Annotated in this window: 114 protein-coding genes (1 of these 114 running past the window's edge); 65 read left to right on the top strand and 49 right to left on the bottom strand. The window is 71.6% G+C overall.

The window, feature by feature from the left end; translation table 11 throughout:
* Both FJQ56_RS17030 and kstD read right to left on the bottom strand, forming a co-directional pair.
* Nucleotides 1–618, bottom strand: the 5' portion of a protein-coding gene (locus tag FJQ56_RS17030) for a MaoC/PaaZ C-terminal domain-containing protein (RefSeq protein WP_140010793.1). It extends 273 nt beyond the left edge of the window; the window shows 618 of its 891 coding nt (coding positions 1–618); the start codon lies at nt 616–618; its stop codon lies beyond the left edge, outside the window.
* Nucleotides 618–2366, bottom strand: coding sequence for a 3-oxosteroid 1-dehydrogenase (gene kstD / locus FJQ56_RS17025; RefSeq protein ID WP_140010792.1), 1749 nt, complete (start codon nt 2364–2366; stop codon nt 618–620). Before kstD ends, FJQ56_RS17030 begins: the two co-directional genes overlap by 1 nt.
* A 34-nt stretch (nt 2367–2400) precedes the next feature.
* Between kstD and FJQ56_RS17020 the strand changes: the two genes are divergently transcribed.
* Genes FJQ56_RS17020 through dmpG form a run of 3 tightly spaced genes read left to right on the top strand, consistent with a single transcriptional unit; the run spans nt 2401 to nt 5325 of the window.
* On the top strand, nt 2401–3216 hold the full coding sequence (locus tag FJQ56_RS17020; RefSeq protein WP_140010791.1) for a 2-keto-4-pentenoate hydratase: 816 nt from the start codon (nt 2401–2403) through the stop codon (nt 3214–3216).
* 3 nt (nt 3217–3219) lie between these two features.
* Nucleotides 3220–4164 (top strand): acetaldehyde dehydrogenase (acetylating), encoded by a 945-nt coding sequence (locus FJQ56_RS17015; protein ID WP_246084217.1) that lies wholly within the window; start codon nt 3220–3222, stop codon nt 4162–4164.
* Between the two features lie 54 nt (nt 4165–4218).
* The gene (gene dmpG, locus FJQ56_RS17010) at nt 4219–5325 is read left to right on the top strand and encodes a 4-hydroxy-2-oxovalerate aldolase (protein ID WP_140010790.1); all 1107 of its coding nucleotides are present in this window, start codon (nt 4219–4221) and stop codon (nt 5323–5325) included.
* A gap of 9 nt (nt 5326–5334) precedes the next feature.
* Here dmpG and FJQ56_RS17005 read toward each other — a convergent pair whose 3' ends face one another.
* On the bottom strand, nt 5335–6207 hold the full coding sequence (locus FJQ56_RS17005; protein ID WP_170215444.1) for an alpha/beta fold hydrolase: 873 nt from the start codon (nt 6205–6207) through the stop codon (nt 5335–5337).
* A 120-nt stretch (nt 6208–6327) separates the two neighbouring features.
* On the opposite strand from FJQ56_RS17005, the gene hsaA reads away from it, so the two are divergent.
* The 7 genes from hsaA (at nt 6328) to FJQ56_RS16970 (ending at nt 11607) form a co-directional block, all read left to right on the top strand.
* Nucleotides 6328–7494, top strand: a complete 1167-nt coding sequence (hsaA, locus tag FJQ56_RS17000) for a 3-hydroxy-9,10-secoandrosta-1,3,5(10)-triene-9,17-dione monooxygenase oxygenase subunit (RefSeq protein WP_140010788.1) — start codon at nt 6328–6330, stop codon at nt 7492–7494.
* 3 nt (nt 7495–7497) lie between these two features.
* On the top strand, nt 7498–8433 hold the full coding sequence (gene hsaD / locus FJQ56_RS16995; protein ID WP_140010787.1) for a 4,5:9,10-diseco-3-hydroxy-5,9,17-trioxoandrosta-1(10),2-diene-4-oate hydrolase: 936 nt from the start codon (nt 7498–7500) through the stop codon (nt 8431–8433).
* A 4-nt stretch (nt 8434–8437) separates the two neighbouring features.
* A complete protein-coding gene (gene hsaC, locus FJQ56_RS16990; protein ID WP_140010786.1) occupies nt 8438–9337 on the top strand; it encodes an iron-dependent extradiol dioxygenase HsaC in 900 nt (299 codons plus the stop codon).
* Nucleotides 9338–9356: 19 nt separating this feature from the next.
* The gene (locus FJQ56_RS16985) at nt 9357–10010 is read left to right on the top strand and encodes a flavin reductase family protein (RefSeq protein ID WP_246084216.1); all 654 of its coding nucleotides are present in this window, start codon (nt 9357–9359) and stop codon (nt 10008–10010) included.
* Nucleotides 10011–10026: 16 nt separating this feature from the next.
* Complete coding sequence (locus tag FJQ56_RS16980; protein WP_140010785.1) at nt 10027–10515, top strand: SRPBCC family protein; 489 nt, start codon at nt 10027–10029, stop codon at nt 10513–10515.
* Entirely contained in the window at nt 10512–11129 is a 618-nt protein-coding gene (locus tag FJQ56_RS16975; RefSeq protein ID WP_140010784.1) for a GrpB family protein, read from the top strand. Before FJQ56_RS16980 ends, FJQ56_RS16975 begins: the two co-directional genes overlap by 4 nt.
* A 220-nt stretch (nt 11130–11349) precedes the next feature.
* Nucleotides 11350–11607 (top strand): hypothetical protein, encoded by a 258-nt coding sequence (locus FJQ56_RS16970; protein ID WP_140010783.1) that lies wholly within the window; start codon nt 11350–11352, stop codon nt 11605–11607.
* Here FJQ56_RS16970 and FJQ56_RS16965 read toward each other — a convergent pair.
* Genes FJQ56_RS16965 through FJQ56_RS16950 form a run of 4 tightly spaced genes read right to left on the bottom strand, consistent with a single transcriptional unit; the run spans nt 11604 to nt 16178 of the window.
* Nucleotides 11604–12605 (bottom strand): acyl-CoA dehydrogenase family protein, encoded by a 1002-nt coding sequence (locus FJQ56_RS16965; RefSeq protein WP_140010782.1) that lies wholly within the window; start codon nt 12603–12605, stop codon nt 11604–11606. The two genes, FJQ56_RS16970 and FJQ56_RS16965, sit on opposite strands and share 4 nt — an antisense overlap.
* A complete protein-coding gene (locus FJQ56_RS16960; protein WP_140010781.1) occupies nt 12605–13495 on the bottom strand; it encodes an acyl-CoA dehydrogenase family protein in 891 nt (296 codons plus the stop codon). Before FJQ56_RS16960 ends, FJQ56_RS16965 begins: the two co-directional genes overlap by 1 nt.
* Entirely contained in the window at nt 13492–14661 is a 1170-nt protein-coding gene (locus FJQ56_RS16955) for an acyl-CoA dehydrogenase family protein (protein ID WP_140010780.1), read from the bottom strand. Before FJQ56_RS16955 ends, FJQ56_RS16960 begins: the two co-directional genes overlap by 4 nt.
* Nucleotides 14661–16178 carry a FadD3 family acyl-CoA ligase gene (locus tag FJQ56_RS16950; protein ID WP_170215443.1) on the bottom strand — a complete coding sequence of 506 codons (1518 nt, stop codon included), beginning with the start codon at nt 16176–16178 and terminating at the stop codon, nt 14661–14663. The genes FJQ56_RS16955 and FJQ56_RS16950 overlap by 1 nt, the downstream gene beginning before the upstream one ends.
* A gap of 21 nt (nt 16179–16199) precedes the next feature.
* Here FJQ56_RS16950 and FJQ56_RS16945 point away from each other — a divergent pair, with 21 nt between their 5' ends.
* Genes FJQ56_RS16945 through FJQ56_RS16930 form a run of 4 tightly spaced genes read left to right on the top strand, consistent with a single transcriptional unit; the run spans nt 16200 to nt 20097 of the window.
* On the top strand, nt 16200–17468 hold the full coding sequence (locus FJQ56_RS16945; RefSeq protein WP_140010779.1) for an acyl-CoA dehydrogenase family protein: 1269 nt from the start codon (nt 16200–16202) through the stop codon (nt 17466–17468).
* Nucleotides 17468–18271, top strand: a complete 804-nt coding sequence (locus tag FJQ56_RS16940; RefSeq protein ID WP_140010778.1) for an SDR family oxidoreductase — start codon at nt 17468–17470, stop codon at nt 18269–18271. The genes FJQ56_RS16945 and FJQ56_RS16940 overlap by 1 nt, the downstream gene beginning before the upstream one ends.
* Nucleotide 18272: 1 nt before the next feature.
* A complete protein-coding gene (locus tag FJQ56_RS16935; RefSeq protein WP_140010777.1) occupies nt 18273–18932 on the top strand; it encodes a TetR/AcrR family transcriptional regulator in 660 nt (219 codons plus the stop codon).
* A gap of 1 nt (nt 18933) precedes the next feature.
* Nucleotides 18934–20097, top strand: coding sequence for an acetyl-CoA C-acetyltransferase (locus tag FJQ56_RS16930; protein ID WP_140010776.1), 1164 nt, complete (start codon nt 18934–18936; stop codon nt 20095–20097).
* A gap of 22 nt (nt 20098–20119) precedes the next feature.
* Here FJQ56_RS16930 and FJQ56_RS16925 read toward each other — a convergent pair whose 3' ends face one another.
* Complete coding sequence (locus tag FJQ56_RS16925) at nt 20120–21442, bottom strand: HNH endonuclease (protein ID WP_140010775.1); 1323 nt, start codon at nt 21440–21442, stop codon at nt 20120–20122.
* 155 nt (nt 21443–21597) lie between these two features.
* Entirely contained in the window at nt 21598–21948 is a 351-nt protein-coding gene (locus tag FJQ56_RS16920) for a hypothetical protein (RefSeq protein ID WP_140010774.1), read from the bottom strand.
* Between the two features lie 64 nt (nt 21949–22012).
* Here FJQ56_RS16920 and FJQ56_RS16915 point away from each other — a divergent pair, with 64 nt between their 5' ends.
* Complete coding sequence (locus tag FJQ56_RS16915; RefSeq protein ID WP_140010773.1) at nt 22013–22999, top strand: GNAT family N-acetyltransferase; 987 nt, start codon at nt 22013–22015, stop codon at nt 22997–22999.
* A gap of 44 nt (nt 23000–23043) precedes the next feature.
* On the opposite strand, the gene FJQ56_RS16910 is transcribed toward FJQ56_RS16915, so the two are convergent.
* Genes FJQ56_RS16910 through FJQ56_RS16890 form a run of 5 tightly spaced genes read right to left on the bottom strand, consistent with a single transcriptional unit; the run spans nt 23044 to nt 27391 of the window.
* A complete protein-coding gene (locus FJQ56_RS16910; RefSeq protein ID WP_246084215.1) occupies nt 23044–23898 on the bottom strand; it encodes a phosphotransferase family protein in 855 nt (284 codons plus the stop codon).
* A 10-nt stretch (nt 23899–23908) separates the two neighbouring features.
* A complete protein-coding gene (locus FJQ56_RS16905) occupies nt 23909–24976 on the bottom strand; it encodes an NAD(P)H-dependent flavin oxidoreductase (RefSeq protein WP_140010772.1) in 1068 nt (355 codons plus the stop codon).
* Nucleotides 24973–25749 carry a CoA-transferase subunit beta gene (locus tag FJQ56_RS16900; protein WP_140010771.1) on the bottom strand — a complete coding sequence of 259 codons (777 nt, stop codon included), beginning with the start codon at nt 25747–25749 and terminating at the stop codon, nt 24973–24975. The genes FJQ56_RS16905 and FJQ56_RS16900 overlap by 4 nt, the downstream gene beginning before the upstream one ends.
* On the bottom strand, nt 25746–26639 hold the full coding sequence (locus FJQ56_RS16895) for a CoA transferase subunit A (protein WP_246084214.1): 894 nt from the start codon (nt 26637–26639) through the stop codon (nt 25746–25748). Before FJQ56_RS16895 ends, FJQ56_RS16900 begins: the two co-directional genes overlap by 4 nt.
* Nucleotides 26636–27391 (bottom strand): enoyl-CoA hydratase family protein, encoded by a 756-nt coding sequence (locus FJQ56_RS16890; protein ID WP_140010770.1) that lies wholly within the window; start codon nt 27389–27391, stop codon nt 26636–26638. The genes FJQ56_RS16895 and FJQ56_RS16890 overlap by 4 nt, the downstream gene beginning before the upstream one ends.
* A gap of 65 nt (nt 27392–27456) precedes the next feature.
* Between FJQ56_RS16890 and FJQ56_RS16885 the strand changes: the two genes are divergently transcribed.
* On the top strand, nt 27457–28206 hold the full coding sequence (locus tag FJQ56_RS16885) for an SDR family oxidoreductase (RefSeq protein ID WP_140010769.1): 750 nt from the start codon (nt 27457–27459) through the stop codon (nt 28204–28206).
* A gap of 20 nt (nt 28207–28226) precedes the next feature.
* Complete coding sequence (locus tag FJQ56_RS16880) at nt 28227–29120, top strand: SDR family oxidoreductase (RefSeq protein WP_140010768.1); 894 nt, start codon at nt 28227–28229, stop codon at nt 29118–29120.
* Between the two features lie 31 nt (nt 29121–29151).
* On the opposite strand, the gene FJQ56_RS16875 is transcribed toward FJQ56_RS16880, so the two are convergent.
* The gene (locus FJQ56_RS16875) at nt 29152–30315 is read right to left on the bottom strand and encodes a steroid 3-ketoacyl-CoA thiolase (protein WP_140010767.1); all 1164 of its coding nucleotides are present in this window, start codon (nt 30313–30315) and stop codon (nt 29152–29154) included.
* A 157-nt stretch (nt 30316–30472) separates the two neighbouring features.
* Between FJQ56_RS16875 and FJQ56_RS16870 the strand changes: the two genes are divergently transcribed.
* The gene (locus tag FJQ56_RS16870; protein WP_170215466.1) at nt 30473–31708 is read left to right on the top strand and encodes a cytochrome P450; all 1236 of its coding nucleotides are present in this window, start codon (nt 30473–30475) and stop codon (nt 31706–31708) included.
* 24 nt (nt 31709–31732) lie between these two features.
* On the opposite strand, the gene map is transcribed toward FJQ56_RS16870, so the two are convergent.
* The gene (map, locus tag FJQ56_RS16865; protein ID WP_140010765.1) at nt 31733–32500 is read right to left on the bottom strand and encodes a type I methionyl aminopeptidase; all 768 of its coding nucleotides are present in this window, start codon (nt 32498–32500) and stop codon (nt 31733–31735) included.
* A 98-nt stretch (nt 32501–32598) separates the two neighbouring features.
* On the opposite strand from map, the gene FJQ56_RS16860 reads away from it, so the two are divergent.
* The 4 genes from FJQ56_RS16860 to FJQ56_RS16845 are packed head-to-tail and all read left to right on the top strand — an operon-like array spanning nt 32599 to nt 34998.
* Entirely contained in the window at nt 32599–33195 is a 597-nt protein-coding gene (locus FJQ56_RS16860) for a ClpP family protease (RefSeq protein ID WP_140010764.1), read from the top strand.
* On the top strand, nt 33192–33797 hold the full coding sequence (locus FJQ56_RS16855; RefSeq protein WP_140010763.1) for a ClpP family protease: 606 nt from the start codon (nt 33192–33194) through the stop codon (nt 33795–33797). Before FJQ56_RS16860 ends, FJQ56_RS16855 begins: the two co-directional genes overlap by 4 nt.
* Nucleotides 33798–33817: 20 nt before the next feature.
* Nucleotides 33818–34606 carry a maleylpyruvate isomerase family mycothiol-dependent enzyme gene (locus FJQ56_RS16850; protein WP_140010762.1) on the top strand — a complete coding sequence of 263 codons (789 nt, stop codon included), beginning with the start codon at nt 33818–33820 and terminating at the stop codon, nt 34604–34606.
* Nucleotides 34606–34998, top strand: coding sequence for a VOC family protein (locus FJQ56_RS16845; protein ID WP_140010761.1), 393 nt, complete (start codon nt 34606–34608; stop codon nt 34996–34998). The genes FJQ56_RS16850 and FJQ56_RS16845 overlap by 1 nt, the downstream gene beginning before the upstream one ends.
* Here FJQ56_RS16845 and FJQ56_RS16840 read toward each other — a convergent pair.
* Nucleotides 34995–35336 carry a helix-turn-helix domain-containing protein gene (locus FJQ56_RS16840; protein ID WP_140010760.1) on the bottom strand — a complete coding sequence of 114 codons (342 nt, stop codon included), beginning with the start codon at nt 35334–35336 and terminating at the stop codon, nt 34995–34997. The genes FJQ56_RS16845 and FJQ56_RS16840 overlap by 4 nt on opposite strands.
* Before the next feature lie 72 nt (nt 35337–35408).
* Here FJQ56_RS16840 and FJQ56_RS16835 point away from each other — a divergent pair, with 72 nt between their 5' ends.
* Nucleotides 35409–35801 carry a VOC family protein gene (locus FJQ56_RS16835; RefSeq protein WP_140010759.1) on the top strand — a complete coding sequence of 131 codons (393 nt, stop codon included), beginning with the start codon at nt 35409–35411 and terminating at the stop codon, nt 35799–35801.
* Nucleotides 35802–35809: 8 nt separating this feature from the next.
* On the opposite strand, the gene FJQ56_RS16830 is transcribed toward FJQ56_RS16835, so the two are convergent.
* The gene (locus FJQ56_RS16830) at nt 35810–36715 is read right to left on the bottom strand and encodes an SDR family oxidoreductase (protein WP_140010758.1); all 906 of its coding nucleotides are present in this window, start codon (nt 36713–36715) and stop codon (nt 35810–35812) included.
* 109 nt (nt 36716–36824) lie between these two features.
* Here FJQ56_RS16830 and FJQ56_RS16825 point away from each other — a divergent pair, with 109 nt between their 5' ends.
* Nucleotides 36825–37718: a LysR family transcriptional regulator gene (locus FJQ56_RS16825; RefSeq protein ID WP_211351136.1), complete on the top strand. Its 894-nt coding sequence runs from the start codon at nt 36825–36827 to the stop codon at nt 37716–37718.
* A 4-nt stretch (nt 37719–37722) separates the two neighbouring features.
* Here the strand turns inward: FJQ56_RS16825 and FJQ56_RS16820 are convergent, their stop codons facing one another.
* The 3 genes from FJQ56_RS16820 to FJQ56_RS16810 are packed head-to-tail and all read right to left on the bottom strand — an operon-like array spanning nt 37723 to nt 40945.
* Nucleotides 37723–38886 carry a thiolase domain-containing protein gene (locus tag FJQ56_RS16820; protein WP_140010756.1) on the bottom strand — a complete coding sequence of 388 codons (1164 nt, stop codon included), beginning with the start codon at nt 38884–38886 and terminating at the stop codon, nt 37723–37725.
* Nucleotides 38886–39959: a thiolase domain-containing protein gene (locus FJQ56_RS16815; protein ID WP_140010755.1), complete on the bottom strand. Its 1074-nt coding sequence runs from the start codon at nt 39957–39959 to the stop codon at nt 38886–38888. Before FJQ56_RS16815 ends, FJQ56_RS16820 begins: the two co-directional genes overlap by 1 nt.
* Nucleotides 39956–40945, bottom strand: coding sequence for a Zn-ribbon domain-containing OB-fold protein (locus tag FJQ56_RS16810; protein WP_140010754.1), 990 nt, complete (start codon nt 40943–40945; stop codon nt 39956–39958). Before FJQ56_RS16810 ends, FJQ56_RS16815 begins: the two co-directional genes overlap by 4 nt.
* 68 nt (nt 40946–41013) lie before the next feature.
* Here FJQ56_RS16810 and FJQ56_RS16805 point away from each other — a divergent pair, with 68 nt between their 5' ends.
* Together FJQ56_RS16805 and FJQ56_RS16800 are read left to right on the top strand one after the other, a co-directional pair.
* A complete protein-coding gene (locus tag FJQ56_RS16805; RefSeq protein WP_140010753.1) occupies nt 41014–42057 on the top strand; it encodes an LLM class F420-dependent oxidoreductase in 1044 nt (347 codons plus the stop codon).
* A gap of 318 nt (nt 42058–42375) precedes the next feature.
* Nucleotides 42376–43260, top strand: coding sequence for a response regulator (locus tag FJQ56_RS16800; RefSeq protein WP_170215442.1), 885 nt, complete (start codon nt 42376–42378; stop codon nt 43258–43260).
* Between the two features lie 31 nt (nt 43261–43291).
* Here the strand turns inward: FJQ56_RS16800 and budC are convergent, their stop codons facing one another.
* Nucleotides 43292–44062 (bottom strand): meso-2,3-butanediol dehydrogenase, encoded by a 771-nt coding sequence (budC, locus tag FJQ56_RS16795; RefSeq protein ID WP_140010751.1) that lies wholly within the window; start codon nt 44060–44062, stop codon nt 43292–43294.
* 112 nt (nt 44063–44174) lie between these two features.
* On the opposite strand from budC, the gene FJQ56_RS16790 reads away from it, so the two are divergent.
* Nucleotides 44175–44531, top strand: a complete 357-nt coding sequence (locus tag FJQ56_RS16790) for a YciI family protein (RefSeq protein WP_140010750.1) — start codon at nt 44175–44177, stop codon at nt 44529–44531.
* Nucleotides 44532–44536: 5 nt separating this feature from the next.
* Here the strand turns inward: FJQ56_RS16790 and FJQ56_RS16785 are convergent, their stop codons facing one another.
* Nucleotides 44537–45271, bottom strand: a complete 735-nt coding sequence (locus FJQ56_RS16785; protein ID WP_140010749.1) for an SDR family oxidoreductase — start codon at nt 45269–45271, stop codon at nt 44537–44539.
* Nucleotides 45272–45354: 83 nt separating this feature from the next.
* On the opposite strand from FJQ56_RS16785, the gene FJQ56_RS16780 reads away from it, so the two are divergent.
* Entirely contained in the window at nt 45355–45891 is a 537-nt protein-coding gene (locus tag FJQ56_RS16780) for a TetR/AcrR family transcriptional regulator (RefSeq protein WP_140010748.1), read from the top strand.
* 7 nt (nt 45892–45898) lie between these two features.
* Here FJQ56_RS16780 and yidC read toward each other — a convergent pair whose 3' ends face one another.
* Entirely contained in the window at nt 45899–46750 is an 852-nt protein-coding gene (gene yidC / locus FJQ56_RS16775; RefSeq protein ID WP_140010747.1) for a membrane protein insertase YidC, read from the bottom strand.
* 63 nt (nt 46751–46813) lie between these two features.
* On the bottom strand, nt 46814–47116 hold the full coding sequence (locus tag FJQ56_RS16770; protein WP_140010746.1) for a hypothetical protein: 303 nt from the start codon (nt 47114–47116) through the stop codon (nt 46814–46816).
* Nucleotides 47117–47191: 75 nt separating this feature from the next.
* On the opposite strand from FJQ56_RS16770, the gene fadD8 reads away from it, so the two are divergent.
* Nucleotides 47192–48796 carry a fatty-acid--CoA ligase FadD8 gene (fadD8, locus tag FJQ56_RS16765; protein WP_140010745.1) on the top strand — a complete coding sequence of 535 codons (1605 nt, stop codon included), beginning with the start codon at nt 47192–47194 and terminating at the stop codon, nt 48794–48796.
* 3 nt (nt 48797–48799) lie between these two features.
* Here fadD8 and FJQ56_RS16760 read toward each other — a convergent pair whose 3' ends face one another.
* The 5 genes from FJQ56_RS16760 to FJQ56_RS16740 form a co-directional block, all read right to left on the bottom strand.
* On the bottom strand, nt 48800–50128 hold the full coding sequence (locus FJQ56_RS16760) for an HNH endonuclease (protein ID WP_140010744.1): 1329 nt from the start codon (nt 50126–50128) through the stop codon (nt 48800–48802).
* Nucleotides 50129–50347: 219 nt separating this feature from the next.
* Nucleotides 50348–50986, bottom strand: coding sequence for an FMN-binding negative transcriptional regulator (locus tag FJQ56_RS16755; RefSeq protein ID WP_140010743.1), 639 nt, complete (start codon nt 50984–50986; stop codon nt 50348–50350).
* A gap of 10 nt (nt 50987–50996) precedes the next feature.
* A complete protein-coding gene (locus tag FJQ56_RS16750) occupies nt 50997–51695 on the bottom strand; it encodes a hypothetical protein (RefSeq protein WP_140010742.1) in 699 nt (232 codons plus the stop codon).
* On the bottom strand, nt 51695–52297 hold the full coding sequence (locus FJQ56_RS16745; RefSeq protein ID WP_140010741.1) for a hypothetical protein: 603 nt from the start codon (nt 52295–52297) through the stop codon (nt 51695–51697). Before FJQ56_RS16745 ends, FJQ56_RS16750 begins: the two co-directional genes overlap by 1 nt.
* Nucleotides 52298–52335: 38 nt before the next feature.
* Nucleotides 52336–53157, bottom strand: a complete 822-nt coding sequence (locus FJQ56_RS16740) for a crotonase/enoyl-CoA hydratase family protein (RefSeq protein WP_140010740.1) — start codon at nt 53155–53157, stop codon at nt 52336–52338.
* 47 nt (nt 53158–53204) lie between these two features.
* On the opposite strand from FJQ56_RS16740, the gene FJQ56_RS16735 reads away from it, so the two are divergent.
* A complete protein-coding gene (locus FJQ56_RS16735; protein ID WP_140010739.1) occupies nt 53205–54908 on the top strand; it encodes an acyl-CoA synthetase in 1704 nt (567 codons plus the stop codon).
* On the top strand, nt 54908–56011 hold the full coding sequence (locus tag FJQ56_RS16730) for an NAD(P)H-dependent flavin oxidoreductase (RefSeq protein WP_140010738.1): 1104 nt from the start codon (nt 54908–54910) through the stop codon (nt 56009–56011). The genes FJQ56_RS16735 and FJQ56_RS16730 overlap by 1 nt, the downstream gene beginning before the upstream one ends.
* 47 nt (nt 56012–56058) lie before the next feature.
* Here FJQ56_RS16730 and FJQ56_RS16725 read toward each other — a convergent pair whose 3' ends face one another.
* The 4 genes from FJQ56_RS16725 to FJQ56_RS16710 form a co-directional block, all read right to left on the bottom strand.
* Entirely contained in the window at nt 56059–56868 is an 810-nt protein-coding gene (locus FJQ56_RS16725; protein WP_140010737.1) for an alpha/beta fold hydrolase, read from the bottom strand.
* Entirely contained in the window at nt 56865–57611 is a 747-nt protein-coding gene (locus tag FJQ56_RS16720) for a DUF4184 family protein (protein ID WP_140010736.1), read from the bottom strand. Before FJQ56_RS16720 ends, FJQ56_RS16725 begins: the two co-directional genes overlap by 4 nt.
* A 352-nt stretch (nt 57612–57963) precedes the next feature.
* Complete coding sequence (locus tag FJQ56_RS16715; RefSeq protein ID WP_140010735.1) at nt 57964–59037, bottom strand: acyl-CoA dehydrogenase family protein; 1074 nt, start codon at nt 59035–59037, stop codon at nt 57964–57966.
* A 34-nt stretch (nt 59038–59071) separates the two neighbouring features.
* Complete coding sequence (locus FJQ56_RS16710; protein WP_140010734.1) at nt 59072–60274, bottom strand: acyl-CoA dehydrogenase family protein; 1203 nt, start codon at nt 60272–60274, stop codon at nt 59072–59074.
* Between the two features lie 47 nt (nt 60275–60321).
* Between FJQ56_RS16710 and FJQ56_RS16705 the strand changes: the two genes are divergently transcribed.
* The 4 genes from FJQ56_RS16705 (at nt 60322) to FJQ56_RS16690 (ending at nt 63797) form a co-directional block, all read left to right on the top strand.
* Nucleotides 60322–61518 carry a 3-ketosteroid-9-alpha-monooxygenase, oxygenase component gene (locus FJQ56_RS16705; RefSeq protein WP_140010733.1) on the top strand — a complete coding sequence of 399 codons (1197 nt, stop codon included), beginning with the start codon at nt 60322–60324 and terminating at the stop codon, nt 61516–61518.
* Between the two features lie 5 nt (nt 61519–61523).
* Complete coding sequence (locus FJQ56_RS16700; RefSeq protein ID WP_140010732.1) at nt 61524–61823, top strand: hypothetical protein; 300 nt, start codon at nt 61524–61526, stop codon at nt 61821–61823.
* A gap of 41 nt (nt 61824–61864) precedes the next feature.
* The gene (locus FJQ56_RS16695; RefSeq protein ID WP_140010731.1) at nt 61865–62953 is read left to right on the top strand and encodes a ferredoxin--NADP reductase; all 1089 of its coding nucleotides are present in this window, start codon (nt 61865–61867) and stop codon (nt 62951–62953) included.
* 256 nt (nt 62954–63209) lie between these two features.
* Nucleotides 63210–63797: a hypothetical protein gene (locus tag FJQ56_RS16690; protein WP_140010730.1), complete on the top strand. Its 588-nt coding sequence runs from the start codon at nt 63210–63212 to the stop codon at nt 63795–63797.
* 40 nt (nt 63798–63837) lie between these two features.
* On the opposite strand, the gene FJQ56_RS16685 is transcribed toward FJQ56_RS16690, so the two are convergent.
* Together FJQ56_RS16685 and FJQ56_RS16680 are read right to left on the bottom strand one after the other, a co-directional pair.
* Nucleotides 63838–64560, bottom strand: a complete 723-nt coding sequence (locus tag FJQ56_RS16685) for an MBL fold metallo-hydrolase (RefSeq protein WP_140010729.1) — start codon at nt 64558–64560, stop codon at nt 63838–63840.
* A complete protein-coding gene (locus tag FJQ56_RS16680) occupies nt 64554–65294 on the bottom strand; it encodes a maleylpyruvate isomerase family mycothiol-dependent enzyme (RefSeq protein ID WP_170215441.1) in 741 nt (246 codons plus the stop codon). Before FJQ56_RS16680 ends, FJQ56_RS16685 begins: the two co-directional genes overlap by 7 nt.
* Before the next feature lie 163 nt (nt 65295–65457).
* On the opposite strand from FJQ56_RS16680, the gene uvrA reads away from it, so the two are divergent.
* The 3 genes from uvrA (at nt 65458) to FJQ56_RS16665 (ending at nt 69587) form a co-directional block, all read left to right on the top strand.
* The gene (gene uvrA / locus FJQ56_RS16675) at nt 65458–68496 is read left to right on the top strand and encodes an excinuclease ABC subunit UvrA (RefSeq protein ID WP_140010727.1); all 3039 of its coding nucleotides are present in this window, start codon (nt 65458–65460) and stop codon (nt 68494–68496) included.
* A 120-nt stretch (nt 68497–68616) separates the two neighbouring features.
* On the top strand, nt 68617–69117 hold the full coding sequence (locus tag FJQ56_RS16670) for a Rieske (2Fe-2S) protein (protein WP_140010726.1): 501 nt from the start codon (nt 68617–68619) through the stop codon (nt 69115–69117).
* A complete protein-coding gene (locus FJQ56_RS16665) occupies nt 69114–69587 on the top strand; it encodes a Rieske (2Fe-2S) protein (RefSeq protein WP_211351134.1) in 474 nt (157 codons plus the stop codon). The genes FJQ56_RS16670 and FJQ56_RS16665 overlap by 4 nt, the downstream gene beginning before the upstream one ends.
* A 25-nt stretch (nt 69588–69612) precedes the next feature.
* Here FJQ56_RS16665 and FJQ56_RS16660 read toward each other — a convergent pair whose 3' ends face one another.
* Nucleotides 69613–70908, bottom strand: coding sequence for a tetratricopeptide repeat protein (locus FJQ56_RS16660; protein ID WP_140010725.1), 1296 nt, complete (start codon nt 70906–70908; stop codon nt 69613–69615).
* 96 nt (nt 70909–71004) lie between these two features.
* On the opposite strand from FJQ56_RS16660, the gene uvrC reads away from it, so the two are divergent.
* The 9 genes from uvrC (at nt 71005) to FJQ56_RS16615 (ending at nt 79945) form a co-directional block, all read left to right on the top strand.
* Nucleotides 71005–72996, top strand: coding sequence for an excinuclease ABC subunit UvrC (uvrC, locus tag FJQ56_RS16655; protein WP_140010724.1), 1992 nt, complete (start codon nt 71005–71007; stop codon nt 72994–72996).
* A 5-nt stretch (nt 72997–73001) separates the two neighbouring features.
* A complete protein-coding gene (rapZ, locus tag FJQ56_RS16650) occupies nt 73002–73919 on the top strand; it encodes an RNase adapter RapZ (RefSeq protein WP_140010723.1) in 918 nt (305 codons plus the stop codon).
* Nucleotides 73916–74893 (top strand): gluconeogenesis factor YvcK family protein, encoded by a 978-nt coding sequence (locus tag FJQ56_RS16645; RefSeq protein ID WP_140010722.1) that lies wholly within the window; start codon nt 73916–73918, stop codon nt 74891–74893. Before rapZ ends, FJQ56_RS16645 begins: the two co-directional genes overlap by 4 nt.
* Nucleotides 74894–74983: 90 nt before the next feature.
* Entirely contained in the window at nt 74984–75970 is a 987-nt protein-coding gene (gene whiA / locus FJQ56_RS16640) for a DNA-binding protein WhiA (RefSeq protein WP_140010721.1), read from the top strand.
* 251 nt (nt 75971–76221) lie between these two features.
* Nucleotides 76222–77217: a type I glyceraldehyde-3-phosphate dehydrogenase gene (gap, locus tag FJQ56_RS16635; RefSeq protein WP_140010720.1), complete on the top strand. Its 996-nt coding sequence runs from the start codon at nt 76222–76224 to the stop codon at nt 77215–77217.
* Between the two features lie 2 nt (nt 77218–77219).
* A complete protein-coding gene (locus FJQ56_RS16630; RefSeq protein ID WP_140010719.1) occupies nt 77220–78428 on the top strand; it encodes a phosphoglycerate kinase in 1209 nt (402 codons plus the stop codon).
* An 8-nt stretch (nt 78429–78436) separates the two neighbouring features.
* Nucleotides 78437–79234: a triose-phosphate isomerase gene (gene tpiA, locus FJQ56_RS16625; protein WP_140010718.1), complete on the top strand. Its 798-nt coding sequence runs from the start codon at nt 78437–78439 to the stop codon at nt 79232–79234.
* Nucleotides 79235–79286: 52 nt separating this feature from the next.
* A complete protein-coding gene (gene secG / locus FJQ56_RS16620) occupies nt 79287–79523 on the top strand; it encodes a preprotein translocase subunit SecG (protein ID WP_281284692.1) in 237 nt (78 codons plus the stop codon).
* A 62-nt stretch (nt 79524–79585) separates the two neighbouring features.
* The gene (locus FJQ56_RS16615) at nt 79586–79945 is read left to right on the top strand and encodes an RNA polymerase-binding protein RbpA (protein WP_140010717.1); all 360 of its coding nucleotides are present in this window, start codon (nt 79586–79588) and stop codon (nt 79943–79945) included.
* A gap of 156 nt (nt 79946–80101) precedes the next feature.
* Here the strand turns inward: FJQ56_RS16615 and pgl are convergent, their stop codons facing one another.
* The 6 genes from pgl to tkt all read right to left on the bottom strand — a co-directional run bounded on the left by pgl (nt 80102) and on the right by tkt (nt 88237).
* Complete coding sequence (pgl, locus tag FJQ56_RS16610) at nt 80102–80821, bottom strand: 6-phosphogluconolactonase (protein ID WP_140010716.1); 720 nt, start codon at nt 80819–80821, stop codon at nt 80102–80104.
* Nucleotides 80818–81729: a glucose-6-phosphate dehydrogenase assembly protein OpcA gene (locus FJQ56_RS16605; protein WP_140010715.1), complete on the bottom strand. Its 912-nt coding sequence runs from the start codon at nt 81727–81729 to the stop codon at nt 80818–80820. Before FJQ56_RS16605 ends, pgl begins: the two co-directional genes overlap by 4 nt.
* Before the next feature lies 1 nt (nt 81730).
* Nucleotides 81731–83272 (bottom strand): glucose-6-phosphate dehydrogenase, encoded by a 1542-nt coding sequence (zwf, locus tag FJQ56_RS16600; protein WP_140010714.1) that lies wholly within the window; start codon nt 83270–83272, stop codon nt 81731–81733.
* Nucleotides 83269–84939 (bottom strand): glucose-6-phosphate isomerase, encoded by a 1671-nt coding sequence (gene pgi, locus FJQ56_RS16595; protein ID WP_140010713.1) that lies wholly within the window; start codon nt 84937–84939, stop codon nt 83269–83271. Before pgi ends, zwf begins: the two co-directional genes overlap by 4 nt.
* The gene (gene tal, locus FJQ56_RS16590; RefSeq protein WP_140010712.1) at nt 84936–86051 is read right to left on the bottom strand and encodes a transaldolase; all 1116 of its coding nucleotides are present in this window, start codon (nt 86049–86051) and stop codon (nt 84936–84938) included. The genes pgi and tal overlap by 4 nt, the downstream gene beginning before the upstream one ends.
* Before the next feature lie 65 nt (nt 86052–86116).
* Nucleotides 86117–88237 (bottom strand): transketolase, encoded by a 2121-nt coding sequence (gene tkt, locus FJQ56_RS16585; protein WP_140010711.1) that lies wholly within the window; start codon nt 88235–88237, stop codon nt 86117–86119.
* 163 nt (nt 88238–88400) lie between these two features.
* Here tkt and FJQ56_RS16580 point away from each other — a divergent pair, with 163 nt between their 5' ends.
* Nucleotides 88401–89348, top strand: coding sequence for a heme o synthase (locus FJQ56_RS16580; protein WP_140010710.1), 948 nt, complete (start codon nt 88401–88403; stop codon nt 89346–89348).
* 16 nt (nt 89349–89364) lie between these two features.
* Here FJQ56_RS16580 and FJQ56_RS16575 read toward each other — a convergent pair whose 3' ends face one another.
* The 3 genes from FJQ56_RS16575 to FJQ56_RS16565 are packed head-to-tail and all read right to left on the bottom strand — an operon-like array spanning nt 89365 to nt 91960.
* Nucleotides 89365–90264, bottom strand: a complete 900-nt coding sequence (locus FJQ56_RS16575) for a COX15/CtaA family protein (protein WP_140010709.1) — start codon at nt 90262–90264, stop codon at nt 89365–89367.
* Nucleotides 90255–91007 carry an ABC transporter permease gene (locus FJQ56_RS16570; protein ID WP_211351132.1) on the bottom strand — a complete coding sequence of 251 codons (753 nt, stop codon included), beginning with the start codon at nt 91005–91007 and terminating at the stop codon, nt 90255–90257. Before FJQ56_RS16570 ends, FJQ56_RS16575 begins: the two co-directional genes overlap by 10 nt.
* Nucleotides 91004–91960 carry an ABC transporter ATP-binding protein gene (locus tag FJQ56_RS16565; protein WP_140010708.1) on the bottom strand — a complete coding sequence of 319 codons (957 nt, stop codon included), beginning with the start codon at nt 91958–91960 and terminating at the stop codon, nt 91004–91006. Before FJQ56_RS16565 ends, FJQ56_RS16570 begins: the two co-directional genes overlap by 4 nt.
* Before the next feature lie 86 nt (nt 91961–92046).
* On the opposite strand from FJQ56_RS16565, the gene FJQ56_RS16560 reads away from it, so the two are divergent.
* The 14 genes from FJQ56_RS16560 to FJQ56_RS16495 all read left to right on the top strand — a co-directional run bounded on the left by FJQ56_RS16560 (nt 92047) and on the right by FJQ56_RS16495 (nt 102549).
* Nucleotides 92047–92910: a M23 family metallopeptidase gene (locus FJQ56_RS16560; RefSeq protein WP_140010707.1), complete on the top strand. Its 864-nt coding sequence runs from the start codon at nt 92047–92049 to the stop codon at nt 92908–92910.
* An 18-nt stretch (nt 92911–92928) separates the two neighbouring features.
* Nucleotides 92929–93291, top strand: a complete 363-nt coding sequence (locus FJQ56_RS16555; RefSeq protein ID WP_140010706.1) for a hypothetical protein — start codon at nt 92929–92931, stop codon at nt 93289–93291.
* Nucleotides 93288–93692, top strand: coding sequence for a hypothetical protein (locus FJQ56_RS16550; protein WP_211351125.1), 405 nt, complete (start codon nt 93288–93290; stop codon nt 93690–93692). The genes FJQ56_RS16555 and FJQ56_RS16550 overlap by 4 nt, the downstream gene beginning before the upstream one ends.
* 48 nt (nt 93693–93740) lie before the next feature.
* Nucleotides 93741–94442, top strand: coding sequence for a helix-turn-helix transcriptional regulator (locus tag FJQ56_RS16545; protein WP_140010704.1), 702 nt, complete (start codon nt 93741–93743; stop codon nt 94440–94442).
* The gene (sufB, locus tag FJQ56_RS16540; RefSeq protein WP_140010703.1) at nt 94439–95857 is read left to right on the top strand and encodes a Fe-S cluster assembly protein SufB; all 1419 of its coding nucleotides are present in this window, start codon (nt 94439–94441) and stop codon (nt 95855–95857) included. The genes FJQ56_RS16545 and sufB overlap by 4 nt, the downstream gene beginning before the upstream one ends.
* Nucleotides 95858–95933: 76 nt before the next feature.
* Nucleotides 95934–97118 (top strand): Fe-S cluster assembly protein SufD, encoded by a 1185-nt coding sequence (gene sufD, locus FJQ56_RS16535; RefSeq protein WP_342776473.1) that lies wholly within the window; start codon nt 95934–95936, stop codon nt 97116–97118.
* Nucleotides 97118–97453, top strand: a complete 336-nt coding sequence (locus FJQ56_RS16530; protein WP_140010701.1) for a non-heme iron oxygenase ferredoxin subunit — start codon at nt 97118–97120, stop codon at nt 97451–97453. Before sufD ends, FJQ56_RS16530 begins: the two co-directional genes overlap by 1 nt.
* Nucleotides 97450–98217 carry a Fe-S cluster assembly ATPase SufC gene (gene sufC, locus FJQ56_RS16525; protein WP_140010700.1) on the top strand — a complete coding sequence of 256 codons (768 nt, stop codon included), beginning with the start codon at nt 97450–97452 and terminating at the stop codon, nt 98215–98217. The genes FJQ56_RS16530 and sufC overlap by 4 nt, the downstream gene beginning before the upstream one ends.
* A gap of 1 nt (nt 98218) precedes the next feature.
* Nucleotides 98219–99514 (top strand): cysteine desulfurase, encoded by a 1296-nt coding sequence (locus FJQ56_RS16520; protein ID WP_140010699.1) that lies wholly within the window; start codon nt 98219–98221, stop codon nt 99512–99514.
* Nucleotides 99515–99517: 3 nt separating this feature from the next.
* Nucleotides 99518–99964: a Fe-S cluster assembly sulfur transfer protein SufU gene (gene sufU, locus FJQ56_RS16515; protein ID WP_140010698.1), complete on the top strand. Its 447-nt coding sequence runs from the start codon at nt 99518–99520 to the stop codon at nt 99962–99964.
* Nucleotides 99961–100359 (top strand): metal-sulfur cluster assembly factor, encoded by a 399-nt coding sequence (locus FJQ56_RS16510; protein WP_140010697.1) that lies wholly within the window; start codon nt 99961–99963, stop codon nt 100357–100359. The genes sufU and FJQ56_RS16510 overlap by 4 nt, the downstream gene beginning before the upstream one ends.
* 156 nt (nt 100360–100515) lie before the next feature.
* Nucleotides 100516–101124, top strand: a complete 609-nt coding sequence (locus FJQ56_RS16505; protein ID WP_140010696.1) for an acVLRF1 family peptidyl-tRNA hydrolase — start codon at nt 100516–100518, stop codon at nt 101122–101124.
* Entirely contained in the window at nt 101121–101630 is a 510-nt protein-coding gene (locus FJQ56_RS16500; RefSeq protein ID WP_140010695.1) for a metallophosphoesterase family protein, read from the top strand. Before FJQ56_RS16505 ends, FJQ56_RS16500 begins: the two co-directional genes overlap by 4 nt.
* A gap of 10 nt (nt 101631–101640) precedes the next feature.
* Nucleotides 101641–102549: a phosphotransferase gene (locus FJQ56_RS16495; protein ID WP_140010694.1), complete on the top strand. Its 909-nt coding sequence runs from the start codon at nt 101641–101643 to the stop codon at nt 102547–102549.
* A 49-nt stretch (nt 102550–102598) separates the two neighbouring features.
* Here FJQ56_RS16495 and ypfJ read toward each other — a convergent pair whose 3' ends face one another.
* A complete protein-coding gene (ypfJ, locus tag FJQ56_RS16490; protein WP_140010693.1) occupies nt 102599–103510 on the bottom strand; it encodes a KPN_02809 family neutral zinc metallopeptidase in 912 nt (303 codons plus the stop codon).
* Between the two features lie 95 nt (nt 103511–103605).
* Here ypfJ and FJQ56_RS16485 point away from each other — a divergent pair, with 95 nt between their 5' ends.
* On the top strand, nt 103606–105204 hold the full coding sequence (locus FJQ56_RS16485; RefSeq protein ID WP_140010692.1) for an ABC-F family ATP-binding cassette domain-containing protein: 1599 nt from the start codon (nt 103606–103608) through the stop codon (nt 105202–105204).
* A gap of 119 nt (nt 105205–105323) precedes the next feature.
* Here the strand turns inward: FJQ56_RS16485 and FJQ56_RS16480 are convergent, their stop codons facing one another.
* The gene (locus FJQ56_RS16480; RefSeq protein WP_140010691.1) at nt 105324–106376 is read right to left on the bottom strand and encodes an S-adenosylmethionine:tRNA ribosyltransferase-isomerase; all 1053 of its coding nucleotides are present in this window, start codon (nt 106374–106376) and stop codon (nt 105324–105326) included.
* On the bottom strand, nt 106373–107074 hold the full coding sequence (locus tag FJQ56_RS16475) for an SDR family NAD(P)-dependent oxidoreductase (protein ID WP_140010690.1): 702 nt from the start codon (nt 107072–107074) through the stop codon (nt 106373–106375). Before FJQ56_RS16475 ends, FJQ56_RS16480 begins: the two co-directional genes overlap by 4 nt.
* A 106-nt stretch (nt 107075–107180) precedes the next feature.
* On the opposite strand from FJQ56_RS16475, the gene FJQ56_RS16470 reads away from it, so the two are divergent.
* Together FJQ56_RS16470 and FJQ56_RS16465 are read left to right on the top strand one after the other, a co-directional pair.
* Entirely contained in the window at nt 107181–107981 is an 801-nt protein-coding gene (locus FJQ56_RS16470; protein ID WP_140010689.1) for an enoyl-CoA hydratase/isomerase family protein, read from the top strand.
* A 53-nt stretch (nt 107982–108034) separates the two neighbouring features.
* The gene (locus FJQ56_RS16465; RefSeq protein ID WP_140010688.1) at nt 108035–109918 is read left to right on the top strand and encodes an ABC transporter ATP-binding protein; all 1884 of its coding nucleotides are present in this window, start codon (nt 108035–108037) and stop codon (nt 109916–109918) included.
* Nucleotides 109919–110006 lie beyond the last annotated feature (88 nt).

The raw sequence follows: 110006 nt of genomic DNA, 5'->3' as shown, positions 1-110006 counted from the left end.
GTCGGGGTCGGCGTGCAGCGGGTTGCGGTCGCCGCACAGGCGGTAGAGCAGCGCCTGCTGCGGGGTGACGGCGTACGACGTGTCGGCGTCGGGGGTGCGGTCGGGCAACTCGACCGGGGTCGAGGAGCCGCGGTCGCCGCCCCAGCCGCCCTCGCCCCTGACGAAGATCGAGGACCGGGTCGTCCAGAGCTCCTCGCCCGGCCCGTCGTCGGACACCGAGCGGGCGACGCCCTCCTGCCAGATGACCGCGGCCCTGCCCTTGTCCCAGATGTCGGTGAGCGTGGTCGAGACCGTCGCCGTGCCCGACGTCGGCAGCGGCCCGTGCACGGTTACCGACTGCGAGCCGTGCACGACCTGGGCGAGGTCGATGTCGCAGCCCGGGAGGTCGAGCGGCGGCGGATCGGTCTCGTGGAACGTCGGTACGACGACCCCGAACGACGGCAGCACCTGCAGCCCGGGCCCGTCCAGGGTGTAGGCCAGCGCCGCCGCCGAGAGGCTGTCTCCCTCGCGCCAGCCGGCGCCGATGCCGAGGTGGTAGAGCAGGACGTCGCTGGCCGACCACGAGAAGGTGCGCTCGCCCAGGTCGGCGCCGATCGCGACGCTCGGGTCGATCGGCATCAGGCGGTCTCCCTCTCGACGATGGTCGAGGAAGGCGCGCTGGTGCCTGTCTCGAGACCACCGCGTGCGATGTCCTCGGCCGCCAGGTAGCCGAAGACGATCGCGGGTCCGATCGTCGCGCCCGGCCCGGCGTAGGTGTGTCCCATCACGGCCGACGACACGTTGCCGGCGGCGTACAGGCCCTCGATGACCGAGCCGTCGGCCCGCAGCACGCGGGCCCGCTCGTCGGTGACCAGGCCGCCCTTGGTGCCGAGGTCGCCGGGCACGATCTTGACGGCGTAGAACGGCGCCTGGTCGATGACGTGCAGCGAGGGGTTCGGCTTGACCGAGGGGTCGGAGTAGTACTTGTCGTAGCCGGAGACGCCGCGCTGGAAGTCGACGTCGTCGCCGGTCCTGGCGAAGCCGTTGAACCGATCGAGCGTCTCCCTCAGGGCGTCGGGCGGCACCTCGATCTCGGCGGCCAGCTCCTCGATGGTCGCGGCCTTCTTGACGGTGCCGTGCTTGTACCAGCGGCCGGGGAAGGGCTGGCGCGGCATCAGCCCGGCGAACAGGTAGCGGTTGCGGTAGCGCTGGTCGATGACCATCCACGACGGCACGTGGCCGACGCCGGTTGCCTCACCGTCGTACATCGCGTGCACGGCCTCGACGTAGGGGAGCGCCTCGTTCATGTAGCGCCGACCGGCCTGGTTGACGATGATCGAGCCCGGCAGGTTGCGCTCGGCCAGGCAGAACCACGGCCCTCCGGGCAGGGGGATCGTCGGGCCCCACCACGCGTCGTCGAGCAGGCCCGTGTCGGCGCCGGCCGCGATGCCGGCCAGGATGCCGCCGCCGGTGTTGAACTCCGAGCCCGTCGTCCAGTCGACCGAGGTCGGCTGCGGCTGGTACTTCTCGCGCATCTCGAGGTTGCGCTCGAACCCGCCGCTGCCCAGGATGACGCCCCGCCGGGCACGGACGACGTGCTCGACCCCGTCGCGCGTGACCTTCACGCCCGCGACCCGACCGTCCTCGATGAGCAGCCCGCTGAGCTCGGTCTCGTAGTGCACCGGGACGTCGGCGTCGACCAGGCCCTGGCGCAGGCCGATGGCGATGGCGTTGCCCATGGCGTACATGCGGCGGCGCAACGCGAGGCTGACGATCCGCTTGACCAGCACCTTGGCCATCGTGACCGGGCCGCGGACGGTGCGGATACCGAGGTTGATCTTCCGGAAGTCGGCCTGGGTGACGATCATGTTGGCCGGTGCCTTGGCGTACTGCGGGTGGAGCCGGTCGAGCTCGGCGCCCAGGAACCGGGCGTCCATGGGGATCGGCTCGCAGCTGCGGCCCTTGAGCCGGCCGCCGGGTGCCTCGGGGTGGTAGTCGGCGTAGTCCTTGACCCACTCGAAGCGCAGCGGCGTGTGGGCGCGCACGAAGTCCATCACCTCGGCGCCGCGGTCGACGTAGGTGTCGCGGCGGACCTTGGGCACCTCGTCGCCGACGATGGAGTCGAGGTAGCGCTTGGACTCCTCGAGGCTGTCGGCCTGACCGGCCGCCACGAGCGCGTAGTTGCCGGGGATCCAGACGCCGCCGCCGCTGCGGGCGGTCGATCCACCGAAGTACGCCGACTTCTCCAGCACCACGGTCTCGAGGCCCCGCTTGCCGGCCGCGAGGGCGGCGGACATGCCGGCGCCACCGGCTCCGACCACGACGACGTCGACCTCCTGGGGGAGGCCGTCAGCACCGTCGGTGGTCGAGCTCGTCGAGACCCTCATGGCGCGAAACTGTAACAGGTTCTAGTATTCCGACGTGACCTCCCAGACCACCCCAGCGGCATCTGTCTCGGCCGCGGTGGACCGGTTGGCGACGGCGTCGGAGACCCGCGTGCCGTGCCCGGCGGTGCGTGACCTGATCGGCACTGACGACCTGCCCGCGGCGTACGCCGTCCAGCAGGGTCTCGTACGGCGCCGCCTGGCCGGGGGAGCGACGGTGGTCGGGCGCAAGATCGGAGCGACGTCGAAAGCGGTGCAGGACCAGCTCGGCGTCGACCAGCCCGACTTCGGCTACCTGCTCAGCGACATGGACGTCAGTGCCGACGACCCGATCTCGATGCGGACGCTCCTCCAGCCCCGCGTCGAGGCCGAGGTGGCGTTCGTCCTCGCCGCCGACATCGCGCCGGAGCACGAGGACGAGATCACCCTCGACCTGGTCCGCACCGCGGTCGGGCTCGCCCTGCCGGCCCTCGAGATCGTCGACTCGCGCATCGCGGGCTGGGACATCACCTTCACCGACACCGTGGCAGACAACGCCTCCAGCGGCCTCTACGTCGTCGGCCCGCGGTCGGACGGCCTGCCGCTGAGCGACATCGAGCCCCGCGACGTCGACATGTCGCTGACCATCAACGGCGACGAGCGCTCCTCCGGCAACGGCGCGGCGTGTCTCGGCGACCCGCTCGAGGCGTTGCGCTGGCTGGCCGTCCAGGCCCACCGCTTCGGCGATCCGCTGCGCGCCGGCCACCTGATCCTGTCCGGGGCCCTGGGTCCGTTCGTGCCGTTCGCCCCGGGGGACCGGGTCACGGCGTCCATCAGCGGCTTCGCCCCGCTGACCGTCAGCTTCGAGGAGTAGAACGTGACCAGGAAGCCCCCGTCCCGCAAGCTGAGTGCCGCGATCGTGGGTCCCGGCAACATCGGGACCGACCTTCTCTACAAGCTGCTGCGCAGCGCCGCCGACGGGGGGAGTATCGAGCCGCGCTGGATGATCGGCGTCGACCCGGCCTCCGAGGGCCTCAGGCTCGCCGCCGACCAGGGCCTCGAGGCCAGTCACGAGGGCGTCGACTGGCTGCTGAAGCAGGAGGAGCTGCCCGACCTGATCTTCGAGGCCACCTCGGCCTACGTGCACCGCGAGTACGCACCGCGCTACGAGGAGGCGGGCATCGTCGCGGTCGACCTCACGCCCGCCGCCGTCGGGCCCGCCGTCATCCCGCCGGTCAACGGCCAGGAGCACCTCGCCGCGGCCAACGTCAACATGATCACCTGCGGCGGCCAGGCGACCATCCCCATGGTCGCCGCCGTCTCCCGCGCGGCCGAGCCGTCCGGGGGAGTGTCGTACGCCGAGATCGTCGCCTCGGTCTCGTCGAGGTCCGCCGGCCCCGGCACCCGCGCCAACATCGACGAGTTCACCCGCACCACCGCCGCGGGCGTCGAGACCATCGGCGGGGCCCAGCGGGGCAAGGCGATCATCATCCTCAACCCGGCCGACCCGCCGATGATCATGCGCGACACGATCTTCTGCGCCGTCTCGCCCGACGCCGATCGCGACGCGATCATCGCCTCGGTCCTCGCCATGGAGAAGGCCGTGCAGGAGTACGTCCCCGGCTACCGCCTGCTGCAGGAGCCCCAGCTCGACGAGCCGTCGGACGCGACCCGGGGCCAGCTCAAGGTGTCGGTCTTCGTCGAGGTCGAGGGCGCCGGCGACTACCTGCCGCCGTACGCCGGCAACCTCGACATCATGACCGCGGCCGCCACCCAGGTCGGCCAGCACATCGCCCGCCACAAGCTCGCCCACGGTGGTTGAGGTGCGAGGAGCGCTAGCGACGAGCCTCGAAACCACCACACCGGAAGGCCTGAGATGACCACCACCCCTGTCGACCGCGACACCCTGACCCGCACGTGGAGCCAGACCGACGCTGACAGCGGCCTCGACCTGCGCCTGACCGACACCTGCCTGCGCGACGGCTCCCACCACAAGCGCCACCAGTTCACCGCGCAGGAGGTGCACGACATCGTCGAGGCCCTCGACGACTCCGGTGTCCCCGTCATCGAGGTCACCCACGGCGACGGGCTGGGCGGCTCGTCGTTCAACTACGGCTTCTCGCGCACCCCCGAGCAGGAGCTCATCACGATCGCGGCCGAGACGGCCAAGCGCGCCAAGATCGCCTTCCTCATGCTTCCCGGCGTCGGCACCAAGGACGACATCCGCGCCGCGCAGGACAACGGCGGCCAGATCTGCCGGATCGCCACCCACTGCACCGAGGCCGACACCTCGCGCCAGCACTTCGGGCTGGCCCGCGAGCTCGGCCTCGAGACCGTCGGCTTCCTGATGATGAGCCACACCCAGCCGCCCGAGGTGCTCGCCCAGCAGGCCCGGATCATGGTCGAGGCCGGCAACCAGTGCGTCTACGTCGTCGACTCCGCCGGCGCGCTCGTCATGGAGCAGACCGCCGACCGCGTCGCCGCCGTCGTCGCCGAGATCGGCCACGAGGCCACGGTCGGCTTCCACGGCCACGAGAACCTCGGCCTCGGCGTGGCCAACACCGTGATCGCCGCCCGCGCCGGCGCGACCCAGATCGACGGGTCCGTACGCCGCTTCGGCGCCGGCGCGGGCAACACGCCCCTCGAGGCGTTCGTCGGGGTCTGCGACAAGCTCGGCTGGAAGACCGGCATCGACTTCCTCACGATCGTCGATGCCTCCGAGGACGTCATCAAGCCGGCGATGCCCGAGGAGTGCCAGCTCGACCGGATGACGCTGATGATGGGCTACGCGGGGGTCTACTCCTCCTTCCTCAAGCACGCCGGCAACGCCGCCGAGCGCTACGGCGTCTCCGGCGCCAAGATCCTGCTCGAGGCCGGACGCCGCAAGCTGATCGGCGGCCAGGAGGACCAGCTCATCGACATCGCGCTGATGCTGCAGAAACTCGATCAGACCGAGCAGGACAAGCTCGCCGCCAACAGCTGAGCCGACCGGTCAGCCGTGCGCCAGCCACCTCATCGTGGCCGCGATCTCGGCCTCGGTGTCGACGCCACCGTCGTACGACGTCTCCGCACCTCGCAGCCGGGCGGCGAGCCACCGGGTGTGCGTCACGGGCGCTGCGTCGGCCGGGTGGTGGGTCAGCAGCACCGGCGCGGCGACCGCGGTCAGCGGGAAGCCCCAGGGTCGGGCGAGCGCGAGGGTGTCGTCGACGGCACCGGCGACGCCCTGCAGGCCCTGCTCGCGCACGATGAGCCGGAGCCGCTCGGCCACCTCGGGCCGGCGCAGGAAGTCGCGGTCCTCGTCGGTGACGGTCTCGCCCCGCACGCGCTCGGGGTCGGCGGTGAGCGCGGCCGAGGTGAGCTCCTGCTGCTGCTGGAGCTCGCGGACCACGCGCACCTCGCCCTCGGCCACCCAGCGCAGCTCGGCGTCGCCGCCGGGCCGGCCGGCGGCCCAGTCGCGGCGCTGCATGCCGCCGGTGCCCACAGGCGCCGGGCTGGAGCGGCACGCGACACGGGTGACCCGGTCCGACAGCAGGGCCGCGCAGGCCAGGGCGTGCGGGCCACCTGCCCCCTCGCCCACGATCGCGAACGACTCGAGCCCGAGGTGGTCGGCGACCGCGAGGACGCTCAGGGCCTCGGTGGCCACCGAGCGGCCCCGGCGCCGCGTCGACCAGCCGTAGCCGGCGCGGTCGAGGGTGACGTAGCGGACCCCGGCCGCGGCATAGACGGCGTCGTCGGGCCAGCGCGAGTAGCGGCAGCCGGGGGTGCCGTGCAGGCCGAGGACCGGTACGCCGTCGGGGTCGCCGCCGTCGAGGTAGGCCACCTGGTGGTCGGGGTCGAGCGGGGCGAGCGTGGCGTCCGGCGGCATGGGGCCGACGCTACTGACGCCCCGCTCCGGCCCGACCGGCTGCACCACCCCTTTGCGCTGGACCATTACTAGAACGTGTTCTAGTCTGGTCGCAGTCTTTACCGCACAGGAGGCACCACCATGTCCCAGGCCGTTCTCGATGGCGTTCGTGACCTGCTCCCCGGTCTGCGCGAGCGCGCTGACGAGGCCGAGCGGCTGCGCGTCGTGCCCGAGGCCTCCATCAAGGAGCTCGAGGAGACCGGGTTCTTCAAGCTGCTCCAGCCCAAGCGGTTCGACGGCTTCGAGTCCGACCCGATCGACTTCTACACCGCGGTGCGCGACATCGCCGGGGCCTGTGGCTCCACCGGCTGGGTCTCCAGCGTGGTCGGCGTGCACCCCTGGCAGGTGGCGCTGTTCTCCGACGAGGCGCAGCAGGCCGTGTGGGGCGAGGACACCAACACCCGGCTGAGCTCGTCGTACGCCCCGACCGGCAAGGCGACGGTCGCCGAGGGCGGCTACCAGCTCTCGGGCAAGTGGAGCTTCTCCTCCGGGTGCGACCACTGCTCGTGGGTGCTGCTCGGCGGCCTGGTGTTCAACGCCGACGGTCAGGTCGTCGACTTCAAGACGTTCATGGTGCCGCGCGACAACTACACGATCGTCGATGTCTGGCACATGGTCGGGCTGGCCGGCACCGGCTCCAACGACATCATCGTCGACGACGTGTTCATCCCCGAGGCGTTCACGCTGAGCATGGGCGAGACCGGCCAGTGCCGCGGCCCGGGGCAGGAGCAGAACCCCTCCGATCTCTACAAGCTGCCGTTCCACTCGATCTTCACCGGCACCATCACCACGCCGATCATCGGCCTGGCCATGGGCGCGTACGCCGAGCACGTCGAGATGCAGAAGGCTCGCTCCCGGGCCGCCTACCTGGGCGAGAAGGCCTCGCTCGACCCGTTCGCCGCCGTACGCATCGCGCGGGCGTCCTCCGAGATCGACGCCGCCTGGGCGCTGCTGGTCAACAACATCCGCGAGGAGCAGCACTACGTCAGCCGGGGCGAGAAGATCCCGCTGCGCACCCGCCTGAAGGTCCGTCGCGACCAGGTCCTCGGCAGCCAGCGCGCCATCGACGCCATCGACGGGCTCTTCGAGGCCTCCGGCGGGCGCGCCCTGGCGACCGGCACCTACCTGCAGCGCGCGTGGCGCGACGCCCACGCCGGTCGGGTGCACGCCGCCAACGACCCCGAGCGGGCCCTGCAGATGTTCGGCGCCCACGAGTTCGGCCACAAGGTCGACCCCGGGATGTACTGAGCCGTGCCCGACCTCTTCCCCCTCAGCAAGGAAGCCACCCGCCGCTCGGCCAAGGCGGGTGACCTCACCCTCAACTTCCACGAGGCGGGTGTCTCGACAAGCTCGACAACCGGTGGACCGGGAGTCGGGGGAGGCCTGCCGCTGGTGATGCTGCACGGCGGCGGACCCGGCGCGAGCGCGTGGTCCAACTTCGGTCCGGCCCTGCCGCACTTCGCGGCGTCGTTCCGCACGCTGCTGGTCGACCAGCCCGGCTTCGGCGGCTCCGACAAGCCGCCCGTCGTCGGCAACTTCTACCGCCACAGCGCCGACCACGTCGTCCGGCTGCTCGACGAGCTCGGCATCGACCGGGTGCACCTGCTCGGCAACAGCCTCGGCGGCGGTACGGCGATGCGCCTCGCGCTCACCTATCCCGACCGCGTCGGCCGGCTCGTGCTGATGGGCCCGGGCGGGCTGAGCCTCAACCTCTTCCACGCCGACCCGACCGAGGGCGTGCAGCGGTTGATGGACTTCGGGGCCGACCCGACCCGCGACAAGCTGCGCGCGTTCATCTCCTCCATGGTCGTCAACCAGGCCCTGGTCACCGACGAGCTGGTCGAGGAGCGGTTCGCCGACGCGACCGCGCCCGGCGCCCAGGAGGCGATGCGCTCCATGGGGATGAGCTTCTGGAACCCCGAGACCGCCGAGGACGGCATGCTGTGGCGCGAGGCCCACCGGCTGCGCAAGCACACGCTGCTCACCTGGGGCCGCGAGGACCGGGTCAACCCGCTCGACGGGGCGATGGTGGCCCTCAAGCTGATCCCCAAGGCGTCGCTGCACGTCTTCCCGAACTGCGGGCACTGGGCGCAGATCGAGGCGGCGACCGAGTTCGCCGAGGTCACCACCGCCTACCTCGCCCGCCACGTCGAGCGTCTCGACAAGCTCGACGACCGGAAGATCTAGTGCGATGACGATCGACATCAAGTCCATGGGCTACATCCGGGTGGCCTCCACCGACCTCGACGCCTGGGCGAGGTTCGCCGGCAAGGTGCTCGGTCTCGGCGCCGGTCGCGGACCCCACCCCGACCACCAGTACTGGCGCATCGACCAGGTCTCGGCCCGGCTCGTGGTGTTCCCCTCCGACGTCGACCAGCTCGACTGTGTCGGCTGGGAGCTCGCCGACCCGCGGGCCCTGCAGGAGGCCCGCGAGCACCTGCAGAAGGCCGGGGTGGAGTTCGAGGAGGGCACCCGCGAGGAGCTCGACGAGCGCCGGGTCCAGGAGCTCGTCCGCTTCCGCGACCCGTGGGACAACGTCTTCGAGCTGTTCCACGGCATCACCTACGAGTCGCACCCGCTCGTCACGCCGTACGCCGCCACCTTCGTCACCGGCGACCAGGGCATGGGCCACGTCGTGCTGCCGGTGCTCGACGACGTCGAGGCCCTGCACTTCTACTCCGACGTGCTCGGCTTCCGGCTGCGCGACTCGATGAGCATGCCCGGCGAGTTCGTCGGCAAGGAGCCCGGCTCGAAGGTGTGGCTGCGGTTCCTGGGCGTCAACCCGCGCCACCACTCGCTGGCCTTCCTGCCGATGCCCAATGCGAGCAAGTGCGTCCACGTCATGCTCGAGGTCGACCGGCTCGACGACGTCGGCCGTGCCCTGCAACGCGTCACGAAGCACAAGGCCCCGCTCTCGGCCACCCTCGGGCGCCACATGAACGACGAGATGGTGTCCTTCTACGTCAGGTCGCCCGGCGGCTTCGACGTCGAGTTCGGCACCGAGGGCCTCACCGTCGACGATGCTCGCTGGGTCGCGCGCGAGTCGACCGCGGTGTCCTACTGGGGCCACGACTTCGGTGGCGGGAACTGACTCCCTTACCGTGAGCGCCATGTCCGAGACGTCCGGCAGGTCCGAGGTCCCCGAGATCCCCGAGGGGATCAGCGCCGACGCGCGCGAGACGTGGCCGAGCCCCCACCTGATCACCTCGTGGCTCGGCGACCTCGACCACGACGTCGAGTGGCGTCCGGGCGAGACGACGACGATCGCGACCGACGACCCCACGGCGGTGGCCGCCGCCCGCCGGTTCCGCGACGTGCTCGGCCGCTTCGCCTCCGGCGTCACCGTCGTCACCTCGGTCAGCGGGGGCGAGCCCGTCGGCATGACCTGCCAGTCCTTCTCCAGCGTCTCCCTCGACCCGCCGCTGGTGCTGTTCGTCCCGGCCAAGACGTCGCGGGCCTGGCCGCTGATCCACCGTGCGGGCCGGTTCTGCGTCACCTTCCTCGCCGACGGCCAGTCCGACCTGAGCAACACCATGGCCAGCCGGGGCACCGACAAGTTCGCCGACGTCGAGTGGACCCCGTCCGCGGTCACCGGGTCGCCGACGTTCGACGGCGCCCTGGGCCACGTCGACTGCACCATCCACGCCGTGCACGAGGCCGGCGACCACTACGTCGTCATCGGCAAGGTCGTCGACCTGGTCGCCACCGATGCCGAGGGTCCGCTGCTGTTCTTCCAGGGCGCGTACCGCACCACCACGAGCTGACCGGCAGGATGGGCGGATGCCCCAGGTCAGTGCCGACATCTGGGTGGCCGTGTCGCCGGCCACCGCCTTCGCCGTCTCCCAGACGACGGGCGAGGCCCGGCTGCGCTGGGACCCGTTCATCAGGACCCAACGGCTGATCGGGGCCGACCGGCCGGCGACGGGCGTGCAGACCTTCACCCGCGCCCGGCTCGGGCCGTCGATGGTCAGTCGCTACGTGTCCTACCGTCCGCCGACCTCGGTCGGGATGACGATGGAGCGCGGCCCGTGGTTCTTCGAGCGCTTCGGCGGCGGGTGGCGCTTCACGCCGCAGGAGCGTGACGGGGTGGCCGGGACCCACGCGGTCTGGAAGTACACCTGGACGACCCGGCCGGCCTGGCTCTCGCCGGTGGCCGACCGGATCGGTCACTGGTTGCTGGGGCGCGAGATCCGGGCGCGGATCGCGGCATGGGCCGCGGCCTGCTCCGACCCGGTCGTCCTGGCGGCGTGCGCGCCCGAGGTGCCATGACGACGCATCCGCTGTGGCGCCCCTTCGAGACGGTGTCCGCCGAGGACATCGCGGCCGCCCGGGTCACCGGGGCCGTGCCCGCCCCGGTCGAGGTCGTGCCGCCCGACCCGACGTGGCCGGATCTCTTCGCCGACGTACGACGGCGCCTCGAGGTCGCGCTCGGCGACCGGGCGCTGCGGGTCGAGCACGTGGGGTCGACCTCGGTGCCCGGTCTGTGGGCCAAGCCGGTCATCGACGTCGACCTCACCGTCGCCGACTCGGGCGACGAGGCGGCCTGGCTGCCCGACCTGGAGGCGGCCGGCTTCGAGCTGAGGGTCCGTGAGCCGGAGTGGGAGGAGCACCGCTGCCTGAAGGGTCACCGGCCCGAGGCCAACGTGCACGTCTTCTCACCCGGGGCGCGGGAGCCGCAGCGGCACCGGATGTTCCGGGACTGGCTGCGCACCCACGACGCCGACCGGGCGGCGTACGGCGAGGTGAAGCGGGAGGTCGCGTCGCGCGGCTTCAGTGACGCGATGCTCTACAACAACGAGAAGGCCTGGGTCGTCTACGACCTCTACGAGAAGGTCTTCGCGGCCGACGAGAGCCATCGGCACGACCCGCAGCCGCGGGCCTGAGGAAGGGCCCGAGCGGTCAGAGCTGGGTGCGGGTGGGGCTGGCGAGCATCCCGGTCGGGTAGTCGTCGACCTCGGTGGTCTCGATCTGCACGGCGTCGGTGGGGTCCTGGGCGTTGGTCATGACTCCACCCTAGAAAGCGCTCGTGTCCGTCCTCGACTCGCGACGGCAACAACAGGTCAACAGTGCTCGACGTGTTGGACACAGGGTTAACGTGGGCTGATGATCCGGACGCGGCTGGGACCCGAGCCCCACGTCGATCCGACGCTGGCCATGTTCGCGAGCCGCTCGGTCGGGGTGCACGTGGCGCGTGGCGTGCTGGGACTCGTCGTGCTGGTCGCCGGCATCGCGCTGGCGTCGCTGTCGGGCTGGTGGCTCCTGCTGCTGCCGCTGACGGTGGTGCTGTGGCGTGGCTGTCCGACCTGCTGGCTGATGGGACTCGTCGCGACCCGGGGACGCGCGTCGACCTGCAAGGTCTAGAGGTCGAGCAGCGCCCGGTGCTCGTGGGGCTGCCCGAACAGCTGGCCCAGGGCGTGCGCACGCTTGAAGACCAGATGGGCGTCGTGCTCCCACGTGATGGCGATGCCGCCGTGCAGCTGGATGGTCTCGCCGGCGACGTGGGCCACGGCCTCGGCGCAGTAGGACTTGGCGACGTGGGCCAGTGCGGCTGCGTCGTCGTGGCGTGAGGAGACGGCGTACGACGCCGCCCACGACGCCGACCGGCTCATCTCGACCAGCACCAGCAGGTCGGCCATCCGGTGCTTGAGGGCCTGGAAGGAGCCGATCGGGCGACCGAACTGCACCCGGTCCTTGCTGTAGCCCACGGTCATCTCGAGGGCGCGAGCGGCGAGGCCGGTGGCGAGCGCGGCGGTGCCGACGGCACCGACCAGGGCCGCGCGCTCGCCGGCCGCCGACGCGGCGACGGAGTCGCCGATCGGCGTGGTGGCGGCGCCGCCGAGGTCGACGTGCGCGAGCCGGATCGTCTGGTCGACGGAGCCGACGTGCTCGCGACGTGCGGTCGCCGGGTCGACCTCGACGAGGCCGCCATCGGTCATCGCGACCAGGACCGTGGCGATGTCGCCGTCGAGGACCGCACGGCCCGATCCGTCGACGAACGCGGCGACCTCACCGGCCGCGATCCGGGGGAGCAGCCGGGCCTTCGCCTCCTCCTCGGCCCCGGCGAGCAGTGCCTCGGAGGTGACCAGGCTGGAGAGCAGCGGCGACGGAGCGAGCGAGCGGCCCACCTCCTCGAGCACGAGGAGCGACTCGAAGAGCGAGAACCCGGCGCCGTCGTACGCCTCGGGGATGCCGAGCGCGGCCGCGCCGATCTGCTCGACGAGCGTGTGCCACAGCGCCTCGTCGTAGCCGTGCGGCGTGGCGATGGCGGCCCGTACGGCGCGGGAGTCGGCGCGCTTGGTCAGCAGGCCGCGCACGGTGGAGACGAGCTCCTCCTGCTCCTCGCTGAGCCCGAACTCCATCAGCGGTCCGTCCCGTCGCGGGAGTCGACGAGGCTGCCCAGGAGCAGGGCCCGGTGGTGGGCCGGGGTGCCCCAGGCGCTGACGAGCGCGCGGATCTTGGTGATCCAGACGCTGAGGTCGAACTCCGCGGTGTAGCCGATCGCGCCGTGGACCTGCAGGCCCGTGCGCGAGGCGAGGTAGGCCGCGTCGGCGGCTGCGACCTTGGCCGCGCTCGCCGGGACCTCGCCGAGGGCGGCGCCGACGACCAGCGGACGCGCGAAGTCGAGGGCGATGCGGACGTCGGCCAGGCAGTGCTTGATCGCCTGGTAGCTGCCGATCTGGCGCCCGAACTGCTTGCGTTGCTTGACGTAGGCGACGCTGTCGGCGAGCACCCGCTCACCGGCGCCGAGGAGCTGCGCCGAGGTCGCGAGCACCGCCAGGTCGAGCGCCTCGGGATGCGTCTCGGCGGTGCCGGTCACCTCGAACAGCCGCCGGGCGCGGTCGACCGAGGGGTGCTGGGCGCCGACCTGGTCGGTCGGGGTGGCGCCGACGTACACCTGGTCGGCGACGTCGGCGTCGAGCGCGAACGGCACCAGCGGCGGCAGGGCGAGGGTCGCGACGCCCTCGACCTCGTGGCCGAGCGCGATCGGGAGGTAGGCCGCCGACTCGACCCAGGGGCCGGGGACGGCGTGGCGGCCGAGCGCCTCGAAGGCGATGGCGACCTCGACCGGCGATGCCTCGGTGGCGAGCATGGTGACGCCGAGGTCGGCCAGTCGCCTCCACAGCGCGAGGCCGGCTGCGGTGTCGCCGTCGGCCCAGGCGCGGGCGACGGCGACGGTGTCGGACGCCGAGAGCAGGCCCTCGAGGGCGCCGGCCAGGTCGCGCTGGTCGTCGGTGGGCTCGAACCTCACGTCGGTGCTCCTCGGCTCGGCCTGGGCTCGCGGGGCAGGCCGAGGATGCGCTCGGCGACGATGTTGCGCTGCACCTCGTTGGTGCCGGCGTAGATGGGCCCGGACAGCGAGAACGTGTAGCCGTCGAGCCACGTCGACCCGACCTCGGCGGCCGGGCCGCGCAGGCCCAGCGCCGTCTCGTGCAGGGCGATGTCGAGCTCGGACCAGAAGACCTTGTTGACCGACCCGGCGGCGCCCATGTCGCCACCGCCGGCGAGGCGGGTGACGGTGCCCCAGGTGTAGAGGCGGTAGGCCTGCGCGCCGAGCCAGGCGTCGACGACGCCCTGGGCCGCGGCGTCGCGGTCGGGGCCGTCGGGGGTCTCGCGGTAGAGGTCGACGAGCCGGTCGGCCGCCGCGCAGAAGCGACCGGGGGAGCGCAGGGACAGGCCGCGCTCGTTGCCAGCGGTGCTCATGGCGACGTCCCACCCGGCACCGACCCCACCGAGCACGTCGGCGTCGGGCACGAAGACGTCCTCGAAGAAGACCTCCGCGAAGCCGGCCTCACCGTCGAGCTGCGCGATCGGCCGGACGGTGACGCCGTCGGCGTCGAGCGGGAAGAGGAAGTAGGTGAGCCCGGCGTGCCGCTGCGCCTGCGGGTCGGAGCGGAACAAGCCGAAGCCCCAGTGCGCGTACGACGCCCGCGACGACCACGTCTTCTGCCCGTTGAGCAGCCAGCCGCCGCGCTCGTCGTCGCGGCGGGCCGTCGAGCGCAGCGACGCGAGGTCGGAGCCGGCCTCGGGCTCGGACCAGCACTGCGCCCAGATCCGCTCGCCGGTCGCCATGGTCGGCAGGAACCGGTCCTGCTGGTCGGGGGTGCCGTGGTCGAACAGGATCGGCGCGAGCAGGAAGATGCCGTTCTGGCCGACGCGACCGGGTGCCCCGGCGCGGTAGTACTCCTCCTCGAAGATCACCCACTCGACCAGGCTGGCGTCGCGGCCGTGGTAGCGCTCGGGCCACGACACGACCGACCAGCGGGCGTCGCTGAGCTGCCTCTCCCAGGCCTGGTGCTGCGCCCACCCCTCGGCGGTGTCCATCGACGCCAACGGCTCGGCGGGCACGTGGGCGGCGAGCCACGCGCGCGTCTCGGCCTGGAAGGCCAGCTCGGACTCGGACAGGGTGAGGTCCACTAGCTGCTCCTGAGCTGGGTCTTGAGCACCTTGCCCGACAGGTTGCGGGGCAGGGCGTCGACGTGGGTCACGTGCCGCGGCACCTTGAAGTTGGCCAGCCGCTGCCGCGCGAACGCGACGACGTCCTGCGCGGTGGCCGAGCCGACGACGTACGCCGTGCCGACCTCGCCTAGCCGCTCGTCCGGGGATCCGACGACCGCGACGTCGTCGACCCCGTCGAGGCGCAGCAGGACCTGCTCGACCTCGGCCGGGTAGACGTTGAACCCGCCCGAGATGTACATGTCCTTGAGCCGGTCGGTGATGCGCAGGTTGCCGGCCTCGTCGAGGGTGCCGACGTCGCCGGTGTGCAGCCAGCCGTCGGCGTCGATCGCCGCGGCCGTGGCCTCGGGGTCGTCGAGGTAGCCGAGCATCACGTGCTCGCCGCGCACCAGCAGCTCGCCCTCGTCGGTCGGCGATGCAGCGCCGTCGATGCGGATCTCCATGCCGGGGATGGCCCGACCGTTGGTGGTCGCGACCGTCTCGGCGGAGTCGCCCTCGCGGCACATGGTGACCACCACCGCCTCGGTCATCCCGAAGGCGGTGACGACCTGGTCGATGCCGAGCCCGTCCGGCGATGCAGCGCGCATCCGCTCGATCAGGACGACGGGGACGACCGCGGCACCGGTGACCGCCAGGCGCAGCGAGGACAGGTCGACGTCGGACCTGCTCGGTGCGGCCAGCAGGGACTGGTAGATCGTCGGTGCGCCGGGCAGCAGGGTGATCCGCTGGTCCTGGATGGTCCGCATCGTCTGGTCGACGTCGAAGGTCGCGACGGGGAACAGGGTCGCGCCGGTGAGCAGCCCGACCACGATCCCGATCTTGTAACCGAAGGAGTGGAAGAACGGGTTGACCACGAGGTAGCGGTCCTCGGCCCGGACGCCGCCCAGCTCGGCCCACGCCTGCGCGACGCCGATCGTCTGGCGGTGCGCGCTCATCGCGCCCTTGGAGCGCCCGGTGGTCCCGGAGGTGAACAGCACGTCGGCGACGTCGTCGGGGGTGGCCGCGTCGGCCCGTTGCCGGGCCTCGGCCAGGTGGTCGGGGGTGGTCCCGTCGTCGGCGAGGTCGGCGAGGTCGACGAGCTGCGTCGTCGTGCCGAGGCCGGCCAGGTCGGCGATCTGGGTGCGGCCGAGGAAGCCGTCGGCGACCACGGCGATGGCGGCGTCGGTGCGCGTCAGCACGTCGGCCACCTCGTGGGCGGTGTAGCGGCTGTTGAGCGGCACCAGCACCCCACCGGCGTAGGTCACCGCCAGCGCGGCGACCGCCCACTCCGTGCTGTTGGGCGCCCAGACGGCGACCGCACGGCCGGGCTCGAGGCCGCGGGCGACGTACGCCGCGGCGGCGGTCTCGACGCGGACCAGGAGCTCGGCGTAGGAGGTGACCGTCGCCCCGTCGACGTACGCCGGGTGCTCGCCGAAACGCTCCGCGGCATCGCGGAGGAGGGCGGGCAGCGTGGTGGGTCTCGACGGCAAACCAAGCATTTGCTTGGTAGGGTAGCACTCGTGGACCTCGCCTACTCCGACGCAGACGACGCGTTCCGCGCCGAAGTCCGCACCTGGCTCGAGGACCACCTCGCCTCGGCCGACTGGTCCGGGCTCCGAGGCCTCGGCGGGCCGGGGCGCGACCACGAGGCGATCGAGGAGCGGCTCGCCTGGAACCGCCACCTCGCCGCCCACGGCTGGACCTGCGTCGGATGGCCGACCGAGCACGGTGGCCGCGGGCTGAGCCTGTGGCAGCAGGTGATCTTCCACGAGGAGTACGCCCGGTCCCACGCGCCGCACGGGGTCAACCACCTCGGTGAGCAGCTGCTCGGCCCGACGCTGATGGCCTTCGGGACGCCCGAGCAGCGGGCGCGGTTCCTGCCGCCGATCCTGGCGGTGGAGGAGCTCTGGGCGCAGGGCTACTCCGAGCCCGGAGCCGGCTCCGACCTGGCCAACGTGCAGACCAAGGCCCGCCTGGAGGTCGGGTCCGGCGGGTCCGGTGGGTCCGGCGGCCCCGGTGAGTGGGTGATCGACGGGCAGAAGGTGTGGACCTCCAACGCCCACTTCTCCCAGTGGGTGTTCGTGATCGCCCGCACCGAGCCGGGGTCGGTGCGCCACGCCGGCCTGTCGTTCCTGCTCGTCCCGCTCGACCAGGACGGCGTGGAGGTCCGCCCGATCGAGCAGCTGACCGGCGGCTCGGAGTTCAACGAGGTCTTCTTCACCGGCGCCCGCACCCCCGCCGACCTGGTCGTGGGCGGGCCCGGCCGCGGCTGGGGCGTGGCGATGGGCCTGCTCGGCTTCGAGCGCGGCGTCTCGACCCTCGCGCAGACCGTCGACTACGCCCGTGAGCTCGCCTCGGTCGTCGACCGCGCCAAGGCCAACGGCTCGATCGACGATGCCGTGGTGCGCGACCGCCTCGCCTCGCTCAAGGTCGAGCTGTCGGTGATCCGCTCCCAGGGACTGCGCGGCCTCTCGCAGGTCGCCGGCGGTGACGACTCCTCCGCCGGCGGGGGTGCCGGCTCGATCTTCAAGCTCGTCTGGGCAGGCTGGCACCGACGCCTCGGCGAGGCGGCGATGCAGGTCGCCGGCTTCGACGGGCTGCTGACCCGTTCCGGCGATGCGTCGAGCCGCGACCCCGGCGATCGCCCGGCGTACGACCTCGACGAGCATCAACGACTCTTCCTCTTCTCGCGCGCCGACACCATCTACGGCGGCAGCGACGAGGTGCAGCGCAACATCCTGGCCGAGCGCGTGCTGGGTCTTCCCCGTGAACCGAAGGGCACCACCTGATGACGACCACGCGAGCCGAGCAGCCGGCCCCCGACTACGTGCCCGGGCACGACCTGCTCGTCGGGAAGGTCGTCGTGGTGACCGCCGCCGCCGGTGCCGGGATCGGGGCGGCCGTCGTACGTCGGGCCCTCGAGGAGGGCGCCAAGGCCGTGGTGTTCTCCGACACCCACGCGCGACGCCTCGCCGAGGCCGAGGAGGCCCTGGCGGCCGAGTTCGGTGCCGAGCGGGTGCGCCAGCTGGTCTGCGACGTCACCGACGAGGCCCAGGTCGCGGCGCTGCTTGACGTGGCCGACGAGCTCGGCGGCGTCGACGTGATGATCAACAACGCCGGCCTGGGTGGCACCGCGTCGGTGCTGGAGATGACCGACGAGCAGTGGCTCAAGGTCCTCGACATCACCCTGACCGGCACCTTCCGCTGCGTGCGGGCGGCCGGGCAGCGCCTGGTGGCCGCCGGCAAGAAGGGCGTCATCGTCAACAACGCCTCGGTGATCGGCTGGCGCGCGCAGGAGGGCCAGGCCCACTACGCCGCCGCGAAGGCCGGCGTGATGGCGCTGACCCGTTGCTCGGCGATCGACCTGGCGCCGTACGGCATCCGCGTCAACGCGGTGAGCCCCAGCCTGGCGATGCACCCGTTCCTGGCCAAGGTCACCAGCGACGACCTGCTCGCCGAGCTGAAGCAACGCGAGGCGTTCGGCCGGGCCGCTGAGCCCTGGGAGGTCGCCAACGTGATGATCATGCTCGCCAGCGACTACGCGTCGTACATGACCGGCGAGGTCGTCGCCGTGAGCAGTCAGCAGGCCTGAGGTGGCTGCCGCATCGTCGCCCGCCTCCTCCGAGCCCGCCGCGTCGCGCAGGACCGAGCTGCTCGCCATCGCCGCGGGGCTGTTCGCTGAGAAGGGGTTCCGCAACACCACGGTGCGCGACATCGCCGAGGCGGCCGGCATCCTCTCCGGGAGCCTCTACCACCACTTCGACTCCAAGGAGTCGATGGTGGACGAGATCCTGCGGACCTTCCAGGACGAGCTGTTCGGGCAGTACGACGCCATCCTGCTCGGCGATGCAGACCCGCGGGCCAAGCTCGAGCAGGCGGTGGTGGTGTCGTTCGCGGCCATCGACCAGCACCCGCACGAGGTGGCGATCTTCCAGAACGAGTCGGCCTACCTCGGCGGGTTCGAGCGGTTCGCCTATCTTGCCGAGCGCAACGCCCAGTCGAGAGCGGTCTGGATCACCCTGCTCGACGACGGGGTGCGCGCTGGGGCGTGGCGCACCGACCTCGACGTCGAGCTCACCTATCGCTTCATCCGCGACACGGTGTGGGTCGCCGTCGGTTGGTACCGCCCCGGCGGCAAGCTCACCCACGACGTGATCGCGAGGCAGTACCTCACGATCCTGCTCGACGGCATCGCCTCGCCGACCGGCCCGCCCGCCACGACCCGTCCCACCCGCACGAAGAAGGAACGCTGACATGGCCGAGGCCTACATCGTCGACGCCGTACGCACCCCCGTCGGCAAGCGCGGAGGGGCGCTCGCCACCGTGCACTCCGCCGACCTCGCCGCCCACAGCATCGCCGCGCTGGTCCGGCGTACCGGTGTCGACCCGGGGGCCGTCGACGACGTGATCCTCGGCTGCTGCGACACGATCGGCTCCCAGGCCGGCGACGTCGCCCGCACCGCCTGGCTCGTCGCCGGTCTGCCCGACCACGTGCCGGGCGTGACGATCGATCGGCAGTGCGGGTCCTCGCAGCAGGCGGTGCACTTCGCGGCGCAGGGCGTGCTCTCGGGCACCCAGGACCTCGTCGTGGCCGGCGGGGTGCAGAACATGAGCGCCATCCCGATCTCCGCGGCGATGCTCGTCGGGCAGCAGTACGGCTTCTCGACGCCGTTCGCCGAGTCGCCCGGATGGGTCGAGCGGTTCGGCGATGTGGAGGTCTCGCAGTTCAACAGCGCCGAGATGATCGCCGAGAGATGGGCGATCTCGCGCCAGGACATGGAGGCCTTCGCACTCGCCTCGCATGACCGTGCCCGCGCGGCCATCGCCGAGGGACGCTTCACGAACGAGATCGAGCCGGTGACGCTGGCCGACGGCACCGTGGTCGACACCGACCAATGTCCGCGGGAGACCTCCCTGGAGAAGATGGCCGGTCTGCAGCCGCTTGTGCCAGGCGGGCGGATCACCGCTGCCGTCGCCTCCCAGATCTGCGACGCATCGAGCGCGATGCTCATCGCCTCGGAGCGAGGCATCGCCGAGCACGCCCTGAACCCGCGCGCCCGGATCCACCATCTCTCGGTCCGTGGCGACGACCCGGTCTGGATGCTCACCGGTCCGATCCGCGCCACCCGGCACGCGCTGGAGAAGACCGGGCTGAGCATCGACGACATCGACCTGTTCGAGTGCAACGAGGCGTTCGCCTCGGTGGTGCTGGCCTGGGAGGAGGAGCTCGGGGTGCCGCACGACAAGGTCAACGTCAACGGCGGCGGGATCGCGCTCGGCCACCCGATCGGTGCCACCGGCACCCGGCTGATGACCACCCTGCTCAACGAGCTCGAGCGCACCGGCGGGCGCTACGGCCTGCAGACGATGTGCGAGGGCGGCGGACAGGCCAACGTGACGATCATCGAGCGGCTCTGAGGATCGCCCGGCGTCGCGGGCCTCAGGTGACCTCGTCGCCGGGGTCGCTGACGCCGCCTGGGTCGGCGATGCGCTCAGGAGCACCGGGCAACGGTGGCGCCCAGGACACGTAGACGTGACCTGTGGGTGTGGTGATCTCGGTGGAGTGCCACGGGCCGGGGCGTGGCCTCGAGGACCACCCGAGGGCCTCCTTGGCGTAGTTGCAGGCCTCGCAGAGCCCCTGCAGGTCGTCGGCGGCGGTGCGACCGGTGTCGCGGTGCGGCTGCACGTGGTCGATATGGCGGACCGGGGCGCCGCACCACGGCGTACGGCACAGCTGGTCCCGGTCGCCGATGAACGCGGCCAGTCCCTTCGGCGCCTTGCGACGCCGGGAGTCGGCGGCCATCAGCTGGCGGCTCGAGGGGGCGGTGTAGAGGCGGGTGATCCACACGCTGGCGCGACCGAGCGCGCGCTTGACCAGGTCGCGTGCCCACTCGGCCGGCACGATTCCGTAGCCGGGCAGCAGGGCCGGCTCGTCGTCACCTGCGAGCAGGGCCCTGTCGGTCATCACCAGGCGCAGGTCGACCGAGGGTGGCGCCTCGGCCCGGCGTCCGGTGACGAGCTCGGCGAGGGTGTCGGCCATGACCTGGCCACGTCCGCGTGGGTCGTCGGGGTCCTGCTTGGCCCGGTCGGCCTCCTTGCTCAGCGCGGCGTACATCGCGACGCCCTGTGCGACCGGCACGAGGGCGGTGAGGTAAGTCATCGTGTCGGGCGCCGGGCGCAACGTGACCCGACGGTCCTTGGCGGCCAGCGCCTGCCTCTGGGCGACGCCGGCGGCGTCGAGGCGGGCGGCGAGACGGCGGGTCTCGGCCACGAGCTGGTTGCGGCTCAGGCGGTCGACCAGGTCGGACCCGGCGATCTTCTCGTCGATCGTGGCGCGGTGCCCGACGTCGAGGCAGGCGGTCTCGCGGGCCAGCAGTGTGGCGGAGTACTCGGCCAGGCGGCCCTCACCCAGGGCGCGCGCGGTGTGGGGCATCTCGGTGGCGAGGATCCGGTTGAGCCCGAGGAAGGTGGTGGCGACCCCGGGGCTGACCCGTCGCGCGAGCGCCACGCTCTGGGCGATGCCCTCACCGATGCGTGTCGCCGGTCGTCCGGCAGCTCGCTGCGCTACGCGCTGCGACTCCTCGTAGGCGTGCCCCAGACGCCCCTGCGCGCCGGCCAGGGCGTTCTTGAGCTGCTCGATCACGGTGATCTGGTCGATGCGCTCCGCATCGGTCATGGCGGACTCGCCGGGGCCGACGGGCAGGCCGATGTCCTGTATGGCCTCGAGCCATCCAGCGAGATCGGTCAAGGTCGGTGCGGACACGGGCGGGACGCTAGGTCACCGCGTGGACGGCCGACCGACGCCAAGCTCGAGTCTGTGGACGAGCGGAGGGTACGGCGCACCTGTGGAGGACTGCTGGTCGGTTCCACAGGGTCAGACGGGGCACACCGCAGACCGCCAGCGGTGACGGATCGTCCTCAGCCCAGGACGAGGATCAGCCCGACCACGGTGGGCACCAGGCCCACCAGCAGCCACGGGCTGACGACCGCGCGACGGTGGATCGCGAACGCGGCCGCCATCGCCACGACGCCGAAGGCGCCGCCGAGCACGCACAGTCCAACCTGGGCCACGCGCTCCGAGTCGTCGATGACGACCGCAGCAATGACCAGCCCGACCGACAGGTGGAAGATCGTCGTACCGACCAGGACCGACATCACGGTCCGCTGCACCCGCTCGAGCCGGGCGATGTCTGCCGCGCTCGCCTGCTTGCGAGGCACCGAGGGATCGATCAGGTGCTTGGCGCGCCGCGGCGTCGGCTCCTGGGTCATGGCTCCACCCTAGGCCCGGATAACCGTTGGCCCGACGCCGCGGGATGCGTGATGCTCGTCGCTCGTGGACATCCGACGCTTCACCCCCGACGACCGCACCGACCTGCTCGGGTTCGTGGACGTGCGCAACGAGTCCGAGTCGCACGACTCCTCCTGGTTCCACCCCACCACGCCCGGGCTCACCGCGGGCTGGTTGCGGCACGGGTGGGACGGCGAGCAACCCACGCCGTACGTCGGCGTCTTGGGCGACGAGGTCGTCGCCGCCGGCGTGATCTCGTCCAGCGAGCGCGACAACCTGCACGTCGGGTGGATCTCCATCGACGTGCGTCCGGCGCATCGCCGACGCGGCCTCGGTACGGCCATCCTGGTGCACCTCGAGGACGAGCTGCGTGCGATGGGCCGCACCTCCGTCGGCACCTCCTGCTGGGACGTCGGCGGGCTCGACGCCTTCCCCCGCGCGCACGGCTACGAGCACAAGGCGAGCGGGATCAACCGTCGTCAGTACCTCGCCGACGTCGACCCCGCCGTCGTCGACCGGCTCCACGCGGAGGCGGCCGCCGCCGCGCCCGACTACGAGCTCGTACGACGCCGCGACCGCACCACCGAGGACGAGCTCGAGGCGGTGGCCGCGATGGCGTCGGCCATCAACGACGCACCCAAGGAGGGCCTCGAGATCGAGGACGAGGTGGTCGACGCCGCCCGCATCCGTGCGTACGACGACGCCCAGGTCTCGCGCGGGTTCGCCCTCTACCGGCTGATGGCGCGCCATCGCCGGACCGGCGAGCTCGCCGGGCAGACGGTCGTCGCCGTCGACCCGGACCGACCCGGGCTGGCCGAGCAGCACGACACCTCGGTCGTCGCCTCGCACCGCGGACACCGGCTCGGTGCCCTGCTGAAGACCGGGATGCTGCAGTGGCTGCGCGAGGAGCGACCCGACGTCACGGAGATCGACACCTGGAACGCCGAGTCCAACGGCTTCATGATCGGTGTCAACGAGGCCCTGGGCTACCGCGTCATGGGCCGCGGTCTCGACTTCCAGAAGCCGCTCTAGCCAACCCGAGCCGGCCCGAGTCGGCCCCGGCCGGCCCCGACGACTCAGTCGTCGGCGGCTCCGAGCACCCGGGCGATCATCGCGTGGCCCTCGGCCTCGAACGGCTCGTCGCCGACGGCGTAGGCCCAGACCGCGGTGTTGACGGCCTCGCGCACGCGCTCGCGCCACCAGGCCTCGGGCTCGCGCGGGTCGCCGCCGTACCCCTCGACGAAGGCCCGCTCGCGAGCCGGGTCCCAGCGGAAGTCGCGCGAGGCGAGGCGCAGCCAGTCGGTCATCGCCGGGCGCAGAGCCGCGCGCCCCAGGTCGATCGCGGCGACGCGACCCTCGTGCACGAGCCAGTTGCGCGGCTGCCAGTCGCCGTGGGTCGGCACCACGGCGACGGGGCCGGTCGGCCAGGCGGAGATCGTCGCTTCCAGGCGGGCGTGCATCGCCGCGTCGATGCGGTGGGGCTTGGTGAGGTTGCGCAGGACCTTGGCGTCCTCGACGGCCTCGTAGGTCGCATCGACGTGGCCGGGTTGGGCGTGGAGCAGCGCCAGGAGGCGGCCGGCCTGACGGAAGGTGCCGGGATCGTCCTGGGCGGGGGAGCCGAGCACGAGCTCGCCCTCCAGGTAGGCGGTGACCAGGATCTTCGCCTCGGCGTCCCCGGCCACCAGGCGTGGCGCACGGCCCTCCGCGACCCAGGGACCGAGCCACCTCGCGTGGGCGACGAGCTCGCGCGGGACGTGGTTGTTGGCATCGCCGTCGGCCTTGACGACGTAGCGGTCGCCGCCCGCCTCGACCTCGAGCACGCTGCTGTCGACCAGGCCCCAGCCGAGGTCGCGGACGACCCGCAGCCCGGGGAGCCAGGCGGTCAGCAGGTCGCGCTGGACCTCGCTGAGCACGGCCAGGGGGTCACTCACGCACGCATCGTCACACGACGTACGACGAACCGCGCCTCAGCTCCTCGGCGGCGCGTACGACGATCCGGTCGATCAGCTCCTCGCACGTCGGCAGGTCGTCGATGACGCCCACGACCTGACCCGAGGCGAGCACGCCTGCACCGGTGTCGCCGTCGACGAGGCCGGCCTTGAGCATGACCGGCGTGTTGGCGGCCAGCGCCATCTGCCCCAGCGTGCGTCCTTGTGTCTTGCGCATCGCGCGGCCGTCCTTGGCCAGCTGCGCCCAGCTCATGCCGCTGTCGCGCTTGAACTCCAGGGTGCGACGCATCGTCGGACCGAACCGCTTCGCGGCACTGGTGCCCTCGAGCGACTCGACGAGGTCGGTCCGCAGCATCCGGTGCGGCATGCCGTCGACCTTGGCGGTCACGACGGTCCCGGTCAGGTCGTGGGAGAGGTAGAGGTCCTTGACGGCCCGGGGCACCGCGGAGTCCTGGGTGAGCAGGAAGCGGGTGCCCATGCCGACCCCGGCGGCGCCGTACGAGAGCGCGGCCGCGAGACCGCGGCCGTCGAAGAACCCGCCCGCCGCGATCACCGGGATGTCGACCGCGTCCAGGACGGTCGGGAGCAGCAGCGTGGTGGGTACGGCGCCGGTGTGGCCACCGCCCTCGCCGCCCTGCACCATCACCGCGTCGGCGCCCCACGAGGCGACCTTGACCGCGTGCTTGGCCGCGCCGATCGACGGCATCACGACGATGCCGTGGTCCTTGAGCTTGGCGATCAGCTCCTTCTTGGGAGCCAGCGCGAACGAGGCGACCTTGACGCCGTGCTCGATGAGCAGGTCGCAGCGGTCGCCCGCGTCGCCGGCGTCGGCACGCAGGTTGACACCGAACGGGTTGGCGGTGCGGGCCTTGGTCTCGACGATCGCGCGCTCGAGCTCGTCGTAGGTCATCGTCGCCGACGCGAGGATGCCGAGACCGCCGGCGTTGGCGGTGCCGGAGACCAGGCGCGGCCCGGAGACCCACCCCATGCCGGTCTGCACGACGGGGTGTCGTACGCCGACGAGGTCGGTGAACGGGGTCCGGATCAGCTGCTCGATCATGGTGCCTCCCGGGGGACTTCCTTGAAGCGGTAGCCCTTCGGATCGAGGACCTCCGCGATGAGGACCAGCTCCTCGGCGGTCGGCCGGCGCGTCTGTGGCGCCGAGGCCACATCGCCGAGATCGAAGCCGGTGGCCGCCTGGACGTCGGCGCCGGTGACGCCCGGGTGGACCGACACGACCCGCACCGTGCGGTCGGGGCCGCCGACGTCGAGGACGGCCAGGTTGGTCACGATGCGGTGGATGTCGTTGAACCGCGCGGCGGCCGGGCCGGCCTCGGCAGCACGCTTGGGCCCGACGCCGGAGACGATGTCGACGGCCTCGACGAAGACCCGGGGCGAGTGCCGGGGCACCCAGTAGGAGGTGCGGTTGTTGACCGTGTTGCCGGGCGCGCCGCGGGAGCCGAGCAGCTGGCGCGTGGGCTGGGCGAAGGGTCCGATCGCCGAGATGTTCTGGTTGCCGTCGCGGTCGACCTGGGTCGCACCCATCATCACGTGGCGCTTGCCGTGGGCGACGACGTCGAAGACCTTGCGGAACGGGATCCACCCCTCGACCACGTCGGCCGTGGCGAAGATGGGGGGAGTGCCGCCGAGGAACAGCGACTCGCCGTCGCTGATCACCAGGTCGGGGTTGGAGGTCAGCTTGGCCAGGCGCACGCCGAGCATCGGCATCGTCCCCATCGGGCTGGCGAAGATCTCGCCGTCGTCCTTGAACGCGTCGGCGACCGCCGCCGCGCACACGTCGGCCCGGGTCGTCGGAGTGTCGTCGTCGCTCATGCCTGCTCCTCGGTGAACGTCCGGACCGCGGCCTGGTACGCCGCCTCGTCACCGGACAGGAACCGCGACTCGAACGCCGCCCAGTCCTCGTCGCTTCCGCCGGCCGCCGCAGCGTAGGCGCGCTGGAAGCGCTCGTCGCGCGGGTAGTCGGGGCGGCAGTCGGTGAAGTGCGCGCCGTTCGGCGTCTCGACCACGCCGGTGACGAGCATCCGGCTCAGCAGCAGCCGTTGGACCGGGGTGTCGGTGGTCAGGCCGGCGGTGTCGACGACCCGCTCGACCGAGAGGTAGGTGCGATCGGCGGCCATCGCGAACAGGTCGTCGAAGTAGGGGTCGGGACCCAGGTAGGTCGCGTTGCCGTGCTGGTCGGCGCGGTTGAGGTGGACCAGTGCGACGTCCAGCCTCAGCGCCGGCACGGCCACGAAGGTCTCGACCGTGCCGTCGGGCTCGGCGTACGGCGACGCGACGGTCTTGATCCACGGGTTGTTGACCAGGACGTCGGAGCCGAGCCCGGCCCGCATCGGCAGGAACGGCAGGCGCTCGGACGCGGCCTTGAGGCCGGTCTGGAACATGCCCTCGTCGAGCTCGACGACCTCGGGGATCGTGCCGTACTGGCGCGCACGCTGGAAGTGGGGCTCCAGCGGCACGGTGTCGAGCGAGACGAACGCGTAGACCAGCCGACGGATCTTGCCGGCGCGCGCGAGCAGCCCGACGTCGGCACCGCCCCACGACACGATCGTCAGGTCGGTGAGGTCCGAGCGGAGGATCGCGCGGACCAGCGCCATCGGCTTGCGCCGCGGGCCCCAGCCGCCGATGCCGATGGTCATGCCGTCCTCGAGGGACGCAACGACCTCGTCGATGCTCATCCGCTTGTCGCGGGGTGTCCTGCTCACTGGTGGGCCTTGTCCGTTCCCGCGAACCCGTCGCGTAGCTCGTCGCTGACGCCCATGAGGTTGAGCTCCATCGTGAAGCCCTGCTCGAAGCGGTAGCTCTTGTTGACGTCGATCGGGTCGATGCCGTTGAGACACTCCTTGGCGGCCCGGACGACGCGGGTGTCCTGCGCGGCGATGTCGGTCGCGACGCGCATCGCCGCGTCGTCGAGCTCGGCGCGCGGCACCACCTCGAGGACCGAGCCGAACTGCACGAGGTCGGCGGCCCTGATGGTGCGCGAGGTGAAGTAGAGGGTGCGCATCATGTGCTGCGGCACGAGCCGAGCCAGGTGGGTCGCCGCGCCGAGGGCGCCCTGCTTGACCTCGGGCACGCCGAAGTAGGCGTCGTCGCTGGCCACGATGCAGTCGGCGTTGCCGACCAGGCCGACCCCGCCGCCGAGGCAGAAGCCGTTGACCGCGGCGATCACCGGCACCGCGCACTCGTAGACGGCCTTGAAGGCGGCGAAGCAGCCCTTGTTGGCGCCGAGGAGGGCGTCGAACCCGGCGGTGCTCTGCATCTCCTTGATGTCGACACCGGCGTTGAAGCCGCGCCCCTCGGCCCGCAGGACCACGACCCTGGTGTCGAGGTCGGTCGCCGCCTCGTCCATCGCGGCGGCGACGTCGTACCAGCCCTGGACCGGGAGGGCGTTGACCGGTGGGTGCTCCATGGTGACGACACGGATGCCGTCGGGACGGAGCTGGGAGGTGATCGGCATGGGCGCCTTCCGGGTGTCGAGCCTGTCGAGACACAACCAAGCGTTTGCTTGGTAGGGTACCAGTCATGGCCCTCGTCCTCGACCTGTCCGGACGCGTGGTCCTGGTGACCGGTGGCGCCAGGGGCATCGGGCGCGGCATCACCGAGGCGTTCCTCGCCGCCGGCGCGACCGTCGTGACCTGCGCGAGGTCGGCGTCCCCGACGGTCCCCGGGGCCGACCACCGCACCTGCGACGTGCGCGACCCCGAGGCCGTCGACGCCCTGGTGGCCGCGATCGTCGCGACCCACGGCCGGCTCGACGTGCTCGTCAACAACGCCGGCGGCGCCCCGGCGACCGACGCCGCCACCGCATCGCCGAGGTTCCACGACAAGATCGTCGGCCTCAACCTGCTCAGCCCGCTCGCCGTCTCCCAGGCTGCCCACCGCGTCATGCAGCAGCAGGAGGGCGGCGGCAGCATCGTCAACATCTCCTCCATCTCGGCGCACCGCCCGGCGCCCACCATCGCGGCGTACGCCGCCGCCAAGGCCGGCCTCGACTCGCTGACCACCTCGCTGGCCATGGAGTGGGGGCCCGCCGTGCGGGTCAATGCGATCGACGTCGGGCTGTGCCGCACCGAGCAGACCGACGACCACTACGGCGGCGACGAGCGCGTCGCCGCGATCGAGCGCACCATCCCGCTGGGCCGGATGGCCACCCCGCTCGAGGTCGGCCACGTCGCGGTCTTTCTGGCCAGCGACCTGGCGTCGTACGTCTCGGGGGCACGCGTCTCCTGCGACGGCGGCGGCGAGCCGCCCGTCTTCCTGCACATCACCTAGGCACTCCCGGAGGAGCCCCCGTGTCAGATCTGTTGAAGGGTCGCGTCGCGATCGTCACCGGCGCCGGCCGCGGCATCGGCCGGGCCCACGCGCTCGAGCTCGCCGCCCACGGGGCCCGGGTCGTGGTCAACGACTACGGCGTCTCGCTGTCCGGCGAGCTCTCCGGCGAGCGGGGTGCCGGGTCGCCGGCCGACGAGGTCGTCGCGCTGATCCGCGAGGCCGGGGGGGAGGCCGTCGCCAACGGCGCCGACGTGGCCGACTTCAACCAGGCCGAGGCCATGGTGCGCCAGGCGATCGACACCTTCGGCGGGCTCGACGTGCTGGTCAACAACGCCGGCTTCGTGCGCGACCGGATGCTCGTCACCACGTCCGAGGAGGAGTGGGACGCCGTCATCCGCGTCCACCTCAAGGGCCACTTCGCGCCCCTGCGGCACGCCGGTGCCTACTGGCGCGCCGAGGCCAAGGCGGGCCGCCCGCGCGCGGCTCGGGTCGTCAACACCTCCTCGGGCGCCGGGCTGCAGGGCTCGGTCGGGCAGGCGACGTACTCCGCGGCCAAGGCCGGCATCGCCGGACTGACCCTGGTCGCCGCGCAGGAGCTGGGCCGCTACGGCGTCACCGTCAACGCCATCGCCCCGGTCGCCCGCACCCGGATGACCGAGGGCGCCTTCGACACCTCGGCGATGGCGCTGCCCGAGGACAACTCCCCGATCGTCGCCTGGCTCGCCAGCGTCGAGGCCGGCGACGTCACGGGTCGGGTCATCGAGATCGACGGCAGCACCATCACCGTCGAGAACGCCTGGTCCCACGGGCCTGCCTGCGACAACGGCTCCCGCTGGGACGCCGCCGACGTCGGCCCCGCCCTGCGCGAGTTGCTCGCCGAGGCGCCGGCCCCGGAGCCGGTCTACGGCGCCTGAGGCGCCGTACGCCGGACCCGGCCGCGGGCTGTCAGATCCGCTCGATCACCGTCCCGGTCGCCATCGCCCCACCGGCGCACATCGTGATGAGAGCGGTGCTCTCGTCCCGCCGCTCGAGCTCGTGCAGCGCGGTGGCGATCAGGCGTACGCCGGTCGCGCCGACCGGGTGGCCCAGGGCGATCGCGCCGCCGTTGACGTTGACCTTGTCCAGGTCGACGGCGTGCTGGCCGGCCCACGAGAGCACCACGCTGGCGAAGGCCTCGTTGACCTCGAACAGGTCGAAGTCGGAGATCGACATGCCGGTGCGGTCCAGGATCCGCTGGGTCGCCTGGATCGGGCCGTCGAGGTGGAAGTAGGGGTCCGAGCCGACGAGGCACTGGCTCACGATGCGGGCGCGCGGGGTCAGGCCGAGCGCGCGTGCCCGGCCCTCGTCCATGATCAGGACGGCGGCGGCGCCGTCGGAGATCTGCGACGACGTGCCGGCGGTGTGCAGGCCGTCGGGCAGGACCGAGCGCAGCTGGGCGAGGCCCTCGCGGGTCGTGTCACGCAGACCCTGGTCGGTGTCGACCACACGGCTCTCGCCGGTGGGGTTGCCCTCGGCGTCGCGCACGGGTGCGGTGACGCCGAAGATCTCCCGCTTGAAGCGGCCCTCGTCGACGGCGACGCGTGCCTTGTGCTGCGAGGCGAGCCCGAAGGCCTCGAGGTCGGCGCGGGTCAGGCCGCGGTGGCGGGCGATCCGGTCGGCGGCCTCGAACTGGTTGGGCATGTCGATCGACCAGTCGTCGGGTCGCGGATCACCCAGGCCGGGCGGCACGTTGGCACCCAGCGGGATGCGCGACATCGACTCGACCCCGCAGGCGACCCCGACGTCGATGGTGCCCGCGGCGACCATGTCGTGGACCAGGTGGGCCGACTGCTGACCCGACCCGCACTGGGCGTCGACGACGGTACCGCCGGTGTGCTGGGGGAGCCCGGCGTGCAGCCAGGCGCGCCGCACCATGCCGTTGGACTGCTCACCGGCCTGGGTCACCACCCCGCCGACGACCTGCTCCACCAGCTCGGGGTCGAGCCCCGCCCGGGTCAGGACCTCGCGCTGCGCCTGCCCGAGCAGCGAGGCCGGGTGGAGACCGGCGAGCCAACCGTTGCGCTTGCCGAGGGGGGTCCGGACGGCGTCGACGATCACAGGGGTGCCCATGACCAAAGTAGAACGTGTTCTCGTTCTGCGCGCAAGATCGGCTGGACCACGCGACGTCCGGACTCGACATACGAAAGCCTTTCGTCCTATGTCGAGAGTATGTAGTCTCCGACTAGAACAGGTTCCAGTCCGTGCGCGAGGGAGATCCACCGTGACCATGACCGACGTGTTGCCCGACGGCTTCGACTTCACCGATCCCGACCTCAACGAGGTGGCGATCCCGCACGAGCAGTTCCGCCTCCTGCGTGCCTCGGCGCCGATCACCTGGGTCGAGCAGGCGCCCGGCACCTACGACGGCATGGCCGAGGAGTCCGGGACCGGCTACTGGGCGGTGACCAGCCACGCCGACGTCGTCGCCATCTCCAAGGACAGCAAGAACTGGTCGACGGAGGAGAACGGCGCGATCATCCGCTTCTCCGAGGGCATGACCCGCGAGCAGGTCGAGCTGCAGCGCGCCATCCTGATCAACCAGGACCCTCCGCACCACACGGCCCACCGGGCGATCATCAGCCGCGGCTTCACCCCCCGCTCGATCAACGCCCTCGAGGAGGTGATGACCCTGCGCGCCGACCAGATCGTGCGGGCCGCCATCGCCAAGGGCTCCGGCGACTTCGTCGAGGACGTCGCCGCCGAGCTGCCGCTCCAGGCGATCGCCGAGCTGATCGGCATCCCTCAGGAGGACCGCTCCAAGATCTTCGACTGGTCCAACCAGATGCTCGCCAGCGACGACCCCGACATCGTGGGCGAGCCCGACGTGGCCGCCGCCGAGATCCTGGGCTACGCGATGACGATGGCCGCCGACCGCAAGGCCACCCCGCGCGACGACATCCTCACCAAGCTCATCCACGCCGACAAGAACGGCCGCGGCCTGACCGACGACGAGTTCGGCTTCTTCGTGATCCTCCTGGCCGTGGCCGGCAACGAGACCACCCGCAACGCCATCACCCACGGCATGAACGCGTTCTTCGACAACCCCGACCAGTGGGACCTCTGGGTGCGTGAGCGGCCGGCCGAGATGGTCGACGAGGTCGTGCGCTTCGCCACCCCCGTCACCGTGTTCCAGCGCACCGCCCTCCACGACGTCGAGATCGGCGGGGTGACGGTCACCCAGGGGCAGCGGGTCGCGCTCTTCTACGCCTCGGCCAACCACGACGACGCCGTGTTCACCGACCCGTTCCGCTTCGACATCACCCGCTCGCCCAACCCGCAGGTCGGCTTCGGCGGCAACGGCGCCCACTTCTGCGTCGGCGCCAACCTGGCCCGCCAGGAGATCCGGTTGATCTTCAACGCCCTCGCCGACCTGTGTCCCGACATCACCAAGCTGGCCGAGCCGCGCCGGCTGCGGCACGCGTGGATCAATGGGCTCAAGGAGCTCCAGGTGCGCTACGTCTGATCGCGTCGTACGCCGGACCGATCCTCAGTCGCGCGCGGTCAGCACGATCGGTAGGTCGTCGGTGATCGCGATGGTGTGCTCCATGTGGGCGCCGCGCGAGCCGTCGCGGCTGCGCAGCGTCCAGCCGTCGGCGTCGGTGTAGATCTCGGCGGTGGTGTGCATGAACCACGGCTCGATGGCGATGACCAACCCGGCCTTGAGCTTGAAGCCCCGACCGGGGCGGCCGTCGTTGGCGACGTGGGGGTCGCCGTGCATGGTGCGGCCCACCCCGTGGCCCCCGAACTGCAGGTTGACCTGGAGCCCGGCCGAGCGGGCCACCTCGCCGATGGCGAACGAGACATCGCCCATCCGGGCGCCCGCGCGGGCCGCCTGGATCGCCGCGTCGAGGGCGCGTCCGGTGACCTCGATCAGCCGGAGGTCCTCCTCGCGCGGGGTGCCGACGACGACCGAGAGGGCCGAGTCGGCGACCCAGCCGTCGACCGAGGCGGCGAAGTCGACCGACAGCAGGTCGCCGTCGCGGAGCCGGTAGTCGTGGGGAAGCCCGTGCAGGACGGCGTCGTTGACCGAGGTGCAGAGCACCTTGCCGAACTTCGAGCCTCCGAAGGACGGGTGGTAGTCGATGTAGCACGACTCCGCCCCGCGCTCGCGGATCATGTCGTGGGCCAGCGCGTCGAGCTCGAGCAGGTTGACCCCGACGTCGGCGGCGGCCTGCAGGGCCGTGAGGACGGAGGCGACGAAGGCGCCGGCCGGTCGCATCTCCTCGATCTGGGCGGGGGTCCGAAGCTCGATCACGAGAGCCACGGTAGTCGTCGCCCCGAGGTCTGCTGCCAGCAGATCCGCCGGCGGCGGAAACCCTGGAGCACGACGGGAGCCGGACGCACGCTGGGGCCATGACCACGACCGGAAACCTCAGCGCGGCCGACCGGCTGCTGCACCAGCGCATCATCGTCCTGGGCCAGCAGGTCGACGACGACATTGCCAACAGGATCTGCGCCGAGCTGCTGCTGCTCTCGGCCGAGGACCCGCACCGCGACATCAGCCTCTACATCAACAGCCCGGGCGGCTCGGTCTCGGCCGGGTTGGCGATCTACGACACGATGCGGCTGATCCCCAACCACGTCGCCACGCTGGCCATGGGGCTGGCGGCGAGCATGGGCCAGTTCCTGCTGACCGCGGGGGAGCCGGGCAAGCGGTTCGCCCTGCCCAACAGCCGGATCCTGCTCCACCAGGGCTCGGCGGGGATCGGCGGCACGGCCGTCGACATCGAGATCCAGGCCGAGAACCTCGAGCACATGAAGAACGTGATGATGCAGATCACCGCCGAGCACACGGGCCAGCCGGTCGAGAAGGTCGAGCGCGACGCCCTGCGCGACCGGTGGTTCACCGCCGAGGAGGCGCGCGACTACGGGTTCGTCGACCACGTGCTCACCGAGGTCGCCTCGGTCGTGCCGTCCCGCCAGGGCATCGCGTTCGGACTGCCGGCATGAGCAGCTACACGATCCCCAGCGTCATCGAGAGGACCGCGCGCGGCGAGCGGGCGGTCGACATCTACAGCCGCCTGCTCACCGATCGCATCGTCTACGTCGGCACCGAGATCGACGACGGGGTCGCCAACGTCGTGATCGCCCAGCTGCTGCACCTGGAGTCCGACGCTCCGGAGCGTCCGATCAGCCTCTACCTCAACTCGCCGGGCGGCAGCGTCACCTCCGTGCTCGCGATCTACGACACCCTGCAGTTCATCCGCTGCCCGGTCGGTACGACGTGTGTCGGCCAGGTCGGCTCGGCGTCGGCCCTGCTCCTGGCGGCCGGCGAGCGGGGGAGCCGCACGCTCCTCCCGCACGCCCGGGTCGTCCTCGACCAGCCCGCCGGCGGTGGGCAGGGGTCCCTGCCCGACCTCGCCGTGCAGGCCAAGGAGATCGTCCGGCTGCGGGGAGCGATGGAGGACCTGCTCAGCCACCACACCGGCGTCGACGTCGACCGGCTGCGTCGTGACACCGACCGCGACCTGGTGCTCACTGCCCCGGCCGCGGTCGACTACGGCATCGCAGACGCGGTGCTCGAGAGCCGCAAGCTGGTCGCGGTGGGCTGACCGGTCGTTATGTTGGGGCCATGAGCCTCGTCGACCGCGTCATCGCCTCGTTGCGCCACCACCACGACCTGCTGGCCCGTCTCGTGCCGACCCTCGACGAGGCGGCGCTGACCAGCCAGAGCGCCGCCACCGAGTGGCGCGTCTGCGACGTGCTGTCCCACCTCGGCAGCGGCGCCGAGATCACGCTGCGGCCGCTGGCCGCGGCCGCCGCCGGGGAGCCGGCGCCCGAGCCGGCCAACCAGGAGGTCTGGGACCGGTGGAACGCGATGTCCCCGACCGAGCAGGCGACCGGGTTCGTCACCGCCGACGAGCGGGTCGTCGAGACCCTCGAGGCGCTCAGTCACGACGAGCGCGCCTCGCTGTCGGTCGACCTCGGCTTCCTGCCCGCCCCGGTACCGCTGCTGATGGCGGCGGGGATGCGCCTCAACGAGGTCGCCCTGCACACCTGGGACGTGCTCGCGGGTCTCGCCGGCCCCGAGGACCCCATCCCCCTCGACGAGGAGGCCGCCGAGGTGCTCCTCGAGCTCTACACCGGGCCGCTCGCGATGATGACCGGGTGGGCTGGCAGGCCCGCCGAGCTCGACGAGGTCACGGTCGTGGCCTTCGAGAACCACGGCCTGACGATCACCGAGGAGATCGCCCTGGTCGCCGAGCCGCCGGTCGCACCGACCGCGCACTTCACCGGGCCGACCGAGGCCGCCGTACGGCTGATCACCGGGCGGCTGCGGCCCGACACGACGCCCGAGGGCGTCGGCGTGACCGGCAACGTGACCCTCGACGACCTGCGCCGCGTCTTCCCGGGCTACTGATGGTGGGGCTGCGACTCTCGCTGGCGGCCGTCGTCGTCCGCGACTACGACGAGGCGATCCGCTTCTTCGTCGACGCGCTCGGGTTCGACCTCGTCGAGGACACCGACCGCGGCGAGGGCCGACGCTGGGTCGTCGTACGGCCGGCGGGCGCGGAGACCGGGCTGCTCCTGGCCCGCGCGGGCGACGACGAGCAGGCGCAGGTCGTCGGCCGGCAGACCGGCGGGCGGGTCGGGTTCTTCCTCGAGGTCGACGACTTCGACGCCCAGTGGGACCGGATGACGGCCGCGGGCGTGGAGTTCCTCGAGCAGCCGCGCTACGAGGCCTACGGCACCGTCGCGGTGTTCGTCGACGTGGCCGGCAACCGGTGGGACCTGCTCGGTCCTCCCCGTTAGCGCGCCAGGGCCATCGGGCCGGTCATGCGCCCCAGCTCGCGGGTGACGCGATGCGTCAGGTCGACCAGGCGGAGACCCAGCGCGCCGTGCACCGCTCCCAGCACCTCGGAGCTGGGCTCCTTGAGCCCCCGCTCGACCTCGGAGAGGTACTGGACCGAGATCCCCGCCGCTCCCGCCACGTCGGCCAGGGTGCGCTCCTGGGCCGTGCGCTCGGCGCGCAGCTGACGGCCGACGAGCTCGCGCCACAACGGGTCGGGCTCGCGCGTCGCCGGGCCGAGCCGGTGCTGCTTCGACGTCTGCTCCGACGGCTGTCTCGGGAACGCGAGGACCTCACCCATGCTCGGACCCTAGGCCCGAGGTGGGCCCGCTGCGAGGCTGTTCGCGACCGGCGAACGTCGTACGGTCGTCTCGTGAATGAGGAGACGCCCGACCGCTGGCAGCGTCGTGACTGGTGGGGCGTGGTGGTCGAGGCACCCGACCACCGGGCGGTCGGCCGGTTCTACGCCGCGCTGCGCGGCTGGGCGGTCCACCACGAGGACGACGGCGACTGCGTCCTCGACCTCGGTGAGGGCGTCGCCTACCTCGTCGTGCAGCGTGCCGACGAGGGCTACGAGCCGCCGGTCTGGCCGGCCGAGCCGGGGCGCCCGCGGATGATGCTGCACCTCGACTTCCAGGTCACCGACCTCGCCGCCGAGGTCGACCGGGCGGTCGGGCTGGGCGCGACGCTGGCCGCGTACCAGCCCCAGGACGACGTCCGGGTGCTGCTCGACCCGGCCGGGCACCCGTTCTGCCTCTACACCTGACCGGCTGCCTACACCTGGTCGTAGACGCCCGCGGCGATGTCCTCGAGCAGCGTGGGGCCGGTCGGCTCCCAGCCGAGGAGCTCGCGGGTCCGCGCGCTCGAGATCGGGTTGTCGGCCGCGGCGAAGCCGGCGATCCAGCCCAGGGTCCCGCCCGCGTCGGCCGGGTCGACGGACACCACGGGGACGCCGAGTCGCTCGCCGATCGCGGTGGCGATGTCGCGGAACGCGACCCCCTGCTCGGCCGCACCGTGCAGCCGCGTCCCGGCCGGGGCCGCCTCGAGGGCGAGCCGGAACAGGCGGGCCGCGTCAAGCCGGTGGACCGCTGGCCACACGTTGCTCCCGTCGCCGACGTACGCCGACCGACCGGACTCGCGGGCCGCTCGGACCAGCGTCGGCACGAAGCCGTGGTGGTCGCCGTCGCCGTGCACCGACGGGGCGAGCCGGACCACGCTGGAGCGCACGCCGTCGTCGGCGAACCCGACCGTGGCCCGCTCGACCAGGCCACGGCCCGCACCGGGCCCTTCCCCGACGGGGTCGTCGGCCTCGGTGGCCGTGCGGCCCAGGCCGGCGACCAGAGCGGTCCCGGAGGTGACGACCAGGGGGCGGTCGGTGCCGGCCAGCGCGGCGCCGAGCGCCTCGACGACCAGCAGGTCCGCCTTGGCCGAGTTGGCCATGTCGGTGAAGTCGTCGTGCTTGAACGCGAGGTGCGCGACCCCGTCGGCCTCGGCGGCCCCGGCGGCGATGCCCGCGGGGTCGTCGATGGTCCCGCGGTGCACGCGCACCCCGGCCCGCTCGAGGGCGGCGGCGCTGGTGTCGGACCGGGCCAGGCCGGTGACGGTGTGACCCGCGGCGAGCAGGTCGGTGGCGAGGGTCGATCCGATGAACCCGGATGCTCCGGTGAGGTAGATGTGCATGTCGTCGACGCTAGGGAGCGCGTGCCGCGGCCGGCAAAGACCTGTTCGTCAGCACGCGATGCAGATCAGGCATGACCCCAGGTCAGGGCGCCGTGGATACCGTGGGCGGGTGCCCGATCTCGACCTGCGCCTGGTCCGCTACTTCACCGCCGTGGCCGAGCACGGCCACTTCGGGCGCGCGGCCGAGGCCCTGCACGTCGCCCAGCCCTCCCTGAGCCGTCAGGTACGCCGCCTCGAGGACCTCGTGGGCGCCCGGCTCCTCGATCGCACCCCGCAGGGCAGCACCCTCACCGACGCCGGCCGGACGTTCCTGCCCCGCGCCGTCGCGCTGGTCCGGGCCGCCGACGAGGCGGTCGGCGAGGCCCGGGCGACGGGGCGTCAGCGACGGCTCGCCGTCGGCTGGGCCGGCGACCTCGTGGTCACCGACGTCGTGCGCGCCCTGCGCCGTGCGCACCCCGACGCCGAGGTCGCCACCCGCCACGTGGCCTGGGACGACGTGCGCCAGGCGCTGCTCGATCGCCGCGTCGACGTCGTCGTCGGGCGTGCGCCGTTCGCCGACGAGGGTCTCGACCTCGAGGTGCTCGGCGAGCAGCCGCGCGTGCTCGTCGTACCCCTCGACCACCCGCTGGCCGGCAAGGAGCAGGTGAGCCTCGACGACTTCGCCCACGAGCCCCTGGTGCGCTCGCTCGACCCGGTGCGCGACGCGTTCTGGCGCGTCGACCCGCGCCCCGACGGCACCCGGGCGCCCGACGGACCGCTGGCGGGGGAGCGCGAGGACAAGTTCGAGCTGGTCGCGGCCGGCGAGGCGCTGACGATGATGCCCGACCCGGGGCCCGACGTACGGCTGCGCGGCGACCTCACCACCGTGCCCGTCGAGGGTGTCGAACCGGTCCAGGTCGTGCTCGCGACGCGCGCGGGTCGGCGCAGTGAGCTCCTCGCTGCCTTCGTGACGCTCGCTCGGGAGCGGCTGCTCGACGCCCCGGTCGCCGACCGGGGCTGCTAGCCGGTCAGCTGGTCGGCTTGTCCGACCCGACGACCCACATCGCGAAGAACTGCGAGCCGCCGCCGTAGGCGTGGCCCAGCGCCTTGCGGGCGCCGTCGACCTGGTGCTCGCCGGCCAGGCCGCGCACCTGCAGCGCCGCCTCGCCGAAGCGGAGCATGCCGGAGGCGCCGATCGGGTTGGACGACAGCACGCCGCCCGAGGCGTTGACCGGGAGCCTGCCGTCGAGGGCGGTGCCGCCCGACTCGGTGAGCCTCCAGCCCTCGCCCTCGCCGGTGAAGCCGAGGGACTCCAGCCACATCGGCTCGAACCACGAGAACGGCACGTAGATCTCGGCCATGTCGATCTCGTCGATCGGTGAGGTGATGCCGGCCTGCTTCCACAGGGCCGCCGCCGCGTCGCGGGAGGCCTGGGGGTTGACCTGGTCGCGCTCGGCGGCCGACGTGGCCTCGGAGCGCATCACCGTGCCGTGGATCCAGGCCGGGTTGGGCGAGGACGCGGCGACGTCCTCGGAGGCGATGACCAGCGCACAGGCGCCGTCGGAGGACGGGCAGGTCTCGTCGTAGCGGATCGGGTCCCACAGCATCTGCGAGGCGAGGACCGACTCGACCGTGGTGCCCTCGTTGTGCAGGTGGGCGTAGGGGTTCTTCAGTGCGTTGGTGCGGTCCTTGGCGGCCACGATGGCCCCGATGTGGGTGGGCGCTCCCGAGCGCCGGATGTAGGAGCGCACGTGGGGGGCGAAGTAGCCGCCGGCGCCGGCGTGCACCGGCATGTTGAACGGCACGGGCACCGACAGCGCCCACATCGCGTTGGACTCCGACTGCTTCTCGTAGGCGACGGTCAGCACCTTGCGGTGGATGCCGGCCTGCACGAGCGAGGCGGCCACGATGGCCGTCGAGCCGCCGACCGACCCGGCGGTGTGCACCCGGATCAGCGGCTTGCCCGCGGCGCCGAGGGAGTCGGCCAGGAACAGCTCGGGCATCATCACGCCCTCGAACAGGTCGGGGGCCTTGCCGACGACGATCGCGTCGACCTCGTCGAGGGTGAGCCCGGCGTCCTCGAGGGCGCGGTCGATGGCCTCGCGACACAGCCCCGCCATCGAGACGTCGAGACGCTTGGCGCGGTGGTGGGTCTGGCCGATGCCGATCACGGCCGCCAGCTTCTTGCCCATCAGCTCGCCCCTTCCTGGTCGGTCGGGCTGGAGGACAGGGTCGCGAGGAGGTTCTGCTGCAGTGCCGGACCCGACGTCGCGTGGGCCAGGCCCTTGGTGACGTCGCCGGACCAGATCCGCCGGGCCACCTCGCCGACCCGGATGCCGCCGGCGGAGAACATCGGGTTGGAGACCAGTGCCCCGCCCGACGGGTTGATCGCCACGTCGTCGGCCAGCCCGAGCTCGCGGCGCAGCACGAGCTCCTGGTGGCTGAACGGCGCGTGCAGCTCGGCCACCTCGACGCCGTCGAGGTCGAGCGCCGCGGCCGAGCGCTGCACGGACGGCGCGCGGGTCAGGTCGCGGGTGCCCATGCCGATCGGGTCGATGTGGTGGCTCAGCCCGGTCAGCCAGGCCGGGTGGTCCCGCACCTCGCGCGCCTTGTCGCCGGCGGCCAGCACGATCGCGGCCGCGCCGTCGGTGACCGGCGCGCAGTCGTGCTTGCGCAACGGGTCGGCGTACATCGGGCGGGCGAGGAGCTCGTCGACCGACGAGCCGCCCCTGCGGATCGCGTAGTCGTTGGCCTCGGCGTCGCTCAGCGAGCGCTGGGCCACCTCGGCCATCGCCCGCTCGTCCCACAGTCCGGCGTCGATGCCCGCCCGGGCCTGCAACCCGGCGAGCGACACGGTGTCGGGCCAGATCGGCGTCATCGTGTACGGCTCGAGCTGGAGCGCGAGGGTACGCCGCAGCGTGCCGGCCGAGCTCTTGCCGAAGGCGTAGACCAGCGCGGTGTCGACCTCTCCGGTCTGGATCTTGACCCAGGCCTCGTACATCGCCCAGGCCAGGTCCATCTCGACGTGCGACTCGTTGACCGGCGGGATCACGCCGATGGCGTCGACGGCCTGCACGAACGAGAACGACCGGCCGGCGAGGTAGTCCGAGGAGCCCGAGCACCAGAAGCCCACGTCGTGGCGGGTCCAGCCGGTCTGCCCGTAGCACTCCTCGAACAGCGGGACCAGCAGCTCGACGCAGGTCGGCGACCCGTCGAACTCCTTCATCTGTCGCTGGGCGAAGCCCACGACCGCGACGTCTCTCACAGGTGCACCTTGTAGGTCTCGTAGGCGGCGTCGGGCTCGCCGGTCGGCGTGAAGTGGCTGATGTTCTCGATCGTCGTGCCCCATTCCTCCCGGGGTTTCCAGACGGCCTTGACCCGCAGACCCATGTGGACCTCCTCGGCGGGGATGTCGAGGATCAGGTGGAGGAAGGCGATGTCGGCGCCGTCGAGCAGGACGTAGGCCGACACGTAGGGCGGGGTGATCTTCTGGCCCAGGAACGGGACGTTGACGATGCAGAACGTCGTCACGGTGCCGGTCTCGGGCAGCTCGACCTCGTCGGTCGTCGGGCTGCCGTCGGTCGGGCACGCGCTGCGCGGCGGGATGTAGACCTTGTGGCAGGTGGGGCAGCGCTGGCCGAGCAGCCGGCCCTCGGCCAGGCCGCGGTAGAACGCCGACTCCTCGGGGCTGGCGGCGTAGAGGTAGTCGAGCTCGACGGGCGTGACCACGCCCGTGACGGGGTCGCCCGACGGCGGCTGAGGTGCGAGCGGAGCGAGCCTCGAAGCCCCGTCGCCGTCGTTGTCGTCGCCCCCGCCTGCGACCGGCTCATATCCCGCGATGTCGGTGATCGCGCCGACCCGCTCCTCGGCCCAGCGCACCCGCACCCGCATCCCGGTCGACACCTCGGCCGGCGAGGCCACGTCGAGCGCGTGGAGCAGCGGTACGTCGGCGCCGTCGAGGGTCACCAACGCCCAGGCGAACGGCCGGTCGAAGGGCTGCCCCTTGACCGGCTCGGGCACCCACACCCACGAGGTCACGGTGCCGGTGGAGGCGACCTCGACGAAGTCGGTGGTGGCGGCGTTGGTGACGGGGTCGTACTCGGGCGGCGGGACGACGACCCGGCCCTCCGACGTACGTGCTCCGACGACCACGCCGTCGCGGAGCCCGGTCAGGAAGCGGCCGAGGACCGGTCCCGTCGAGCGGGTGTAGTCGAACGCGACGGTCACCGGCGCGGACAGGGTGCGGGGCATGGGTCGAAACTAGAACACGTTCTAGGATCAAGGCAACAGGGACCCACCGGGGTGAGAGAGTGGCGACCATGAAACTGGGACTGCAGCTGGGCTACTGGGGCGCGCAGCCGCCCGCAGGTGTCGAGGACCTCGTCACGGCCGCCGAGGAGTCGGGCTTCGACGCCGTCTTCACCGCCGAGGCCTGGGGCTCCGACGCGTTCACGCCGCTGACGTGGTGGGGGCGGGGCACCTCACGAGTGCGGCTCGGGACCTCGATCGTGCAGATGTCCGGTCGCGCCCCGACGTCGATCGCGATGCACGCCCTGACCCTCGACCACCTCACCGGCGGCCGGTTCATCCTCGGCATGGGCGTCTCGGGACCCCAGGTCGTCGAGGGGTGGTACGGCCAGCCCTTCCAGAAGCCACTGGCCCGCACCCGCGAGGTCGTCGACATCATCCGCCAGGTGCTGGCCCGCGAGGCGCCGGTGACCAACGACGGCCCGCACTACCCGCTGCCGTACGCCGGCCCGGGCTCGGTCGGTCTCGGCAAGCCGCTCAAGCCGATCGTGCACCCGCTGCGCCCCGACGTCCCGATCTGGCTCGGCGCCGAGGGGCCCAAGAACGTCGCCCAGACCGCCGAGATCGCTGACGGCTGGATCCCCATCTTCTACACGCCGAAGTCGGCTGCGATGTACCAGCCGTGGCTCGACGAGGGCTTCGCACGACCGGGGGCCCGGCGTACCCGCGACGACTTCGAGATCGCCGCGACCTGCCACCTGCAGATCTGCGACACCCCCGAGGCCACCCAGCTGGTCGTCGACGCCCTGAGATCGTCGGTCGCGCTCTACATGGGCGGGATGGGCGCGGCCGAGGCCAACTTCCACAACCAGGTCTTCGTCCGGATGGGCTACGAGGCGCTGGCCGGCGAGGTCCAGAGGCTCTACCTCGACGGGCGCAAGGACGAGGCCACCGCGCTGATCCCCGACGACCTCGTCCACGACCTGCACATCATCGGCTCGGCCGCCGAGGTGCAGGACAAGGTCGCCGCCTGGGAGGACACCGGGGTGACCACGCTGCTGCTGTCGTTCCGCGGCGCCGACGAGCTGCGCAGGGTCGCCGAGCTGCTGGCCTGAACAGTTCGACTACTTGCTGCTCCGCTGCCTCGAAGGCCTATCGGCCCTCGAGGCCAGGCTGTCGCCGCGTGACTAGTTTTGCTACCGGGAACTGAGAACACCGCCAGCCATCTATTTGGTAGCAAATTTCTTGTAGCAGTGACACTGCTCCGACGCTCTGATTGAATTCTCCACGTGAGCGCGAAATCGAGAATTGGTCGACCGCCGGGGCGTACCAAGGTAGTCGCCGCTTTCGGCGTCGCGCTCGGGCTCGTAGTCGTTCCCGGGACGCTTGCGTCAGTAGCAGGCGGATCCTTGAGGATGGGACTAATATGGTTGATGTACGCGTTGGCATTTGGCGCTCTGTCGTGTCTCTTCGGCCTGATCTTCGGGGTGCCGCGTAGTCGTTCGGACTTTAGGGCTGAGAAATCCGAGCGCTTCTCCTCGAACTCCAACCTCGAGGACATCTCCGATTGGCTGACGAAGCTGCTTGTCGGAGCGGGCCTGGTTCAGATCGGGAGGGTGCCCGACGCCGCTTCTGCACTCGGCAACTATCTTGGTGCGGGGCTGAACACGCAGAACCCGCAGGCGTTTGCGCTGACTGCCGTCACCTTTGGCGTGGGCGCGGGCGCTGTGCTCAGCTACTTGTGGACTCGGCTCTACTTGCGCGTCCTGCTAGAAGGTAGCGAGGCTCGTGCTGCTGACGCATCACGAGCGGATAAGGCCTACGCGAGCCTGCGACTAACCTCCGGTAAAGAGTCGCCGTCGGACCTACGGCTTCTTGCCGACGCGGCAGCCGAATCGACAGAGTCGCACCGACAACCGTTCCTACCGATCCTGTGGGTCGACGACTTTCCACAGAACAACCACGCGTTGGTCCGAGCTCTGCGGGCGCTGGACATCGATGTTCACGCCGTGACTAGTACAAGTGCTGCGATCGCAGCGCTACGGCGCCGAAATTATGCTCTAGTCATCACCGATCTTGGACGCATAGAAGACGGTGTCGACAATCCGCGGGCGGGTCTTGATCTGCTACTTCGTATGCGCGAGCTTCCCATTGCGACACCCGTCATCGTTTTCGCCGGACCGCGAGCGGTCGCGATGGAGTCTGAGCTTCTGAACAGCGGAGCTCGCCTTGTGACGGAGACGCCGTCGGAAGTCTTCTCGGAAGCGGTTCGTTACGTAACGGGTCGAGCGGCGCCCGGAGGACCGTCCGTGCCGTAGGTCGTACACGCCGCGAGTGGGTGGTCTGGAATCAGTGCGCCTGGCCCGTCGAGGCCGACGTGCCGCCGTCGACGGCGAGGAACGCGCCGGTGATGTAGCCCGCGTCGGGGCTGGCCAGGAAGAGCACGGCGGGCGCCACGTCCTCGGGCCGACCCAGCCGTCCGAGCGCGACCCGGTTGATCGCGGGCCCGGCCACGTCGGGGTCGGCGGCGGCGTCGGCGGTGATCGGCGTGATCGTGAAGGCCGGCGCCACGGCGTTGAGCCGCACCCCGCGCGGGCCGTAGTCGAGGGCAAGGGACTGCACGAAGTTCATGATCGCCGCCTTGGTGGCGTTGTAGGCCGCCTGGCCCCAGTCGCCGCGCAGCCCCGAGACCGACCCGACCACGACGAGGTTGCCGCCGGACCTCTCCAGCTCGGGCAGCGTGTGCCGCGCGACGTTGACGAAGCCGTCGATGTTGGTCGAGCGGATCGCCTCCCAGCCGTCGAGGTCGAGCTCGTTGAACGCCCCGCTGGTGTAGGCCGCGGCGTTGTTGACCACGACGTCGACCGACCCGAACCGCTCGACCACCGCTGCGACCAGCGCCGCCACCGAGCCGTCCTGGCTGACGTCGGCCTCGACGGCCAGCGTCCGCTCGGCCGGGTGGGCGGCCAGGGCCTCGTCGAGCTTGTCGCGGCGACGCCCGCTGACGGCGACGTTGGCGCCGTTGGCCAGGAACGCCTCGGCGATGGCGCGGCCGATCCCGGTGCCCCCTCCGGTGACGAGGACGGTCTTGTCGGCGAAGTCGTAGCTGTTGGCGGTCATGGCGGGCCAACCTGGGTCCGGGGACGGACATTCCACGCGGCTGGGCCGGCCTGTCGATCTGTGGCCCTCCGGCGCGTCATCCTGATGACCGACCCGAACGAGAGGACCCCCGATGACCGACTACGTGATCCTGTTCCCCGCCGACCGCGAGGACGAGTGGGACCGCGCGACCGAGGCCGAGCGCCAAGCGATCTACGACACCGACGCCGAGTTCGGCCGCCTGCTCGAGGAGCGCGGTGGGCGGATCACCGGCGGTGCCGAGCTGGCCTCCGCGACGCGCGCCCACGTCGTACGCCGCGGCGCGGGGGAGCAGCCGGTCGTCACCGACGGTCCGTACGCCGAGTCGGCCGAGCAGCTGTCAGGCTTCTACCTGGTCTCGACCGACGACGAGGATGGGTTGCTCGAGGCCGCACGGGTGCTGGTGCGGAGCCATCCTGCTGTCGAGATCCGCGTCGTCGCGACGTCGTAGCCGGCTCAGCCCTGCGCGGTGGGCCGGATCGAGAGCTCGCCGACCTCGACCTCCCACGGCTGGTCCACGGCGTACTCGACGGCACCGGCGACCGCGTCGGGGTCGAGCGCGAAGGTCGCCATCCCGGTCGCCACCTGGGCTCGCAGCTCGGGGTCGGTGATCGAGTCGCCGAACTCGGTGCGGACGTAGCCCGGCGAGATCGCCGTGGTCTTGAGCGTCCCGTCGGTCGACTCCTGGCGCAGGCCCTCGAGGATCGTGCGGACCGCGTTCTTGGTGCCGGCGTAGACCGCCATCGTCGGCACGATCTTGAGTCCTGCCGTCGACACGATCGTCACGAAGTGACCCCGGCCCTGGCGTTCGAAGACCGGCAGCGCAGCGTCGATGCCGTGCAGCACACCGCGGATGTTGACGTCGATCATCGCGTCCCAGTCCGCCGTACGGCGCTGGTCCAGACGCGAGATCGGTCCGATCCCGGCGTTGGCGACGAGCACGTCGAGCCGGCCGAACCGCTCGACCGCGGTCGCGACGAGCCGCTCGAGGTCCGCAGGCCGGGTCACGTCCACGGTGACGACGGCGACCCGGGCACCGTCGGCCCGCAGCTCGGCGGCGAGCTCCTCGAGCCGGTCGGTGCGCCGGGCGCCGAGCACCACCGCCGCTCCGCGCCGGGCCAGCCGGCGCGCCGTGGCGGCGCCGATCCCGCTGCTCGCTCCGGTGATGGCGATGACCTGGTCGTTGAGCACTGCTAGCCTCCTGGGACTGCGGACATGTTGTCCGTTTCCATGAAAGCGGACAATGTGTCCGGATTCAAGTCGAGGGGAGCCAGATGGCCGAGCGCAGCGACGTGACCCGCAACCGGGCGGCGATCCTCGACGCCGCCCGCGCCTTGGTCGCGGAGCCGGGAGAGCTGCGTCTGAGCGCCGTGGCCAAGCGGGCCGGCGTCGGGCAGGGCACGCTCTACCGCCACTTCGCCGACCGGGACGAGCTGCTCCGCGCCCTCTACGAGCAGGAGATCGACACCCTGGTCGCCCTGGCCGCGACCCTGATCGAGGAGCACGAGCCGACGGAGGCACTGCGTCGTTGGTTCGCGCAGCTGGCGGCGTACGCCCGGGTCAAGGGCGGCGTCATCGCGGCTGTCGAGGACTCGGTGTGGGCCGACCTGTCGACACGGACGCACGGCAAGCTCGGACAGGCCCTGACCGGGTTGCTGGGCGCCGGCAGTGCCGCCGGGGTGCTGAGGGACGACGTCGACCCGCGCGACGTGATCCTGCTGTCCTGGTTCCTGGCCCACGTCGAGGCCGAGGAGTGGGAGGTCCGGGTGCCTCGGCTCCTCGACGTGCTGCTCGCCGGGCTGCTCCGCTAGTGCCGGGCTAGGCGAGCTCGTCGGTCGCCCGCGCCCGGGGCTCCCGCGCCGGGAGCCCGGCGTACGACGGGCCGTGCCGCTCGGCCGCAGGCGTCCCGGGCGTCGGGAACCAGCGCCACACCATCGCGCTCTGCGTGAAGGTCCAGATCGCGCCGCAGAGCCAGTAGAAGACCAGGGCGACCGGCACGACGTGGCCGGCGACCAGGATGCCGCCGGCCGACAGGAACGGGACCAGGCGCTGGGCGCTGGCCATGGCCTCGGGCATGTCGGCGACCGAGGTGTTGGGCATGACGAGGTAGCGCTGGGTGACGAAGCCGAGCGCGGCGGTGGCGGCGGCGAGGCCGAGCACGACGAGCACGTGTGCTCCGCCGTCGCCGAAGTAGCCGTGGTCGGTGAGGCCGACCCCGGCGAACCTCGCGCGCCCGAGTGCGTCGACCTGACCCGCGTCGAGCAGGCCGACCGCCTTGCCGTTGGCCGCGTTGCGGAGCAGGTGGTAGAGCGCGATCCAGATCGGGATCTGCACCAGCAGCGGCAGGCAGCCCAGGCGCGACATGCCGTGCTCCGCCGAGATCTCGCGCCGCGCCGCCATCTGGGCGCGGACGGCGTCGGGGTCGGTACGGCCCTTGTACTCCTGGGCCAGGGCCCGCAGGTGCGGTCGTGCCCGCGCGGCGGCGTGGGCGTTGCGGACGGTGTGGATCGTGAGCGGGAGCAGCGCCGAGCGGACGATGACGACCACCGCGGCGATCGAGAGGCACCAGGTGATGCCGGACGACTCGCCGGCGCCGAGCGCGGTCAGGCCGTCGTGGGCGCCGGCGACGACGGCGGCGAGGACGTGGGACAGGGGATCGAGGACGGACATGCAGGGGCTCCTGGGCGTGCGGTCGGGACAGGGAGGGTCGTCTGCGCGCGCCGGAGCGCGGCGTCAGACGGTCCCGGGAGCCCGGGGGCGCAGCGGGTGGTGCGTCGGGTCGGTGACCCGGGTGGTGAGCACGATCGGGGTCGAGCGTCGCGTGGCGAACCGCGCGGACGTCGTACGCGCGGCCAGGCCGGGGTGGCCGTGGGCGGCGCCGAGCAGAGCGGCGACCGCGACGGCCAGCAGGGCGCCCGCCAGGGTCGTGGTGCTGTCGACGCCGGCCAGCAGCGTCGGCAGCAGGAACGCGATCGCCGCCGCGGCCAGCGCGAGGACGCCGTCGCGCAGCCGCAGCCCGCCTCGCGTCTCGTCCATGCCGAGAGACTACGACGTGGCTCGATCGGCTGCTGCGTCCGTGACAGGAACTGCAACACGTTCTAGTCTCGGCCCATGTCCGACACCTCGGCCGACAACCACCTGCGCACGCCCACCCACAACGGCGACCTGATGGTCGCCGCACTCAAGCGGCACCGCGACAAGCCGGTGATCCACCTGGGTGACACCACGCTGACCGGCGGCCAGGTGGCGACCCGGATCAGCCAGTACGTCCAGGCCTTCGAGTCCCTCGGCGCCGGGGCCGGCACCGCCGGCGCGCTGCTCGCGCTCAACCGGCCCGAGGTGCTGTTCATCATCGGCGCCGGTCAGACGCAGGGCTACCGGCGTACGTCGCTGCACCCGCTCGGCAGTGCCGACGACCACGCCTACGTGATCAACGACGCCGGTATCTCGACGCTGACCATCGACCCCTACTTCGTCGAGCGCGCCCTGGCCCTGCTCGAGAAGTGTCCCGGGCTCACCGACGTGTTCACCATCGGGCCGGTGCCGCCCGAGCTCGAGGGACGCGCGGTCGACCTGGTCGCCAAGGCCGCGGAGTTCGAGCCGCAGCCGCTGACGGCCGCGACGCTCCCGGGCGACCACATCGTCTCGATCACCTACACCGGCGGCACGACCGGCAAGCCCAAGGGCGTCATCGGCACCTCGCAGGCGATGGCGACCATGACCCAGGTGATGCTCAGCGAGTGGGAGTGGCCCGAGGAGCCGCGGTTCCTCATGTGCACCCCGCTGTCCCACGCGGGTGCGGCGTTCTTCACGCCGACCGTCATCAAGGGCGGCTCGCTCTACGTCCTGCCCCGCTTCGACCCGGCCGAGGTGCTGCGCTCCATCGAGGAGCTGAGGATCACCGCCACCATGCTGGTGCCCTCGATGCTGTACGCGCTGATGGACCACCCCGACAGCCGCACGCGCGACCTGTCGAGCCTCGAGACGGTCTACTACGGCGCCTCGGCCATCAACCCGGTCCGCCTCCAGGAGGCCATCGACCGCTTCGGCCCGATCTTCGCCCAGTACTACGGCCAGTCCGAGGCCCCGATGGCCATCACCTACCTGGCCAAGAAGGACCACCTCACCGGCGGCGTCGCCCGGCTGTCGTCCTGCGGCCGACCGTCGGCCTTCGTGCGTACTGCGCTGCTCGGCGAGGACGGCCAGCCGGTCCCCGTCGGGGAGCCGGGGGAGATCTGCGTCTCCGGGGCGCTGCTCTCCGGCGGCTACTGGAACCTGCCCGACGAGACCGCCGAGACCTATCGGGCCGACGGCTGGATGCACACCGGCGACGTGGCCCGCGAGGACGAGGACGGCTTCTGGTACATCGTCGACCGCACCAAGGACATGATCGTCACCGGCGGCTTCAACGTCTTTCCGCGCGAGGTCGAGGACGTCGTCGCCGAGCACCCCGCGATCGCCCAGGTGGGCGTCATCGGCACCCCGCACGAGAAGTTCGGCGAGGCGGTCACCGCCATCGTGGTGCTGCGCGAGGGACACACGCTCTCCGAGGACGTCGTGTCCGAGATCCAGGAGATGGTCAAGGAGCGCAAGGGGTCGGTGCAGGTGCCCAAGCAGATCATCGCCACCGAGGTCCTGCCGCTGACCGGCCTGGGCAAGCCCGACAAGAAGGCGCTGCGCGCGCAGTACTGGACGGGGGAGCGGTCGGTCGGCTGACGGTCAGGCTGCGAGCAGCTCGCCGAGCAACCGCTCGCCGACGGACCCCACGTCCGGTGGCCGGGCCGGTCGTGGCGGCATTGGAGCCACCGAGACGTAGTGGTGCCCCGTCGGGGTGAACGTGTCGACCCGGTGCCGGCCGCTCGCGTCGTCGACCACCAGCTGACGCCAGTCTGGCGCCTGCTTGGCGTAGTCGCAGGCCTCGCAGAGTCCTTGGGTGTTGGAGTCCGAGGTCGGTCCGCCCCGTGCTGCCGGCCGGACGTGGTCGTCATGGCGGATCGGGGCGTCGCACCACGGCGTGCGACAGATGCCCTGGTCGCGGATGCGCAGGAACGTCGAGAGACCGGTGCCGGTCAGGCGCTGGGTGGTGCTGAGGGCGACGAGCCGGCCGCTGGGGTCGGCGTAGAAGCGGCGGACCCACGCGGCACCGAGGTCGACGGCATGGGCGACGAGATGGCGGGCGATCTCGGCAGGTACGTCGCCATGGCCGGGCACGAGTGCCGGCTCGGTGCCGCCGCCGACGAGGCTGGTGTCGGACAGCACGAGGTCGACCTGCACCGGGGTGTCGTCGGCGGACGCCTGGCCGGTCACTCGCTCGACGAGCACGTCGGCCATCACCTGGCTGCGGGTGCGTCCGAGCGGGTCGCCCGCTCCGACGACCTGGTCGGCGGTGCGCTTGAGCGCGGCGTACGTCGCGACACCCTGCACGAGCGGTACCAGGGCCGTGACGTAGACCATCCCGTCGGGGGCGGGCCGGGTCGACACGTGGCGCTCTCCCACCGCGCGCCGGTTGCGGCGTACGGCGCCCGCGGGGTCGAGTCGCTGGGCGGCGCGCCGCGCCATGCCGTCCAGACGTCGAGTGCCGACGCCCCACAGCGTCGCCGGGTCGCCGCACAGCTCGGCGTCGACCGCGGCCCGGTGCTCCGGGTCGAGACCCGACGTCGCGGTCACGACGACCTGGGCACGGTATTCGCTCAGGCGCCCCTCGCGTAGGGCTGCGAACGTGTGGGGGAGCTCGGCCAGGAGGTCCTTGGCCATGCCGAGCAGGACCTGGCCCCGGTGGGGCGACTCCCGGCGGGCGAGCGCGACCTGAGCGCCCACCCCGCGACCCTGTCGCGAGGGTCCGACGCCGACGGCCGACTGCTGCGCCCTCTGGGACGCATCGAATGCGACCGCGGTCGCGGCCTGGACGGCGCAGGCGGCGGCCTTGAGGTCCTCCAAGGCCCTGAGGATCTCGACCCGCTCGACGTCGGCCTCCTTGGTGCGGTGGGAGGTGTCGTCGGCAGCGAGGAGCAGACGACGGAAGTCGTCGATCGCGGCCGAGAGTTGCATGCTCCGATTCTATTCGAACGCACGCTCGACTTCAACGTCCTCCTTGAGCCTGTGGATGGGGCCGTCGTGCCGCCTCGTGAGTCCGTGCTGGCGTTCGCGGCCGTACCGACGCGGGACGCCGACCTGCGCGATCTCATCGACCGGGTCCGCGTCCACCGCCCTGATCTCCGGGTCGAAGACTCTCTCCTGAGGGTCGGGCGCGGCAGCGCGGCGTACCCGTCAGTCCTCCGAGACGCCGTGGAGAGATGCGGCCATCGCCTCGGCCACTGCCAGGTCGCCCGACCGGCCGTCGGCACGCAGACCCTCGACCACGCCCTCACGGTCGGCGACCGAGCGGTTCTGGCTGAGCTTGGCCTTGCCCTCCACGCCGGTGACCGTCAGCTCGATGCCGACGATCCCGCGCAGCTGCCCTTCGATGAATGGATCGGGAGCGTCGTCGACCTGCCAGGGCTGGTCCCGCGGGGCCTCGTGCTCGTCGGTCAGGCTCGTCACCGCGCTGCGCAACCACGCCGGCTCGTGATGCACCCGAGCCGTGCCCGTGAGGTGGACGGCGCTGTAGTTCCACGTGGGCACCACCTTGCCGTGCTCGGCCTTGGCGGCGTACCAGCTGGGCGAGACGTAGGCGTCGGGGCCCGTCACGATGAGCAACGCGGGTGAGTCGTCCTCGATCTCACGCCAGTGGGGGTTGGCCTTCGCGAGGTGGGCGACCACGGTGTCGGCGTGCCACACGAGGGGCAGGAAGGAGGCCGCCGGGGCCTCACCGGCGCGGCTCGTCACGAGCCAACCGACGCGTACGCCGGCGACGAGCCCGCGCAGCTCGGCCTCGTCGTCGGTGCGGTTGAACGGTGGTGTGTACACGGGTCCGATGCTAGGACTCGCCGCCTCGCAGCCGGTCCCAGACCCCCGGCGGCACACGGTCGAGGATCGCCTTCATCGACGCCAGGACCGCGTCGATCTCGGCAGGGGTGTGCTGCCCCCGCCGGAACATCACGAGCGAGTCGCCCTGCAGTCGCCAGGCACGGTCCTGGTAGGCCGAGAGCATCGCGCGCAGGTCGGGGGTCAGGACGTCGTGGGCCAGCTCGGGACTGTCGGTCCGCACGTGGAAGCGGTCGTCGAAGACGGGGTCGCCGAGCACGAGGTCGCTGCCGAAGAGGTTGCTGAAGAACTTGCCCAGGCCGCGGTACTCCGCCACCTGAAGCGGGGGGACGGGGTGGGCCAGCTCGCCGAGGTGCATCGTCATCACCGAGAAGCGGTAGGTGCTGGAGTCGTCGCCCGAGCCCGTCGTGTAGCGGTAGTCGAAGGCCAGGAACGCCCGACCCTCGTACCAGCCCTCCACGACGTTGCTCGCGCTCCGGCTGTGGCCGTGGCCGAACGGGTCGCCGGGGAACCGGTTCTCGAGCCCGGTGCCCGACGGGCTGAACCGCCACTCGCGCCGGGCGGCGTACGACGCCATGCTGTCGAGCCGACGCTGCCTGGCCCGCGAGGAGGCGACCACCAGGGCGACGATCGCTGCGACGAAGGCCAGGGGGACCAGCACGCACACCGCCCCGAGCAGGAGCGCGAGCATCAGTCGAGCTCGTCCCACAGGTCGTCGGTGGTGTCGACGACCAGGTCGGTGTCGCCGGTCGCGGCGCGGACCTGGAGCGTCAGGTCGCCGGAGCGCCGCTGGCAGAGGACGGCATCGGGCTCGGCCTCGTCGGGCTCGTAGTCCGAGCCCGCCCGTGGGGGCTGGCTGCGCAGCAGGAGGCACTCGACGTCGCCCTCGGTGGTCCGCTCGACGGTCGGGAGGGCGAAGCCCTGACGCTCGGGGTCGGCGAAGCCGTTCTGCGGCAGCAGCGGGCCCGCGTCGGCGCGCACGGCCGTGGCCGTGACGAACAGGCGCAGCTCGTCGTCGGTGTAGACCCGGGTGTCGACCGCAGCCCCGTCGAAGACGTCGGCGTAGGCGTCGCTGTTGTAGTCGGCCGCCGATCGCGCACCCTCGATGGCCTTCGACGAGTCCTTGTCGTCCGGGTACGCCGCGGCGACGTCGGTGGCGACCAGGTCTCCGACCCGCTCGGGCAGCGCGACCTCGTCGCCGTCGTACGGACCCAGGACGAGGAGCAGGCCGATGGCGACGGCGACGACCGCCACGGAGGAGACCACACCGATGACGACGTTGCGAGAGCGCATGGTCCGACAGTCTCCCGTCTCCCGCCTGCGGAAACAGGTCAGCGGCCCCGGAACTCCGGCTTGCGCTTCTCGAGGAACGCCCGCGGGCCCTCCTTGGCGTCCTCGGAGGAGAAAACCGCGGCCCCGACGCGCGCGTCGTCGGCCCAGCAGTCCTCCTCGTGCCTGCCCTCGGAGTCACGCATCGTCCGGAGGATCGCCTGGACGGCGAGGGGTCCGTTGGCGCAGATCGCGTCGGCGATCTCGTGGGCCTTGGCCAGCGCCTCGCCGTCGGGGACGACATGGCCGATCAGGCCGATCTCCTTGGCCTCGGGGGCGAGCAGGGTGCGTCCGGTCAGGAGCAGCTCGGCGGCCACCGTGTAGGGGATCTGGCGGGGGAGGCGGACCGCGGAGCCGCCCATCGGGTAGAGCGACCACCGTGCCTCGGCGACCCCGAACCTCGCCGACTCGCCCGCGACCCGGATGTCGGCGCCCTGCAGGATCTCGGTACCGCCGGCGATCGCCGGCCCCTCGACGGCGGCGACGAGCGGTTTGGTGAGCCGGAACCCCTTGAGCAGGCCCTTGATGACGCTCGGGTCGAACTCTCCGGACTCGAAGCTCTCCGACGGCGGCTTCGCGTCGGCCGTCTTGAGGTCCATCCCGGCACAGAAGTAGCCACCGGCGCCGGTGAGGATGCAGACCCGGATCTCGGGGTCGTCGTTCACCCGGTCCCACGCCTCCTCCATGATCCGCAGCATCTCGCTGGACAGGGCGTTGCGGCGCTCGGGACGGTTCATCGTGACGACGAGCTTGTGCCCGTCCTGCTCCACGAGGCAGTCCGCGGTGGTGCGCTCGGGGGCCCGGTCGGCGGGGGTGGTGGTCATGGCGCGGACGGTAGCGAAAAAGTGGAACGTGTTCTAGTCTCGCGCTCGTGGCCAAGAACATCGCAGACCTGTTCGAGCACGCCGTGGACGCCGTCCCGGACAACCCCGCGGTCAAGCTGGGCGACGAGGTGGCGACGTACGCCGACCTCGAGCGCGACGCCAACAGGCTGGCCCACTACCTGCTCGCCCAGGGGGTCACGGCCGGCGACCACGTGGCGGTCTACGCCAAGAACAGCATCGAGCACGTCGTCGCGGTCCTGGCCGTGGTCAAGATCCGCGCGGTCAACATCAACGTCAACTACCGCTACGTCGAGGGCGAGCTCAACTACCTCTTCGACAACGCCGACGTCGTCGCGCTGATCCACGAGCGCACCTACGCCCCCCTCGTCGCGGCCACTGCACCGAACCACCCGCGCCTGAAGACCTTCGTCGTCCTGCCCGACGCCGAGTCGTCGGACGGGGAGCCCGACCGCGACGCCGACATCGCGTCGTACGGCGGGGTCACCTACGCCGAGGCGATCGAGGGTCGGAGCGACGCGCGCGACTTCGGGGAGCGCAGCGCCGACGACCTCCACATCATCTACACCGGCGGCACCACCGGCTTCCCCAAGGGCGTGATGTGGCGCCACGAGGACTTCTGGAGGGTCCTCGGCGGCGGCATCGACTTCTACACCGGCGTCCCGCTGGAGGAGCACGACCAGGCCCAGCAGGCGACCGAGCCGCGGCTGGTCACCTTCCCGATGAGCCCACTGATGCACGGCGGCGCCCAGGCCAGCCTGCTGATGCACCTCTTCGCCGGCCACCTCACGGTGCTCGAGCCGAGGTTCGACCCCCAGCGCGTGTGGGAGGTCGTCGAGCGCGACAAGGTGCAGATGCTCTTCATGACCGGCGACGCGATGGCCCGTCCCCTCATCGAGGAGTACGAGAGCCGGCTCGGGTCGGACCGGCCCTACGACGCCAGCAGCCTGTTCGTCATCAGCAGCAGCGCCGCGATCTTCAGCCCCCAGGTCAAGCGCCGCTGGATGGCGGCCTTCCCCGACGGCATCTTCACCGACTCGGTCGGCGCCTCCGAGACGGGCTTCCAGGGCATGGGGATGCAGGACAAGGACAACATCAGCAGCGACGGCCCGGTCATCGGCCTGGGCCCCAACAGCGTCGTGCTTGACGACGACAACAGGCCGATGGACCTGACCACCAACGTCGGCAAGGTCGGCCGCCTCGGACGCGGTGGGTCGGTGCCGATGGGCTACTACAAGGACCCGGTGAAGTCGGCGCAGACCTTCCTCGAGGTCGACGGCGAGCGCTACTCGGTACCCGGCGACTTCGCCCGGATCGAGGAGGACGGCAGGGTCACGCTGCTGGGTCGCGGCTCCAACTGCATCAACACCGGTGGCGAGAAGGTCTATCCCGAGGAGGTCGAGATGGCCATCAAGTCGCACCCGGGCGTCTACGACTGCCTGGTGGTGGGGCTGCCCGACGACACCTACGGACAGACGGTCGCGGCCGTCGTCCAGGCCCGCGAGGGCCACGACGTCGGGCTCGACGACCTCCGCGCCTTCCTGCGCACCTCGCTGTCGGGCTACAAGCTGCCGCGCCTGCTGACGCTCGTGCCCGAGATCCCGCGCAATGCCACGGGCAAGGCGCAGTACCCCAAGGCCAAGGAGCTCGCCCTCGCCGCCACCGCCACCGGCACTGCCGCCACCGCCACCGGCACTGCCGCCGCCGGTACGAGCCAGGGAGCCCGGGCCTGATGCGTACGCCGATCTGCGACGAGTTCGGGATCGACTACCCGATCTTCGCCTTCACCCCGTCCGAGCACGTGGCGGCCGCCGTGTCGCGCGCCGGTGGCCTCGGGGTGCTGGGCTGCGTGCGGTTCAACGACACCGAGGAGCTCGAGCGGGTCCTGACCTGGCTCGACGACAACACCGACGGCAAGCCCTACGGCGTCGACATCGTGATGCCGATGAAGATCCCCACCGAGGGCACCTCGACCGACCTGTCGGCCTACATCCCCGAGGAGCACAAGAGGTTCGTCGACGAGACGCTGCTCAAGCTCGGGGTCCCCCCGCTGCCCGAGGGCGAGGGGCGCGACGGGGTGCTCGGCTGGCTGCACTCGGTGGCCCGCTCCCACCTCGACGTCGCGCTGCAGCACCGCCCCGTGTTCATCGCCAACGCCCTCGGCTCACCGCCCAAGGACGTCATCGACAAGTGTCACGAGCACGGCATCAAGATCGGTGCACTCGCCGGCGCCGCCAAGCACGCGCTCAACCACGTCGCCAACGGCGTCGACATCATCATCGCCCAGGGCTACGAGGCCGGCGGCCACACCGGCGAGGTCGCCTCGATGGTGCTGACGCCCGACGTCGTCGACGCCGTCGGGCCCGACGTGCCCGTGCTCGGCGCGGGTGGCATCGGCTCCGGCCGCCAGATCGCCGCGTCGCTGGCGCTCGGCGCCGCCGGGGTGTGGATGGGGTCGGTCTGGCTCGGCACCGAGGAGTACCGCCAGATGGGCGCCGGCAACAGCGCTGCGTGGGAGACCGCGTTCACCCGGGCCACGTCGTCCGACACCGTGCGCACCCGGGTCTACACCGGCAAGCCCGCGCGCCTGCTCAAGACGAAGTGGACCGAGGCCTGGGCCGAGGAGGGCGCGCCCGCGCCGCTGCCGATGCCCCTGCAGAACCTCCTGGTGGCCAACGCCCACAACCGGATCTCCGCGGCCAACGACCCCGACGTCATCTCGATGCCGATCGGCCAGGTCGTGGGCCGGATGAACGAGGTCCGTCCCGTCGCCGACGTGATCGCCGACCTGGTCCGTGAGTTCGACGAGACCGTCAGCCGGCTCGACGCGTACTGATTCGCCGGTCGAGGTGCGAGGGCCGCCAGGCCTGAGCCTCGACGCCGTCAGCCCGTCGGGGCGCCGAGGAAGATCCGCAGCGCCGACACGAACGCCTCGGGCTGCTCGGAGTGCACCCAGTGCCCGGCGTCCTTGATCGTCACCTGGGTGGTCCGCGGGAAGAAGCGACGCATCGTCGCGGCGTGCTCCGGGCGGACGTACGGCGACTGTGCGCCGGCCATCCACAGCACCGGGTGGTCGAAGGTCGCCGTGCCGAGCTCGGCGTCGGGGAAGTCCGCGATGGCGGGGAGCTCGCGACGCAGCAGCGCGAGATCGGCCTGCCACCGCCAGCCGGTCTCGGTCGAGCTGTCGGAGCGCAGGTTCTGCAGCAGGAACCCGCGCACCCGCTCGTCGGGGATCGGCGTGGCGAGCAGGCGGTCGGCGTCGGCCCGCCGGTGCACCTGGCTCAGGTCGAGACCCGCCAGGCTGTCGAGCAGGTGCTGGAACTCGCTCTCGCCCTCGCTGAGTGCGGGGGAGATGTCGACGACGACCAGGCGGCGGACGAGCTCGGGGTGCCTCAGCGCGAGCACCATCGCGACCTTGCCGCCCATCGAGTGGCCGACGACGTGCACCGGTTCGGCGGCGGCGTACCCCGTGCGCAGCACCTCGGCGACCACGTCGGCGACGGCGACGTAGTCGACCCGGCCGGTCCACTCGGAGCGCCCGTGGTTGGGCAGGTCGACCAGGAGCGACCGCAGGCCCGGCTCGAGGGCCTTGGCGACCTGGGTGAAGTTGCGGCCCTGCCCGAACAGGCCGTGGAGGAAGACGACGCGCTCCCCGGTGGTGCCGACCTCGGTCGTGTGGAGCTGCGCGGTCACGGTCTCAGGCTAGGCCGCGCGACGCGTACGCCGCGCAGCACCCACCAGGCGACACAGACGACGCCCACCGCGAGCACGCCCACCTGGAGCGCCGTGACCACGGCGTGCTGCGCCGCCGGCTCGACCCCCCGGTGGAGCCGGTCCGCCCCGGCGACGACCGCCGTCACCGTGAGGAGCACGCCGACCGCGAGCAGCGTGGAGCGCGGCAGCAACGGCGGGTCGGCGCGCGGCTCGCGCGGTCTGGCCCGCACCCAGACGACCGAGGCCCAGCCCACGATCACCAGGCCCACGACCCCCGAGGCGGCCTGCGCCCAGGTGTAGCCCGGCCAGAACCAGTGCTCCTCGCGCAGCCACGTGACGTGCCTGGTGCCCCAGCGGTCGTCGTGGGTGAAGGCGTCCCACCCGACGTGGGTGGCCGAGCCGATCACGGCGGCCGGTACGGCGAGGGCCCACGCGGTGCTGCTCAGCCGGGACCGCGGCTCGAGGCGCTCGCGGACGACGTCCGGCGCGACGTCGACGAGCACGTCCCTCACCACCCACACCCACACCGCCAGGAGCACGAGGGCGAGAGCCAGGTCGATCGTCACGATGCCGACGAGGCTGTGGCTGTGGTCATAGGTGCCGAGCCACGGCACGAACAACCGCGCGTCCGGCACGGTCGACCCCGCGACGAGGGCCGCCATCGGCAGGCCCGTGCGTCGCAGGGGCAGGACCAGCGCCGGGTGGGCCAGGGTGAAGGGCACCGGGTGAGGCTACGAGAGTCGGCTCGGGGCGCAGGCGGCCGACCCGCGAACTGGCTGACTGGCTGACTGGCGGACTCGCCAAGTCGCCAAGTCGCCAAGTCGCGAACTCGCGAACTCACGAACTCGCCAACTCGCCAACTCGCCAACTCGCCAACTCGCGCAATCGAACGGGTTGGTGGCCTGGGTGGCTGGGATCGGATGCCGACTCGTTCGATTGAACGGGTTGGTGGCCTGGGTGGCTGGCCATCGGGTGCCGACTCGTTCGATTGAACGGGTTGGTGGCCTGGGTGGCTGGGATCGGGTGCCGACTCGTTCGATTGAACGGGTTGGTGGCCTGGGTGGCTAGGACGACTCAGACCGGTTCGGAGGCCAGCACCCGCCCCACGGCCAGCGCCTGCTCGGTGGCGCCGCCGAACAGGAACTCGAACCGCTTGGCGGTCGTGAAGTAGCGGTGCGCCTCGCCGTCGAGGTCGATGCCGACGCCGCCGTGGACGTGCACGGCGGTGTGGGCGAGCTTGTGACCGGCGTCGGCGGCCCACAGCTTCGCGGTCGCGACCTCGGTGTCGGCAGCGTGGCCCTCGCTGAGCAGCCACACGGCCTGCCACAGCGTCAGGCGCTGGGCCAGGACGTCGATGTAGCCGTCGGCCAGGCGCTGCGACACGGCCTGGAAGGTGCCGATCGGGCGGCCGAACTGCTCGCGCACCTTGGCGTACGACGCCGTGAGCCGCAATGCCCCGTCGGTCACCCCCAGCTGCTCGGCGGCCGCCGCGACGGTCAGCAGCTGCCCGAGTCGCATGGCGGCCTCGACGCCCCCGAGCCGGTCGGCCGGGGCGTCGTCGAGGTCGAGGCGGACCACGAGGTCGCGGTCGCTGCTGTGGCCCTCGACCTCGGTCACGCCGTCGGCGGTGGCGTCGAGCAGGAAGACGCCGGTGCCCTCGTCGGTGGAGGCGGTGACGAGGTAGGCGCCGGCGACCGCACCCGCACGGACGAGCACCTTGGTGCCGGTGAGCCTCCCGTCGCGAGCCACGACCGTGGGGCGGGCCGGCAGGTGCGAGCGCTCCTCGGCGACCGCGGCGGACAGGATGGTGGCTCCCGGGAGCCAGCGCTGCTTCTGCTCGTCGGTGCCGACCTCGGCGACCAGCAGCGCGGCCGGGCCGTGCACGGCCAGGGGGACCGGCGCCAGGGTGCGACCGACCTCGACCAGCACCCGGGCGAGCTCGATCAGGCCGAGCCCCGCGCCGCCGTACTGCTCGGGAAGCGCGAGCGAGACCAGCCCGGCCTCGTCGAGCTCGCGCCACAGGTCGGCGTCGAAGCGGGACCCACCCGCCTCGACGGTCTTCTGGCGATCGTTGGTCGCCCGGTCGCCGAGGATCCGGGCAGCCAGCTCGGCCGCCTCGTCCTGCTCGGGGGTGAAGGAGAAGTCCATGGTCCCTATCTCTCGGTGATCGAGCTTGTCGAGATCATCGCTTCGCGGCCGGCAGGCCGAGGCCCACGTAGCCGATGATGTCGCGCTGGATCTCGTTGGTGCCGCCGCCGAACGTCATCACCAGCGACGAGCGGAACATCCGCTCCAGGCGCCCGGCGAGCACGGCGCCGGGGGAGTCGGCCGTCAGCATGGCCATCGGACCGACGATCTCCTGGAGCGTGCGGTAGACCTCGGTGTTGAGCTCGGAGCCGTAGATCTTGATCGCCGAGGCCTCGGCGGGGGAGAGGTCGACCCCGGCGTCGGCGTCGGCGGCGAGCTTCCAGTTGAGCAGCGTCAGCGCCTCGACCCGGGCGTGCGCCCGGCCCAGCGCGACCTGCACCCACTCGGTGTCGATGACCCGCTGTCCGTCGGGGTTCTTGGTCTGCTGCGCCCACTCGCGCACGAGCTTGAGCGAGTGGATCGTCGGGGCGGCCGAGGTGAGCGAGACCCGCTCGGCGTTGAGCTGGTTGGTCATCAGGCTCCAGCCGCCGTTGACCTCGCCGACCACGTTGGTCACCGGCACGCGCACGTCCTCGTAGTAGGTAGCGCTGGTACCGACGCCGGCGACGGTGTGCACCGGCGTGTAGGACACCCCGGGCGCGTCGGCCGGCACCATGATCATCGACAGGCCCTTGTGGCGGGGCAGGTCGGGGTCGGTGCGGCAGGCCAGCCAGATCCAGTCGGCGTACTGGATCAGCGAGGTCCACATCTTCTGGCCGTTGACGACCCACTCGTCGCCCTCGCGCACCGCCTTAGTCCTGAGCGAGGCGAGGTCGGTGCCCGAGCCGGGCTCGGAGTAGCCGATCGAGAAGTGCAGGTCGCCGGCCAGGATCCTCGGGAGGAAGAAGTCCTTCTGCTCGTCGGTGCCGTAGCCCATGATCGTCGGCCCGACGGTGTTGAGCGTCAGGTAGGGGATCGGGACGCCGGCGACCGCGGCTGCGTCGGTGAAGATGAGCTGCTCGACCATGGAGCGGGCCTGGCCGCCGTACTCCTCGGGCCAGCCGATGCCGAGCCACCCGTCGCGACCCACCTGGCGGATGACGTCCTTGTAGACGCTCGCCTCGCCGAGCTCGGCCGCTCCGAACTCGCTGGCGGCCGCGGCCAGCCCCGCCTTGACCTCGGGAGTGACCAGCTGGGCGAAGTAGTCGGCCAGCTCGGCGCGCAGGGCGTGGTGCTCGGGTTCGAGGGCGAGGCGCATGCGCGTCAGACTAGAACGTGTTCTCGTTTTCGGCTAGCCTCCTCGGTATGAGCGACGTCCGCACCCTCGACCAGGGCACCGCCCCGGAGCGCTTCGCGCGAGGCTGGCACTGTCTCGGGCTGGCCAGCGCGTTCGCCGACGGCAAGCCCCACGCCATCGAGGGGTTCGGCACCAAGCTGGTGGTCTGGGCCGACACGCAGGGCGCGCTGCAGGTCCTCGACGGCTACTGCCGCCACATGGGCGGCGACCTGACCCAGGGCTCGGTCAAGGGCGACGAGATCGCGTGCCCCTTCCACGACTGGCGGTGGGGCGGCGACGGCAGGTGCAAGGCGATCCCCTACGCCCGCCGGGTCCCGCTGCGCGCCCGCACCCAGCGATACGAGACGGCGATCGTCAACGACCAGCTGCTCGTCTGGCACGACGTCGAGGGCTCGAAGGCCGACCGCGACATCCTGCCGCCGCAGCTGCCCGGCCTCGACGAGGGCCTCTACACCGACTGGACCTGGGTCTCGGAGGAGATCGAGGGCTCCCACTGCCGCGAGCTCATCGACAACGTCGTCGACATGGCCCACTTCTACTACGTGCACTTCGCGTTCCCGACGAGCTTCCGCAACGTCTTCGAGGGATCGGTGGCCACCCAGTTCATGGAGTCCAAGGGCCGGCCCGACAAGACCGGGGGCTACGGCGACGCCGAGCTGTTCTTGAAGTCCGAGGCCACCTACTACGGCCCGTCCTACATGATCAACTGGCTCGACACCGACTACAAGGGCTTCAACACCGAGGTCATCCTGGTCAACTGCCACGTGCCGACCGGCCCCGACTCGTTCCGCCTCCAGTACGGCATCACCGTCAAGAAGCCCGAGGGCCTCGACGACAAGACCACCGACTTCATCGCCGCCAAGTACGCCGAGATGTTCGGCAGCGGCTTCCTCCAGGACGTGCACATCTGGAAGAACAAGGTGCCGGTCCAGAACCCGCTGCTGTGCGAGGAGGACGGCCCCGTCTACCAGCTGCGCCGCTGGTACGAGCAGTTCTACGTCGACCAGGCCGACATCGCCCCGGAGATGACCGACCGGTTCGAGTTCGAGGTCGACACCACCAAGGCCAACGAGTACTGGCGCGACGAGGTCGCCGAGAACCTCCGGCTGCAGTCGCTGGAACGCACCGAGCAGGACGCGGCTGGTCATACCGAGACCGAGACCGAAGAAGCCGACGGTGAGCCGTCGCTGATGTCGGGGACCTGAGCCCGGTGGCGTCGTTCGTCCCGACCAACGCTGACACCGCCGAGGACCAGCGCCTCTACACCCGCGCCCGGCTGACCGAGGTCGCCTGCCTCGACTGCCTGGCGACGGTCGGGGTGAAGAAGAACAGCGAGCACCACACGTCGGTCCAGTGGGACGCCACGGCGACCGGTCACTGCCCCGAGATGGCGCGCCGTGGCCGGCTCGATGGCCGTAGCGTGACCCCGGCCTGCCCGCGCCTGGTCGCCAGCATCGAGGCCGCCACCCGTGAGGGTCGCATCCCGGTCGGCGCCGAGGACGGCTACTAGCCTCGCGCTCCCCGCGAGACCCCCGACACGAGAGACAAACCGTGACCACTGCGTCCTTCGAGCTCGAGGTCGTCGACGTCGTCGAGGAGACGGCCGACGCGCACTCGATCACCTTCCGCGTGCCGGCCGGCGCCGAGGCCGACTTCGCCTTCCGGCCCGGCCAGTTCCTGACCGTCGCGGTCCCGAGTGACCAGACGGGCGTCGCCGCGCGCTGCTACTCGCTGTGCAGCAGCCCCGCCGACGAGAGCGGCACGATCACCATCGCGGTCAAGCGCACGGTCGACGGCTACGCCTCCAACTGGCTCTGCGACCACCTGCGCGACGGCGACACCCTGCGGGTGCTGCCACCGTCGGGCATCTTCACGCCCGCCTCGCTCGACGCCGACCTGCTGCTGTTCGCCGGTGGCAGCGGCATCACCCCGATCATGTCCATCACCCGTACGGCGCTGGCGCGCGGCACCGGCCGGATCGTCGTGTTCTACGCCAACCGCGACGAGACGTCGGTGATCTTCGCGCGCGAGCTCACCGCCCTGGCCGCGGCCCACCCCGACCGGCTGCAGGTCGTGCACTGGCTCGAGTCGGTGCAGGGCCTGCCCACCCCGGAGCAGGTGCGTGCCTTCGCGGCCGACCGGGCGTCGTACGACGCGTTCGTGTGCGGGCCGGCACCCTTCATGAAGATGACCGTGGCGGTCCTCAAGGAGCTCGGGTTCCCGCGCGAGCGCCGCCACCAGGAGAAGTTCGTCTCGCTCGGCGGCAACCCGTTCGGCGACCTGCCCGAGGTCGCACAGGCCGCGGCCGAGATCGCGGCCGCCGACGGCGACAGTGACCCGGCGCAGGAGCCTGCCGTCGCCGGACCCGTCCGGCTCGAGGTCGAGCTCGACGGTGAGACCCACGTCTACGACGACTGGGACCCTCGGACCCGGCTGCTCGACCACCTCGAGGCGCGGGGCGTCAAGGCGCCGTACTCGTGCCGTGAGGGCGAGTGCTCGGCGTGTGCCGTGCGGCTTCTCGAGGGTGACGTCGCGATGGCACGCAACGACGTGCTCGACAGCGAGGACCTCGCCGAGGGCATCCGGCTGGCCTGTCAGGCCACCCCGACCACCGACGTGGTGCGCGCGACCTACTCCTGACCGGGAAAGGTCCCTCGTCTCGCGTCTCGAGCCGGTCGCCCCGGTCGGTCCCGGGGTGCCGAGGACCACGTCGTGCCAGCGCGCCGGCTTCCTCCTCCGACATCCACAGGGCGGTAACAGACACGCTCCGGTCTAGACCGATGAAATCCAACGTTTGGTAACACGGGGCCGGCGGCAGGGTGCACCATGTCGAGAGTCTCGACAGGCGCTACCGCACCCATCTCCCCCCATTCCCCCCCCGCCGAAAGGAAGGCCCATGATCACCGTCTCCCTCGTGATCGGCCTGGTCAGTGTCGCCACCCTGGTCGCCTGTGCGACCGCCAAGCCCGCTGGCGAGCGCGGTCGGCAGCAGTCCGCTGCTCGTCGCCGTCGCTTCGTCGAGCAGCACCCCACCCACGTCAACTCCCTCGACATCCGCCGCGAGCTGCTGCGCGGAGGGATCAGTCCCGCCCAGGCGCAGCTCGTCACCGAGAAGGCCGCCGAGAGGGGCATCAAGCCCTTCACGATGTGGCTGTGGCTCGAGCAGCACGACGCCGAGGCCCTGGCCGTCGCCGTGGCCGCCGACCTGTCCCAGTGCGAGCTGCTCACGCACCTGAGCAACGGCACCGCGCCGGACCTCGCCGAGCTCGAGGTGTTCGCCTCGGTCAACGGCCTGGTCATCGACGACCAGCCCGCCCAGGCCACCTACCGCAAGGTCCTCGTCGACTCCGGTGCCAAGGTGCCGCACCGCAAGCCGATGACTCGCCTGCTCGAGTCCGGCAGCCTGCCGGTCGCGCCGGTCGCGCCGGCCTCGCCGATCGCCGACCGTCGCCCGGGTTTCGGCAACGGTGGTCTCGCCGCCTGATCGGGCAGGCCCCACCCCGGCTCACGGCGGTCGACGTCGATCAGTAGCCGCGCTCGCGCCACTCGCCCAGGTGGGGGCGCTCGGCGCCGAGCGTGGAATCGGCGCCGTGGCCGGGGTAGAACCACGTGTCGTCGGGCAGCCGGTCGAAGATCCGCGTCTCGACGTCGGTGATCAGCTGCTCGAACAGTGCCGCCTTGTCGTCGCCGAACGTGCCCCCGACGCCTCCGGGGAACAGCGAGTCACCGGTGAACAGGTGGGCGTGGCCGTCGCTCGCCGGGTCGTCGTACAGCAGGGCGACCGAGCCGGGGGTGTGCCCGGCGATCGCGATCACCTCGAGCGAGCAGGCGCCGACCTTGACGACGTCGCCGTGCTCGAGACGGCGTGCCACGGGGACGCCGGTCTGCTCGGTGATCGCGGCGGCGTCGGGTGCCCCGGCGACCACCTCGGACCCGGTGGCCGCGACGACGTCGGCGAGGGCGCGGTGGTGGTCCCAATGCTGGTGGGTGGTGACGATGGTGGAGAGACCGCCTGCGACGAGGGGGAGCAGCACCTCGGGCTCGGCGGCCGCGTCGACGAGCACCTGGTCGCCCGTCTGGCGGCAGGTCAGCAGGTAGCAGTTGTTGCTCATCTGCGGGTCGACCGCCACCTTGGTGACCACCAGCCTCTCGAGCTCGCGGACGTCGGGTGCGCCGCCGACGGTCACCTCGCCGGTGTAGCCGGTGCTCGCAGTGCTGCTGTCCGTGCTGTCGCTGGTGCTCACCATGCCTCGATCCTCGGCATCGCGCCGTCGCTCGTCAGTCGGTCGCCCGGGTCGCGGCCGGTGAGCCACCAGCCCAGGTCGGCGGCGGTCCCGGTGACGGTGGGCGCTCCCGGGTCAGCCTGCCAGGTGCGGTCGACGTCGGTGGCGACCAGGGTGGCCGGAGCCCGAGGAGCCAGCCGGTCAACCAGGAGGACGGCGAAGTCGGCCGGCCAGTCGGAGGGCCGGTAGCCGACACCCAGGTCGGCGTGGTGGATCTCGACCTCGCGACGCCGCATCGACGTCACCTCGCCCACGACGAACGTGCGCGTGCTTCCGGGTGTGCGCTCGATCACGGTCTCGTGCAGGTCGCCGGGCACGGAGGCCAGGGCGTCGGCGAGATCGGTCGTGGCGCCGTACAGCCGCGAGCGAAGGGTCGTCGGGCGGGAGGCGGCGAGCTTGTCGATGTCGTCGTCGCGGGCCGCGTCGCCGGCGTACATCGCGACCGGGACGCCGTCGGCGACGCCGCGCAGCGCCGCAGCGAGGCCCTCGGCGTTGAGCGCGAGGTGGGCGACCACGTGGGCGCGCGTCCAGCCGGGCAGGAGGGAGGCCTCGGCGTACGAGGCGTCCTCGAGACCGTCGACAGTGCGGATCAGCCGACGGGTGGAGCGGTCGAGCGCGACCCGGGCATCGGAGGTGACCGATGTGGCCGCTGCGGCCAGCGGTTCGGAGGGGGTGGACGGGTCGGCCGGGACGGTCACGGTTCCCATCCTGGTGGGTGAGGCAACCCTTTCGGGTCGCCGCCGGACGCAGGATTGTCCGCGGTGCCACCTAGGCTGGTCGGACCGGCGCGGCGACTTGTCGTTACGTTGCCCGTGCCGAACACTTGTTCGAACACCCACCCGGTCGATCCAGAGGACTCCAGTGGCTGACCAGCTCATCATTCGCGGTGCGCGCGAGCACAACCTCAAGGACGTCTCGCTCGACCTGCCGCGCGACGCCCTCATCGTCTTCACGGGCCTGTCCGGCTCGGGCAAGTCGTCGCTCGCGTTCGACACGATCTTCGCCGAGGGCCAGCGACGCTACGTCGAGTCGCTGTCGGCCTACGCGCGCCAGTTCCTCGGTCAGATGGACAAGCCCGACGTCGACTTCATCGAGGGTCTCTCGCCCGCGGTCTCGATCGACCAGAAGTCGACCTCCAAGAACCCACGCTCGACCGTCGGCACGATCACCGAGGTCTACGACTACCTGCGGCTGCTGTTCGCTCGCGCCGGTCGTCCGCACTGCCCCACCTGTGGGGCACCGATCGAGCGACAGACGCCGCAGCAGATCGTCGACCGCGTGCTCGCCCTCGAGGAGGGCGCCCGGTTCCAGGTCCTCGCGCCGGTCATCCGGGGGCGCAAGGGCGAATACCTCGAGCTGTTCAAGCAGCTGCAGACCCAGGGCTTCTCCCGGGTCAGGGTCAACGGCGAGACCTACGCGATGGACGAGCCGCCCAAGCTCGACAAGCAGAAGAAGCACACGATCGAGGTCGTCGTCGACCGGCTCGCGGTCAAGGAGTCGTCCAAGCGCCGCCTCACCGACTCGGTCGAGACGGCGCTCAACCTCGCGGCCGGTCTCGTGGTCTTCGACTTCGTCGACCGCGAGCCGAAGCACCCCGAGCGCGAGCTGAAGTTCAGCGAGAAGATGTCGTGCCCCAACGACCATCCGATCGACACCGACGACCTCGAGCCGCGGTCGTTCTCGTTCAACTCCCCGTTCGGCGCGTGTCCGGCGTGCAGCGGCCTCGGCACCCGGATGGAGGTCGACCCCGAGCTGGTGGTGCCCGACCCGCGCGCCACCCTCAACGAGGGTGCCATCCAGCCCTGGGACAACGTCAGCGTCGGCGAATACTTCCGCAAGCTGCTCGGTGCCCTGGGCGGCAAGCTCGACTTCGACCTCGACACCCCCTGGAGCGATCTGTCGGCCTCCGCGCGGACCGCGATCCTCGACGGCCACGCCGCCAAGGTCCACGTCGTCACCCGCAACCGCTACGGCCGCGAGCGGTCCTACGACGCCCGGTTCGAGGGGGTCCGTCCCTACATCGAGCGACGACACCGCGAGGCCGAGTCCGACACGAGCCGCGAGCGGTTCGAGGGCTACATGCGCGAGGTGCCCTGCCCCACCTGCCGCGGCAGCCGGCTGAAGCCCGTCTCCATGTCGGTGACCCTCGGCGGCAAGAACATCGCCGAGATCTGCGCGCTGCCGATCAACGAGACGGCCGAGTTCCTCGATGGGCTCGAGCTCACCGCCCGCGAGCGCCAGATCGGCGAGCGCGTGCTCAAGGAGATCCAGGAGCGGCTGCGCTTCCTGCTCGACGTCGGCCTCGACTACCTCTCCCTCAACCGGCCGTCCGGCTCGCTGTCCGGCGGCGAGGCCCAGCGCATCCGGCTGGCCACCCAGATCGGCGCCGGCCTCGTCGGCGTCCTCTACGTGCTCGACGAGCCGTCCATCGGCCTCCACCAGCGCGACAACCAGCGGCTGATCGAGACCCTGGTCCGGCTCAAGGACCTCGGCAACACCCTGATCGTCGTCGAGCACGACGAGGACACCATCAAGGTCGCCGACTGGGTCGTCGACATCGGTCCCGGTGCCGGCGAGCACGGTGGCCAGGTGGTGCACTCGGGCACGGTCCAGGGGCTGCTCAACCACCGCGACTCGATGACCGGGCAATACCTCTCCGGGCGTCGCGAGATCCCCGTCCCCGCCGTACGCCGCCCCCGCACCGTGGGCCGCGAGCTGCGGGTCCACGGCGCCCACGAGAACAACCTGCGCAACGTCGACGTGTCGTTCCCGCTCGGCCTGTTCGTCGCCGTCACCGGCGTGTCCGGCTCGGGCAAGTCGACCCTGGTCAACGACATCCTCTACACCTCGCTGGCCAAGCAGATCTACCACGCCCGCGCGGTCCCGGGGCGTCACCAGAAGATCACCGGCCTCGAGCACGTCGACAAGGTGATCCACGTCGACCAGTCGCCGATCGGCCGCACCCCGCGGTCCAACCCGGCCACCTACACCGGGGTCTTCGACCACGTCCGCAAGCTCTTCGCCTCCACCCCGGAGGCCAAGATGCGCGGCTACCTCCAGGGTCGCTTCTCCTTCAACGTCAAGGGCGGGCGCTGCGAGGCGTGTGCAGGTGACGGCACGATCAAGATCGAGATGAACTTCCTGCCCGACGTCTACGTGCCGTGCGAGGTCTGCCACGGCGCGCGCTACAACCGCGAGACGCTCGAGGTGCACTACAAGGGCAAGACGATCGCCGAGGTCCTCGACATGCCGATCGAGGAGGCGCTCGACTTCTTCGCAGCCGTGCCGCCGATCGCCCGGCACATGAAGACCCTCGTCGAGGTCGGCCTGGGCTACGTGCGGCTCGGTCAGCCGGCCACGACCCTGTCCGGGGGCGAGGCGCAGCGGGTCAAGCTGTCGTCGGAGCTGCAGAAGCGGTCCACCGGCCGCACGGTCTACGTCCTCGACGAGCCGACAACGGGGCTGCACTTCGAGGACATCCGCAAGCTGCTGCTGGTGCTCGGGCGCCTGGTCGACGCCGGCAACAGCGTCCTGGTCATCGAGCACAACCTCGACGTCATCAAGACCGCCGACTGGTTGGTCGACATGGGACCCGAGGGAGGCTCTCGTGGCGGCACGGTCCTGGCCGAGGGCACTCCCGAGGACGTCGCCGCGGTTCCCGAGAGCTACACCGGTCAGTACCTGGCCCCCTTGCTCGCTGGCCGTGAGGCGCAGCAGCCCACCCGGCGGCGGGCGGCCTCGACAGCCCCCGTCGGGCGCCGTGGCACGTCCACGGCGGCGGCCACGGGCTCGAAGGCGCCGGCGAAGAAGGCTGCGACCAAGAAGGCCACGGCGAAGACGGCCACTGTGAAGAAGGCCACCGCCACGAAGGCGCCGAGGCGGGCTCCGCGATCCAGCTGAGCAGGTCCGACGTCCCGGTCCCAGGGGGCTGTCAGCGACCTCTCATGCTGGTCTCATCTGGCTGACTAGTGTGGTCTTCAACTACTTCCCCCACCTCGTCACCTCCCTGAGGAGCCCTTCGTGACCACCCCCCTCACCCGCCGCCGTACCCTGGCCGGCCTCACCGGAGTCGGCCTCGCCCTCCCGGTGCTCGCCGCCTGTGGCGACGACTCCGGCTCGACCGCCTCCGACACCCCGAGCGGCACCCCCACGTCCGACCCGACGACCGACGCCACCAGCGGATCCGCCCCGGCCACCGGCGAGGCGAGCTCGCCGGCGTCGTCCGCGGCTCCGGTCGACGGCATCGTGTCGACCGCCGACGTGCCCGTCGGCAGTGGTGTGATCCTCGCCGACGACCAGGTCGTCGTGACCCAGCCGACCGAGGGTGACATCAAGGTCTTCAGCGCGATCTGCACCCACTCCGGCTGCCCGGTCGGCGCGATCAAGGGCGCCGTGATCACGTGCCCCTGTCACGGCAGCACCTTCGACGCCGCCACCGGCGCCGTCCTCGGCGGGCCCGCGTCCGCACCGCTGCCCGCGGTCGACTTCACGCTCGACGGCGACCAGGTGGTGCTCTCGTGAGCGGCGAGGTCACCACCACCGAGGCGACCACCGAGGCGACCACCGAGACCGCCCCGGCGCGCCACAGCCGCCGTCTGGTGTTCCAGGGCATGGGTGCGCTCGGCGTGGCCTGCGTCCTGGCGGCCTGTGGCGGTGGCAGTGACGACGGTGGCAGCAGCGGCGGGGGAGCTGCGCCCGAGGCGGGCGCCTCCCTGATCGCGACCGCCGAGGTCCCGGTGGGCGGTGGGGTCGTGGTGAGCGAGGCCAACCTCGTCGTGACGCAGCCGACCGAGGGCGACTTCAAGGCGTTCACCACCGCCTGCACCCACCAGGGCACACCGGTCAACCAGGTCGACGGCGCCGACATCATCTGCCCCAACCACGGCAGCCGGTTCTCGATCACCGACGGGTCGGCGCTCAAGGGCCCGGCCACCACCGCGCTGTCGGAGGTCCAGGTCAAGGTCCAGGGCGACCAGGTCGTCGTGGCCTGACGCCGGCTCCGGCCCCTCGGGGCGGCTACCCCGGCGTCAGGACGTCGGCCCGACAGCGCCGACGCCAGGCCTCGTCCCGAGGCGAGCGGCGTCTGTCGAGCCGGTGGTCGAGCAGGTCACGGGCCTCGACGTACCGACCGGCCCGCAGCAGCGCGGCGACCCTGATCTCCTCGACCAGCTCGCGCTGCGCCTGCGAGCCGCCCACCCGGCCCACGGACGTGGCGAGCGACGCCAGGGCCGTGGCCGCGGCGTCGTCCTGGCCGGCGTCGAGCAGCTGGAGGGCCCGGGCGAGCGGCGCGACCACCTCGCGGTGCGTCGCGTGGCCGTGGGCGCCGGCCCAGGTGGCGAGCGAGGCGAGGCCCTCGCCGTCACCGAGGGCGAGCAGCGCCGCCGCCGCGTGCATGCCGAGGAACGGCGTCGAGGGGTGGACCAGCACATCCCGCCCCACGGCGTGCGCGACCTGCTCGAGTCCGGGGACCTGCGCGGCGGCGGGGGTCAGTGCCCAGCGCACCAGCAGCGACGCGCTGTCGACCAGGGCCCGGCACCCGGACGCGAGCTCGGGACGCAGCTGCGCGTCGTAGCGGCGGCGTACGGCGTCGAGGTCGCCGAGCGACAGCTCGTGCAGCGCGGCGTGCCACGAGAAGTGGCTGAGGCTCTCCGCCCCGGCGCCGGCTCCCGCGACCCAGCCGTCCATCCACGCCAGGCCACCGGCGTGGTCGCCGGTCTCGTAGTGCACGTGCGCGCGGGCGTGGGCCGAGTGGCCGGCGTCGGGCTGCTCGGCGAGCGACCGGCACGCCAGCTCGTAGGCCTCGTCGTAGCGCCCCTGCTCCTGACGGACGAAGGCGAGGAGCCCGGCGTACCACCAGTCGTCGCCGTACGACGGTGCTGCGCGCTCGACGATCGACCACGCCTGCTCGAAGACCTCGGTGACCCCGGCGAAGGCGATGGTCGGGATCGCGGCCGACAGCAGCAGCGCGTCGACGGGGTAGCGGTCCAGGTGGTCGACGACCAGGCTCGAGTCGCCCCGCAGGTGGGCCAGCACGGCCGCCACGTGACTCTGCTCGCGCTCGGTGCCGAGGTGCGCCCACCGTTCGGCGTCGCGCATCCGGCCGACGACGTCGACCTCGACGCAGAGGTCGTAGCCGAGGAGGGCCAGGTCGGCGTGCCCGAGCGCGAACGTGGGATCGAGCACGATCGAGGTGGCCAGGGCGTCGGCCGACCCGGCCCGCAGGGACAGCAGGCCGTCGAGCCCCCGCGAGTAGGCCGCGGCGGCGTCGCGACCCGTGGAGAGGGTCAGTCCGTAGCGGTCGCGGCAGGTCATGTAAACACACTAAGCCACTCGACATTAGCTTGGCGAGACCCCGTCCCGACCGGGAGCCACGTCCGGGGTGTCGGTGCCCGCTCGTAGGGTGGAGACGTGCCTGCGTCCCGTCCGACCCGCTCCTCCCGGGGACCCCTGTCCTACCGGCCCGAGCCGGGCACGATCCCGACGCAGCCGGGGGTCTACCGCTTCCGCGACGCACGCGACCGGGTGATCTACGTCGGCAAGGCCAACAACCTGCGGGCCCGCCTCTCCTCCTACTTCCAGGACCTCGCCAACCTGCACCAACGCACCGCCACCATGGTCACGACGGCGGCGCGCGTCGAGTGGACGGTGGTCAACACCGAGGTCGAGGCCCTGCAGCTCGAGTACTCCTGGATCAAGGAGTTCGACCCGCGGTTCAACGTGAAGTACCGCGACGACAAGTCCTACCCGTGGCTGGCGGTCACGGTCGGTGACGCCTACCCGCGGGTGATGGTCGGCCGGGGCGCCAAACGCAAGGGCACCCGCTACTTCGGCCCCTACAGCCATGCCTGGGCGATCCGCGAGACCGTCGACATCCTGCTGCGGGTCTTCCCGATGCGCTCGTGCAGCAACGGCGTGTTCAAGCGCTCCCAGCAGATCGGGCGGGCCTGCCTGCTCGGCTACATCGGCAAGTGCTCGGCTCCGTGCGTCGGGCAGATCAGCGAGGACGACCACCGCGCGATCGTCGACGACTTCTGCGACTTCATGGCCGGACAGACCCGCCCGTTCGTCAAGCGCATCGAGCGCGAGATGTACGCCGCCTCCGACGCCATGGACTTCGAGCGGGCCGCCCGGCTCCGCGACGACCTCGGGGCGATGCAGCGCGCCCTGGAGAAGCAGGCCGTGGTGCTCGGCGACGGGGCCGACGCCGACGTGATCGCGCTGGCCGAGGACCCGCTCGAGGTCGCGGTGCAGATCTTCTACGTCCGCGGCGGCCGCATCCGCGGCCAGCGCGGGTGGGTCGCCGACCGGGTCACCGACGCCGAGACCCCCCAGCTGGTCGAGGACTTCCTGCTCCAGCTCTACGCCGGCGACGCCGACGCCGTGCCGCGCGAGATCCTGGTGCCCGCGCTGCCGACCGACGTCGACACGTTCGAGGCGCTGCTGAGCGACCTCAAGGGCAGCCGGGTCCAGATCCGGGTGCCCCAGCGCGGCGACAAGAAGACCCTCCAGGAGACCGTCGCGCAGAACGCCCGCCAGTCGCTGGCCCTCCACAAGACCAAGCGCGCCAGCGACCTCACCACCCGCAACCAGGCGCTCGACGAGATCCGCGAGGCGCTCGAGCTCGACGAGGCACCGCTGCGCATCGAGTGCTACGACGTCGCCCACCTGCAGGGCACCGAGGTGGTCGCGTCGATGGTCGTCTTCGAGGACGGGCTGTCCCGCAAGGGCGAATACCGGCGCTTCGTCATCAAGGGCGTCGACAAGCAGAACGACGTCGCCTCCATGCACGAGGTGATCACCCGGCGCTTCAGGCGGCTGCTCGACGAGCAGTCCCGTTCCGACACGCGGGCCACCGACCAGGGTCCGATGCTCGTCGATCCCGAGACCGGCCGGCCCCGCAAGTTCGCCTACGCGCCGGGCCTGGTCGTCGTCGACGGCGGGCAACCGCAGGTCGCGGCCGCCCAGCAGGCGCTCCTCGAGCTCGGCATCAACGACATCGCCGTCTGCGGGCTGGCCAAGCGGCTCGAGGAGGTGTGGCTGCCGGGGGAGGAGGACCCGGTCATCCTGGCCCGCTCGTCCGAGGGTCTCTACCTGCTGCAGCGGATCCGCGACGAGGCCCACCGCTTCGCCAACACCCATCACCGCGGGCGCCGGTCCAAGACGATGGTCGAGAGCATGCTCGACGACGTCCCCGGACTCGGCGAGGTCCGCCGCAAGACGCTGCTCAAGCACTTCGGCTCGCTCAAGAAGCTGCGCGAGGCCGAGGTCGACGAGATCGCCCAGGTCCCCGGTATCGGCCCCCGCACCGCCGAGGCGATCAAGACCGCGGTGGAGCAGGCCTCCGCGAGCCGCAAGACTGTCTCCGTGAACACCGCCACCGGCGAGATCGAGGAGTCGTGAGCGACATGGCCCCGGACACTCCGGAGACCCCCGAGAATCCCGAGATCCCGGAGCGCGGTGAGCTGGTCATCGTCACCGGCATGACCGGTGCCGGCCGCAGCACCGCGGCCAAGGAGCTCGAGGACCTCGGCTACTACGTCGTCGACAACCTGCCGCCCAGCCTGCTGCCCGACGTGATCCGGCTCGTCGACGAGAGCCACGGGCCGCGGCAGAAGGTCGCCGTCGTCGTCGACGTCCGGTCCGGGTCGTTCTTCGCGGGGCTGCGCACGTTCCTGGCCCAGCGGCGCGACCTGGGCGACCCGCACGGTCGGCGTACCACCCTGCTGTTCCTCGACGCCGCCGACGACGTGCTCGTCCGTCGTCAGGAGGCCGTACGCCGCCCGCACCCGCTGCAGGCCTCGGGCCGCCTCCTCGACGGGCTGCACCGCGAGCGTCGCGCGCTGGCCGACCTGCGCGGCGAGGCCGACCTCACCATCGACACCACCAGCCTCAACGTGCACCAGCTGACCGACCGGGTCGCCGAGGCGTTCGGCACCCCCGAGTCCACGGCGCTCAAGGTCACGGTGATCAGCTTCGGCTTCAAGTACGGCATCCCCGTCGACGCCGACTTCGTGGCCGACATGCGGTTCCTGCCCAACCCCCACTGGGTCCCCGAGCTGAAGCACAACACCGGCCGCGACGCCGACGTCGCCGACTTCGTCAAGGCCCAGCCGGGGGCGGCCGAGTTCCTCGACGGCTACCTCCCGGTGCTGATGGGCGTGGCCGACGGCTACCTGCGCGAGGGCAAGCGCTTCATGCGGGTGGCGATCGGGTGCACCGGTGGCAAGCACCGCAGCGTCGCCATGACCGAGGAGATCGCCGACCGGCTGCGCGCGGCCGGGTTCGACGCCAAGCCGGTCCACCGCGACCTCGGGCGCGAATGACGACGACGTCGCGGGCCCAGGCGGTCGTGGCGTTCGGCGGCGGACACGGGCTGCACGCCTCGCTGTCCGCGCTGCGCCTGCTCGTCGACGACCTGACCGTCGACGACCTCACGGCCGTCGTCACCGTCGCCGACAACGGCGGCAGCTCCGGCCGGCTGCGCAGCGAGTTCGGGGTGCTGCCGCCGGGCGACCTGCGGATGGCGCTGGCCGCCCTGTGCGGCGCCGACGACTGGGGCGACACCTGGACCCGCCTGCTGCAGCACCGGTTCGCCGGCGAGGGCGAGATGCGTGGACACGTCGTCGGCAACCTGCTCATCGTCGGGCTCTGGGAGCTCCTCGGTGACCCGGTCGAGGCCCTCGACTGGGTGGCCCGGCTGCTCGGCGCCAAGGGACGGGTCCTGCCGATGGCGCTGACGCCGATGGACATCCGGGCCGAGGTGCGGGGCCTGGTCGCGGGCGACCCCGACGCCCTGACCACCGTGCGCGGTCAGGTCGAGGTCGCCACCACCGAGGGCGTCATCACCACCCTCGACCTCGAGCCGCCCGACCCCGAGGTCAGTCCGCTCGTGCTCGACAAGGTCATCGAGGCCGACTGGGCCTTCATCGGCCCGGGGTCGTGGTTCTCCTCCGTCATCCCGCACCTGCGGGTCCCGCAGCTGCGCGAGGCGATGGTCGCCAGCCAGGCCCGCCTGGTGGTCGTGCTCAACCTCGAGGAGCAGGCCGGTGAGACGGGCGGCTTCGCGCCCGCCGACCACCTGGCGGTGCTGTTCGAGCACGCTCCCCACCTGCGGGTCCACACCGTGCTGGCCGACCGCGCCAACCTCACCGACGAGCAGCACGACGAGCTGCTGGCCCTGGTCGAGGCGTCCGGCACCCGACTCGTGCTCGACGACGTCGCGCGCGACGACGGCAGCCCACGACACGACCCCGTCAAGCTCGCGGCGGCCTACGCACGCCTCATCGCGGCGGGTTGACGCTCGTCACATGTGACCCGTTTATCCCACCAGCGCAAGGGATCCGGGCCCCCGAGGAGGGTTGTTGACGCCCGTGACAGGATCGCTCCCATGGCGATGACGGCGCAGGTGAAAGCAGAGCTCGCCAACACGCAGACGACGAAGACCTGCTGCCGCAAGGCCGAGGTCGCCACCACGCTGCGCTTCGCCGGTGGACTGCACATCGTGAGCGGCAAGATCGTGGTGGAGGCCGAGCTCGACACCGGTGCCGCCGCCCGACGGCTGCGTCGCGACATCGACGAGGTCTACGGCCACAAGTCCGACGTGGTGATGGTGCAGGGCAACGGCATCCGCAAGGGGAGCCGCTACATCGTGCGCGTCGTCAAGGACGGCGAGTCGCTCGCCCGCCAGACCGGGCTGCTCGACCAGCGCGGCCGCCCCGTGCGCGGGCTCCCGCCGGCGGTCGTGTCCGGAGGCGGCTGCGACGCCGTCGCCGCCTGGCGCGGCGCCTTCCTGGCCCACGGCTCGCTCACCGAGCCGGGCCGCTCCTCGTCGCTCGAGGTCACCTGCCCCGGCCCCGAGGCCGCGCTCGCCCTCGTCGGCGTCGCCCGCCGCCTCGGCATCCAGGCCAAGGCCCGCGAGGTCCGCGGCATCGACCGCGTCGTGATCCGCGACGGCGACGCCATCGGCCAGCTGCTCACCCGCCTCGGCGCCCACGAGACGCTGATGGCCTGGGAGGAGCGCCGGATGCGCCGCGAGGTCCGCGCCACCGCCAACCGGCTCGCCAACTTCGACGACGCCAACCTGCGCCGGTCCGCCCGGGCCGCCGTCGCCGCCGGCGCCCGCGTCGAGCGCGCCATGGAGATCCTGGGCGAGGAGGTCCCCGACCACCTGCAGCTGGCCGGCACGTTGCGCCTCGAGCACAAGCAGGCCTCGCTCGAGGAGCTCGGACAGCTGCACGAGCCCCAGCTCACCAAGGACGCCATCGCCGGGCGCATCCGCCGACTGCTCGCGATGGCCGACAAGCGGGCCGAGGAGCTCGGCGTACCCGACACCGAGGCGTCCTTGACGCCCGAGATGCTCGCCGACGACGACTGAGCGAGCAGGCATCCCGCGAGGAACGAGCGGGATGCCGTCGCGAGCGAAGGTTGAGCGAGCGACGCGGCTGAGCCTGCGAAGCCGCACGAGCGAGTCGAAACCACCGCAGCCGACGCAGCCAACCCTCGCCAGGGCTCCCGCGTTCGGCTCGTCGTGGTTACCCGCACGTACCCCGGGACGCCATACCTGCGTGCCAGGTCGGACGGTAGGGTCGGAATTGGCCTCAGACCCCCAGCTTCAGGAGTTTCGCAGTGACTGTTCGTGTCGGCATCAACGGCTTCGGCCGCATCGGTCGCAACTTCTTCCGCGCCGTGCGCGCGTCCGGACTCGACATCGAGATCGTGGGTGTCAACGACCTCACCGACAACGCGGTCCTCGCGCACCTGCTCAAGTACGACTCGATCCTCGGCCGGCTCGACGCCGACGTCAGCTCCACCGACGACGCGATCGTCGTGGGCGGCACCGAGATCAAGGCGTTCTCCGAGCGCGACCCCGCCGCACTCGGCTGGGGCGACCTGGGTGTCGACGTGGTGGTCGAGTCGACCGGCTTCTTCACCGACGCCACCAAGGCCAGGGCCCACATCGACGCCGGCGCCAAGAAGGTCATCATCTCCGCGCCCGCCACCAACGAGGACATCACCGTCGTGATGGGCGTCAACCACGAGGACTACGACGGCGCGAAGCACACGGTGATCTCCAACGCCTCGTGCACGACCAACTGCCTGGGCCCGATGGCCAAGGCGCTCAACGACGACCTCGGCATCGTCAAGGGCCTGATGACGACGATCCACGCCTACACGGCCGACCAGAACCTCCAGGACAACATCCACAAGGACCTGCGCCGGGCCCGTGCCGCTGCCCTCAACGTCGTCCCGACGTCGACCGGTGCGGCCAAGGCGATCGGCCTGGTCCTGCCCGAGCTCAAGGGCAAGCTCGACGGCTACGCCCTGCGCGTCCCGGTCCCGACCGGCTCGGCGACCGACCTGACCTTCGAGGCCGGTCGCGAGACGACCGTCGAGGAGGTCAACGCGATCATCGAGAAGGCCGCCGACGGCCGCTTCCTGAAGTACTCCACCGACCCGATCGTGTCCTCCGACATCGTCACCGACCCGGCGTCGTGCATCTTCGACGCGCCGCTGACCAAGGTCATCGGCAACCAGGTCAAGGTCGTCGGCTGGTACGACAACGAGTGGGGCTACTCCAACCGCCTCGCCGACCTGATCGACTACATCGGCAAGACCCTCTGACGGTGGGGGACTACTCCTCCCTCGGTGACGTCGCGGGCAAGACCGTCCTGGTCCGCAGCGACCTCAACGTGCCCCTCGACGGCTCCGACATCACCGACGACGGCCGTATCCGCGCCTCGGTCCCGACCATCAAGGCGCTGGCCGACGCCGGCGCCCGGGTGGTCGTGACCGCCCACCTGGGCCGTCCCAAGGGCGCGCCCGAGGACCGCTACTCCCTGGCGCCCGTGGCCGCCCGCCTCGGCGAGCTGCTCGGCACCGACGTCGCCTTCGCCACCGACACGGTCGGCGACTCGGCCCGGGCCACGGTCGACGGCCTCGCCGACGGACAGGTCGCCCTGCTCGAGAACGTCCGGTTCAACCCCGGCGAGACCAGCAAGGACGAGGCCGAGCGCGGTGCCTTCGCCGACGAGCTCGCGTCGCTCGCCGACGCGTTCGTGTCCGACGGCTTCGGCGTCGTCCACCGCAAGCAGGCCTCGGTCTACGACGTCGCGCAGCGGCTCCCGCACGCGATGGGCGCCCTGGTCTCGACCGAGATCGACGTGCTGCGGCGCCTGACCGTCGAGCCCGAGCGGCCCTACGTGGTCGTCCTGGGCGGCTCGAAGGTCTCCGACAAGCTCGGGGTCATCGACAACCTGCTCGACAAGGCCGACAAGCTGCTCATCGGCGGCGGCATGGTGTTCACCTTCCTCAAGGCCCAGGGCCACGAGGTGGGCAAGAGCCTGCTCGAGGACGACCAGCTCGACGTGTGCCGTGCCTACCTGCGGCGCGCCGAGGAGTCCGGCGTCCAGATCCTGCTGCCGGGCGACATCGTCGTCGACACGTCGTTCCCGTCGGGTGACGTCACGCCCGACCCCCGGGTCGTCCCGGCCGACCAGATCCCGGCCGACGCCCTCGGCCTCGACATCGGCCCGGCCTCGGGAGCTGACTTCGCCGCGGCCCTGTCCGGGGCCCGCACGGTCTTCTGGAACGGCCCGATGGGCGTCTTCGAGGTCCCGCAGTTCTCCGACGGCACCCGGGCGGTCGCCCAGGCGCTCACCGAGGTGACCGCCGCCGGCGGGCTCTCCGTGGTCGGTGGCGGTGACTCCGCCGCCGCGGTCCGCAGCCTGGGCTTCGACGACGCCGCGTTCGGACACATCTCCACCGGGGGCGGTGCCAGCCTCGAGTACCTCGAGGGCAAGGAGCTCCCCGGCATCACGGTCCTCGAGAGCTAGGAACAACCATGGCCAAGGCCACCCGTACGCCGCTGATGGCGGGCAACTGGAAGATGAACCTCAACCACCAGGAAGCGGTGGTGCTGGTCCAGAAGCTCGCCTGGACGCTGAGCGACAAGCGCCACGACTTCGCCAAGGTCGAGGTGGTCGTCGTACCCCCGTTCACCGACCTGCGCTCGGTGCAGACCCTCGTCGACGGCGACCGGCTGCTGGTGAAGTACGGCGCCCAGGACGTCTCGGTGCACGAGTCGGGCGCCTACACGGGTGAGATCTCGGCCGGCATGCTCGCCAAGCTCGGCGTCTCGTACGCCGTCGTCGGTCACTCCGAACGGCGTCAGCACCACCACGAGACCGACGAGGTCGTCAACGCCAAGGCGCACGCGGCGCTCGGCGCCGGGATCACCCCGATCGTGTGCGTCGGCGAGGGCCTGGAGGTCCGTCAGTCCGGCGAGCACGTGCCGTTCACCATGGCCCAGGTCGCCGGCTCGCTGGCCGGGTTCACCGGCGAGCAGGTCGCCGGCCTCGTGGTCGCCTACGAGCCCGTCTGGGCGATCGGCACCGGCGAGGTAGCCACTCCGGAGGACGCCCAGGAGGTCTGTCAGGCCATCCGCGGCCAGATCCGGGAGGCGCACGGCGAGGCCGCTGCTGCCGGTGTCCGGGTGCTCTACGGCGGCTCGGTCAAGGCGTCCAACGTCGCCGGCATCATGGCCAAGCCCGACGTGGACGGTGCCCTCGTGGGCGGCGCGAGCCTGCAGGTCGACGAGTTCGGCGGCATCTGCCGCTTCTACGACATGCCCAGCCTGTGACCGGCCCTGCCGATCGTCCGACTCCGACCACCCTGACGTAGGATTCCACCTCGTGAACGCGGAACTGATTCTCACCGTCCTGCTCCTCCTGGCCAGCGGTCTCATGATCCTGCTGGTGCTCCTCCACAAGGGGCGCGGCGGCGGCATGTCCGACATGTTCGGTGGCGGCGTCTCGAGCTCGCTCGGCGGCTCGTCGGTGGCCGAGCGCAACCTCGACCGCTTCACCATCGGGACCGGCGTGATCTGGTTCGCCTGCGTCATCGCGCTGGGCCTGCTCAAGGCCTACTGAGAGCTCCTGCTCGTCTCGACGTCCCATCCCCACGTACTACACGAACACAAGGAGCAACCCCCATGGCTGGTGGAGGAAACGCCATCCGCGGAAGTCGCGTCGGCGCTGGACCGATGGGCGAGGCCGAGCGCGGCGAGTCCGCGCCCCGACAGGCCGCGACCTACTTCTGCTCGCACGAGCACCGCACCGTCATCACGTTCTCGGTCGAGGCCTCCGTGCCCGACCACTGGGACTGCCCCAAGTGCGGTCTGCCGGCGTCCCTCGACTCCGACAACCCGCCCCCGGCCCCCAAGATCGAGCCCTACAAGACCCACCTGGCCTACGTGAAGGAGCGTCGCTCCGACAAGGAGGCCGAGGTCATCCTCGACGAGGCCATCCAGCTGCTGCGTACCCGCCGCAAGTCGGGCGAGGTCATCTTCTGACCTGAGCGACCCGCATCCACCACGCCGAACCGCGCCGGCCCCGCCAGGGGTACGGCGCGGTTCTGCGTCCGGCCCCCTCGGCACCACGAGAGACGGGTCACCGCCAAAACCACGCTGACCCGTCGCCCATGGGCGACGGGTCAGCGTGGACGTTGCTCAGAGCCGGGAGGCGGAGGCGCGGTCGAGCCACCAGAGGGTCTCGGTGGTCCCGACGACGCCGCGGGCGGGGGTCTCGGAGATGGAGCCGTCGTCGGCGAGGGCGCGCGCCACGGCCTCGGCCTTGCCCTCGCCGCTGGCGACGAACCAGACGGCGTCGGCACGGGCGAGAGCCTCGAAGGTGAGGGAGACCCGGGCGGGCGGCGGCTTGGGCGAGTCGGGTACGCCGACCGCGATGGCGTCCACGGCCTCGAGGGCCGGGTGGCCCGGGAACAGGGAAGCCACGTGGCCGTCGGGGCCGATCCCGAGCATCAGGACGTCGAAGCCGCCAGCCGCGTGCTCGCGCACGTCGCGGCCGTAGGCCTCGGCCGACTCGTCGACCGTCGCGACCTGGTCGGACGCCGGCGCCGAGTGCACCTGGGTGGCGCCGACGGCGTCGAGGAACGCGGCCCGCGCCTGGGCGACGTTGCGGTCGGGGGAGTCCTCGGCCACGAAGCGCTCGTCGCCGAACCAGACGCTGACGCGGGTCCAGTCGACGTCGGAGCCCGGGGACAGCCGGGCGAGCTCGCGGTGGATGGCCTCGGCGATGGAGCCGCCGGTCAGGCCGACGGTGGGCACCCCACCCGCGGACTGCAGGTCGGCGAGGCGGGACAGCAGCTCACCGGCCGCCGCCGTCGCCAGTGCGTCGGAGGAGTCGTGGACCTCGACCAGTGCGCTCACTTCTCGGCCTTCTTCGGGGTCAGCGACGTGATGGTGGCGGCGTAGACGTCGTCCTCGTCGAGACGGCGCAGCTCCTCGGCGAGCAGCTCGGGCAGCTTGCGGCGCTTGAGGGCGATCGGCCGGTCGGGCCGGTCCGGGGAGGTGAAGGTCGCGAGCCGTCCGTCGGATCGGGCGATCCGGATCGGACCCTGCTTGGTCTCCATGACGACCTCGGTGATGCCGGGTCCCTCGGAGCCGTGGCGGGTGACCTCGACCTTGAGCCGACGACGCAGCCAGGCTGCCAACAGGTCGGCGCTGGGGCTGACCCGCTCGGACGTGACGCTGGCCGAGGTGACCTTGAGCGGGTGCTGGTCGAGGCTGGCGGCGAGCAGCGCCCGCCACGGCGTGAGCCGGGTCCAGGCGAGGTCGGTGTTGCCGGCGACGTACGACGCGCACTGCGTCTCGAGGGCCTTGGTCTTGCCGCGGTGCACCTCGGCGGCGTCGGTGATCCGGCGCTTGGCGAGGGCACCGAGCGGGTCACCGGCCGGGTCGGCCGGCGGCTCGTGAGGCCACCAGATGGCGACCGGCGAGTCGGGCAGCAGCAGCGGCAGCACCACCGAGTCGGCGTGCTTGACCACCTCGCCCGTGAGGCGGATGATCGCAGCCTCGCCGCCCCAGCCGGCGCCGGTGCCGACCTGGGCGTTGACGACGGCCTTGCCGCGCGGGCTGCCGAGCACGACGCCCAGCACGCGGGCCGGGTGCTCGTGGGTGGCCTTGCGGGCGTTGGTCATCGCCTCCTCGGAGGAGGCCTCGTCGACGACCACGATGAGGGTCATCACCATGCCCATGGCGGGGGACCCGGCCCGCATCCGCGCGCGGACCAGCTCGGCCGCGATGGCCGAGGAGTTGGTATCGGTCAGCTCGATCATCTCAGGGTCGCCTCCAGACGCGTCCGTCGCGGGCCAGCATGGCGTCGGCCGACGCCGGGCCCCAGGTGCCGGGCGGGTAGGACTCGGGTTCGCCCTTGGCCGCCCAGCGCTCGAGGATCGGGTCGAGGATCTTCCAGGACAGCTCGACCTCCTCGTGGCGCGGGAAGAGCGGTGGGTCGCCGAGCAGGACGTCGAGGATCAGCCGCTCGTAGGCCTCGGGCGACGACTCGGTGAACGTGCCGCCGTAGGCGAAGTCCATGTTGACGTCGCGGATCTCCATCTGGGTGCCGGGCACCTTGGCCCCGAAGCGCAGGGTCATGCCCTCGTCGGGCTGGACCCGGATCACCAGCGCGTTCTGGGTGAGGTCCTCGACCGAGGTCGCGTTGAACGGCTGGTGGGGCGAGCGCTTGAAGACCACGGCCACCTCGGTGACACGTCGGCCCAGTCGCTTGCCGGTGCGCAGGTAGAACGGCACCCCAGCCCAGCGCCGGTTGTCGACGTGCAGGGTGATCGCGGCGAACGTCTCGGTGTGGGACGTCGGCGAGATGCCGTCCTCGTCGTGGAAGCCGGCGACCTTGGCGCCGCCGGCCCAGCCGGCGGCGTACTGGCCGCGGGCGGTCGCGACGTCGAGTCGAGGCGGCAGGCTGATCGAGGCGAGCAGCTTCTGCTTCTCGTGGCGCAGGTCCTCGGCCTCGAAGGTGGTCGGCTCCTCCATCGCCACCAGCGCCATCAGCTGGAGCAGGTGGTTCTGGATCACGTCACGCGCGGCGCCGATGCCGTCGTAGTAGCCGGCGCGGCCGCCGATGCCGACGTCCTCGGCCATCGTGATCTGGATGTGGTCGACGTAGTTGTTGTTCCAGAGCGGCTCGAACATGGTGTTGGCGAAGCGGGTCGCCAGGATGTTCTGGACCGTCTCCTTGCCGAGGTAGTGGTCGATCCGGAAGATCGAGGACGGCGCGAAGACCGCGTCGAGCTGGTCGTTGAGCACCCGCGCCGACGCGAGGTCGTGGCCGAACGGCTTCTCGATGACCACGCGCCGCCAGGCATCGCTGTCGGGGGCCGACTCGGCCAGCCCGTGCTCGCGCAGCTGTTGGGCGACCGTGCCGAACGCGCCGGGCGGGATGGCGAGGTAGAAGGCGTGGTTGCCGCCGGTGCCGCGGACCTCGTCGAGCTCCTCGATCGTGCGGCGCAGGCGTTCGAAGGCGTCGTCGTCGTCGAAGGACCCCGAGACGAACCGGAACCCCTCGGCGAGCTGGTTCCAGACCTCCTCGCGGAACTCGGTCCGGGCGTACTGCTTGACCGAGTCGTGCACGATCTGGGCGAAGTCCTGGTCGGCCCAGTCGCGCCGCGCGAAGCCGACGAGGCTGAAGCCGGGAGGCAGCAGCCCACGGTTGGCCAGGTCGTAGATCGCCGGCATGACCTTCTTGCGCGAGAGGTCTCCGGTGACGCCGAACAGCACCATGCCGCAGGGGCCGGCGATGCGGGGGAGGCGACGGTCCTGCGGGTCGCGCAGCGGATTGGCGCGCGTGGTCGAGCGGCTCATGCCCTGTGCTCCTGGTAGTAGCCGATGAGGGCGCGCGTCGAGGCGTCCTGCGCGGCGATGGCGGCGGTGTCACCGGCGATGGCGGGGCCGACCTCCTGGGCGAGCTTCTTGCCCAGCTCGACACCCCACTGGTCGAAGCTGTCGATGCCCCACACGACGCCCTGGGTGAACGTGACGTGCTCGTAGAGCGCGACCAGCTGTCCGAGCACCGACGGGGTCAGTGCCGGCGCCATGATCGAGGCGGTCGGGCGGTTGCCGGTGAAGACCCGGGCCGGTACCACCGCCTCGTCGGTGCCTTCGGCGCGGACCTCGTCGGCGGTCTTGCCGAAGGCCAGCGCGCGCGTCTGGGCCAGGAAGTTGGCCAGGAACAGCTCGTGCACGTCCTGGTCGCCGTCGGACAGCGGGTACGCCGGGGACGCGAACGCGATGAAGTCGGCCGGCACGAGGCGCGTGCCCTGGTGGATCAACTGGTAGAACGCGTGCTGGCCGTTGGTGCCCGGCTCGCCCCAGAAGATCTCGCCGGTGCCGGCGGTGACGGGCGTGCCGTCCCAGCGCACGCCCTTGCCGTTGGACTCCATGGTCAGCTGTTGGAGGTAGGCCGGGAACCGGTGCAGCAGCTGGGAGTAGGGAAGCACCGCATGGGTCTGGGAGCCCAGGAAGTCGGCGTACCAGACGTTGAGCAGGCCCATCAGGACCGGCACGTTGTCGGCCAGGGGCGTGGTGCGGAAGTGCTCGTCGACCGCGTGCATCCCGGCCAGCAGCTCGGTGAAGCGCTCGGGACCGATCGCGACGACCAGCGAGGTGCCGATGGCCGAGTCGAGCGAGTAGCGGCCGCCGACCCAGTCCCAGAACCCGAACGCGTTGGCCGGGTCGATGCCGAAGTCGGCGACCTTGTCGAGCGCGGTGGAGACCGCGACGAAGTGCTTCGCCACGGCGGTCTCGGCGTCGAACCCGTCGGTCCCGGCGAGCCCGTCGAGCAGCCACGCCTTGCACAGCCGTGCGTTGGTGAGCGTCTCGAGGGTGCCGAAGGTCTTGCTCGAGACGACGAACAGCGTCGTCGCGGGGTCGAGGTCGGCCAGGGTCGTGGCCGCGTCGGTCGGGTCGATGTTGCTGATGAAGCGGCACTCGAGGCCGGGCTGCCGGTAGGGCGCGAGCGCCTCGTAGGCCATCACCGGACCGAGGTCGGAGCCGCCGATGCCGATGTTGACCACGGTGCGGATGCGCTCACCGGTGACCCCGGTCCACCGACCGCTGCGCACGTCGTCGGCGAACGCGTAGACCCGCTGGAGGACCTCGTGGACGTCGGTGACGACGTCCTGACCGTCCACCTCCAGGTGTGCGTCGGACGGCAGCCGCAGGGCGGTGTGCAGGACGGCTCGGTCCTCGGTGGCGTTGACGTGGTCTCCGCGCAGCATCGCGTCGCGACGCTCCGCGAGGCCCACCTCGTCGGCCAGGGCGAGCAGGGCCGGGAGCACGTCACCCTCGATCAGCGCCTTGGACAGGTCGACGTGCAGGTCGGCCGCGGTGAACGTCAGTGCCCCGACCCGGTCGGGGTCGGCGGCGAACCAGCCCCGTAGATCGGGGGCGAAGGAGTCGGCGATCGTCCGGAGCCGGTCCCACGCGTCGGTGGTGGTCGCGTCGACGGGCGGGACGGGCGTGGGGCTCACTGCTTGGCCTTCTCCATCTGACCCTCGACGGTCTCGACGAGCTCGGTCCAGGACTTCTTGAACTTGTCGACGCCCTCGTCCTCGAGGGCGAGGAACACGTCGTCGAGGTCGATGCCGACGGCGCTGAGCCGGTCGAAGACCTCCTGGGCCTGCTGGCCCTTGCCGGTCACCTCGTCACCGGTGACCTCACCGTGGTCCTCGAAGGCCTCGAGGGTCTTCTCGGGCATCGTGTTGACGGTGTCGGCCACGACGAGGCCGGCGACGTAGAGGGTGTCGGGGTAGTCGGGGTTCTTGACCCCGGTCGAGGCCCAGAGCGGACGCTGCGCGTGCGCACCGACGTCGCTCAGCTGCTTCCAGCGGTCGCTGGCCAGCACCTCCTCGTAGGCGGCGTAGGCGATCTGGGCGTTGGCGATGGCGGCCTTGCCCTTGAGCGCGGCGGCGTCGGTCGAGCCGCCCTCGGCCAGGGCGTCGAGCCGCTTGTCGACCTCGGCGTCGACCCGGGAGATGAAGAACGACGCGACCGACTGGATGCGCCCGAGGTCGAGCCCGTTGTCGCGGGCGGCCTCGAGTCCGCTGAGGTAGGCGTCCATGACCTCGCGGTAGCGCTCGACCGAGAAGATGAGTGTGACGTTGACGCTGATGCCCTGGGCGATCGCCGCGGTGATGGCGGGCAGTCCCTCCTTGGTGGCGGGGATCTTGATGAGCACGTTGGACTTGTCGACCGCGGCCCACAGCGCCTGCGCCGAGGCGATGGTGCCCTCGGTGTCGTTGGCCAGCGTGGGCTCGACCTCGATGGAGACCCGGCCGTCCTGGCCGGTGGAGTCGGCGATCGGCGCGAGCACGTCGCAGGCGTTGCGGACGTCCTGGGTGGTGAGCTCGAAGATGACCCGGTCGACGGGCTCGCTGTCGGCGACGAGCTGGCGCACCTGCTCGTCGTAGCGCTCGCCGTCGGCGATGGCGGCGGCGAAGATCGTCGGGTTGGTGGTCACCCCGACGACCGACTTGCTCTTGACGAGCTCGGCGAGGTTGCCGCTCTCGATGCGCTCACGCGACAGGTCGTCGAGCCAGATGCTGACGCCTGCGTCGGCGAGCGCCTTCAGTCGGTCGGTCATGGTGTCCTCCTGGGATCGGGATGTGATCGGGGGTGGGGGTGGGGCTGGGCGGTGCCGGGTGGATCTCAGCCGGCGGCCGCGATGCTGTCCTTGGCGGCCTGGGCCACCGTCTCGCCGGTGATGCCGTACTCCTGGTAGATGCGCTCGTAGTCGGCCGAGGCGCCGTAGCGGTCGATGGAGACGATGCGTCCGGCGTCGCCGACGTAGTCGCGCCAGCCCTGCTTGACGCCGGCCTCGACCGAGACCCGCGCCTTGACCGTGGGCGGCAGGACGGAGTCGCGGTAGGACTGGTCCTGCGCCTCGAACCACTCGAAGCACGGCATCGAGACGACCCGGGCGGCGATGCCGTCGGCGGCCAGGAGCTCGCGCGCCGCGACCGCCACCTGCACCTCGGAGCCGGTGCCCAGCAGGACGACGTCGGGCGTGCCCTCGCCGCCCACCAGGACGTAGCCGCCCTTGGCGACGTCGTCGGTGCCAGCCCAGCCGTCGACCCCGCGGGGGAAGACCGGCACGTTCTGGCGGGTCAGCGCGAGGGCGGCCGGGCGGTCGGTGTGCTGCAGGACGGCGTGCCAGGCGGCGGCGGTCTCGTTGGCGTCGGCGGGGCGTACGACGTCGAGCCCGGGCATCGCGCGCAGCGCGGCGAGGTGCTCGATCGGCTGGTGGGTCGGGCCGTCCTCGCCGAGGCCGATGGAGTCGTGGGTCCACACGTAGGTGACGGGCAGCCCGCTCAGCGCCGCGACGCGCACCGCGCCGCGCATGTAGTCGGAGAACGTGAGGAAGGTGCCGCCGAAGACCCGGGTGAGGGTGTCGGCCGCGATGCCGTTCATGATCGCGCCCATGCCGTGCTCGCGGATGCCGAAGTGGAGCACCCGACCCTGGTAGGGGTCGGAGGTCCACTGCTCGGTCTTGCGCGAGGTCGGGACGAACGAGGGCGCGTCCTCGATGGTCGTGTTGTTGGACCCGGCGAGGTCGGCCGAGCCGCCCCACAGCTCGGGCATCAGGCCGGCGACGGCGTTGATGACCTTGCCGGACGCCGAGCGGGTCGCGACGCCCTTGGCGTCGGCCTCCCAGGTCGGCAGGGCCTGCTCGAGGCCCTCGGGCAGGGCCCGGGCCTTGAGCCGGTGGAGCAGCTCGGCCTTGTCGGGGTTGGCGGCCGACCAGGCGGCGTAGCGCTCGTCCCAGGCGGCGCCCAGGGCGGCACCGCGCTCGCCGAGGGCACGCGTGTGGGCCAGCACCTCGGCCGGGACCGGGAACTTCTCCTTCGGGTCGAAGCCCAGGACGACCTTGGTGGCCTCGACCTCGGCGTCGCCCAGCGCGCTGCCGTGGGACTTCTCGGTGCCCTGGGCGTGGGGTGCGGGCCAGGCGATGACCGTGTTGAGCACGATCAGCGACGGCTGGTCGGTGACCTCGTCGGCCGCCATCACCGCGGCGTAGAGCTCGGGCACGTCCTCGACGTAGTCGGTACCGCCGTTGGTCCAGTCGACGACCTGCACGTGCCAGCCGTAGGCCTCGTAGCGCTTCGCGACGTCCTCGGTGAAGGCGATGTCGGTGTCGCCCTCGATCGAGATGCGGTTGCGGTCGTAGATCATCGTCAGGTTGCCGAGCTCCTGGGTGCCGGCGATCGAGCTGGCCTCACCGCTGACGCCCTCCTCGAGGTCGCCGTCGGAGCAGATCGCGAACACGCGGTGGTCGAAGAGGCTCTCGCCGGGGGCGGCGTCGGGGTCGAGCATCCCGTGGATGCGGCGCCCGGACATGGCCATGCCGACGGCGTTGGCCACACCCTGGCCGAGCGGGCCGGTGGTGACCTCGACGCCGGCGGTGTGGCCGAGCTCAGGGTGGCCGGGGGTCTTGGAGCCCCACGTGCGCAGCGCCTCGATGTCGCTGAGCTCGAGTCCGAAGCCGCCGAGGAACAACTGTGTGTAGAGAGTGATGCTGGAGTGGCCGCACGACAGCACGAACCGGTCACGGGCGATCCACTGAGGATCGGCGGGGTCGTGCCGCATCACCTTCTGGAAGAGCAGGTAGGCCGCCGGCGCCAGGGCCATCGCGGTGCCGGGGTGGCCGTTGCCGACCTTCTGGACGGCGTCCATGGCCAGCACCCTGGCGGTGTCGACCGCCTTCTGGTCGAGGGCGGTCCAGTCGAGTGCGGGGGTGGTGCTCACGGGTCTCCTCAGGAGGGCGGACATGACGTTCCTCGGGCAATGCCGAGCCTACCCACGCCGAGCGTTAGAGTGACACCGCCTCGTCAGGTGTGGGACGCGCCCGGTCCACCGAGCACAATGACCACAGCACGACCACGGCGAGACCACAGCGAGACACATCGAGCACTCCCTAGTACTGAGGACGTCCGTGACCTACGTCGGCGAGTCGCGACCTGCGGTTCAGCAGCCTGATCCCGAGCCCGGGCCGGTCGGCCTGAGGGACGTCGTGGCGGCCTACGTGGGCCTGACCAAGCCCCGGGTGATCGAGCTGCTGCTCCTCACCACCGTGCCGGTGATGTTCTTCGCCGAGCGCGGCGTGCCCGGGCTCGAGCTCGTCCTGGCCACCGTCGTGGGCGGTGCCCTGTCCGCCGGCTCGGCCTCGGCCTACAACTGCGTCTACGACCGCGACATCGACGAGCAGATGCGGCGCACCCGCCGCCGCGCGCTGCCGCGGCACGTGGTGACCCCGACGTCGGCGCTGGTCTTCGCGACCGTGCTCATGGTGGTCTCGACAGTGGTCCTGTGGGCGTTCGTCAACCCGCTGTCGGCCGTGCTCTCGGTCTCGGCCAATGCCTTCTACGTCTTCGGCTACACCATCCTGCTCAAGCGGCGCACGACCCAGAACATCGTCTGGGGCGGCATTGCCGGCTGCTTCCCGGCCCTGATCGGCTGGACCGCGGTCACCGGCGAGCTCTCGTGGGTGCCGATCGTGCTCTTCGCGGTGGTCTTCTTCTGGACCCCGCCGCACACCTGGGCCCTGGCGCTGCGCTACCGCGAGGACTACGCCAACGTCGACGTGCCGATGCTGCCGGTCGTGCGACCCGCCGCCGAGGTCGGCCGCCAGATCGTCCTCTACAGCTGGGTCATGGTCGCGACCTCGCTGCTGCTGTGGCCGGTGGCCGGTACCGGCTTCGTCTACCCGGCGGTCGCGGCCGTGCTGGGCGGGGTGTTCCTGGTGCAGGCCCACCGGATGTGGAGCCGGGCCCGCGGCACCGAGGACCTGTCGGTCATCCAGCCGATGCGGCTGTTCCACCACAGCAACCTCTACCTGTCGCTGCTCTTCGTCGCCGTCGCGCTCGACCCGCTGCTCTTCTGAGCCGGGAGGCCCCGGGCTAGTGGGGCGCGGGCACCGCTTCGAGCGGGTGGTCCGCCGACGTCGTACGGGCCGGCAGGGCACACGCGAGCAGCGCCCAGGTGACCGCGGCCGAGGTCAGGGACGCACCGAGCAGGTGGAAGCCCACCAGCACCTCGGGCAGGTCGGTGAAGTACTGGACGAACCCGATCGTGCCCTGGGCGAGCTCGACCGCGAGGAGCACGGTGACCGCGCGGCGCGCCGTACCGGCGGCGAGCAGGAGCCCGACGGTCAGGCCGACGAGCAGGAAGACCCCGTCGGCGTGCAGCTGGCTGACCTGGACCGGGTCGAGGCCGTTGCGCTCGGTCTTCGCGTCACCGGCGTGGGGCCCGGCGCCGGTCACGACGGTGCCGAGGTAGAGCACGGCCCAGGCCGTGGCGAACGTGAGCCAGGCGAGGGTCGGCACGCGTCCACGGGTCCACGGCGCGGGGTCGTCGACCGGGTCGTCGAGGCGACGCAGGAACAGGACGGCGACGCCGATCATCGCCATGGACAGCATCAGGTGGAGGGCGACGAGCCAGGAGTTGAGGTCGGTGAGGACGGTGATGCCGCCCAGCACCGCCTGGGCGGGTACGCCGAGCGCGAGGACGAGCGCGAGCCGGCGCAGCGAGCGGCGTCCGGTCTGCCACGCGGCCACGAAGGTCGCGATGGCGATCGCGGTCAGCACGAAGGTCAGCATCCGGTTGCCGAACTCGATGGCACCGTGGAGCCCGAGGTCGCCGTGGGCACGGAACGACTCGTCGGTGCACCGGGGCCAGGTCGGGCAGCCGAGGCCGGAGCCGGTCAGCCGCACGGCGCCGCCGGTGACGACGATGGCGATGTTGGCGACCAGTGACGCCCAGCCGAGAGGGCGCACGAGGCGCGCCAGGTCTACTCCCACGAGAAGGTCCTTGCGGTCAGGGTGGCGCCGACGGCGGTCCAGCCGGCCAGGACGAGCAGGTCGCGCCAGGCGACGTCGGCCGAGCCGAGGGCGGCGCGCATCGCCTCGCCCAGGGCGCCGGACGGCAGCCAGGTGACGACGTCGCCGAAGGAACCGTAGGCCGAGGCGGGCAGCACCACGGCGCCGCCGGCCATCAGCAGCAGGTAGACGAGGTTGGCAGCGGCGAGGGTGGCCTCGGCGCGCAGCGCGCCGGCCACGAACAGCCCGAGCGAGGCGAAGGCGGCGGTGCCGAGCACGACGGTGAGCAGGAGGCCGGCGACGGACACCGACGGCTCCCAGCCCAGGGCGAGGGCCACGGCGCCGATGACGAGGACCTGCAGGACCTCGACCGCCAGCAGGGCGAGCACCTTGCCGGACAGCAGGCCGGTCCGGGACAGCGGGGAGGTGCCCAGCCGCTTGATGACGCCGTAGCGACGCTCGAAGCCGGTCGCGATCGCCAGCGCCGTGAACGAGGTCGACATGACCGCCAGGGCCAGCACGCCGGGCGCGAACGTGTCGACGTCGTAGGACAGGTCGATCCGCTCGGCGCCGCGGACGCCGCCGATCAGCACGATCACGGGGATCACCACGGCCAGCAGCAGCTGCTCGCCGTTGCGCAGCATCAGGCGCGTCTCCATGGAGGCCTGCGCGAGGACCTGGCGCAGCACGGGGGCCGCGCCGGGCGCGGGGGTGAAGGTGCTCACGGCGTGGCTCCGTGGACGGGCAGGGGTGCGGCGGACGTGGTGAGCTCGAGGAAGACGTCCTCGAGGTTGCGCTGGCCCAGCGTCAGCGACTCGGGCAGCACGCGGTTGTCCTCGCACCAGCGCGAGACCTTGGCCAGCGTCGAGGCGTCGGCCGGGCCGGTGACCAGCAGGCTGACGGGGTCGAGCTGGGTGACCTCGGTGCCTGGCCCGAGGGTCACCGCGAGGGACGCGGGGGACTCGGGCGGGAACGGCTCGGTGACGACCAGCCGGATGGTTGCCACGGAGCCACCGCGGGTCAGCTCGAGGGGGCTGCCCGAGGCGACCAGCGTGCCCTTGTCGAGGATGTGGACCCGGTCGGCCAGCCGCTCGGCCTCGTCCATGTAGTGGGTGGTCAGCACGACCGTCACGCCGTCGGTGCGCAGCTCCTCGAGCAGCTCCCAGACGTCGCGGCGCACGGCGGGGTCGAGCCCGGCGGTCGGCTCGTCGACGAAGACGAGCTCGGGGCGCCCGACGATCGCCATCGCGAGCCCGAGCCGCTGCTGCTGGCCACCCGAGAGCCGGCGGTACGTCGTACGGCCGCAGTCGGCCAGGCCGAGCCGCTCCACGAGCAGCTCGACGGGGACCGGGTGGGCGTGCAGACGGGAGACGTGACGCAGCATCTCGACCGCGCGGACGCCGCCCCAGGCTCCGCCGCCCTGCAGCATCACGCCGATGCGCGGCAGCAGCCGGCGGCGGTCGCGGACCGGGTCGAGCCCGAGCACCCGCACCGAGCCCTGCTGCGGGCGGCGGTAGCCCTCGCAGGTCTCGAGGGTGGTGGTCTTGCCGGCGCCGTTGGGGCCCAGGACCGCGGTGATGGTGTGGGGCTCGACGCCGAGGCTGAGCCCGTCGACGGCCACCTTGTCGCCGTAGCGCATCACCAGGCCGTCGACGACGACGGCGGGATCGGTGGGCACCTCCAAAGTGTAGAGAGGCATGGGGTTATCCCTTGGCATCGGGCCGAGCCGTTGCCACGCGTCGACGCGGACCCGAAGGTGGAGTCATGTGCGACGCCACCGCGACCCCACCGCCCCCGGCCGCCCTCCACCGACGCGGCCTGATGCGGGCCGTCGTCGCGATCGCTGGCGTCGGGCTCGCCGTCCGGGCAGTGAGCGGGGGAGCCGCGCAGGCCGCGGACGTCTACCACCCGTTCACCGGCTACCCCGTGACGCAGACCTGGGCCGAGCACCGGGCCAACGGGTCGCTGGGCGGCATCGACTTCGCCATGGCCGTCGGCACCGCCCTCCCGGCGGCCGGGGCCGGCACGATCACCAACATCCCCGACAACGGCACGGGCGGTCACACCGTGACCATCACCCATGCCGACGGCTGGAAGACCCAGTACATGCACCTGTCGTCCTTCTCATGCGCCGACGGGGAGTCCGTGGCCCAGGGGGCGACTGTCGGCCTGTCGGGCGGCGCCGCCGGGGCGCCCGGCTCGGGCAGCTCGACCGGCCCGCACGTGCACTGGCACATGACCAGCCCGGGCGGCACGCGCACCGACCCGCTGACCCAGGTCGGCTCCGGCTCCGGTGGGGGCGGGCTGGCCAAGACGACCACCAGCGAGACCGGTGAGCCCGGCCCGGTCTTCTGGAGCCGCGTCCAGAACGCGATGCGCATCGAGGAGGGCTACGACGGCCCGATCGACGGCGTCCCGGGGACCAACACCTACGCGGCCCTGCAGCGCTACCTGGCCGCCCATCACGGCTACACCGGGCCCGCGGACGGCGACCTCGGCACCAACTCCTACGTCGCGCTCCAACGCCTGGCCGCCGCCCACGGCTACACCGGCCCTGTCGACGGCGCGATGGGTCCGAACTCGTGGCGCGGCGTCGCCCGTTGGGTCAACGCCGACGCCTACGACTGACGTCCCTACGATGACTGCGTGACCGACTGGCTGACCGCGACGCTCCTCGTCGTCGCTGCCGCGGCCGGGATCGTCGTCGCGGTCCTGCTGGCTCGCGACGAGCCGGCCCAGGACCGCACCTTCGTGCTGCTCGGGGTCGTCGAGGTCGTGGTGCTCGTCCAGCTCGTCTACGGCGTCGTCGCGCTGAGCGGCACCGATCGCGACGTGTCGGGCGTGCTCTTCGTGAGCTACCTGGTCGGCAACCTGCTCGCGCTGCCGATCGGGGTGTTCTGGTCGCTCGCCGAGCGCACCCGCGCCGGCACCGCCGTGCTCCTGGTCGCGATCCTCACCGTGGTCGCACTCCAGCTGCGCCTCGAGACGATCTGGGGTGGGGTGGCGTGAGCGAGCGGGTGGAGCTCTCGTCGGGGCCCGGGCGGGTCCTGGTCTTCGTCTACGGCGTGTTCGCGGTGGCGGCGACCGGTCGCTCGCTGGTCCAGCTGGGCACCGACGCGGGCAAGGCCCCGTTCGCCTATTCGCTGTCGCTGGTCGCGGCCGTCATCTACCTCGTCGCGACCACCTGCCTGCTGCTCGGCGGTCGGCGCGCCTGGACGGTCGCGGTGGTCTCCTGCGTCGTCGAGCTGCTCGGCGTGCTCACGATCGGCGTGCTGTCCTACGTCGACACCGAGCTGTTCCCCGACAAGACCGTCTGGTCCCACTTCGGACAGGGCTACGGCTTTCTGCCGCTGGTGCTGCCGTTCCTCGGGCTGGCGTGGCTGCGGGCCACCCGTGCGCCACGTCACTAAGGGCAACCTTGCTTGAAGTGCCGCGATCAATATAGGCACACTGGCGTTGTGGAATTCACCGGGACGGACGTGACGACGCGCCAGCGCGTCGCCCGGTCGATCCTCGTCGATGGCGCCTCGACCGCCGCGGCGCTGGCGGTGCGGCTCGACCTGACGCCGGCCGCCGTACGCCGTCACCTCGACCAGCTCCTCGAGGAGGGCCACGTGCTCGCGCGTGACGCCCGCCAGACCGGCAGCCGCGGCCGCGGCCGTCCCGCCAAGGAGTTTGTGCTCACCGAGACCGGGCGCGACCTCTTCGACCAGCAGTACGACGACCTGGCGCTCGACGCGCTCAGGTTCCTCGACGAGACCGGCGGCGACCCGGCCGTGCGGGCGTTCGCGAAGCGCCGCGCGGCGTTCGTCGAGGACCGGTTCGGCACCGTCATGGCCGAGCGCCCCGACCTCGGACCGGCACAGGTGCTGGCCCAGGTGTTCTCCGACGAGGGCTACGCGGCCACGGTGCGCACCTCACCGGCGGGGGAGCAGCTGTGCCAGCAGCACTGCCCCGTGTCCCACGTCGCCCACGAGTTCCCCCAGCTGTGCGAGGAGGAGACCGCGGCGATCAGCCGCGTGCTCGACCGCCACGTGCAGCGCCTGGCCACCATCGCCCACGGCGACGGCGTCTGCACCACCTGCATCCCCGATGCCGTCTCGACAAGCCCGACCACCGACGCAGGCTCGACCACCGACACAAGGAAGGTCACCACATGACCTCGATCGAAGACCTCAACCCCGAGCTCAAGGGCATCGGCCGCTACGACTTCGGCTGGGCCGACACCGACGTGGCCGGAGCCGGGGCCCAGCGCGGGCTCAGCGAGGACGTCGTGCGCAACATCTCGGCGCTCAAGAACGAGCCGCAGTGGATGCTCGACCAGCGCCTCAAGGGCCTCAAGCTCTTCCACCGCAAGCCCATGCCGACCTGGGGCTCCGACCTCGGCGGCATCGACTTCGACAACATCAAGTACTTCGTGCGCTCCTCGGAGAAGCAGGCCGCGACGTGGGACGATCTCCCCGAGGAGATCAAGAACACCTACGACAAGCTCGGCATCCCCGAGGCCGAGAAGCAGCGCCTCGTGTCCGGCGTCGCCGCGCAGTACGAGTCCGAGGTCGTCTACCACTCGATCCGCGAGGACCTCGAGGAGCAGGGCGTGCTCTTCCTCGACACCGACACCGCGCTGCGCGAGCAGCCCGAGCTGTTCCGCGAGTACTTCGGCACCGTCATCCCCGTCGGTGACAACAAGTTCTCCGCGCTCAACACCTCGGTGTGGTCCGGTGGCTCGTTCATCTACGTGCCCAAGGGCGTCCACGTCGACATCCCGCTGCAGGCCTACTTCCGGATCAACACCGAGAACATGGGTCAGTTCGAGCGCACCCTGATCATCGTCGACGAGGACGCCTACGTGCACTACGTCGAGGGCTGCACCGCGCCGATCTACTCGTCCGACTCGCTGCACTCCGCGGTCGTCGAGATCATCGTCAAGAAGGGCGGCCGCTGCCGCTACACGACCATCCAGAACTGGTCCAACAACGTCTACAACCTCGTCACCAAGCGCGCGACCTGCGAGGCCGGCGCGACGATGGAGTGGGTCGACGGCAACATCGGCTCCAAGGTGACGATGAAGTACCCCGCCATCTACCTGATGGGCGAGCACGCCAAGGGCGAGACGCTCTCGATCGCGTTCGCCGGCGAGGGCCAGCACCAGGACGCCGGCGCCAAGATGGTCCACGCCGCGCCCAACACCTCGTCCTCGATCCTGTCGAAGTCGGTGGCCCGCGGCGGCGGCCGCACCTCCTACCGCGGCCTGATCCAGGTCAACGAGGGCGCGCACGGCTCGAAGTCCAACGTGCTCTGCGACGCGCTGCTCGTCGACCAGATCTCGCGCTCCGACACCTACCCCTACGTCGACATCCGCGAGGACGACGTCTCGATGGGCCACGAGGCCTCGGTCTCCAAGGTCAGCGACGACCAGCTCTTCTACCTGATGTCGCGCGGCATGGAGCAGGACGAGGCCATGGCGATGATCGTGCGCGGCTTCGTCGAGCCGATCGCCAAGGAGCTCCCCATGGAGTACGCCCTCGAGCTCAACCGGCTCATCGAGCTGCAGATGGAAGGCGCGGTCGGCTAGCACCGACCGACCCCACCCACCTCGTCGGTCGAGCTTGTCGAGACCACCCAACGCTAGGAAGACAAACGCAGTGACTGTGACCGATGCTGCCCGCGAGAGCGTGGCGTCGAGCCTGGAGCAGAAGGACGGACACCTGTCCTTCTCGCACCTCAACCCGCCGCCGTCCTACGACCTCGGTGACCACCCCCTGCCCACCGGGCGTGAGGAGGTCTGGCGCTTCACCCCGCTCAAGCGACTTCGCGGCCTGCTCGACGGCACCCCGTCGGACGCCCACCTCACCTGGGACACCGCGCTGCCCGCGGGCGTCACGCTCAGCGAGATCTCGGCCGAGCAGGCGCGTGAGCTCGGCGAGCTCGCGCCCAACGACCGGCCCTCGGCCCTGGCCGTCTCGCTGGGCGGTGGCGCGATGCTCCTCGACGTACCCGCCGACGTCGAGCTCGACGAGCCCGTCGTCCTGCGGCTGCACGGCGAGAGCGTCGACGACCTCGTCTACGGGCACCTGGTGCTGCGCGTCGGACGCTTCTCCAAGGCCACGATCGTGCTGGTCCACTCCGGCAGCGCGCGCTACACCGCGACCACCTCGGTGCTCGTCGGCGACGGCGCGCAGGTCAACGTCGTCTCGCTCCAGGACTGGGACGACGACGCCGTGCACCTGGGGCGCGACGCCATCCTCGTGGGGCGCGACGCCACCGTGCGGCACACCTCGGTGTCCTTCGGCGGCAACGTCGTGCGCATGCACGCCAACGTCGAGTACGCCGCCCCCGGCGGCTCGGCCGAGCTGCTCGGCCTCTACTTCGCCGACGCCGGCCAGCACCTCGAGCACCGGCTCTTCGCCGACCACAACCAGCCCCGCACCAAGAGCAACGTCCTCTACAAGGGCGCGCTCCAGGGGCAGGGCGCCCACACGGTGTGGATCGGCAACGTGCTCATCCGCCAGGTCGCCGAGGGCATCGAGACCTACGAGGAGAACCGCAACCTGGTGCTCACCGACGGCTGCCAGGCCGACTCGGTGCCCAACCTCGAGATCGAGACCGGTGAGATCGAGGGTGCCGGTCACGCCTCGGCCACCGCGCGCTTCGACGACGAGCAGCTGTTCTACCTGCGCTCGCGCGGCGTCTCCGAGAAGGAGGCCCGTCGACTGGTGCTGCACGGCTTCTTCCAGGACCTCATCCGCAAGGTCGGCGTCCCGGAGATCGAGGAGCGGCTGACGTCCACCGTCGAGGCCGAGCTCGCCAAGAACGTCCTGAAGGACCTCGGGTAGTGGCCTTCCTGCTCGCGTGCGCGCCGTCCGACGTCCCTGCCGACGAGGCCCTCGGGGTCTCCCTCGGCGAGCTCGACGTCGCCATCGCCCGCGACGGCGACCAGTTCTACGCCCTGCAGGACCTCTGCAGCCACGCCTCGGTCTCCCTCAGCGAGGGCGAGGTCGAGGACTGCGCGATCGAGTGCTGGCTGCACGGCTCCCGCTTCGACCTCCGCACGGGCAAGCCGACCGGCCTGCCCGCCACCGAACCCGTCGCGACCTTCCCTGTCGAGGTCCGCGACGACGGTGTCTACGTCGACACCGCCACCACCCTGAACGGAGTTGTTCCCGCATGAGCACGCTGGAGATCAAGGACCTGCACGTCTCGGTCACGACCGACGACGGCCCCAAGGAGATCCTCAAGGGCGTCACGCTGACCATCAAGGACGGCGAGACCCACGCGATCATGGGGCCCAACGGCTCCGGGAAGTCCACGTTGGCCTACTCGATCGCGGGCCACCCCAAGTACGACGTCACCGGGGGCACCGTCACGCTCGACGGCGCAGACGTGCTGGCCATGACGGTCGACGAGCGCGCGCGGGCCGGGATGTTCCTGGCCATGCAGTACCCCGTCGAGGTCCCCGGCGTGTCGGTGTCCAACTTCCTGCGCACGGCCAAGACGGCCATCGACGGCGAGGCCCCCAAGCTCCGCACCTGGGTCAAGGACGTCAACAAGGCGCTCGGCGACCTCGACCTCGACCCGACCTTCGGGCAGCGCTCGGTCAACGAGGGGTTCTCCGGCGGCGAGAAGAAGCGGCACGAGATCGCCCAGCTCGAGCTGCTCGACCCCAAGGTCGCGATCCTCGACGAGACCGACTCCGGCCTCGACATCGACGCGCTCAAGGTCGTCTCCGAGGGGGTCAACCGGTTCCGTGCCCGCGAGGGCAAGGGTCTGCTGCTCATCACCCACTACACCCGCATCCTGCGCTACATCGAGCCCGACCACGTGCACGTGTTCGTGGCCGGCCGGGTGGCCGAGTCCGGTGGCCCCGAGCTGGCCGAGGAGCTCGAGGCCAACGGCTACGAGCGCTTCCTCACGGCTGCGCCGGCGACGGTCTGACATGACGACGCTGTCGACGCACCACGCCGCCCTCGTGGGCCTGCTCCCCGAGCTGGAGATGGTCCGTGCGGACTTCCCCATCCTCGAGCGGACGGTCGCCAACGGGTTGCCGCTGGTCTACCTCGACAGCGCCAACACCTCGCAGAAGCCGCAGGTCGTCATCGACGCGATGGTCGACCACCTCGAGCGCCACAACGCCAACATCGCCCGCGCCATGCACACGCTGGGTGCGGAGTCGACCGAGGCGTTCGAGGCGGCCCGCGACAAGGTCGCGGCCTTCCTCGGCGCACCGAGCCGCGACGAGGTGATCTTCACCAAGAACGCCTCCGAGGCGCTCAACCTGGTCGCCCACACGCTGGCCTGGAAGGGCCCGCGGCAGGTCGGGCCGGGTGACGAGATCGTGATCACCGAGATGGAGCACCACTCCAACATCGTGCCGTGGCAGCTGCTCACCGAGCGCACCGGCGCGACCCTGCGGTGGTTCGGGCTGACCGACGACGGCCACCTCGACCTGTCCGGCATCGACTCGCTGATCACCGAGCGGACCAAGGTCGTCTCCTTCACGTGGGTCTCCAACATGCTCGGCACCATCAACCCGGTCGCCGAGCTGACCCGTCGCGCCCACGAGGTCGGGGCGATCGTCGTCGTCGACGCCTCCCAGGCCGCACCCCAGCTGCCGATCGACCTGGCCGCGATGGCGCCCGAGGAGCGTCCCGACGTCGTGGTGTTCACCGGCCACAAGGTCGTGGGCCCCACCGGCATCGGCGTGCTCTGGGGCCGCGCCGGGCTCCTGGCCGAGCTGCCGCCGTTCCTCGGGGGAGGCGAGATGATCGAGACCGTGACGATGGCGCGCTCGACGTACGCCCCGATCCCGCACAAGTTCGAGGCCGGCACCCCGCCGATCGTCGAGGCCGTCGGTCTCGGCGCGGCGGTCGACTACCTCGGACACCTGGGCCTCGACGTCGTGCGCGACCACGAGCACGCCATCACCGCCTATGCCCTCGAGGGGCTGGCCACGGTCCCCGGTCTCACGGTCGTCGGGCCGCTCGACGCTGCGCAGCGCGGGGGAGCGATCTCGTTCGAGATCGACGGCGTCCACCCCCACGACGTGGCGCAGGTCCTCGACTCGCGCGGCATCGCCGTACGCGCCGGGCACCACTGCGCCAAGCCGGCCCACGCCCGTTTCGGTGTGCAGAGCACGACGCGCATGTCGTCCTACCTCTACACGACGCCCGGGGAGATCGACGCCCTGGTCGAGGCGCTGGAATACACCCGCTCCTACTTCAAGTTGGATTGAGCGATGTCCGAACTCGATGCGCTCTACCAGGAGATCATCCTGGACCACTACAAGAACCCCCACCACGCCGGTCTGCGCGACCCCTTCGAGGCCGAGGTGCACCACGTCAACCCGACCTGCGGCGACGAGGTGACCCTGCGGGTCCACGTCGCCGACGGCGTCGTCTCCGACGTGTCCTACGACGCGGTGGGCTGCTCGATCTCGCAGGCCTCCGCCTCGGTGATGGCCGACCTGGTGATCGGCAAGCCCGTCGACCAGGCCATGGCCATCCACGAGAGCTTCCTCACCCTGATGCAGGGCAAGGGCCAGGTCGTGCCCGACGAGGACGTCCTCGAGGACGGCATCGCCTTCGCCGGCGTCGCCAAGTTCCCCGCGCGCGTGAAGTGCGCACTACTGTCGTGGATGGCCTGGAAAGACGCCACCGCCCAATCCCTGGAGTCCCCGTCATGACTGCCCTTCCCGATCACTCCGACCTGCCCGACGTCCCCGAGGCGACCGGCAGCGTCCCGCCCGTCCCGTCGGGTGGTGGCACCGCCACCGTCACCAAGGACGACGTCACCGAGGCGATGAAGGACGTCGTCGACCCCGAGCTCGGCATCAACGTCGTCGACCTCGGCCTGGTCTACGACCTGCACCTCGACGACAGCTCCAACCTGGTCATCGACATGACGCTCACCTCCGCGGCCTGCCCGCTGACCGACGTCATCCAGGACCAGACCAACGCCGCCCTCGAGGGCCTGGTCAACGACGTCGCCATCAACTGGGTCTGGATGCCGCCGTGGGGTCCCGACAAGATCACCGACGACGGTCGCGAGCAGCTGCGCGCGCTGGGCTTCAACGTCTGAGCCGAGGCTCCACGAGCGCAGCGAGTGGAGGCTCGACGCGAAGAGATCGAGGGAGCCTCGCGGCTGAGCCTGCGAAGCCGCGACAGGCGGCTCGAGATCTGCCGCAGGGACAGGTCGAGCCGAGCGGTAGCTGCGGGGAGTGAGTAGGTTCGTCTGGTGCCCCTCGTCCTCGTGCCCACCGCTCGCTGGGCGCGCTGGGTCGAGAACTTCGAGCGCAGCCACGGCCCCACGTCGTACGCCGTCGCGGGCGGCGCACTGACCGGCGCGGCCGACGACGCCTCCACCCTCACCGCCCGCCTGCCGTTCGGGGCGTCGTACGACGGGGAGGCGGCGGCCGATGCGCTGGCCGCCGCGGCGAGCACGCCGGACGACTGGGGCGTGCTGCTGGTGCGCAAGGGCGGGTTCGCGATGGCGCGGCTCGCCGGGACGAGCCTGGGGGAGTCCAAGACCGGGCGGCGCCACGTGCAGGGGCGCACCAAGGCCGGGGGACAGTCGCAGCAGCGGTTCGCGCGACGCCGCGACAACCAGGCGCGCCAGGCCTACGAGGCCGCCGCCGACCATGCGGCCCGGATCCTCGGCGGGCTGCGCGGCCCGCTGGTCACCGGAGGGGACCACGGCGCGGTCGAGGAGGTCCTCGAAGACCCGCGGCTGCGGGGCGTCGTCCCGGTGCCGCCCTGGCTCGCCGTCCCCGACCCGCGGCGCGGCGTGCTCGAGCAGGCCGTCGCCGACGCCCAGGCCCTCCAGGTCGAGGTCGTCAACGCGTGACCCGCGTCCTGGTCATCGCCGACACGCACCTGCCCAAGCGGGCCCGCGACCTGCCCGCCGAGGTGTGGGAGCAGGTCGACGAGGCCGACGTCGTCGTGCACGCCGGCGACTGGGTCGACCTGGCCACGCTCGACCGCCTCGAGGAGCGCGCCACCCGGGTCGTCGGCGTGGTCGGCAACAACGACGGCCCCGACCTGCGGGCCCGGCTGCCCGAGGTCGCGACGGTCGAGCTCGGGGGCGTCCGGTTCGCCGTCGTGCACGAGACCGGCGGTCGGCAGGGGCGCGAGCAGCGCTGCGAGGCGGCGTACCCCGAGGCCGACGTGCTGCTCTTCGGCCACAGCCACATCCCGTGGGACACCACGACCCCGCGCGGGCTGCGGCTGCTCAACCCGGGGTCGCCGACCGACCGACGGCGCCAGCCGCACTGCACCTACCTGACGCTCACCGCGCACGACGCCGCGCTGAGCGACGTCCGGCTCCACCGTCTGGCACCCCGGGTCCAGTAGCGTCCGGGGCATGTGGGAGCCCGACCCGGGGTGGCACGCCCTGCCCCGAGGGGCCGGTGTGTCCACCGTCGGCGTGTGGCGGACGTCGTACGGCGACCAGCCCGTGGTCGTCAAACGGCTCGGCGCACCGGCACGAGACGACCCGGCCGAGCTGTCGGACCGCACGCACGTCGCCTACTGGCGGCGCGAGGCCGACGTGCTCGACACCGGGATCGCCCTGTCCACCGCGGGGCTGCGCGCGGTGAGCGCCGCGGTCGACGAGGACGACACCGGCATCACCATCACCCGCGAGTGGGTCGAGGACGCCGCGCTCAGCGGGCTGTTCGTGGCCGTGGCACTCGGCCGGTTCGCAGGCAGCGACCTCGCGCGGCCCCGCTTCCTCACCACCGACCAGCTACGGCGGCGCCTGGCCCGTACCCAGCACCTCGCGGGCGGATGGCCGACCCTGGCCCGCACCACCGCAGCCGACGTCGCCGACCACCTGTGGAGCCGGCGCGAGGAGTTCCTGTCGCTGCTCGACGCCCTGCCGCAGGTGCCGCAGCACGGCGACCCGTCGCACGACAACGTGCCCGGCCGGTCCGGCGACGAGGCGGTCGCCATCGACTGGGCGACCCTCGGGGTCGGACCCGTCGGCGGCGACCTCGGCTACTTCTCGCTCTCGACCCGCGAGGAGTTCGAGCCGCTCCTCGACGCCTACCTGATGGGCCTGCCCGACGGTGTCGCCGCGCCCGACGACGTCCTGCTCGGGGCCCGGATCACGGCTGTCTTCACGGCGTTCGGCCGGGCCGAGTGGGCGCTGGCCCGTGTTGCCGGGGGTGAGGGGGCGCTGGCTGGCAAGTACCGGCACCCGTCCGTGGCGCCGTACCTGCGGGCGCTGCAGCGCCAGTCGGCCCACGTCGAGGCGTTGCTCGGCTGGTAGGCCTCGCCCGGGCGCCGTGAATCCGAGCGCGGTGGACAGTGCGGGAGGTCTACAGCGACGTCGCCGCGAACGTGTCGCAGTCCTGGAGCGATCCGCCGTCGTAGCCGACCTTGAACCACCGCACGCGCTGCTCGGAGGACCCATGGGTCCACCCCTCCCGGTCCACGCGGCCGCTCGTGGTCTTCTGGATCTGGTCGTCCCCGACCGTCTTGGCCGCACTGACGGCCTCGTCGATGTCAGCGCCGTCGATCGACTCGAAGATCCGGGTGCCGGACTCGTCGGTGGTGGTCGCGGCGCCGCGCGTCCACATCCCCGCGTAGCAGTCGGCCTGCAGCTCGAGCCGCACGGCGTCGCTGTCCGCACCCTGCTGCGAGCGCACTCGCGACATCGTGCCCAGCAGGTTCTGGATGTGGTGGCCGTACTCGTGGGCCAGGACGTACGGCTCCACGAAGTCGCCGCCGGTCCCGCCCAGCTGGTCCTCCAGGACGGTCTCGAAGAACGTGGAGTCCAGATAGATGACGCGGTCACCCGGGCAGTAGAAGGGACCTGTCGCAGCGCTCGCCGCACCACAACCGCCCGTCGTGACGCTGTCGGTGAACGTGACGACCTCGGTGGGCGCGAACTCCGTCCTCGCCTGCTCCGGCAGAGCACCGCTCCAGTAGCTGCGGAGCGAGACCTCCACGGCCCGGCGTGCACAGTCGGACGACTCGTTGGCGTCCGCCCCGGTCTGGCACTCGGCGTATCGATCCGAGTCGGTCGCCGGGCCGTTCGTCTGGGCGCCGTTGTCGGAGAAGACCTGGATGGCGATGAAGACGATCACGATGATCGTGCCGATCACGCCACCGCCGCCCGCAACCCCACCCGGGAGTGACATCCCGCCGCCGCGGCCTCCACCGCCCGAGCCACGTCCGGCATCGCCGACCCGGCCGGTGTCCAGGCGGGCCTTGGGGTTGAAGCGCATGGCCCGCAATCTAGGCCATGTGTGCCGTGCCTCTCACCCTGCGACGGGCCCACGATGGGGTGAGAGCGCCGCTGGCTCCTTAGACTCGACGCACCATGATCAGCGCACACCAGCTCGAGGTCCGGGCCGGTGCCCGGCTCCTGATGGCCGACGTCACCTTCCGGGTCGCCGCCGGCGACAAGGTCGGACTCGTCGGTCGCAACGGCGCCGGCAAGACGACGCTCACCAAGATCCTCTCCGGCGAGGCCCAGCCCGCTGCCGGGTCGGTGACGCGCACCGGCGAGGTCGGCTACCTGCCGCAGGACCCCCGCACTGGTGACCCCGAGGTCATCGCCCGCGAGCGCATCCTGTCGGCCCGCGGCCTCGACGACGTCGTACGCCGGATGCGCGAGGCCGAGGAGCTGATGGGGTCCGAGGACCCCAAGCAGCGCGAGAAGGGCATGAAGCGCTACACCCGCGCCACCGACGAGATGCAGGCCGGCGGTGGCTACGCGGCCGAGTCCGAGGCCGCCACGATCGCGGCGTCGCTCGGCATCGAGGAGCGCATCCTCAGCCAGCCGCTCAAGACGCTCTCGGGCGGCCAGCGCCGCCGGGTCGAGCTGGCCCGCATCCTGTTCTCCGACGCCGAGGTGCTGATCCTCGACGAGCCGACCAACCACCTCGACGCCGACTCGATCGTGTGGCTGCGCGACTTCCTCAAGCAGCACCGCGGCGGGTTCATCGTGATCAGCCACGACAACGCGCTGCTCGAGGAGACCGTCAACAAGGTCTTCCATCTCGACGCCAACCGCGGGGTCATCGACCTCTACAACATGGGCTGGAAGCTCTACCTGACCCAGCGCGAGACCGACGAGAAGCGCCGCAAGCGTGAGCGGTCCAACGCCGAGAACAAGGCCAAGACGCTCACCGACCAGGCCAACCGGATGCGAGCCAAGGCCTCGAAGGCCGTGGCCGCCCAGTCGATGCTCAAGCGCGCCGACAAGATCATGGCGGGCCTGGAGGGCGAGCGTGCGGCCGACAAGGTCGCCAAGATCAAGTTCCCCTCGCCGGCCCCGTGCGGCAAGACCCCGCTCACGGCCAAGGAGCTGTCGAAGTCCTACGGCTCGCTCGAGGTGTTCACCGACGTCGACCTGGCCATCGACCGCGGCTCGCGGGTCGTCATCCTCGGCCTCAACGGGGCCGGCAAGACCACGCTGCTGCGCATCCTGGGCGGCGTCGACCAGTCCGACACCGGCGAGGTCGTCCCCGGCCACGGGCTCAAGCTGGGCTACTACGCCCAGGAGCACGAGACCCTCGACACCTCCCGCACGGTGCTCGAGAACATGCAGACCGCCGCCCCGCAGCTCACCGACACCGAGGCGCGATCGGTCCTCGGCTCGTTCCTGTTCTCCGGCGACGACGCGGCCAAGCCCGCCTCGGTGCTCTCCGGCGGCGAGAAGACCCGCCTGGCCCTGGCCTCGCTCGTCGTCTCGAGCGCCAACGTGCTGCTCCTCGACGAGCCCACCAACAACCTCGACCCGGCCTCCCGCGAGGAGGTGCTGGCCGCCATCCGCACCTACGAGGGCGCCATCATCCTGGTCACCCACGACGAGGGCGCCGTCCGCGCGCTCGAGCCCGACCGGGTGCTGCTCCTCCCCGACGGCGACGAGGACCTCTGGAACGAGAGCTACGCCGACCTGGTGTCGCTGGCGTAGCCGGTGCGGCACGCGTTGGGAGATTCACCGCCTAGGTGGTGAAACTCCCGCCGCTATGACGAAGTTTCGTAGCAGAGCCACGAGATTCACCACCTCAGCGGTGAATTTCCCAACGGGTGTCACGGCAGGAACAACCCCGCGTCCCCGAACTCGTGCCACAGGTAGCCGCCTGCCACCGCCTCGTCGTACGCCGCTTGCGTGAGGTCGCGACCGGCCACGGCCTCGACCAGCAGCAGGTGCGAGGCGGCCGGGTCGTGCCAGCCGGTGACCAGGCCGGTGACGACGCGTGGCGGGTCGGCGGGGGTGACCACCTGCTCGGTCCACCCGGCCCGGGCGACCACCCGGCCGTCGGGGGCGACAGCCGACTCCAGGGCCCGCGTCACCGTCGTGCCGACGGCGACCACGCGCCCGCCGCCGGCCCGGACCGCGTTGACGACGCGCGCCGTGGTGTCGGTGACCTCGAAGCGCTCGGGCTGGGGTGCCTCGCCGGCCTCCTGCGAGGAGACCCCGGTGTGCAGCGTGACCGGGGCGACGCCGATGCCGCGGGAGACCAGACGGGTGACGAGGTCGGGGGTGAACGGCCGGGCCGCCGACGGCATCTCGGCCGAGCCGGGACGCACCCCGAAGATGGTCTGGTAGTCCACCAGTGGATAGGTGCGGTCCAGGTAGCCGTAGGAGATGGGGCGTCCGTGCCGCGCCATCGTCCGGGCCAGGTCGCCGGTGACCCGCGCCCGCCACAGCCGGTTGCCGTCGCGGGCGGGCGACGAGCCGTCGCGCGGGTGGGCCTCGAGGAGGTCGAGGGTCGCCCCCGACAGCGTCAGCCGGTCGCCTGGCTGGGCGTCGAGCACGGGTAGGGCGGCGGCGGGTGCGGTGCGCACCTCGATCACCCACGTGCCGTCGTCGAGCGGCGCGGCCGCGTGCACCACCACGGCGCCGTGCCGCGTCGAGCGGGCGTCGGCCTGCCCGGCCACGGTGGCGCTGTCGTTGACGACGACGAGGTCGCCGGCATGGAGGTGGTCGGCCAGGTCGTGGAACGCGGCGTGGGTCACCCCGGTGGGCCGGGCGACGAGGAGCCGGGTCGCGTCGCGCCGGGAGCCGCGGGCCTCGGCGGGGGCCGGCGCGAAGGCCGGGGCGGTGAAGGTGGTCGTCGGGACCTCGGTCAGCGTCGTCACGCCGGGGCCCCGACGACCCTGGGAAGCTCGGCGTACGCGGCCGCCCTGTAGCGGCCTGACGGCGGCCGCGCGGCCAGCAGCGCCCGCAGTGCCGGCACCACCGACGCGGGCTCCGGCCGGTCGGAGATGTCCTCGTCGGGGAAGGCGTCCTGGTGCATCGCCGTCCGCATGTCGCCGGGGTCGACGGCGTACGTCGTCACCCCCTCCTCGACGCCCATCGTCAGGACCAGGCGGTCGAGCGCGGCCTTGCCGGCGGCGTACGGTCCCCAGGTCTCGTAGTGCTCGACGGCGGCGTCGCTGGACAGCGCGACGACGACGCCGCCGGCGGCACGAAGCTGGGGGAGCACCAGCGCGGTCAGCGCGACCGGTGCGGCGGCGTCGACCAGCCAGGTCTCGAGCAGGTCGTCGGTCGTCGTCTCGCGCAGCGGCCGGAGGGGGAGCGGACCCAGGGTGCTGGCGTTGTGGACGAGGAGGTCGAGCCGGCCCAGCCATCCGACCTCGCGGGCCAGGTCGGCGCGGTGGGCCGGGTCGGCGACGTCGCCGGCCACGGGTACGACGGCCTCGAGCCCCGCCACCGCGGCGGCGAGGCGCGCCGGGTCGCGGCCGTCGGTGACGACGGTCCAACCTTCCCGGCTGAGGGAGTGGACGAGCGCGCGGCCGAGTCCGGCCGAGCCTCCGGTGATGAGTGCGACGGGCATACCGTCCTCCTGCGTGGTGGGTGTCGTGGGGGGTGCGGACACCACCGTGCAACCTCAAGCGAGGTTGAGGTCAAGGACTGTCGGAGCCGGTCCCTAGACTCACCGCATGACCAGCACCATCACCGCCGACCAGCTCGCCGCCGGCCGACTCCGCTACGAGGTCGAGGGCGGCGTCGCCACCATCACCCTCGACAAGCCCGAGGCCCGCAACGCCCAGACCCCGACCATGTGGCGCACCCTCGCCGCCGTCGGCGAGCAGCTGCCCGACGACGTCCGCGTGGTCGTCCTGCGCGGCGCGGGCGCGACGTTCTCGGCGGGGCTCGACCGCACCCTGCTCACTCCCGGCGGCGGCGACGGCCAGGAGAGCGTGGCCGACCTGCTCGCGCAGTCCGACGACGACGTCTCGGCGACCATCGACGCCTACCAGCAGGGCTTCACCTGGCTGCGCGACCCACGCTTCGTCTCGATCGCGGTCGTCCACGGCTACGCCATCGGTGCCGGCTTCCAGCTCGCGCTGTCGTGCGACCTGACGCTCGTCGCCGACGACGCCTACTTCTGCATGAAGGAGGCCGCACTCGGCCTGGTCCCCGACCTCACGGGAACAAGACCGCTGGTCGACGCGGTTGGCTACTCGAGGGCGCTGGAGATCTGCGCCTCGGCCCGCACCGTGTCGGCCGAGGAGGCGGTGCGCATCGGCATCGCCCTCGACTCCGTTCCCGCCGACCGGCTCGACTCCCGACTCGCCGAGCTGGTGGCATCCCTCACCGCACCGATGGTCGGTGCGGTCCGCGAGACCAAGGCGCTCGTCCTCGGCGCCGCCCACCACGACCTCGACACCCAACGTCGACTCGAGCGGGAGGCCCAGGCCCGTCGGTTCCGCGAGCTCGCCGCCCTGCTGGCCACCTGACCCACAGCATCCACCGGGCGCTGAGCACCTAGCACCTCACAGGAGGTGGACCGATGTCCTTCATGTCTCCCAATGCCGCAGCCTGGCGCTCGATGCGCTCCGACCGGAGCGTCGTCGACCGGCGCGTCTCCCGCGAGACCGTACGCCGTGTGTTCGGCTTCGCCCGTCCCCACCGGCGCCTGATCGCGATCTTCCTGTCCATCACCGTCGTCGACTCCGCGATGGTGATCGTGACCCCGCTGCTCGTGCAGCGCATCGTCGACGACGGCATCATCGCGGGCGACGGGGGACTCGTGACCCGGCTGGCGCTCGCCATGGCCGGCGCCGCGCTCCTCAGCGCGGTCCTGGCCGTCTTCGCCGGCTGGTTCTCCTCCCGCATCGGCGAGGGCCTGATCTTCGACCTGCGTACCCAGGTGTTCGGCCACGTCCAGCGCCAGTCCCTCGCGTTCTTCACCCGCACCCAGACCGGGGCTCTCGTCTCCCGGCTCAACAACGACGTGATCGGCGCCCAGCGCGCCTTCACCTCGACCCTGTCCAGCACCGTGTCCAACAGCATCGCCGTCATCGTCGTCGGCATCGCGATGATCGCCCTCAGCTGGCAGGTCACCCTGCTGTGCCTGGTGATGTTCCCGATCCTGTTCTTCGTCTCGCGCTGGGTCGGCGCACGCCTGGCTGGCCTGACCCGCCAGCAGATGGACGGCAACGCCGACCTCGGCAACGTGATGACCGAACGGTTCAACGTCGGCGGCGCGATGCTGCTCAAGCTCTTCGGCCGCCGCAGCGAGGAGGACGACCTCTTCGCCACCAAGGCCGCCCGGGTCCGTGACCTCGGCATCCGGATCTCGCTCATCACGCGCATCTTCGGCGCCTCGATGATGCTCGTGCCCGCGCTCGCGACGGCCCTCGTCTACGGCGTCGGCGGCCACCTCGCCGTCGACGGCACCCTCACGGTCGGCACCCTGCTGGCCCTGGCCACCCTGCTGCTGCGGCTGCTGGGCCCGCTCCAGGGGCTCTCCAACGTCCGCATCGACGTGATGACCGCGCTGGTCAGCTTCGAGCGCGTCTTCGAGGTCCTCGACCTGCCTTCGCTGATCAAGCAGAAGCACGGCGCCGTCGCCCTGCCCCGCGACGCGGGCCGCCTCGAGTTCGACCACGTGTCCTTCAGCTACCCCGGCGCCGATGAGGTCTCCCTCGGCTCCCTGGAGAACCTCGCACGCACCGAGTCCAAGGAGCGCCCCCAGGTGCTCACCGACGTCGGCTTCGTCGCCGAGCCCGGCCAGATGATCGCCCTGGTCGGCCCCTCGGGCGCCGGCAAGAGCACCGTCACCCACCTCGTGGCGCGTCTCTACGACGTCGGCGCCGGCGCCGTCCGCGTCGGCGGCCACGACGTACGAGACGTGACCCTGCAGTCCCTCGAGGACGTCGTCGGCTACGTCACCCAGGACGCCCACATGTTCCACGACACCATCGGCGCCAACCTCCGCTACGCCCGCCCCGACGCCACCGACGACCAGGTCTGGGACGCCCTCGAGGCCGCCCAGATCGCCCCCCTGGTCCGCTCCCTCGCCGACGGCCTCGACACCGTCGTCGGCGACCGCGGCTACCGCCTCTCCGGCGGGGAGCGCCAGCGGCTCGCCATCGCCCGCCTGCTGCTCAAGGCGCCCGCCATCGTCGTCCTCGACGAGGCCACCGCCCACCTCGACTCCGAGTCCGAGGCCGCCGTCCAACGCGCCCTCGACGCCGCCCTCGAGGGCCGTACGTCGCTGGTGATCGCCCACCGCCTCTCGACCGTCCGCAACGCCGACCAGATCCTGGTCCTCGACGGCGGCCGCATCGCCGAGTTCGGCACCCACGCCCAGCTCCTCGACGGCGACGGCCTCTACGCCGACCTCTACCGCACCCAGTTCTTCACCGACGACGCGGTGCCGATCGACTGACCGGGGTCGTGGTGCGGTAGGCACGCGTCGCAGACAAGGGCGGGCTCCGCCGCGCCCTCGTCCAGCGCGGACACCCTGACACCCACCA

The sequence above is a fragment of the Nocardioides plantarum genome (assembly GCF_006346395.1).
In the GTDB taxonomy this organism is placed as follows: domain Bacteria; phylum Actinomycetota; class Actinomycetes; order Propionibacteriales; family Nocardioidaceae; genus Nocardioides; species Nocardioides plantarum.
This window is presented reverse-complemented; position numbering and strand designations above follow the sequence as displayed.

Excerpts from the sequence above, each read along its gene's own strand:
- hsaC (WP_140010786.1), top strand. The coding sequence starts at position 8,438 with ATGACGATCGACATCAAGTCCATGGGCTACATCCGGGTGGCCTCCACC.
- FJQ56_RS16690 (WP_140010730.1), top strand. The coding sequence starts at position 63,210 with ATGATCACCGTCTCCCTCGTGATCGGCCTGGTCAGTGTCGCCACCCTG.
- whiA (WP_140010721.1), top strand. The coding sequence starts at position 74,984 with ATGGCGATGACGGCGCAGGTGAAAGCAGAGCTCGCCAACACGCAGACG.
- FJQ56_RS16810 (WP_140010754.1), bottom strand. The coding sequence starts at position 40,945 with ATGCCCCGCACCCTGTCCGCGCCGGTGACCGTCGCGTTCGACTACACC.
- FJQ56_RS16485 (WP_140010692.1), top strand. The coding sequence starts at position 103,606 with ATGATCAGCGCACACCAGCTCGAGGTCCGGGCCGGTGCCCGGCTCCTG.
- FJQ56_RS16805 (WP_140010753.1), top strand. The coding sequence starts at position 41,014 with ATGAAACTGGGACTGCAGCTGGGCTACTGGGGCGCGCAGCCGCCCGCA.
- FJQ56_RS16850 (WP_140010762.1), top strand. The coding sequence starts at position 33,818 with ATGAGCCTCGTCGACCGCGTCATCGCCTCGTTGCGCCACCACCACGAC.
- FJQ56_RS16845 (WP_140010761.1), top strand. The coding sequence starts at position 34,606 with ATGGTGGGGCTGCGACTCTCGCTGGCGGCCGTCGTCGTCCGCGACTAC.
- FJQ56_RS16970 (WP_140010783.1), top strand. The coding sequence starts at position 11,350 with ATGATCCGGACGCGGCTGGGACCCGAGCCCCACGTCGATCCGACGCTG.
- FJQ56_RS16790 (WP_140010750.1), top strand. The coding sequence starts at position 44,175 with ATGACCGACTACGTGATCCTGTTCCCCGCCGACCGCGAGGACGAGTGG.
- FJQ56_RS16800 (WP_170215442.1), top strand. The coding sequence starts at position 42,376 with ATGTACGCGTTGGCATTTGGCGCTCTGTCGTGTCTCTTCGGCCTGATC.
- FJQ56_RS16885 (WP_140010769.1), top strand. The coding sequence starts at position 27,457 with ATGGCCCTCGTCCTCGACCTGTCCGGACGCGTGGTCCTGGTGACCGGT.
- tpiA (WP_140010718.1), top strand. The coding sequence starts at position 78,437 with ATGGCCAAGGCCACCCGTACGCCGCTGATGGCGGGCAACTGGAAGATG.
- dmpG (WP_140010790.1), top strand. The coding sequence starts at position 4,219 with ATGACCACCACCCCTGTCGACCGCGACACCCTGACCCGCACGTGGAGC.
- FJQ56_RS16710 (WP_140010734.1), bottom strand. The coding sequence starts at position 60,274 with ATGCGCCTCGCCCTCGAACCCGAGCACCACGCCCTGCGCGCCGAGCTG.
- FJQ56_RS16475 (WP_140010690.1), bottom strand. The coding sequence starts at position 107,074 with ATGCCCGTCGCACTCATCACCGGAGGCTCGGCCGGACTCGGCCGCGCG.
- FJQ56_RS16740 (WP_140010740.1), bottom strand. The coding sequence starts at position 53,157 with ATGACCACCACCCCCGCCGACCGGGCCCCCGAGCGCACCACCGCGGAC.
- FJQ56_RS16715 (WP_140010735.1), bottom strand. The coding sequence starts at position 59,037 with ATGGACTTCTCCTTCACCCCCGAGCAGGACGAGGCGGCCGAGCTGGCT.
- FJQ56_RS16465 (WP_140010688.1), top strand. The coding sequence starts at position 108,035 with ATGTCCTTCATGTCTCCCAATGCCGCAGCCTGGCGCTCGATGCGCTCC.
- FJQ56_RS16920 (WP_140010774.1), bottom strand. The coding sequence starts at position 21,948 with ATGACCCAGGAGCCGACGCCGCGGCGCGCCAAGCACCTGATCGATCCC.
- tal (WP_140010712.1), bottom strand. The coding sequence starts at position 86,051 with ATGACCGACCGACTGAAGGCGCTCGCCGACGCAGGCGTCAGCATCTGG.
- FJQ56_RS16855 (WP_140010763.1), top strand. The coding sequence starts at position 33,192 with ATGAGCAGCTACACGATCCCCAGCGTCATCGAGAGGACCGCGCGCGGC.
- FJQ56_RS16510 (WP_140010697.1), top strand. The coding sequence starts at position 99,961 with ATGACTGCCCTTCCCGATCACTCCGACCTGCCCGACGTCCCCGAGGCG.
- FJQ56_RS16875 (WP_140010767.1), bottom strand. The coding sequence starts at position 30,315 with ATGGGCACCCCTGTGATCGTCGACGCCGTCCGGACCCCCCTCGGCAAG.
- FJQ56_RS16975 (WP_140010784.1), top strand. The coding sequence starts at position 10,512 with ATGACGACGCATCCGCTGTGGCGCCCCTTCGAGACGGTGTCCGCCGAG.
- FJQ56_RS16820 (WP_140010756.1), bottom strand. The coding sequence starts at position 38,886 with ATGGGCAAGAAGCTGGCGGCCGTGATCGGCATCGGCCAGACCCACCAC.
- FJQ56_RS16900 (WP_140010771.1), bottom strand. The coding sequence starts at position 25,749 with ATGAGCGACGACGACACTCCGACGACCCGGGCCGACGTGTGCGCGGCG.
- FJQ56_RS16615 (WP_140010717.1), top strand. The coding sequence starts at position 79,586 with ATGGCTGGTGGAGGAAACGCCATCCGCGGAAGTCGCGTCGGCGCTGGA.
- FJQ56_RS16780 (WP_140010748.1), top strand. The coding sequence starts at position 45,355 with ATGGCCGAGCGCAGCGACGTGACCCGCAACCGGGCGGCGATCCTCGAC.
- budC (WP_140010751.1), bottom strand. The coding sequence starts at position 44,062 with ATGACCGCCAACAGCTACGACTTCGCCGACAAGACCGTCCTCGTCACC.
- tkt (WP_140010711.1), bottom strand. The coding sequence starts at position 88,237 with ATGTCCGCCCTCCTGAGGAGACCCGTGAGCACCACCCCCGCACTCGAC.
- rapZ (WP_140010723.1), top strand. The coding sequence starts at position 73,002 with ATGGCCCCGGACACTCCGGAGACCCCCGAGAATCCCGAGATCCCGGAG.
- fadD8 (WP_140010745.1), top strand. The coding sequence starts at position 47,192 with ATGTCCGACACCTCGGCCGACAACCACCTGCGCACGCCCACCCACAAC.
- FJQ56_RS16645 (WP_140010722.1), top strand. The coding sequence starts at position 73,916 with ATGACGACGACGTCGCGGGCCCAGGCGGTCGTGGCGTTCGGCGGCGGA.
- FJQ56_RS16520 (WP_140010699.1), top strand. The coding sequence starts at position 98,219 with ATGACGACGCTGTCGACGCACCACGCCGCCCTCGTGGGCCTGCTCCCC.
- FJQ56_RS16495 (WP_140010694.1), top strand. The coding sequence starts at position 101,641 with ATGTGGGAGCCCGACCCGGGGTGGCACGCCCTGCCCCGAGGGGCCGGT.
- FJQ56_RS16965 (WP_140010782.1), bottom strand. The coding sequence starts at position 12,605 with ATGGAGTTCGGGCTCAGCGAGGAGCAGGAGGAGCTCGTCTCCACCGTG.
- FJQ56_RS16980 (WP_140010785.1), top strand. The coding sequence starts at position 10,027 with ATGCCCCAGGTCAGTGCCGACATCTGGGTGGCCGTGTCGCCGGCCACC.
- FJQ56_RS16840 (WP_140010760.1), bottom strand. The coding sequence starts at position 35,336 with ATGGGTGAGGTCCTCGCGTTCCCGAGACAGCCGTCGGAGCAGACGTCG.
- FJQ56_RS16860 (WP_140010764.1), top strand. The coding sequence starts at position 32,599 with ATGACCACGACCGGAAACCTCAGCGCGGCCGACCGGCTGCTGCACCAG.
- FJQ56_RS16605 (WP_140010715.1), bottom strand. The coding sequence starts at position 81,729 with ATGATCGAGCTGACCGATACCAACTCCTCGGCCATCGCGGCCGAGCTG.
- FJQ56_RS16930 (WP_140010776.1), top strand. The coding sequence starts at position 18,934 with ATGGCCGAGGCCTACATCGTCGACGCCGTACGCACCCCCGTCGGCAAG.
- FJQ56_RS16940 (WP_140010778.1), top strand. The coding sequence starts at position 17,468 with ATGACGACCACGCGAGCCGAGCAGCCGGCCCCCGACTACGTGCCCGGG.
- FJQ56_RS16760 (WP_140010744.1), bottom strand. The coding sequence starts at position 50,128 with ATGCAACTCTCGGCCGCGATCGACGACTTCCGTCGTCTGCTCCTCGCT.
- FJQ56_RS16985 (WP_246084216.1), top strand. The coding sequence starts at position 9,357 with ATGTCCGAGACGTCCGGCAGGTCCGAGGTCCCCGAGATCCCCGAGGGG.
- FJQ56_RS16730 (WP_140010738.1), top strand. The coding sequence starts at position 54,908 with ATGCGTACGCCGATCTGCGACGAGTTCGGGATCGACTACCCGATCTTC.
- FJQ56_RS16905 (WP_140010772.1), bottom strand. The coding sequence starts at position 24,976 with ATGATCGAGCAGCTGATCCGGACCCCGTTCACCGACCTCGTCGGCGTA.
- zwf (WP_140010714.1), bottom strand. The coding sequence starts at position 83,272 with ATGAGCCGCTCGACCACGCGCGCCAATCCGCTGCGCGACCCGCAGGAC.
- sufU (WP_140010698.1), top strand. The coding sequence starts at position 99,518 with ATGTCCGAACTCGATGCGCTCTACCAGGAGATCATCCTGGACCACTAC.
- FJQ56_RS16685 (WP_140010729.1), bottom strand. The coding sequence starts at position 64,560 with ATGGTGAGCACCAGCGACAGCACGGACAGCAGCACTGCGAGCACCGGC.
- FJQ56_RS16470 (WP_140010689.1), top strand. The coding sequence starts at position 107,181 with ATGACCAGCACCATCACCGCCGACCAGCTCGCCGCCGGCCGACTCCGC.
- kstD (WP_140010792.1), bottom strand. The coding sequence starts at position 2,366 with ATGAGGGTCTCGACGAGCTCGACCACCGACGGTGCTGACGGCCTCCCC.
- FJQ56_RS16870 (WP_170215466.1), top strand. The coding sequence starts at position 30,473 with ATGACCGACGTGTTGCCCGACGGCTTCGACTTCACCGATCCCGACCTC.
- FJQ56_RS16660 (WP_140010725.1), bottom strand. The coding sequence starts at position 70,908 with ATGACCTGCCGCGACCGCTACGGACTGACCCTCTCCACGGGTCGCGAC.
- ypfJ (WP_140010693.1), bottom strand. The coding sequence starts at position 103,510 with ATGCGCTTCAACCCCAAGGCCCGCCTGGACACCGGCCGGGTCGGCGAT.
- FJQ56_RS16745 (WP_140010741.1), bottom strand. The coding sequence starts at position 52,297 with ATGCGCTCTCGCAACGTCGTCATCGGTGTGGTCTCCTCCGTGGCGGTC.
- yidC (WP_140010747.1), bottom strand. The coding sequence starts at position 46,750 with ATGTCCGTCCTCGATCCCCTGTCCCACGTCCTCGCCGCCGTCGTCGCC.
- FJQ56_RS16705 (WP_140010733.1), top strand. The coding sequence starts at position 60,322 with ATGAGCGACGTCCGCACCCTCGACCAGGGCACCGCCCCGGAGCGCTTC.
- FJQ56_RS16830 (WP_140010758.1), bottom strand. The coding sequence starts at position 36,715 with ATGCACATCTACCTCACCGGAGCATCCGGGTTCATCGGATCGACCCTC.
- FJQ56_RS16950 (WP_170215443.1), bottom strand. The coding sequence starts at position 16,178 with ATGCTTGGTTTGCCGTCGAGACCCACCACGCTGCCCGCCCTCCTCCGC.
- sufB (WP_140010703.1), top strand. The coding sequence starts at position 94,439 with ATGACCTCGATCGAAGACCTCAACCCCGAGCTCAAGGGCATCGGCCGC.
- FJQ56_RS16770 (WP_140010746.1), bottom strand. The coding sequence starts at position 47,116 with ATGGACGAGACGCGAGGCGGGCTGCGGCTGCGCGACGGCGTCCTCGCG.
- FJQ56_RS16890 (WP_140010770.1), bottom strand. The coding sequence starts at position 27,391 with ATGCCGATCACCTCCCAGCTCCGTCCCGACGGCATCCGTGTCGTCACC.
- FJQ56_RS16560 (WP_140010707.1), top strand. The coding sequence starts at position 92,047 with ATGTGCGACGCCACCGCGACCCCACCGCCCCCGGCCGCCCTCCACCGA.
- sufC (WP_140010700.1), top strand. The coding sequence starts at position 97,450 with ATGAGCACGCTGGAGATCAAGGACCTGCACGTCTCGGTCACGACCGAC.
- FJQ56_RS16750 (WP_140010742.1), bottom strand. The coding sequence starts at position 51,695 with ATGCTCGCGCTCCTGCTCGGGGCGGTGTGCGTGCTGGTCCCCCTGGCC.
- FJQ56_RS17005 (WP_170215444.1), bottom strand. The coding sequence starts at position 6,207 with ATGCCGCCGGACGCCACGCTCGCCCCGCTCGACCCCGACCACCAGGTG.
- hsaA (WP_140010788.1), top strand. The coding sequence starts at position 6,328 with ATGTCCCAGGCCGTTCTCGATGGCGTTCGTGACCTGCTCCCCGGTCTG.